The sequence below is a fragment of the Thermomonas sp. genome, from assembly GCF_029945965.1.
Classification (GTDB): domain Bacteria; phylum Pseudomonadota; class Gammaproteobacteria; order Xanthomonadales; family Xanthomonadaceae; genus Thermomonas.
This window is the reverse complement of the sequence record NZ_JAQSDO010000012.1, coordinates 155,571-260,313: the sequence shown is the minus strand read 5'-3', so window position 1 is coordinate 260,313 and position 104,743 is coordinate 155,571. Positions and strand designations below refer to the sequence as shown.

Here is a 104,743-nt window from a genome sequence, read left to right as displayed (position 1 = left end):
TCATCGCCAGGGGCTTTATCCCAAACAAACCCCCAGACCATCAGGTCTGGGGGTTTGTTGTTTAGTCATAACAGTTATCACGACTGCCGCTGCCGGATACCTCAGAACAAGGATCGCTGCGGGGATGGGGTGGCTGCCCTGGTGATTCAGAAAGGCAGTCAGTCGTAGTAAGTAGTAATCGGATCAGCCCGCCACTTTCAACGCTGCTGACAACATCAAACCAATGACAGAAGCAAAGCCTCCAAACCACACCAGGCTACGCAAGGAATGCAAGTCTGCGATATAGAAAATGCCGTGCAGGATCCGGAATGCCACGAATGCCATCGCAAGCCAGATGATTCTTTGGCCATCGACCTGTGCGAATTGCGCCATCAGCACGCTGGCGGCAAAAGGTGGGAAGGCCTCGTATGCATTCAGCTGGGCGGCATAGGCACGTTTTCCACGTGGATTTTCCTGACGGGCCTGCCAGCCGCGCGGGTCACGGTTGTTGTAGCGCTCGCCACCAGCCTTGGCGATTGAAACCCAGGCATAGGGCAATGCGGCTGCGATCAGGATGCACCAGTACGCGATAGACATCGGGAGCCCTCCGGGCCTTGGTGGAGCTGCCAGCCTAGCCGATCAGGGTGGTGGTCATTGCGACCGCGACCGTGAACATGACGTGTTGCGTGGCGGACTACTTGCTGACGGCGTGGGCGGTGGCAGGTATCGGGTGCATGTCGTCGCGCGCAGCCTTGAATGGATTGCCCTTGTACCAGTTCGGCCACTGGCCGTCGTTCGCGAGTGTTGCACCGACTGTTTGCAACGCTTCCAGATCCTGGATGATGCCATCGACCTTCCAGGTCGCGGCATCGAACTGGTCACCCGGCTTGTGATAGCGGTGGTTGTTGTAATCCTCGGCAGCGGCTTTGCCGGCACGCGTTCCACCATCGATCAGGTCGGTGCCGCTCTCCAGATACAGCGCGGGTACGCCAGCCTTGGCAAAATTGAAGTGATCGGACCGGAAATATGAGCCTGCTGCGGTGTTGTCTTCGCCAACCGGCTTGCGGTGTTGCTGCGCCAGCACGGTATTCAGCACGTCCTCCAGCTGCGAACTGCCCTTGCCGACCACGCTGACGTCATGCGCCTTGCCGATCGGGGACAGTGCATCGATATTGAACACGGCGACGGTCTTGTCCAGCGGTATCACCGGGTGGGCAACGTAATACTTGGAACCCAGCAGCCCTGATTCCTCCAGCGTGACGGCCAGGAACAGGATCGAGCGCTTGGGGGGCGTGGGGGCCTTGCGGAAGGCCTCGGCAATTTCGAGAATCCCGGCGACGCCGGTCGCGTTGTCCACGGCGCCGTTGTAGATGTTGTCGCCCCCGTTCTCGGCAGACGCTTCGCCAGCATGCGTGCCCAGATGATCCCAGTGGGCCATGTAGATGATGGCTTCGTCCGGGGTTTCGCTGCCCGGCAGCAGGCCGATCACGTTGCGCGAGGTCTTTTCGATGCTGCTGCTTTTCAGGTCGAATGAGACCTTGGCGTCCATCGGGACCGGCTTGAAGCCGCGCTTGTTGGCAGCGACGCGCAGCCTGGACAGATCCAGCCCGGCGCCTGTGAACAGAGTCTTGGCGGCATCGCCGGTAATCCAACCCTGCGCAGGCAGGCGCGGTACGGGATCGTCCTTGGCGGGTAGGTCGTACTGGGGCCCGGACCAGGAATTCTTCACCACGTCCCAGCCGTAGGACGCGCCTTCGGTATCGTGGATGATCAGCGCGGCGGCGGCGCCCCTGCGCGCTGCCTCGTCGAACTTGTATGTCCAGCGGCCGTAATAGGTCATGCGCTTGCCATCGAACATCTTGGCATCGTGCACGTGGAAGCCGGGATCATTGACCAGCATCACCACGGTCTTGCCCTTCACGTCCAGGCCGGCGTAGTCGTTCCAGTCCTGTTCCGGGGCGTCCACGCCGTAACCGACGAATACCAGCTGGCTGTCTTTCACGCTGATGTCAGCCTGGCCTGTGCGTGTGCCGATCACCATGTCGGTGCCGAACTTCAGCTCCTGAGGCTTGCCGGCCACGTCGAGCTTGAGCGACGTCGACTCGTCGGCCGTGGTTTCCACCATCGGCACGGTCTGGAACCAATCGCTGCCATTGCCGGGCTGCAGGCCGATACGGGCGAACTGGGTCTTGATGTAGTCGATCGATGCATCTTCGCCGGGTGTACCCGGGCCACGTCCACCGAACGCATCCGATGCAAGCGTCTTGACGTGCTCCTCGAAGTCCCCGGCATCGATGGCTGCGGAGAATTCATGGGCGCTGGTCGCCGCCATTTCGGCTGCAGGCGCTTGCGCCCCGGCATCGGTCGTGGAGGTGTCGTTGCTGCGAGGGCTACAGGCGCAAAGCACCAGCAGGGCGAGCGGAAGGATGGCAAGACGCATCATGGAACTCCAGTTCGAGTCCCCTGATTCTAACCATGATACCTATCCATGCTGGCGGCTACGTGCTGTGCAGGACTCAGTCCTTCGGCGGCGTGTTGCCATCGAAGCGCACCGCGGTCGCGCCGCGCAGGCTGCCAATGCGGGCGCTGGAATGCACGTAGAGCTTCACTTCACGCTCGAACACCAGCGGCCCTTCGACCACGGCATCGGGGCCGATCACGATCCGCGGGATTTTCTGCTTGCCAATCCGGAAGCTCCAGCCCTTGTTGGGTTTCTCGACATGGATGCCGCCCTTCACGTGCGATCCAACGCCCACGGTGATGTCGCCATTGACGGTTACGATGCCGCCACCCAGGTCGGTGTCGACCACGCCGATGGCGCCATTCACGGTTTCGATGCCGCGCGACACCTTGCCGCCGCGGTCGACGAAGATCCCGCCGTTGACAGTCTCGATGTTGCCGTCGATCTGCGCGCGTTCACCCATGCGGATGCTGCCATTGACCGTGCTCAGCGAGCGGGACTGGATATCGTCGTCGGCACGGATGCTGCCGTTCACGGTCTCCGCCGCCTCGATATGGGCGCCCGCTTCGATGCGGATACTGCCGTTGACGGTACTCAGGTCGCCATACGCCTGGCCGGCTTCGGCGGTGATGCTGCCGTTGACCTTGTCGATATCCTGACCATGGCCCTGCGCAGCAGGATCATGGGTGGCGGCGGTGCCAGACAGGGCGGCGGTACCCGACAGAGCAAAAAGGGCGGCGAACAAAAGGGAACGGTTCATGCGGAACTCCGTGGCGTGATGCAGGCTGTGATGCGGCCAGCGCGGGTTTGGTTTACATGCATGTCGACATGATGTCGGAGTGCCGTGTGTTGGCAGGCCTTCGCTACAATCGCCCCAAGTCTGCACCAAGCCCGCCACCGGGCATCGCCCATCCGTCATGGAGCTTCTGTGTCCAATCCCGTTCCTGCCCGCCCCAAGCCTGTCGTCCTGCTGATCCTGGACGGTTGGGGGCATCGCGAGGAAACCCAGGACAACGCCCTGGCACTGGCTGAACTGCCGAACTGGCGCAACTTGCTGGCCACCTGCCCGCATACGCTGGTGCATACCGAAGGTCGCCATGTCGGCCTGCCGGACGGGCAGATGGGTAATTCCGAGGTCGGCCACATGAATCTCGGTGCTGGCCGCATCGTCTACCAGGACCTGACCCGGATCGATGCCGCGATCGAGGATGGCAGCTTCTTCGCCAATGACGAGTTGCGTGCAGCGTGTGCAGCAGCCAAGCAATCCGGCGGCACCTTGCATGTGATGGGCCTGCTGTCGCCTGGCGGTGTGCATAGCCATCAAGCACATATTTTCGCGATGCTCGAACTCGCTCGTCGCGAAGGTGTGCCGCGCGTCGCGGTGCATGCGTTCCTGGACGGTCGCGATACCCCGCCACGGTCGGCCGAAGCCAGCCTGCGGGCGCTTCAGGCGGCTTGCGACAAGGCCGGCAACGCACATATCGCCACGGTCGGCGGACGCTATTACGCAATGGATCGCGACCAGCGCTGGGAGCGCGTTCGGCGCGGCTGGGACGCGATTGTCGATGCCAAGAGCGAGCAGCATGCAGGCGATGCGCTGGCAGCGCTGCGCGAGGCTTATGCGCGTGGTGAGAATGATGAATTCGTGGCGCCATCTGTTATCGAGAACGGCGTACTTGCTGGCGCGCAGCCAATGCGCGATGGCGATGCGGTGGTGTTCATGAATTTTCGTGCTGATCGCGCCCGCCAGCTGACCGCGGCGTTCGTGGATCCGGCGTTCGCGGGCTTCGATGCGCGGCGCCCGGTGTTGTCGCGTTTCGTGTGCCTGACCGAATACGACGCCAAGCTACCGGCGCCGGTTGCATTCTCCCCTGACGACCTGCGCCAGACCTATGGCGAAATCCTGGCTGATGCCGGCTTGACCCAGTTGCGCATCGCCGAGACCGAAAAATACGCGCACGTCACCTTCTTCTTCAGCGGCGGTCGCGAGGATCCGTTCCCCGGCGAATCGCGGATCCTGATCCCGAGCCCGCAGGTTGCGACCTACGACCTGCAGCCGGAAATGAGCTGCCCGGAACTGACCGCCAAACTCGTCGAAGCGATCGAACAGCAGCGCTTCGATGCCATCGTCTGCAACATCGCCAATCCGGACATGGTTGGCCACAGCGGCATCCTTGAGGCGGCGATCCTGGCCGCGCAGGCGGTGGATGTGGCGATCGGCAAGATCACCGAGGCCGTGCGGCATGTCGGCGGTGCGCTACTGGTTACCGCCGACCACGGCAACCTGGAGCTCATGCGCGACCAGATCACCGGCCAGCCGCATACCGCGCATACGGTCGGGCCGGTGCCGCTGGTTTATGTAGGCGAACGTAAGGTGCAGCTGCGCGATGGTGGCGCACTACGCGATATCGCCCCTACGCTGCTCGATCTGCTCGGTCTGCCGCAACCCGCGCCGATGAGCGGTCGCAGCCTGCTGTTGCCGATGTGATGCAACGCGTCGTCGCAGCGTTGGTACTGGCATTGGCATTCGTGGCCGGCGCGCATGCGCAGGCCGTACAGGATCGGCACGATGCCGAGCGCAAGCTGCAAGTCGTGCGCAGCGAACTGAAGTCGGTGGCCACGGAGCGGCGCAAGCTGGAAGGCCAGCGTGGCGATGCCAGCCGCAAATTGCGCCAGGCCGACGAACAGGTTGGTGGCGTGCAGCGTGCGCTGCGCGAAGCCGAGACCAGCCTCCAGCGCGACACTGCCAGCCTTCAGAAGCTGCAGGCCGAACGCATCAAGGGCAATACAGAACTCGATGGCAAGCGCGAGGAACTGGCGCGACTGCTGCGCGCGGCGCAGGTCGCGGGCGACGAAGCGCCACTGAAGGCGTTGCTCGCGCAGGATCGTATCGCCGATGCCGAACGCGCATTGACCTACCAGGGCTACCTGCAACGCGGCCAGGCCCAGCGCATCCGCGCGTTGACCGCGGAGCTGCTACGGATCGACGCGCTGGAGCAGGAGATCACCGATCGCCAAGTGGCGCTGGATCGTGACCGTAAGCAGCAGCAGACAACGTTGTCCGAGCTGGAGCAGGCACGCAAGCAACGCGCCGGCGTACTGGCCGGGCTCGATGAGCAATACAAGGATCGCGCCGGACGTGAGCATGCCTTGGGGCGCGATGCCAAGGCCCTGCAGAACCTGCTTGCGCAACTGCGCGCCGCGGCGGCGCGTGCGGCGCGTGAAGCCAAGGCCGAAGCCGCGCGGCAGGCAGCGGCCGGCAACCGACGCACGACGGCGCCTGAAAAGCGAATTGCCAGTGCGCCTGCATTGCGTGTCGGTGGATTGGGTTGGCCGGTGACGGGGAATTTGTTGGCGGCCTACGGCGGCAAGCTGCCGGATGGTCGCCGCAGCGACGGCGTGCTGGTGGCGGCACCGGCCGGAACCACGGTGAAGGCGGTGGCCGATGGCCAGGTGGTGTTCGCCGACTGGATGACTGGTTACGGCATGATCCTGATCATCGACCATGGCAACGGCTACATGAGCCTGTACGCGCACAACGATGGCCTGCTGCGTGATGCCGGCGACATGGTCAAGCGTGGCGATGCAGTGGCCAGCGTCGGCAAGTCGGGTGGCCAGGAACTGCCTGCGCTCTACTTTGAATTGCGTCGCAACGGCGAACCGGTCGATCCGCGCGGTTGGTTGCAGCATCAGTAATGTGCAGGCGCGCCCAAAGCACACACACACGACACATGGTTGCCTGCATCATGTCCCAAAGCATGGCAAATAATCGCGATGCGAGGAACCACGTCCGGGCCTGCTGGTCGAACGCCAGAACACCAGAACCACGATGAACCACTGGAGCGAAACATGCGAAACCGCTTTTCTGTCCTGTTGGTAGACATCGTCATCGCCGCCGCACTGTGCGCCGCGCCATTACACGTGCTGGCGCAGGTCGCTGCGCCGGAAGTATCCCGGCCGGGAGCATCGCCGCAAGAAGCATCCCCGCAAGAAGCGTCCCAAAAGACCGACGAAGTCGCCGCCAGCGACGATCCCGATGCGGTGCGCATCAAGGCCGCCAAGGTGCCGCTGGACGAGATCCGTCGCTACGTAATGGTCTACAACGCGATCAAGCAGGCCTATGTCGATCCGGTCGACGATCATGCGTTGATGCAATCGGCGGTGCGCGGCTTGCTGCTGGACCTCGATCCACACAGCGCCTACCTGCAGAAAGCCGACGCGGAGGACTTCAACGAGTTCACCCGTGGCGCTTACGACGGCGTCGGCCTGGAGCTGCAACAGCTGCCTGAAGGCGGCTTGCGGATCATCGCGCCGTTGGACGACAGCCCGGCTGACCGCGCCGGACTGCGCAGTGGCGACTGGATCATCAGCCTCGACGGCAAGATGCTGGCACCAGGCGACGCCGACAGTTCGGCCCCGCTGCGTGGCGTCGCCGGAACCAAGATCGTGCTCGAGGTGGTGCGTGAAGGCACGCCCAAGCCATTCAAGGTGACCCTTGTGCGCGAAACCATCCGCACCAGCAGCGTGCGTTCGAAGATGCTTGAACCCGGCTTCGGCTACGTGCGCCTGAGCAGCTTCCAGGCAGCGACAGCGACGGATTTCGTGCATGCACTGGACACCCTGCAGAAGCCGGGCCTGTTGCGCGGCTTGCTGATCGACATGCGCAGCAATCCAGGCGGCTTGCTGGTCGGCGCGGTGCAGATCGCCGATGAATTGCTGGATTCCGGTGGCATCGTCAGTACCCGTGGCCGCGAGGCGATCGGCAACACTCGTTTCGACGCCACCCCGGGCGACCTCCTGAAGGGTGCGCCGATCGTGCTGCTGGTCGATGCTGGCTCCGCCAGTGCCGCCGAGGTATTGGCTGGCGCACTGCACGACAACAAGCGCGCGACTGTTGTAGGCAGTCGCACCTTCGGCAAGGGCTCGGTGCAGACCTTGCTGCCGCTGGACAATGGCGACTCGGTCAAACTCACCACCGCGCGTTATTACACGCCAAGCGGACACTCGATCCAGGCGCTGGGCATCGTCCCCGACATCGTGCTCAAGCCTGAAGGCGGCGGCAAGGCTGCTCGCCCGGTCAGTGAAGCGGCATTGCCACGCCACCTGCAGGGTGAAGAGGCCGAGGTGTTCGAAGGCGACAACGCTGGCGATGTATTGCCCGGGCAGGCGCCGATTGCCGCCGCCCTGGTGGAATTGAAGAAGCTGGCTGGCGTGGCCGTTGCCCCCCCGCTGCCGGCGAAATCGAAACCGAAGGTGGGCGCGAAAACTCAGTAGCCGCGGCTATGCCGCAGGCGGCGTGCGATCGCCGCCCGGGTCAACAGGGCGAACACGATGCCGAACAGGAAGCCGGCGATATGTGCCGGCCATGCCACTGCGCCGAGTGCCGGGCCGCTATATGCGAATACGACCTGCAGCAGTGCCCACAGCCCGATCAGCAGCGATGCCGGTACCCGCACGAATTCAAGGAACAGCCCCAACGGCAACACCACGCCCAGCCGCGCCCCCGGGAACAGCGCAAGATAGGCCCCGATCACCGCCGACACCGCGCCGCTGGCGCCGATGATCACCCGGTCGGGGGCTTCGATGGCCAGCACCGCCGCCAGATTGGCCGCCGCGCCGCCGACCAGGAACAAAGCCAGGAACCGCCATCCACCCATGACGCGTTCCGCGGGCAAGCCGAAGATCAGCAGGAATACCAGGTTGCCGAGCAGGTGGAGCCAGTCGGCATGCAGGAACAGGGCAGAGAACAGGCGCAGGACACTGCCATCGGCCATTGCCTCGCGCCATGCATCGACCGTGTCCAGACCGCCGGACAGCACGCCCCAGTCCAGTGGAGTGCCTTCGCGCAATGCCGGTTCGCGCATCGCAGCCAGGACGTAAGCGAGCCAAAGCGCGGCGAACAGCAGGGGCGTTGCCCAGCGGATCGTGGCTTTCCTGCGGTTGTCGATGCCGACGAACATGAGCTCTACTGTACTCGTAGCGTATTCATGATTAAATGTTAGCGACAGGTTAATATGCCGCCCAGATATCTCGCATACGGCGCAGTATGTTTGGGGATGCCTGCTCACGGCAGGGTCCCGGCAGCGGCGTTGGAATTCATGTGATCGTGATTTGCACCAGATACCCACAACAACAACCCACTCCCTGCAGCTTAGTGTTTCCGGAGAAGATCCAAATGAAGACCAATTCCCGTAGTTTTCGCGTTACCGCGCTGGCGCTTGCCGTCCTCGGCACGCTGGCCGCTAGCCAGGCCAGTGCCTCCGGCTTCCAGCTCCGCGAGAACAGCGCCAAGGCACTCGGCCGCGCCGGTGCCGGCAGCGCCGTCGCCAAGGACGCCGCCGTGGTGTCCAACAATCCTGCTGCAATGGCCCAGTTCGACAAGCTGACCATGCAGTCGGACCTGACCGTGATCGACCTCAACGCCAAGTTCACCGGCAGCTCCTGCACCCCGGTCAGCGCCACGGTATGCGTGCCGATCGGTGGCGGTAACGGTGGCGATCCGGGTGCCCCCACCCTGGTGCCGGCCATGGCCGTGGTGATTCCGCTCAGCGGCAGCCTCGAGCGCCTGACCGTCGGTGCCAGCATCAGTGCGCCGTTTGGCCTGTCCACCGAGTACGATCCGACCTGGGTCGGCCGCTACAACGCCACCAAGTCTGAAGTGAAGACCCCCGCGTTGACCCTGTCGGCCGCATACAAGGTCACCCCGACCTTCTCGCTGGGTGTCGGCTTCATCTACCAGCGCACCGAAGTGACCTTGGCCAACGGGGTCGACTTCGGTCGCCTGCTTGCCGCAGCCGGCGTCCCGGGGGGCACCATCGGTAACCCGGTGACCGATGGTTCGGTTTCGATCACGGGTGCCGACAACGGCACTGGCTGGGTCGCGGGCATGCAGTTCACCCCGAACGATCAGTTCAGCATCGGCTACTCGCATCGTTCCGAGATCACCCACAATATCAAGGGCCAAGCCGACTTCACGGTGCCGGCTGCATTCCTCGGCGCACAGCCGGGGTTCCGGGCCGTCGCCGCGGCCTATGCGCAGTTGCCTGCCAATGATCCGCGTCGCGCCGCAATTCCGCAGCTGCTGGTGTTGGGCAACGGCTTTTCCGATACGGGCGGCAATGCCAAGCTGACCACGCCAAGCATCGATACTGTCAGTGTGCAGTACAACGCCAGCAACGTGCTGCGTCTCTACGGAGACATCCAGCGTACCGGCTGGACCTCGCTGCCTTCGGTGGTGATCGATTTCGTGAATCCCTATCAGCCCGACAGCGCCGAGCCGTTCAACTGGAAGAACACCATGTTCTACAGCGTCGGCGTGGAATACGACCTCAACGAGGCGTTCACCATTCGCGGCGGCATCGCCAAGGACGAGTCACCGACCAACAACATCGACCGTACTCCGCGCCTGCCCGACAACAATCGCCAGCTGTATTCAGTTGGCTTCAGCTGGCATGCCAGCGAGCACATTTCGATCGATGCGGCGTATCAGAAGATCACCATCGACAAGCCGAACGTGAATATCCTGTCGTCGAGTGGTTCGCGCCTGACCGGCTCGTTCGATGGCAGCGCCAACCTGTACTCGGTGGGTGCCAGCTACAAGTTCTGATCCAACGTGACACGAACAAGAAAAAGCCCCACGAAAGCGGGGCTTTTTTGTTGGGTGCTGAACGCCCGTTGGCCTTAATCACCCAATGTCAGCAACGACGCATTCCCACCCGCGGCGGTGGTGTTGATGGTGACCGTCTTTTCCGTCGCGAAACGCGGCAGGTAATGCGGGCCGCCAGCCTTGGGGCCAGTGCCGGACAGGCCCTGGCCACCGAACGGCTGCACCCCGACCACCGCGCCGATCTGGTTGCGGTTGACGTAGATGTTGCCGACCTTGGTGCGGCTGACGATGCGTTCGATGGTGGCGTCGATACGCGAATGGATGCCCAGGGTCAGGCCGTAGCCGGTGCTGTTGATGGCGTCGATCACTGCGTCCAGCGCCTCGGCCTTCCAGCGGATTACATGCAGGGCCGGGCCAAAGTTCTCCCGATGCAGTTGCGACAGCGAGTGCAGTTCCCAGGCACGTGGGGCAAAAAACGTGCCGTGGGTGGTCTCGGGGCCGAGCGGGGTCATGGCGATCAGCTGTGCTTCGGATGCCATGCGCTCGGCATGCGCGTCCAGCATGCGCAGCGCATCGTCGTCGATGACCGGACCGATGTCAGTGGAGGGTAGGCCGGGATTGCCAACGGACAGTTCCGCCATCGCGCCGGTCAGCATGTGGATGACCTTGTCGGCGATGTCGTCCTGCACCAGCAGCACGCGCGCCGCGGAGCATCGCTGCCCGGCGGAGGTGAACGCCGAGCCCATCACGTCCTTGACCACTTGTTCGGGTAGCGAGGATGAATCCGCGATCATCGCGTTTTGGCCGCCGGTCTCCGCGATCAGCGTACCGATCGCGCCATCACGCGCGGCCAGGGCGCGGTTGATCGCCAGTGCGGTCGCGTTGGAGCCGGTGAACACCACACCGGTGACGCGTGGGTCCGCTGTCAGTGCCGCGCCGACGGTTGCGCCATCGCCGGGCACGAACTGCAGCACGTTCGTCGGGATGCCGGCTTCGTGCATCAGCTTGACTGCCGCGTGGCCAATCAGGCTGGTCTGTTCCGCAGGCTTGGCGATGACGCTATTGCCGGCGGCGAGCGCCACCGCAACCTGGCCGATGAAGATCGCCAGCGGGAAGTTCCATGGGCTGATGCATACGAAGACGCCACGCCCTGACAGTTGCAGGGAATTCGTTTCCCCGGTGGGTCCGGGCAGGACCATCGGCACGAAATGTTCGCGCGCCTGCAACGCGTAATAGCGCATGAAGTCCACCGCCTCGCGCACTTCGGCGATGCCGTCGGCCAGGGTCTTGCCGGCTTCCTTGGTGCACATCGCCATGTAGGCCGGCATACGCGCCTCCAGTAGGTCGGCGGCATGCTCCAGGACCGCCGCGCGACTGCTGGCGGGCGTCGCATTCCATGCTGGCTGTGCGGCGACCGCATTGGCCAGCGCGCGTTCGACCGTGGCGCTGTCGGCGGCCTGCCAATGGCCGACGACCTCACGGCGGTCAGCTGGATTGGTGACGGCGATTTTTTCGCCAGCGGAGGTTGCGCCCGGTACCAGTGGCGCCGAGGTCCAGCTGCCGGCACCGGCATTGTTGAGGGCGGCTGCGAGCTCCCGCAGCTGGTCGTCGTTGGCGAGGTTGATACCCATGGAATTGTCTCGGTCCTGGCCTTGGCTGCGGTACAGATTGACCGGCAGCGGGATGCGGGGGTGCGGGATTGGATTGAATGCGGCCACTGCCTGGACCGGATCGCGGATCAGGTCCTCGATCGCCACGTTTTCATCGGTGATACGGTTGACGAAGCTGGAGTTGGCACCGTTTTCCAGCAGCCTGCGGACCAGGTACGGCAACAGATCCTCGTGGCTGCCCACCGGCGCGTACACGCGACAGGCGACATCAAGTCGCTCCGCTGGAATGACTTCGGCATACAGGTCGTCGCCCATGCCGTGCAATTTCTGGAATTCGAAGTCACGGCGACCTCGAATGCTGCGTGCCATCCGGTGCACGCTGGCGATCGTCTGCGCGTTGTGGGTGGCGAACATCGGATAGATCGCATCGCCGGCATCGAGCATTCTGCGCGCATTTGCCAGGTACGACACGTCGGTGTTCTGCTTGCGTGTGAAGAGCGGATAGCCAGCCTGGCCATCGACCTGCGCGCGCTTGATCTCGGCGTCCCAGTACGCGCCCTTGACCAGGCGCACCGGGATCCGGCGACCGATCCTGCGTGCAAGATCGGCGAGATAGTCGATGACCTGGGGGGCGCGCTTCTGGTAGGCCTGGACCGCAAGCCCATAGCCATTCCAGCCGGCCAGTAAGACATCGGAAATCGTCGCTTCGATCAGATCCAGCGACAACTCCAGACGTTCGGTTTCCTCGGCATCGATGGTGAAGCCGATCCCGTATTGTTTGGCCAGCTGGGCCAGCTCAAGCACCCGCGGCGCGAGTTCGGCCATGATCCGCGCGTGCTTGGCGTGTTCGTAGCGCGGGTGCAATGCCGACAACTTCACGGAAATGCTGGGAGCCGCGAATACATCGCCGCTGGTGAACGAGCCGCCCGGACCGCTGCGGCCAATCGCATGGATCGCGCCGCGGTAGGCCTCCTGATAGCGCAGCGCATCGGCGGTGGTCACAGCGCCTTCGCCGAGCATGTCGAATGAATAGCGATAAGCACGGCCGTCGCCCCTGCGCGCGCGCGCCAGGGCTTCGGCAATCGTGCGGCCCAGCACGAACTGGTGGCCCATGATCTTCATCGCCTGGCGCACCGCCAGCCGGATCACTGGCTCACCCGCACGTCCGACCAGGCGCTGGAAAGCGCCGTTTACATCGCGTTTGGTGTCATCGGCGAGGTCGACGAGCTTGCCGGTCAGCATCAGTCCCCAGGTCGAGGCGTTGACCAGCACTGAGTCCGATTGCCCGAGGTGGCGTTTCCAGTTGGCATCGCCCAGCTTGTCGCGGATCAACGCATCGGCGGTGGCCGGGTCCGGGATGCGCAACAGGGCTTCGGCCACGCACATCAGCAGCACGCCTTCCTCGCTGCCCAGGTCGTACTGGCGCATGAAGGCCTCGACAGCGCCCTGGCTGCGGGCACGCGCGCGCACCCGGCGCACCAGGTCGGCTGCGGTGGCCTGGGCGGCCTCGCGTTCGGCCTCTGGCAGGGCGGCCTGCGCCAGCAGCTCGCGCACATGAACGCTTTCGTCGCGAATCCAGCCTGCAGTGATTGCGGCTCGGCTCGCTTCCGGCTTTGCCGCAAGCTCCGGGGCCAGGATCGGCGCTATCGGGGACGCAATTGGCCACGTGCTTGGCGCCGCGCTTGACAATCGGGGGGTCGGGTCAGTGCTCATTACGCCCGCAGGCTGCCGTTGGGGCGCTTAGTGTAGTGCCGTGGATCATGGTCGGCACGCATGCAGGTTGCCGCAATCGGGCCCCGCAGCTACCATTTCATGGATGTACCCGGCCCTTTGCCTGTCCAAAGGCTGGTTGGGGCATGCATGCAACCAGACCAAAGCAAGACACCAGAACAAGACCATGGCGGGGTTTGCGACGAAACGTGCGCGAACCTGCAGACTCAGTATTCAAGGTAGTGGGGCTCGATGTGATGACACCCGGTCGTATCAAACAATGGGCCATGCAAGGCGCGCTGGCCGGCGCATTGGCATTGCCGATGCTGGCGCAGGCTCAATCCGCCGACCCGCACCGCTGGCAACTGAACATGACGCGTGGCGTCACTCCGACCGCGAACGCCGCCTACGATGCGCACATGTTCGTGCTGTGGGCGTGCGTGGCGATCGGCATCATCGTGTTCGGCGTGATGGCCTATGCGATGTTCACGTTCCGCAAGTCCAAGGGTGCAGTTCCTGCGCAATTCACCCACAACACCACCGCCGAGGTTATCTGGACGGTGGTGCCGGTGCTGATCCTGATCGCACTGGCGTTCCCGGCAACGAGCGGCCTGATGCGCATGTATGACACCAGCGAATCCGAGATGTCGGTCAAGGTCACCGGCTACCAGTGGGTGTGGAAGTACGAATACATGGGTCAGGACGTGGAGTTCACCAGCCGTCTGGATCGCAAGAGCGACGAGGTTCGCCAGAGCGGCGTGGATGCACGCACCGCCAACCTCCCGCATTACCTGCTGGATGTCGACAATCCGCTGGTATTGCCGGTCGGCACCAAGGTCCGGTTTGTCATTACCGCAGACGACGTGATCCATTCGTGGTGGGTGCCGGCACTGGGTTGGAAGCAGGATGCAATCCCGGGCATCGTCAACGAGGCATGGGCCAAGATTGAAACCCCCGGGATCTACCGCGGCCAATGCGCGGAGCTGTGCGGCAAGGACCATGGCTTCATGCCGATCGTTGTCAAGGCCGTGAGCAAGGCCGAGTTCAAGAGTTGGCTGGCTGCCGAACAGGCCAAGCGGACACCTGCGCCCGCCGTGGAAGCTGCGCCTGCCGCCGCACCAGTTGAACCAGCCCCGGCTGCTGTCGAACCCGCCGCGGTCAGCACCGCCCCGAAGACCGAGCAGACCCCGGCTGACGCCGCGGCTGCCGGTTGATCCAAGCATCGATTACCGAGGTTCAGGACATGGCTTACGCCGCGCACCACGACGAGCACGACGACCACGCGCACAAGCAGGGTTTCATCGACCGCTGGTTCTTCTCCACGAACCACAAGGACATCGGCACGCTGTACCTGGTGTTCAGCTTCATCATGTTCATCATCGGCGCCGCGTTCTCGGTGATCATTCGCTCCGAGCTGGCGGAACCCGGTCTGCAATTCGTCGATCCGGAATTCTTCAACCAGATGACCACCATGCACGCGCTGGTGATGATCTTCGGCGGGATCATGCCGGCCTTCGTCGGCCTGGCCAACTGGATGGTGCCGCTGCAGATCGGCGCGCCGGACATGGCGCTGCCGCGCATGAACAACTGGTCGTTCTGGATCCTGCCATTCGCCTTCACGCTGCTGCTGTCGACCCTGTTCATGAATGGTGGTGGGCCCGCCGGCGGCTGGACCATGTATCCACCGCTTTCGCTGCAGGGCGGAAACAGCCTGGCGTTCGTGATCTTCGCCATCCACATGATGGGCATCAGCTCGATCATGGGCGCGATCAACATCATCGCCACCATCCTCAACATGCGCGCCCCGGGCGTGGACCTGCTGAAGATGCCGATCTTCTGCTGGACCTGGCTGATCACCGCGTTCCTGTTGATCGCGGTGATGCCGGTGCTGGCGGGCGCAGTAACCATGCTGCTGACCGACAAGTACTTCGCCACCAGCTTCTTCAACGCGGCTGGTGGCGGCGACCCGGTGATGTACCAGCACATCTTCTGGTTCTTCGGGCATCCGGAGGTCTACATCATGATCCTGCCGGCGTTCGGCATCACCAGCGAGATCATCCCGACCTTCAGCCGCAAGCCGCTGTTCGGCTACCAGGCGATGGTCTACGCCACGGCCGCAATCGCCTTCCTCAGCTTCATCGTGTGGGCCCACCACATGTTCACCGTGGGCATGCCGCTGGGCGGCGAAATCTACTTCATGTTCGCCACCATGCTGATCTCGGTGCCGACCGGGGTGAAGGTGTTCAACTGGATCAGCACCATGTGGCGGGGCTCGTTGACCTTCGAGGCGCCGATGCTGTGGTCGGTGGCGTTCGTGATCCTGTTCACCATCGGTGGCTTCTCTGGGTTGATGCTGGCGATCGTGCCGGCCGACTTCCAGTACCAGGACACCTACTTCGTGGTCGCCCACTTCCACTACGTGCTGGTGACCGGCGCGCTGTTTTCGATCATCGCCGCGGTCTATTACTGGTGGCCGAAGTGGACCGGGCGCATGTACAGCCAGACCTGGGCGAAGGTCCACTTCTGGTGGTCGGTCGTCTTCGTCAACGTGCTGTTCTTCCCGCAGCACTTCCTGGGTCTGGCCGGCATGCCGCGTCGCATCCCGGATTACAACGTGGTGTTCGCGGACTGGAACATGGTCAGCTCGATCGGCGCGTTCGGCATGTTCGTCACCCCGTTCCTGATGTTCGGCATCCTGTACTGGTCGCTCAAGCACGGTCCGAAGGCCGAGGCGCGGGCATGGGAAGGCGCACGTGGGCTGGAATGGACCGTGCCGTCGCCGGCGCCGCACCACACCTTCACCACCCCGCCGGTCATTCGTGATGGCGATCTTGCCCATGGCGACGTCACCCATTGACCGAATAGTGCCGTGACCAATACCCACCAGGACAATCCATCCACGATGCAAGTTGAGCGTGCCCGTCGCGGCGCACGGCGCACGGCATGGTTGCTGGCCGGGATTGTCGTGGCCTTGTATGTGGGATTCATGCTGCTCGGAGCGCTGGGCAAATGAGTGCCGGTCGGCAGCTGGGTGTTGGCAAGATGATCGGCGTGGCGCTGGCTGCGTTTGGATTCGCCTTCACATTGGTGCCGCTGTACCGGGTCGCCTGTCAGAAAGTCTTCGGCGTTCGCCTGGAGCAGGGGCCTGCACAAGTCCGTGCGGATGTCGTGTCCAAGCAGGAGCGCTGGGTCACCATCGAGTTCGATGGTGGGGTCAATTCCAAGTTGCCCTGGCATTTCAAGCCGGAGCAAGCCACGTTGAGGGTGCAGCCTGGTCGTCAGTACGAGGCGCTGTACTTCGCCAGCAACGATAGCGACCGTGCGATCGTTGGTAATGCTGTCCCATCGCTTGCGCCGGCGCGCGCGTCGGGTTATTTCAGCAAGACCGAGTGCTTCTGCTTCACCGCGCAGACCCTGCAGGCAGGGGAGTCGCGTGACATGCCATTACGCTTCATCGTCAATCCGGATCTGCCTGCCGACGTGAAGATAATTACCCTGTCGTATACGTTCTACAAGAATGACGCCCTGACCGCTGCACTGCATTCCGCCAAGGGCGATGCGGGCAACGCCAAAGCCGACGTGGCCCGCGCAGCACCCTGATCCCACACGATTTCCACACGATTCGTCCCAGACATCGAAGCACCGGAAGAGACACCACCATGGCAAATGCCCACGCCGATACCGCCGATCACCACGGAAGTGACGCCGACGTTTACTACATCCCGCATGGCAGCCGCTGGCCGGTATTCGCCTCCGTCGCGCTGTTCACTACCATGGTGGGATTCGGCAGCTGGTTGAATGAAATCAGCTGGGGCCGGACGGTGTTCTTCGTTGGTCTGGCCGCCTTGCTGGCGATCCTGTTCAAGTGGTTCGGCGACGTCATCCGCGAGTCGCTGGCCGGCCGCTACAACAAGCAGGTCGATACTTCGTTCCGGATGGGCATGGTGTGGTTCATCTTTTCCGAGGTGATGTTCTTCGCCGCGTTCTTCGGCGCACTGTTCTATGCGCGCCAGTTCGCCTTGCCGTGGCTCAACGGCGAGGGCGACGGCATGGCGACGCACAGCGTGCTGTGGTCGAACTTCGCCGGCGGCTGGCCAAGTAATGGCCCGGGTGCGGTAGGTGGTCACTACCAGACCGTTCCGGCCTGGGGTCTGCCACTGCTGAATACGCTGATCCTGTTGACGTCGGGCATGACCGTCACGATTGCCCATCACGCCCTGAAAGAGAACAAGCGCGGCGTCCTGATGCTGTTCCTGGGCCTGACCGTACTGCTGGGCTGCCTGTTCCTGTACTTCCAGGCGACCGAGTACATCCACGCCTACCACGTGCTGAACCTGACCTTGGGCTCGGGCATCTACGGTTCAACCTTCTTCATGTTGACCGGTTTCCACGGCGCGCACGTGACCCTTGGCACCATCATGCTGGCGGTGATGTGGCTGCGTTGCGCACGTGGGCATTTCACCAAGGACAACCATTTCGCGTTCGAGGCAGTGGCCTGGTATTGGCACTTCGTGGACGTGGTGTGGTTAGGCCTGTTCCTCTTCGTCTATGTCCTCTGATTCGGCTTCCTGGACTCGGGCTGGCGTTGTTGCAGAGGCGCGCGCAAATGCTCATTGACGCGTCAGTCAACTCCGCTTTGCGCGCTTGCTGCGCCTAGCCAGCGCATCGTCCAGATTGCCAATACGGGGTTCCCGGAACACCAGATACTCGCGGACTATTTGCGTAGTGCCGGACAGGAAAAGAAAAATGACCGGCAATGCCGGCCTTCGCGATTGAAACCCGATCGATGTTGCGTCAGCCGGGATTGCTGCCGATGCCATGGGGGGTGATCCAGCCCATCCAGATGGCCAAGGTCACGAACAGGATCAGTGCCACCGACAACGCGATGCGCTTGGTCAATGAATTCACGGTGCGCTTGGTCTGGCCCTTGTCGACCAGCATGTAGTACAGGCCGGCGCCGAGGTTCCACAGAATGAGAATCAGGACACCGACGATGAGCAGGGTTTTCAGCGAATCGTTCATGGACATTTCCGCGATGCGGACCCGATGTGGCGTGTGCCCATTATGGCAGCCGTGAGTCGTCCCCGGCGTTTTGGAATGGTCATCGGCTGGGTGCTCGCCGTTGCAACCATCGTGTTGTTTGCATGGCTGGGCCGTTGGCAGCTCGACCGCATGCACGAAAAGCAGGCGAAGCTCGACGCTGCCGTGCAGGCACTGAAGCCGCAGTCGGTGCAACCGCTGCTGCTGGCCTCCAGCACGGCGCGTGCGCAAGCCTACGACTGGGCGATGGGCAGCGGTGCCATGGCCAATGCCACGCTATGGCTGGACAACCAGATCCAGGATGGCAAGCCCGGCCTGCGCATGTACTGCGTGCTGCTGCCGGATGATGGGGTGCAGGCGCTGTTGCTGGATGCAGGCTGGTGGCCGCTGGACGGCAAGCGCGACATGCCGGTGTTCGGTTGCCCGGTCGGTAGAGCACAACTGGTGCGCGGACTGCTGGCGCCACCGCCTTCCAGCGGGCTGCTGCATGGCGATGCGATGGCCGCGTCAGGTCCGCATCGTTGGCTGGCGACGCGCATCGACCCGGTTGCAATCGCAGGCGAGCTGAAACTGTCAGCAGGCATTTCCCCGCGCGTGTTGCGACTGGATCCCGCACGCAACAAGGATGATGCCGGGGTCATGCTGGTGCCGGGTGTGCGCGACCTGGTGATCCTGCCGAATACGCTGACGCCGGCTCGTCACCTGGGTTACGCGGTGCAATGGTTCGCGTTGGCCTTCACTGTGCTGGTGGTTGCGGTGGTGTTGACGTTGAAAGCATGGAAGTCCCGATGATGATGGGCCAGGATCCCGACAAGGCGCGTAGCCACAATCGCGGCATGCTGATCGCGATCTTCGTGCTGTTCTTCGGCGGCATGCTGGTGGCCGGCTTGCTGCGGTTCTCCGGCTGGCGGCCGGAGGGTTCGAAGAACAATGGCGAAATGCTGCAGCCCTATGGCGACCTGCGGGAATACGCGCCGACGCTTGCGAATGGGGTCGCGTATCGCTGGGTCGACGAGCCGCGCATATGGCGGATCGTGGTCGCGCCTCGCGAATGTGATGGCGCACGCAGTGGCGAGTGCAGAGAACTGCTGCATGAGATCGATACCGTGTGGCGGCTGATGGGCAAGGATGCAGACCGCGTGCATGTGCTGTGGGTGGGTGCTTCGCCGGCAGGTACCGCCATGCCGCGCGAGGTACATGTCGTGCGCGTCGATGCGGTGCTGCCTGCGCAACTGCCACGCGGCAAGCATGCGAATAACAAGGCCAATGCCAATCGCGCGACAGGCCATGACGCGGCCTGGTTGGTGGATCCGAACGGATTCGTGGTCTTGCGCTACGCTCCGGGCTTCGATCCGGGCGACCTGCGCACGGATCTTTCGCGACTGCTGAAGGTGAATTGATCGGCGATGAGTGGCATGACCTCGAATACCTACCAAACACTCCCACGTCCGTCGGTGTACCGGCACTTCCATCGCATTGCATGGCTGGCGGTGGCGCTGGCGGCCTGCGTGATCGTGTTCGGTGCCTTCGTGCGGCTGTCCAATGCCGGCTTGAGCTGCCCGGACTGGCCGACCTGTTACGGCAAGGTGGCATGGCCGACCGCTGCCGGGCAGGTCGTGGACCATGCCGCGATCGCGATCCGTCCAGTCGATCCAAGCAAGGCCTGGCGCGAACAGTTTCATCGCATGATTGCCGGTTCGCTTGGCGTGCTGGTGCTCATCCTGGCCTTGCTGGCCACGCGCAAGCGGCCGCAGGGTTGGCTGCAGGTCATTGGTGCGTCGATGGCAGTCGCATTGGCGATTCCGCTCTATATGCGCGGGCTGCATGGCGCGGCATCCGGGCTGGCCATTGGCGCCGAATTGCTATTGCTGGTCGGCGTGCTGCGCTGGTCGAACACGGATCTCTCCCGCGCCAGCACGCTTACGCTGGCGGTCATCATCTTCCAGGCCCTGCTTGGCATGTGGACGGTGACCTGGCTGCTCAAACCCATCGTGGTGATGGCGCATTTGCTCGGTGGCTTGCTGACGTTCTCCTTGCTGACCTGGATGGCGTGGCGCGCCACCAACCTCCCGATTCGCATTGCCGATGCTCCAAAGCTGCGCATCCTGCTGATCATTGGCATCGTTCTGCTCGCGATCCAGATCGCACTTGGCGGTTGGACCAGCGCGAATTACGCCGCATTGGCTTGTGGTCCGGAATATCCGAAATGTGCCGGCGCGTGGTGGCCCGTAACTGATTTCCGCGAAGGCTTCGTGCTCTGGCGTGGCATTGGCGTCGACTACGAAGGCGGTGTGCTCGACAACGCGGCGCGCATCGCGATCCAGCAAGCACATCGGTTGATGGCGATACTGGTATTCGGCCACTTGCTGGCGGTGTCCCTGCGCATGCTGCGCAATCCTGGCCTGCGTGGGTGGGGTGGTCTGTTGCTGGGCCTGCTGCTGACTCAAGTCGGCCTTGGCATCGCCAATGTGATGCTTTCGTTGCCACTGCAGGTGGCGGTTGCGCACAACGCGGGTGCGACCGCATTGCTGTTCGTGCTGGTGACCTTGCTGGCGCGCGTGCGGGCGCCGGACTGACGCCATGGCCAACGCAAGCCCAAATGTAAGCCCCAACCCAAGCGTGATCCGCCATTACTGGAGCCTGACCAAACCGCGCGTGGTCGCGCTGATCGTGTTCACTGCGGTGATCGGCATGTTCCTGGCGGTGCCCGGATTGCCGCCGCTGCGCGAATCCGTGCTCGGCACGCTCGGTATCTGGCTGGCTGCAGCCAGCGCGGCGGCGATCAACCAGATCCTGGATGCGCGGATCGACGCCAACATGGCACGCACTTCATGGCGGCCGCTGGTGTCCGGGACACTGACAGTGCGACAGGCGCTGGTCTTCGCGCTGGTGCTAGCGACCGCTTCGATGCTGGTGCTGGTGCTGGGCGTCAACCAGATCACCGCCTGGCTGACCTTCGCCTCGCTGATCGGTTATGCGGTGGTCTATACGAAGTTCCTGAAGCGGGCGACGCCGCAGAACATCGTGATCGGCGGCATTGCCGGCGCGGCGCCGCCGCTGCTGGGCTGGGCCGCGGTCACCAACATGCAGGGCCCGCATGATTGGGAATACGCGCTACTGCTGGTGCTGATCATCTTTGTGTGGACGCCGCCACATTTCTGGGCGCTGGCGATCTTCCGTCGCGCCGATTACGCACGCGCGCTGGTGCCGATGCTGCCGGTCACCCATGGCGTGAGTTACACGCGCTGGCAGATCCTGCTGTACACGGTTCTGCTGGTGGTCGCCACCGTGTTGCCGTGGGCGACAATGATGAGCGGTAACTTCTATCTCGCCGGCGCGCTGGTGCTGGACGCAGGCTTCCTCTGGTATGCGTGGAAGCTGCTGGATCCACCGGATGAATTCTTCGCGATGCGCACCTTCAAGTATTCGATCATCTACCTGATGGCGCTGTTCGCGTTCCTGCTGCTCGACCACTGGTTGTTGCCGTTCCTGCAGCCTGCGGCTGGCGTGGGGTTCGTGCCGGCTGGCTAATGCAGGATCTGTTCGCAGCGCAGGCGATAGGCACGCGCACGGAGCTCGGCCCGCAGGCATGTGTGCTGCACGGATTTGCATTGCCAGTTGTGCCTGCGCTGCTTGCCGACATCGAACATATCCAGCAATCGGCGCCATTCCGCCAACTGGTCACGCCGGGCGGCCGCAGCATGTCGGTGGCGATGACCAATTGCGGGCCATTCGGTTGGTGCAGCGACCGCCGCGGCTATCGTTATGATCCGCGCGACCCGGATAGCGGACGAGCATGGCCGCCGATGTCCACGGCGTTTCTGCAACTGGCCGCCGATGCCGCGGATGCGGCCGGCTTTCCCGGCTACGTGCCGGATGCCTGCCTGGTCAATCGCTATACGCCGGGCACGCGCCTGACTTTGCACCAGGATCGCGACGAGGACGACCGCGTCGCGCCGATCGTGTCGGTCTCTCTCGGCCTGCTGGCCACATTCCTGTTTGGCGGATTCGCCCGTGGCGACAAGACGCTGCGGGTGCCGCTCGCGCATGGCGACATAGTGGTGTGGGGCGGCGTGGATCGCATGCGCTTCCATGGCGTGCTGCCGGTGAAGGATGGCACGCATGAACTACTGGGCACCCGGCGGATCAACCTGACCTTTCGCAAGGTGAAATGAACGCAGCGCAGCCAGATGAATCGCAAGATCCGGAGTGTGTGCACCGGCGCGCCTCGCTAGAGTGGCGTCAGATCACCACGGTGACATCGCAATGAGCGCCAAGACGAAGCCCGATCCTTCCACCGATGTATTGAAGCGGCATGCCGCATTGGTGGAGGAAGCGTGCAGGCGAATCGAAGCCGCGCTACAGGCGCCATCGCTGGACGAGCTCGCCAGCACCGCATGTCTCAGTCCGCATCATTTCCATCGCGTGTTCAAGGCCGTCATCGGGTTGACCCCCAAGGCCTATGCCGACGCCCATCGCGCGAATGCAGTGCGCGCGCGGCTGGCAACCGGAAGCGGCAGCGTGACCGATGCGATTTTCGATGCCGGCTACAACGCCAACAGCCGCTTCTACGAACAGGCCGACGCCATGCTCGGCATGCAACCGCGTCAGTACCGCGCGGGCGGCATGGATGCACGGATCATGTTCGCAGTCGGGCAATGTTCGCTGGGTGCGATCCTGGTTGCGTGCAGCGACAAGGGCGTGTGTGCGATCGCGCTGGGCGACGATGCGGATGCGTTGCTGCACGAACTGCAGGATCGCTTTCCATGCGCGGAACTGGTTGGTGGCGATACCGCCTTCGAACGACTCGTCGCACGCGTGGTGGGACTGATAGAAGTACCTAATATCGGAATCGACTTGCCTCTGGACGTGCGCGGCACCGCGTTCCAGCAACGCGTGTGGCAGGCGCTCCGACAAATCCCGGCTGGCCAGACCGCCAGCTATGCCCAGATCGCCGAAGCCATTGGATCGCCACGTTCGGTGCGCGCGGTGGCGGCTGCGTGCGCCGCGAACACGCTGGCAGTGGCGATTCCCTGCCATCGCGTGGTGCGCAGTGACGGGGCACTTTCAGGCTATCGCTGGGGCGTGGCGCGCAAGCGCGAGCTGCTGGAACGTGAGGCGCAGCTCAGGAATCCGGATTCGCCGCAAACCCGCGCCTGAGCCGTCATGTAGCGTCGCCAGGAATCTATGCAGCCCGTGCTTGCCTCTTCAGGGCGAAGCGAACACGCTTGCTGCATCGTTTCCAGGCGTCCGTGCATGGATCTTCCGCATCTCCCTGCGATCCCGTTGCGTATTCTCGGGACTGGTGAATACGTCCCTTCGCAGCGTATTGAATCCACGTCGTTCGACCAACGTTGGGCCAAGCCGACAGGCTGGACGCAACGCCACGTCGGCATCGCCTATCGCCAGTTTGCCGGTCCGGACGAACCCGCTTCGTGGATGGCCGCGCAAGCGGCGCAGGCGGCATTGCAGCGTGCCGGCCTGCAGGCGGCGGACATGGACGCGATCATCGGCGTGTCCGGGGTGCCGGAGCAGGCCATCCCGTGTACCGCCGCCCTGGTGCAGCGCCAGCTGGGACTGCAGGGTAGCGGGATTCCCGCATTCGACATCAATGCAACCTGCCTGGGCTTCCTGGTGGCGCTGGACCTGGTGGCGTCGGCGATTGCAACCGGACGCTATAAACGCGTCTTGCTGGTCGCCGGCGAAATTGCGTCCGCAGGACTGAACTGGGACGACACCGATACCGCGGCGCTGTTTGGCGACGGCGGTGCTGCCGTGGTGCTGGCGCAAGCCGATGCAGGCGAGGCGTCATGCCTGCTTGGAACGCACATGGAAACCCATTGCGAGGGCGCCGACTTCTGCCAGATCCGGGCCGGCGGAACCCGGGTGCGGTTCGAGGACGATGTCCAGATACACGCCGCCGCGTCCCGGTTCGAGATGTCGGGGCGGGCCACCTATCGTCTCGCCGCGCAACGGCTGCCGGCATTCCTGGATCGATTGTTTGCCAACGCCGGCATCGGCCTGGAGCAGCTTGACCGGATCATCCCGCACCAGGCCAGCGTTAAGGCGTTGGATCATCTACAGGTCGCGCTTGGAATTCCGGCGGACAGATTGGTGCGGATCCTGCAGACCCATGGCAACCAGATGGCCGCCTCAATCCCGTTGGCACTACACCACGCGATCAAACACGGCGAGCTGCAGCGTGGCGAGTTGTTCGCGATGCTCGGTTCCGGCGCTGGCCTGTCGTTCGCCGGTGCAGTGATGCGTTACTGAGATGGCGCGGATCCTGGTGACCGGTGCGTCCGGTTTCATCGGTGCACATGTTGCACGGCGGTTGGCGACCGATGGCCACCGGGTCGTGGCGACCGGGCGTGATGCGGCCAGGATGCGCACGCTGGATGGCGTGGTTGCCTGCGTGATGCCCGCAGACCTGGCAGACGATCCGCTGGATGCTGTGCTTGCAGGCTGCGATGTAGTGGTTCATTGTGCGGCGCTGTCATCGCCTTGGGGGCATGTTGAAGCGTTCCGCAAGGCCAATGTCGTGGGCACCGAACGCCTGCTGGATGCGGCGCGGCGCCAGTGCGTGCGCCGCTTCGTGCACATGGGCTCGCCCAGCATCTATTTCCGTTTCCGGGACCAGTTCGACGTGGGCGAGGACTTCCAGCCGCCACGACACTGGATCACCGAGTACGCGCGCAGCAAATGGGATTCCGAATGCCGGGTGCGCGACGCGTCTGACGGCCAGCTGCAGACTGTCATCCTGCGGCCACGCGCAGTATTCGGCGAGGGCGACCGCGCGATCCTGCCGCGCCTGCTGGCATTGGCCGCGCGTGGCTGGTTCCCGCTGGTCGATGCTGGCCGCGCATTGATCGACGTCACCCACGTCGACAACCTGGCCGGGCTGGTGGCGCATTGCGTGGACGCCGATTTGCTCGGCAACGGGCGCGCCTACAACGTCAGCAATGGCACCCCGATCCGCGTGCGTGAATTGCTGGAGCAACTGTTTGATGCATTGGGACTGCACCCAAGGCTCGTCCCCTTGCCGCGCATGCCGGTGCTGGCAATCGCGGCGTTCTCGGAACGCTTGGCGCACCTGCGCAAAGGTTGCCCGGAACCGCGCCTGACACGCTACGGTGTCGGCGTGATCGGCTACTCGCAGACCTTGGACATCAGCCGTGCAACGCGCGAACTGCAGTACGCGCCGAGCATGGGGATTGATGCCGGCCTGGCTCGCTACGCGCGATGGTGGAAGACCCATGACCACGCTTGAGTGGCGGCTGTACGAAGCCGGGTATTGCACGCATCCGGAATTGGCCACGCGGCGTGGTGCGTCGCTGACGCCTTGCCAGTTTCCTGCATTGGTGGCTTTGCTGCGGCATCCCGAGCACGGTTATTTGCTGTTCGACACCGGTTATTCGGTACATTTCCTCGCGGCCACGACGCCATTCCCCGAACGCCTTTATCGATGGGCAACGCCGGTGCATCTGCAGCCCGCGCAATCGCTTGCAGCGCAACTCAAGGTGGACGGTATCGATCCTTCCGAAATTGGTTGGGTAGTGATCTCGCACATGCACGGCGACCATGTCGGCGGGCTGGCCGATTTTCCCGAGGCGCGCATGGCTTGCGCGCGCGAGGCCTGGCAAGACCTGCACACGCGTTCGAGATTCGGTGCGTTGCGAAAGGGACTGTTGCCGCGTTTGCTCGACGCGCGCGAAGCAGCGAACCTGCGCTGGTTCGAGGACTGCGAGCGCATGTCGCTGGAGGCTCCGTTCGACGGCTTCGATGATGCCTATGACCTGTTCGGCGATGGCAGCGCGTTGCTGGTTGCATTGCCGGGGCATGCGGCAGGCCACTTCGGCCTGTTGTTCCACGATGCGCACGGTCCGGTGTTTTTGATCGCCGACGCCAGCTGGTCCAGCCAATCGATCCGCGATAACACACCGCCTCCAGTGCTTGTCACCGCCTGGCTTGGCGACACCGACGCCTATCGCGCGACGCTGGCCAAATTGCATGTCCTGCAGTGCAGTGCGCCCCACGTGCGCATCGTGCCGGCGCATTGCCGCGAATGGCGGCCTCGCGTGGAAGCCGCACCATGAGCCGCACGGTGCTCATCCTTGGCGGACGTGCGCCCGCGGCACTGGAGCATGCGCGCCGCTTTCATGCGCGTGGCTGGCGGGTGCATGTGGCCGACAGCATCCCGTGCCGACTTACTGGCTGGTCAAGTGCAGTGACCGCCAGCCATGCCTTGCCGCCGCCGCGTTTCGATCCGCGCGGATTCGTCGTCGAGCTCGGGCGCATCGTGCGCGACCAGTGCATCGACTTGTTGCTGCCGACGTGTGAGGAAGTGTTCCATCTCGCGCGCCATCGCGCCGCCTTGCCACGTGAGTTGCATGTGGTGGCCGATGACTTCGACCGGTTACGCGCGCTGCACAGCAAATGGGAATTCGCCGGTCTTGCACGCACGCATGGCATGCCGGTGCCGGACAGCGCACTGATCCACACGTTGGCCGAAGCGCGTGCGTGGGCAGGTGGCCGTGGGGTGGTGCTGAAGCCGGAATACTCGCGCTTTGGCGTACACGTGCGCCTGTATCCGGCCGGCATTCCCGAGGATGCGCCCGAGCTCGCGTCCCTGGGTGCATGGGTGGTGCAGGCATTCGTCGCAGGCGACGAGCTGTGCTCCTACGCCATTGCCGAAGGCGGACGCTTGCTGGCGCATATGACGTATCGCCCGGCCTATCGGTTGAGTCGCAGTTCGAGTTACTACTTCGATCCTGTCGAGAACCCGGGTATTGGTGATGCAGTGGCCCGGCTGGTGCGCGGCATCGGCTACAGCGGCCAGATTTCATTCGATTGGATCGTCGGCAGTGATGACCGTGCAGTGGCACTGGAATGCAATCCGCGTGCTACCAGTGGCCTGCATCTGTTCGCACCGTATGTCGATGTACCGGCGGCGTTGCTGGGCGATATCGATGTAAATGGCGAACGCGACGCGTACGAAACAAGCCATGGGCGCGCACGCATGATCGTGCCGGTGATGCTGGCCGCTGGCCTGTCAGGCGCGTTGCGTTCGGGCCGGCTCGCGCAGTGGCGTGCAGACTGGAAGCGCGCCGACGATGTGATTTCGATTGCTGGTGATCGCGCGCCACAGGTGGGCGCAATGGCTGATCTCGCGTCGTATGTTCGGCTGGCCATGCAGCGTCGTTGTAGCGTGCGCGAGGCCGCAACGCGTGACATCGAATGGGATGGCGAAACGCTGCCGCCGGTGTCGCCGTGAATGCTGCCGACAATATCGATCCGGGCGACTTCGCGCTGCGTGCCGGCGCGTTCGCCGAACTCCATGCAGGGCAGGCGACCCAGGCATGGATCGCAAATGTGCATGCGCGGGTGGTGACATTGCAGACCGGCGCCGGCCCGCTGCCGGTGACCGTGCATGACGGGCAGACGGGTGATGGCTGGATCTGCTCGCCGCGCACGACCTATGCCGATTGTGCCGGTGAAGAAGCGGAGCGTTATCTGCCGCGCGCATTGGCGCCATTGGGCCGCATGCTGCCAGGCTTGCTTGGCAATGTGATCGCATGCGCGGGTCTGGATCGCGCCGCGTCGATCAACAATTGGCTGCTGTCGACCAACCTGTACCCGGCGCTCGACCTCGTGGCACTGCCGGAGCTGTTGGACGAAGCCGTTGCGCGCTGGCCGCGGCATGGGCTGTGGTTCCGTTCGCTCAATGCGTGCGATACCCCCAACTGGTTAATCGCGCTGCGCGAACGTGGCTGCCTGCCGGTCGCTACCCGGCAGGTCTATCTGTACGACCGCTTCGCAGCGTTGTCGGCGCGGCATGGCAACCTTCGGCACGACTTGGCGATGTTGCGCAAGACGCCGCTGCGGCATGCCGCGAATGACAGCATCGGCGATGCCGATTACCTGCGCATCGCCGAACTCTATGCACTGCTTTACATCGAAAAATATTCACGCGCCAACCCGATCTATGGCGAAGATTTCCTGCGTGCGTGGCATCGCGCAGGCCTGCTTGAATTCGAGGGATTCCGCCAGGCTGATGGCCGCTTGTCGGCAGTAGTGGGGCTGTTCCGCCAGGCAGATATCGCCACTGCACCGATCGTCGGTTACGACACCCACCAGCCCCGCCGAGCGGGCCTGTACCGATTGGCGACGGCCTGCGCCTATCGCCGTTGCATGGAACGCGGTTGGCGGTTGAACTTCAGCGCCGGTGCTGCCAGCTTCAAGCGCCTGCGTGGCGGTCAACCGGCGATCGAATACAGCATGGTGTTCGCGTGCCACCTGCCCAGGCGCACCCGCGCCGCGCTCAGGATGTTGTCCGCGGCGACGTGCCGGATCGGTGCGCCGCTATTGCGCAGGTTCGCGCTATGACCGACTGGCATCCAGCCTTGCACGGGCATTGGCATGCCGTGGCGCTGGCACGCGACATTGCCCGTCGCCCGGTTGCCGTGTCCCTGCTCGGCGTGCATCTCGCACTTGCGCGCACCGACGCGGGCGAATGGATCGCGCTGGAAGATCGCTGCCCGCATCGGCAAGCACCGCTCTCTGCGGGCTGTGTGGATGGCGAGAAAATTTCCTGTCCTTACCACGGCTGGTCGTTCGATCACAGCGGGCGACTGTGCGCGGTGCCCGGCTTGCCGGACGAAGCGGCGTTGCCCAAGGTTGGCGTTCGCGCGTTCGCCGCATGCGAGCGCGATGGGATCATCTGGGTACGTCCCGGCGATGCCGGCGAAGTGCAACCGAATGCGTTGGTCGAACTTGCCGATGCATCTACCCGGCGGCTGTCGTGGCGCACGCGCTTGCAAGCCAACGTGGTGGACGCGATGGAGAACATGCTGGACCCGGTGCATACGCATTTCGTGCATCCCGGGTTGGTGCGCCGCGAAGGCCGCCGGGCCTCGGTCACGGCCACCTACACCGCCAATCGCGATGGCTTCCAGGTTGATTTCGAATCCGATGCGCCGCAGTCCGGCCTTCTGTACCGATTGTTCGAATCCAGGCGCACGCTGGAGCGTGCGCATTTCGCCACGCCAGGCAGCATCCGGCTGGAATACGGCTATGCCAATGGCAGCCGCATCACGTTCGACCTGCACTTCACGCCGATAACCACCGAAGAAACCGATGTGTTCGCCTGCGTGCACGTGGCCGGGCGCTGGGCACCGGCCTGGGCCGTGCGCCTGTTGGCGGGCCCGTTGCTGCGCCGGGTAGTCGAACAGGACGCGCGCATCCTGAAATTGCAGGCCGACAATCGTCGGCGCTTCGGCCCACGCCAAGGCGCATCGACATCACTGGACATCGTGCGCCCGGCAATTGAGCACTTTTGGTCCTTCGGAGCACTCCCGGATGGCGATGAGCAGCGCGTCGTCGAAATGCGGCTGTAGGGCTCAGTTCAGCAGGTACTGCTGCCAGAACAGCATCGTCGCCGCATTGAAGTAATCGTTGTTGGCTTTCTTGCGGAAGCCGTGGCCCTCGTCGGCGAACAGCACGTACCAGACTGGCTGGCCGTTGCCACGTACTGCCTTGACGATCTGCTCGGCTTCCGACATCGGGACCCACGGGTCATTGCGGCCCTGCGCCACGAACAGCGGCACCTTGATCGTGGCCACGTTGTTGAGCGGCGAGATGCGCTCGAACACGGCGTTCATCGCCCGGTCGCGCTGGTCGTCGTATTCCGCGCGGCGCAGGTCGCGTCGGCAGCTCTCGGTATTTTTCAGGACGCTGGTGAAATTCGAGATACCGTACAGCTCCGCGCCGGCACGGATGCGGTCGCTGTAATGGGTCAGGCTGGCCAGCGTCATGTAACCGCCATAGCTGCCGCCGATCACGCCGACGCGACTGGCATCGAGGTCCGGCTGGGTGGCGATCCAGTCAAGCAGCGCGCCGATGTCCTTGACCGAGTCCTCGCGCTTGGCGGCGTTGTCCAATGACAGGTAGGTCTTGCCGTATCCCGATGAGCCGCGCACGTTGGGCACCAGCACGGCGACGCCAAGCTCGTTGGTCGTGATCTGGATATCAGTAGTGAAGACGGGCAAGGCCTGGCCCTCCGGGCCGCCGTGGATCCTGATGACCACCGGGTATTTGCCGTTCTTGGCCGGTGTTGCAGGTTTGTAGAAGAACGCGGGAATGGTGCGCTGCGCGCCATTGACCTTGTCGAAGGTTGGATAGCGGATCAGTGTCGGCGCCACGAATTTCGAGGCGTCCATTCCGCCAACTTCGCTGGCAGTCCAGCGGGTCGCGGTGGATGCCGCGAGGTCGATCACCTGCACGTCGCTGGGCGAGGTCGCGCTGTTTAGGGTCAGCGCCAGGCGCCCGCCCTCCGGCGAAAACGCCAGCCCGCTGATCACGCCAAGCGGCAACGCGGGTAGTTTGATTTCTCGATGCGAAGGCAGTGCCAGCACGTGCAACTTGCTGATGCCGTCTTCATTGCTGACGAAGGCCACGTGTTGGCCATTATCGGTGATCGAAAACTCTTCCACGTTCCACGGAATATTGGCGGTCAGGACTTCGAATTTGCCAGTTGCAGGATCGTGGAAGCGCAGCGTCTTGAATTCCTGCGGCTTGCCTTGCAGCGGTTCATCCGAGACGAAATAGACCGCCTTGCCGTCCGGCGCGAAGGTGAAGCCGCCGAACGCGGCCTTGCCGCCATCGATCGGGAACAAGGTGAGCTTGCCGCTGGCGACGTCGACCACGCTGGGATAAGACTCGGCGGCAGACACGTCCTTCATCACCAGCAACTGTGATCCATCCGGCGAGAAATCCGTCGCGCTCCAACTGCCACTGGCAGTCACCAGCACGCGTGCCTTGCCAGTGCGGGTATCGCGTACCCAGACATCGTGATCGGTGCCGTTGCGCGCGGTGCTGGTGTAGGCCATCAAGCCGCCGTCGCGGCTGAGGGTGGTGTCGCCGTTCTGGCTGCGGTCACCGTCGGTCAGCAGAGTGGTGGTACGAGTCGCGTTATCGAACCAGTACAACTGGGGAAACCCGTCGCCACCCTTGTCCTTGGCGAACACGAAGCCGTCGCGCCAAGCCTTGGCCGGCGCCGGGGTGATGCCGGCCACGGGTTCCGGGTAGAACGTGAGCTGCTCGCGCATGCCCAGCGGGTGGCAGACGCGGTGTACCTGCGCGGTCTCGGCAAAACGCGTACTGATCAGCAGGCATCCGTCGCGGGTCCATCCGGCCAGGTCGGCGCCACGGAAGTTCTGGTAGCGGTTGAGCTGGTCGAGCAAGGTCGCAGGGATTGCCGGGATGTTCTCGCTGGTGCGGTTGCCAACTGTTTCCCGCTTTATGTCAGATTGCGCGATGGCGGGCAGGGCGGTTGCGAGCGCAAGCACGAGTGCAGTGCGAAGGACGATGCGATGCGACATGCGGGGCTTACCAAGCCAGATGGAAGATGCAGCTTAGCGCGACGCGCAATCCATGCGCGGGCCAGATGTCACGCCTGATCAGGGTCGCAACCGGGCCTGCAGCAAGTCGCGCATTTCCTGTTTGTCTGCTTCATCCAGCGTGCCCTCACGATGTTGCTGTTGAAGTTCATCCACGCGTTGTTGCAGTAGCTGCTTTTCGAGTTGGGCGATGGCATCGATGAACTCGATGCGTTGCGCTGATTCTTCACCAGGTAGGGTTTGTGCCGCCAGTTTCTGCAGTGCCGGTGCTTCATCACGTTCGTTGAAATGTTCGAGCAGGGCGCCGGTGCTGATTTCGGGCCTCTCGCGCACCAGCAGTATGATTTCCGACAGCAGGTCGATGCCGGGTTGGCGCAACGCGGCAAAGCGGTACGGCGGCTGCAGTTCCAGCGCCAATGCCGGTTGATGCAGTAGGCGCAGGATCGCGCTGCGGACCAGGCTGGGCTTCTGGCTGCTACTCGCGGAAGCGCGATGTGCACGCTGTGTCGGCACATGCGTCTGTGGCGCACTGCCACGCGCGCCGACGCCGGTCAGTTCGGTCAGTCGTTGCTGCATCAGGTCGCCGAAGGCGCCATCGGGAATTTGCGCCAGCAGCGGCTTGCAGCGCTCAGCAAGGCGCGCCTTGCCGTCCAGGCTGGACAGGTTCACGTCGCTCGACAGCGAGTTGTAGAAGAACTCCGACAGCGGCATGGCTTCGCGCAGGCGCGTATCGAAGCCGTCCAAGCCTTCCTTGCGCACGATCGAATCCGGATCCTCGCCATCGGGCAGGAACAGGAAATAGCCTTGGCGACCGTCCTTCATGCGCGGCAACACGGATTCGAGCGCCTTCCACGCAGCGGCGCGGCCAGCGCGGTCGCCATCGAAGCAGAAATACACATCCGGCGCGTTGCGGAACAACAGCTCGGCGTGGTCTGGCGTGGTCGCGGTACCAAGCGTCGCCACGGCCTGGCTGACGCCGAACTGGGCCAGCGCCACGACATCCATGTAACCCTCGACCACCACGAGCCTTTCCAGCTTCGGATTGGCCTGTTTCGCTTGCCACAAGCCGTACAGTTCGCGGCCCTTGTGGAACAGCGGAGTTTCCGGGGAGTTGAGGTACTTCGGCGAGTCCTCTGGATCGATGATGCGGCCACCGAACGCGATCACGCGCCCGCGGCGATCATGGATCGGGAACATCAGCCGGTCGCGGAATTTGTCGTAGACGTTGCCACGATCGTTCTTCGAGAACATGCCGCCGCGTTCCAGCAGTTGCATGCGCCGCGGGTCGGTGCCGAGCGCATCGCGCAATGCCGAGAATCCATCGGGCGCATAACCGATCGCATAGTGCTCGACGATGCTGGCATCGATGCCGCGACCCTCGACATAGGCACGCGCCTTGTCGCTGGCCGTCAATTGCGCGCGGAAGAATCCAGCGGATGCATCGAGCACCGAATAGATGTCGCGGGTATCAGGATCGGCGTTGCGTTGCTGGGTATCGCGCGGGATTTCCATGCCGACACGCTTGGCCAGCTCATCGACCGCGTCGAGGAACTCCAGGCGGTCGTAATTCATCACGAAACTGATCGCGGTGCCGTGCGCGCCGCAGCCGAAGCAGTGATAGAACTGCTTGGTCGGCGACACCGTGAACGATGCCGACCGTTCGTCGTGGAACGGGCAGCGCGCCGCGAATTCCTTGCCCTGGCGTTTCAGTGGGACACGCGCCTGGATCACCTCGACGATGTCGGTGCGGGCGAGCAGATCGTCGATGAAGGCGTCGGGGATGCGGGCCATGCGCGCAATACTATTACTGAGAGCGGCCGCGGCGCGGTCAGTGGATCGCGCTGTCGAACTGCGCGGCGAGCGCGTGCAGGGCCGTGCCAGTCACGCGCTGGCCGGTCCATTCGTCCATGCCGCGGGCGCCGAGGCTGCGGTAGAAGTCGATGGCGGGGGTGTTCCAGTCCAGTACCGACCATTCAAAGCGGCCGCAGTCGCGCTCGACCGCGAGCTTGGCCAGGAATGCCATCAGCACCCGGCCGATGCCCTTGCCGCGATACGTCGGGCGCACGAACAGGTCTTCCAGGTACAGGCCGCGACGGCCCAGGAAGGTCGAATAGTTGTGGAAGAACAGCGCGAATCCGGCCGGCATGCCCTCGACCTCGGCGATCACCACTTCGGCGCCGGGCGTTTCGCCGAACAGCGATTCAGCGAGGCTATCGGCATCGGTTAGGACTTCGTGCGGCAGGTTCTCGTAGTCGGCCAGTTCGCGAATGAAGGCCAACACCAGCGCCGCGTCGCCGCGGCGGGCGAAGTGCAGTTTCACGCAGGGCTGCACAGTTGAGATGAGGGCAGACGCCATTGGCTTAGCCAGCCAGCTTCTGTTTGACCAGCTTCGACACCAGGCCCATGTCGGCTTGGCCGGCCAGCGCCGGCTTGAGCACGCCCATCAGTTTGCCAATGTCGGCGGCGCCGGCAGCACCGGTCTGGGCCATCGCGGTATCGATCGCGGCCAGGATGGCGGCTTCGTCCATTTTTTCGGGCAGGTAGGTTCCGATCACGCCGAGCTCGTAGCGTTCGATGATGGCCAGGTCCTCGCGCGCGGCGGCTTCGAACTGGGTGATCGAGTCCTTGCGCTGCTTGACCATTTTTTCCAGCACGGCCAACACCAGCGGATCGGTCATCTCGATGCGCTCATCGACTTCCTTTTGCTTGATCCCGGCCAGCATCAGGCGGATCACGCCCAGGCGATTCTTCTCGCCAGACTTCATCGCGGTCTTCATGTCGTCGGTGAGTTGGGCCTTGAGGCTCATCGTGTGCTCCGGATAGTTTCGTGGGGGTTTTGCTGGAATATCCGCAAGAAAATATCCCTCGAGGAATTCCTGAAAGACTGGAAACGCAAAAAGCCGGCGACGCTTGCGCGTGCCGGCTTCAAGCACAAGCAAACTGCGCTCAGTACAGGCGCTGGCGCTTGGTGACGTCGCGCGAGGTACGGCGCGATTGACGCTTCACCGCAGCAGCGGCTTTGCGCTTGCGCTCCTGGGTCGGCTTCTCGTAGAACTCGCGCTTGCGGGTCTCGGCCAGTACGCCGGCCTTCTCGCAGGTGCGCTTGAAGCGACGCAGGGCAAATTCAAATGGTTCGTTTTCGCGGACTTTGACGCTTGGCATCGTGGAATCTCTGTTCTGGGATCTGCCCGAACGCACCGGGCGAGCCGTGGATGATAGCAGCGGGGTCTGATCCGTTGCAAGATACGGGCATGAAAGTGCTTGGAATCGAGTCCTCCTGCGACGAAACCGGGGTTGCTGTCTACGACACCGCCATTGGCGGTGCGGCTGGGTTGCGCGCGCATGCGCTGTACAGCCAGATCGCCCTGCATGCCGAATACGGCGGGGTGGTGCCGGAACTGGCCAGCCGAGATCATGTGCGCAAGCTGCTGCCACTGATCCGGCAGACCCTGGCCGAGGCCGGGCTGGGCGTGGATGAGCTGGACGGTGTGGCCTATACGGCCGGACCGGGCTTGGTCGGGGCGTTGCTGGTCGGCGCCGGGGTGGCGCGCTCGCTGGCATGGGCGCTGGACCTGCCGGCGATCGGCGTGCACCACATGGAAGGCCACCTACTGGCACCTCTGATGGAGGACGACCCTCCCGATGCGCCGTTCGTGGCCCTGCTGGTCTCCGGCGGCCACACACAGCTGGTGGCAGTGGACACCATCGGCAGCTATCGACTGCTCGGCGAAACCCTGGACGATGCCGCTGGCGAGGCTTTCGACAAGACCGCAAAACTCATGGGCCTGCCGTATCCGGGTGGGCCGCAGCTGGCGCGCCTGGCCGAAACCGGCACGCCGGGCGTGTTCAAGTTCTCGCGACCGATGACCAAGCGGCCGGGGCTGGATTTCAGTTTCAGCGGGCTGAAAACGCAGGTGCTGCTGGCCTGGCGTGATTCCGACAAGTCCGACACAACCCGCGCCGACATCGCCCGCGGGTTCGAGGATGCGGTGGTGGATACGCTGGCGATCAAATGCGAACGCGCGCTGGACGCGGCTGGCTGCAATACCTTGGTGGTAGCCGGTGGCGTGGGCGCCAACAAGCGCCTGCGCGAGCGCCTCCACGCAATGGCGGCCCAGCGTGGCGGCCGCGCCTGCTTCCCACGTCCGGCGCTGTGCACCGACAACGGCGCGATGATCGCGTTCGCCGGCGCGTTGCGGCTTGAGGCCGGCCAGCATGACGATGCCGTGGTGCATGTCACTCCGCGTTGGGACATGGCGACGCTGCCGGCGTTGTGATTTTTGTTTTTCGCGGGCTGATGCGGCGCCTACCGCCGGGCACTCGCTACGCGGCTCGAAATGCCGCTACGCGAATACCCGACGGTCTTGCCGCATCACTCATTGTCGATCCCTCGTTTATCCTGTTGCCATGACTGACTACGTCTTCATCGAAGGGCTGCAGATCGACACGCTGATCGGGATCTACGATTGGGAGCGACGGATTCGCCAACCGCTGGTGTTCGATATCGAAATGGCGTTCGACAACCGTGTTCCGGCTGCGGCTGACGACATCGCCCTGACCCTGAACTACAAGGACGTCAGCAAGCGTCTGATCGAATTTGTTTCGCAATCCTCGTTTGGCCTGGTGGAAACATTGGCCGAGCGCTGCGCACAGATCATCCTCGATGAGTTCGAGGTGTCGAAAGTCCGACTCAAGCTCAGCAAGCCCGGTGCAGTGCGCGGTGCGCGTGCGGTAGGCGTGATCATCGAGCGCGCGCGCTGTGGTGAGGACGCGCTGGTCAAGACAAGGCCGACTGACCGCATCCGTTAGAATCCGCGGATGCCGGATTTTCTGCAGGAATTCAGGAACACTTTCGCAGGCGACAGCGCCATGCAGTCTTGGATAGTGCTGGGTGGCCTGTTGCTGCTCGCGCTGCTGGTTGGCTGGCTGAGCCACAAGCTGTTGCCACGGCTTGTGCATCGCATGGTCGAGGCGACCACCACGCATTGGGACGATGCCCTGATCGCACGCGGCGTGTTGCGCCAGGTGTCGCATTTGGCGCCGGTGATCGTGGTGTACCTGGGCATCGCTGCGATCCCGGCCCTGCCTGACGATGCGGTGGGCCTGCTGCGCAAGGTGCTGATCGTACTGATCGTGTTTTTCGTCGCGCGCGGGATCAGCCGGTTCCTGTCGGCGGCAAACGATATTTACGAGCGCCAGTACGACACCCACGGGCGACCGATCAAGGGCTACGTGCAGCTGGGCAAGCTGCTGGTCTTCCTGCTGGCGGCGATCGTGGTGGTCGCAGTGTTGATCGGGCGTTCACCGCTGTTGTTGTTGTCTGGCCTGGGCGCGTTGGGCGCGGTGCTGATGCTGGTGTTCAAGGACACCATCCTGTCGCTGGTTGCCAGCGTGCAGATCGCTTCGAACGATCTGTTGCGCGTCGGCGACTGGATCACGATGCCGTCGCTGGGCGTGGACGGCGATGTCGTCGACATCGCGCTCAACACGGTGCGGGTGCAGAACTTCGACAAGACTATTGTCACGGTGCCGACATATCGGCTGGTCTCGGACAGTTTCATCAACTGGCGCGGGATGAGCGATTCCGGTGGTCGGCGGATCAAGCGGTCATTTTATATCGACCAGGCCTCGGTGCGGTTCCTCGACGAGGAGACACGCGCGCGGCTGTCCGGGTTTGCCTTGCTGGACAAGTACCTGCACCACAAGCACGAGGAGCTGCTGGACTGGAACGGCAAGCTTGGCGACGCCGCGAAACAGCCGGTCAATACCCGGCGTCTGACCAACCTGGGCAGCTTCCGCGCCTACGTCACCGCCTACCTGCAGGCCAATCCGCTGATCACAGCGGACAAGACGCTGATGGTGCGGCAGCTGGCACCAGGGCCGACCGGGTTGCCGATGGAGGTGTACTGCTTTGCCGACACCACGGACTGGGGTGATTACGAAGGCATTCAGGCCGACCTGTTCGACCACCTGTTGGCGATCCTGCCCGAGTTCGGGCTGCGTCTGTTCCAGCAGCCGACTGGTGCGGACCTGGCCGGGGTACTGAAGCGCCCGCAGCCTGCCGGCATTGAAAAGGGGTCAGAGTGAAGTTTCCTGACCAGGATTCACGAGTGAGTTGAGATGGTCGGCAGGTAGTCACTCTGCCCCCTTTTCCATGACCCATTTTCCGAAATCGACAGGCCGCGCCTGGCTCAGCTTGGGCAGCAACATCGCGCCAGAGGCCAACCTGCGCGCGGCAATTTCGGCGTTGCATGCGCGATACGACAACGTGGTGGTGTCGGCGTTGTATCGCACGGCTGCGGTCGGATTCGACGGGCCGGATTTCCTCAATGCCGCCGCCGGGATCGACAGCGACCTCGATCCGCAGGCATTGAACGACTGGTTGCATGCGTTGGAGGATGCGTACGGACGCGATCGTAGCGGACCGCGATTCGGCAACCGGCCACTCGATATCGACATCGTGTTCTATGACGACCTGATCCTTGAGGGTTCGGGTCATCTGCAGATCCCGCGCGATGAACTGCGGGATGCTTTCGTGCTCAAGCCACTGGTCGATCTCGCGCCAAGGCTGGTCGACCCGCGCAGCGGCCGTACGCTGGCGCAGCTTTGGAAGGCGCATCCAGAACATGACGATCCGCGCTGGGCGCAGCAGGGCGATACAAGCAGAATTCCGGCCTGACAGGCCTTATTCGACGCGTCATTCCCTACAATCCACGCAACCGCCACCGGAGAACGACCATGGGTAGATTCCAACGCAGCTGGGCACTGACCAAGACCAGTTTCCAGGTGCTCCGTACGGACAAGGAACTGCTGGTGTTCCCGCTGGTTGCGTCGATCGCCGCCATCATGGTCGCAGCGACATTCGTGCTGCCCATGTTCGGCCTTGGACTGTTCGACCACCTCGAAGACGGTCGCCGCTCGATCGAGCTGTATGTGTGGGGCTTCGCCTTCTATCTGGTGCAGTACTTCGTGATTTTCTTCTTCAACTCGGCGCTGGTCGGAGCGGCGATGATCCGCCTGGACGGCGGCGATCCGACTGTCTCGGATGGCCTGCGCATCGCGCGCGGCAAGTGGAAGCAGATCCTGGGCTACGCGGCGATCGCGGCGACGGTCGGCCTGATCCTGCGTGCGTTCGAGGAGCGTGCCGGTTTCCTGGGCCGGATCGTGATCGGTTTCATCGGTGTGGCCTGGACTGCGGCGACCTTCCTGACGGTGCCGGTACTGGTGGCGCGCGAGGTCGGCCCGATCGATGCGGTCAAGGAAAGCGCCAGCCTGCTCAAGCAGACCTGGGGCGAGAACATCATCGGCAACGGTGGCATCGGGCTGGTACTGGGCTTGTTCAACGTCGCGCTGATGCTGGTCGGTGGCGGCATCGTGGTGTTCCTGGCCAGCTAGGGTTTGACCGCATTGGCGGTTGCGATGAGCGTGGGCGTGGTGCTGGCGGTGATCGTGACCGCGCTGGTGCAGTCGGCGCTGTCGGGCATCTATTCGGCTGCCCTGTATCGCTATGCCGTTGCCGGTGACACGCCGCAGGGTTTCGACGGAATGCTGTTGCAGGATGCGTTCCAGCGCAAGATGTGAGCGTCATGCGCTCTCGTGATTCGCGTCGCCAAGTGACTGCGGCGAAGCTAAGTGAGGGTTCAGGACGCCAGCGTGCGTCCGCCATCAACGTGCAGGGTCTGACCGGTCACGTAACTGGCATCGTTCAGTAGCCACGACACGGCGGCAGCGATCTCCTCCGTTGAACCCAGGCGCGGCAGTGGCTGCCGCGCCAGGATCGCGGCCTGCGCGGCTTCATCGGTGTGATGGTCAGGCCACAGGATCGCGCCGGGGGCGATCGCATTGACCCGCACTTCCGGCGCGAGCTCGAGTGCCAGCGATTTGCTCAGCATCAACAGTGCGGCCTTGGCCATGCAATAAATCGGGTGGTCCGCGAGCGGCTTTTCACCGTGGATGTCACCAAGATTGACGATGCCGCCTCGCGCGGCGCGCAGGTGCGGTGCGGCTGCTTGTGCAAGGAAAAATGGCGCACGCGCATTGCTGGCGAACAGATCGTCCCACTGCGCTGGCGTAGCGGTGCCTATTGGCGTGGGATAAAAGCCTGATGCGTTATTGATGAGTGCATCCAGCCGGCCGAAATGTCCCACCGTTTTTGCAACGAGTTCTGGCAAGAGGTCGAACTGGGCCAGGTCGGCTTGCAAGGCGATCGCGCTGTCCGGGCGCGCGACATTCAGCTCCGCCAGCAAGGCATCCATCTCGGTTTTTGATGAGCGGTAGTGCAGTGCGAGGTTGTAGCCATCGGCATGCAGGCGCCGTGCAATCGCCGCACCGATGCGGCGGGCGGCGCCGGTGATCAGTGCGACCTTGATGGATGTTGCGGCGGGCCCGGTCATGGGTGGCGGTATCCTGCGCACTTGTCGAACGCCATTGAATCATGACCACGCCACGTCCATCCATGCCACGACTCGCGCCACAACTCTCGCTACGACAACCAGACGCCGACGCGCTGGCCCACAGCGAGCACCTGCGCGCACGCATCCAGGAACAGATCATCGCTGCCGGCGGCAGCCTGCCGTTCTGGAAATTCATGGAGATGGCGCTGTATGCACCGGGCCTCGGCTACTACAGCGCCGGTGCGATGAAGTTCGGGCCGGCCGGCGATTTCGTGACCGCGCCGGAGCTCTCGCCCTTGTTCGCCGCATGTGTGGCCGATGCGGTGACGCCGGTGTTGCAGCAACTCGGGCCGGATGCGGAGTTTGTCGAGATCGGCGGTGGCAGCGGAGCATTCGCGGAAATCGCATTGGCGAAGTTGTTGGCGAATGACGCACTGCCTGCACGCTACGCGATCCTGGAACCGAGCGCCGACCTGCGAGAACGTCAGCGCGAGCGATTGCATCAGCGCTTGCCGCCATTGCTGTTCGAGCTGGTGGCGTGGCTGGACGGCCCCCCGGATGAGCCGTGGAATGGCGTGCTGTTCGCCAACGAAGTGATCGATGCACTGCCCACGCCACGCTTCGTGATCCGCGATGGCGAGGTGTTCGAGGAACACGTGGCACTGGATGGTGAAGGGAGGTTTGTCCGCTCCGATCGCCCGGCCGACCCGATGCTGGCCGCCGCAGTGCGGCACGTCGAACGCCAGCTGCCGGAGCCTTTCGCCGAGGGCTATCGCAGCGAGGTGTTGGCACAATTGCCCTACTGGTTGCAGGCTGTGATGGGTGGGCTGAAAGATGGCGCGATGCTGTTGATCGACTACGGCTATGCGCGCAGTGAGTACTACCAACCGCAACGCAGTGATGGCACCTTGCGCGCGTTCCGCCAGCATCATCTGGTCGGCGACGTGCACGCATATCCCGGTTTGCAGGACATCACTGCATCGGTGGATTTCACCGCGTTGGCCGAGGCCGGCACCGGCACCGGTTTTGATTTCGTCGGCTACTGCTCACAGGCCAGTTTCCTGATCGGCAATCGACTGCAGGAAAATCTCGCGCTGGCCGAATCGCGTACTGCCGACGATATCGCCCGCCATGCGCTGCGTACGCAGGTCAAGCAACTCACCCTGCCAAACGAGATGGGCGAACGTTTCCAGGCGATCGGCTTCCAGCGTGGCGTTGAACTGGGCGCGGCGTTCCTGGTTGGCGACCTGAGTCATCGGCTGTGAGCCGCCTATCATGAGTGCATCCAAGCGACGTTTCGGCCGCTCGCTCAAGCCGTTCCGGCAGCCGTGGCTATGGGCGGGTTTGTGGGTGCTGGTGATCGCGGCGGTTGTGAGCGGCTCGCTGGTGCCCGCGCATGATCTGCCGAAGGTGCCGGCCGGCTTCGACAAATTCGAGCATTTCGGCGCCTATGCCTTGCTCGCCGCTGGCGCGGTGCAATTGTTCGTGCGCCGTCTGTCGTGGGCCTTCGTGTGCGTGATGCTGGTGCTGATGGGTATCGGCATTGAATATCTGCAGGGACAAATGGGTTTGGGCCGGATGCTGGATCGGCAGGATGCACTGGCAAACACGATAGGTGTGTTGATCGGTTTGGCGACTGCCTTCACGCCATGGCGCGATGCGTTGCTACGGCTGGACCGTCGACTCTGAGCCCGCGGCACCCGATTTAGCGGTGGCAATCGCTACGATCCGTGCGCGGCTGAGGGCTTCGCCAATCGCGGGTCCGCTCAACCCTTCGGCGACATCGCTGCTGCGCACCGTCATCGCGATCTTGTGCAGGCGGCGCAGTTCGTCCGCCTGTGGATAGGCCCGATCAGCAAACCCGGTGCGGCCGCGATTGTCGGCTTCGCACACGGTAGCCAGCTGGTCGATGCGGGCCGGTTTGCGGAAGCCGTCGCAGCGCGCGATCAGCGCGTGCACCGTCGCGGGTTTCAGCTCGTCGAGCCGATGCACGTTGAGGTGTTCGCGACAGGCGATCACCGCCAGTTCGCGATGTTCGGCCGGCACCTTCAGGCGCGTGGAGAGTGCAATCACTGCATCGATGCCGCGTTGTTCGTGCATCACATGGCGTGGCAGTTCGGCGGCTGGAGTGAGTGATTTTCCGAGGTCGTGGCAGAGGGCGGCGAAACCGATCAGATCGTCGCCAGGAGCAAGCGCTGCGGCCATGTCGCAGACCAGTTCGGCGTGCACGCCAGTATCGACTTCCGGGTGGTATTCCGCGCGTTGCGGTACGCCGTACAGCGCATCGACTTCCGGCAGGATTGCGCGCAGCGCTTCGGCATCGCGCAGGCTGCGCAGGAAGGCGGACGGTCGCTTGCTGCGGAGTGCTTTCGCCAGTTCCTGCCAGATGCGTTCCGGGGCCAGGTCGGTCAGTTCGCCTTCGTGCGCGATCTGCCGCATCAGCGCCAATGTTTCCGGTGCGATTGTGAAACCGATCGGTGCGAAGCGGGCCATGAAGCGCGCGGCGCGCAATACCCGCAGTGGATCCTCGACGAAGGCATCGCCAACATGACGCAACACGCGCGCCTGGATGTCGGCCGCGCCGTCGAACGGATCGACCAGACTGCCGTCGGCCGCTTCGGCGATCGCATTGATGGTGAAGTCGCGCCGGCGCAGATCCTCCTCCAGCGTCACTGACGGATCGGCATGCACCACGAAGCCGGTATGGCCGCGCGCCGACTTGCGCTCGGTGCGGGCCAGCGCATATTCCTCGCCGGTATGTGGGTGCAGGAACACCGGGAAGTCGCGGCCGACCTGGCGGAAACCGGCATCGCGCATCTGCTCCATGCTGGCACCCACGACCACGAAGTCGCGGTCGCCGGCCGGCTGATCGAGCAGGCGGTCACGCACCGCGCCACCGACCAGGTAGACCTGTGCATTTTCGGGAAGTTGTGCCGTGGTCATTCGTCGATGATGCCTGACTGGTCGTCTGCGTCAGTGCCGTCGGCGCGATTTCGACGCAGGCTTGTTTGCTGGCGTGGCAGCAGCGGGAGCTGCCGGCTTGGCGGGTTCGGCCTGCGGGCAGGTGAACTGCTTGCGCGGGCCATTGGTACGGCCCAGCAGGCGATCCGACAGGCGCAGCGCATCGCCATTGAGCCGCCAGTCGTACACGGTGCTGAAGGCAAGTACGCGCGCCACATAGTCGCGGGTTTCCATGTAGCTGATGGTCTCGATCCAGAAGTCCGGAGCCATCGTCGGGCGCTGCGACATCCAGCGGTTCAATGGCGCCGGGCCGGCGTTGTAGCCGGCGATCACCTGGTAGGGCTTGCCGCCGTACTTGTCCAGCAGTTGGCGCAGGTAGGCGCTGCCGAGCACGATATTGGTGTCTGCGTCATACAGGCTCTCGCCGCCTTTCCACGGCACGCCGATCTTCGCTGCCACGGCAGCGCCGGTGCCCGGCAGAAGCTGCATCAGGCCACGCGCATCGGCGCTGGAGCGTGCGTTTGGATCGAACACGGACTCGGCGCGGATCTCAGCCGCGATCCAGGCCGGATCCAGGTTGTTGCGCGCGGCCTCGCGGCGGATGCTGGCGTCGTGATGCAGCGGGAAACGCAGCTGGTACAGGCGGATCTCGTCCGGATAGCGCTGGCCACCGACATTGACCAGGCCGAACACGCCGCGGTCGAACCAGCCGTTGTCCTGCGCAACTTCCACTGCGATCCGGCGTTGCGCGTCGTTGAAGCGCGACAGTGCATCGTTCCATTCGCGTACCGCCCAGCCTTTTCGGCCCAGCGAAAACAATTGCAACGCGCGGATCAGACTGTGGTCACGGGCAACCACTGCCTTGTCCATTGCCGTCACCCGTGGCGTCCACGGACACAGCGCGTAGGGCTGTTGCAACCTGTCAGCCGCGAGGAAGCCGTAAAAATCCGCGGCCTGAGCGGCCTGCCGGTACAGCACTTGCGCGCCAGCGGCATCGCCGGTCAATTCACTGGTGCGTGCGGCGAAATATTGCCAACGCGAATCGTCGCGCTGGGCATCGCCCATCTTGCGGACCGCTGCCAGTGCTGACGGCCAGTCGCTGCGCGACATGGCCTCACGTGCCTGCCATTCATGCAGTTTCTCGTCATAGGCCGAAGCCGGCACCGCGGCCAGTCGCCGTGTGGAATCCGGCAGGTAGGACGCCACCGTCCACAACGCGATCTGGTACAGCACGGCGCTGCGCTGGGCTTCGTCGAAACCCAGCGCATCGGCGATGCCGGGCAGCAGGGTTTCGGCGCGGTCTGGTGAAGATTTCGCCAGCTTGGCCAGTGCCGCCGATGCAACCGATCGGCTGCGTGGCGTTTTCGGCCACTGCGCCGCAGAAGCGTCGGGCGCATCGAGGTAGGCGGCGTAGCGATTGGCCAGTATCGCGTCGTTGCCATCCAGTCCATTGGCAATCGCGCGGATCACCCCGGACTGGCCTTCGCCGGCTGCGAGATCGATGCGTTCCCAGCGCAGCGCAGCGGTCAATCCGCCTTGCGTGGCAAGAGTAGCGAAAGGGCCGTCGCAGGCATCCGGTAGCGATCGCCCGCTGCTGCGCCAGACTGCCTGCACGTCGTGCGTCCAGGCCGCATTGGTGCGGCCCAGCGCCATGCGTGCGTTGAGTTGCATGCAGCGCAGGGTGGTGTCGTCGATGTCGTCCTGCCAGTTGGCGAGGAAGGCCTGCCACTCCTGGCGCTTGGCCAGCGCAGCCAGCCACTCATTGCGGAACGTCGTGGCAACCGGTTGCCCGCGGTATTTCGCCAGGAAAGCCGCGCCGCGTTCCACCGGCAAGCTGTCGAAGTCGCGCCGCAAGGCGGTGTACTCCAGCCAGCCGGCCAGTGGATGCGTTGCGTAAGTGGCGCGCGTGGCGTCATCAAGTTGTCCGCGCGCGGCGGCTTCGAACGCACTGCGCAGGCCAGTGTCCGGCATCGCAACCTGAATTTTTGGCGCGAGCGGGGATTGTGCGATGGCGCTGCCGCTGACCAGGCAGGTCGTGCCTAAAAGCGCTGCGAGCAAGGACGAGGTGACGATGTTCATTGTTCAACTATAGCCGAGCATTCCTGAACTTTTTTGACGTATCTGGCCAGGACTTTTGCGTACGTGCGATCAGCGCAGTGCGGCTTCCGGGACGTCCAGTTCGACCGACAGCGCCAGGTGGTCGGACTGCGCGGCCGGCATCGCCTGCATTGACGCCACCAACAACGCGGGCGTCACCAGCATGTGGTCAATCGCGCGTTGCGGGCGCCAGGACGGGAAGGTCAGCACACACGCGAGCGGCGGTTGCAGTTTCGTTTTTGCGTAAAGCTGTTGCATCTCTGGCTGGTCCGGATCGCAGTTGAAATCGCCCATCAGCACCGCGTGCGGATGGTCGGACAACAGTTCAGCGATGAAGGCCAGCTGCGAGCGCCGCGACTGTGCGCCCAGCGACAGATGGGCAATCGCAATCGTCAGGGCACTTTCGCTTTCGCCGAAGCTCGCCAACAGCACGCCGCGACCCTTGACCCGGCCCGGTAGTGCGTGGTCCTCGACCGTGTGTGGTTCAAGCTTGCTGAGCAGGCCGTTGGCGCTGGAGGCCACGCCGCCCATGCGACGGTTTGGCTGGTGGCTCCAGTAGGCGAAGCCGGCGCGTTCGGCCAGGTAGTGGGTCTGGTTGGTGAAGCCGGATCTCAAACTGCCGGGGTCGGTTTCCTGCAGGCCGACGATGTCGTGCTGGCCGGCCAGTTCGGCGATCGTGTCCAGCGAGCCACGTTTGTTGCCGGTGGGCAATACATGCGACCAGCTGCGCGCAACGTAGTCGTGGTAGCCGCGCGTGCTTGAACCGGCCTGGATGTTGGCGCTGAGCAGGCGTAGCCGCCGTGTGTTCATGCCGGCTGCCAGGTTTGCATCAGGACGCGGCGGGTGCGGTCGCCGGTGTCGCTTCGGTCGGTGTAGCCGGAGCCGCGGCCTTGGTGCGTTCGGCGACGATCAGCTGGTTGAGGATGCGGAAAACGTCATCCATAGACTTGCCCTTGATCCGATACTTGCCATTGACAATGAAGGTCGGCGTGGTGGCGCGGTCGTCGCCGAAGGCGGCCACGACCCATTGGCGTGCGCGGTTGACCTTCGCCGCGATGGCGAAGCTGGCCATGCTGCTGACGAACTGCTTCGGGTCGGCGCCATAGCCCGCATAGAACGCGGCGATGTCTTCAGGCGTGTCGTTGCCGAGTTCGCCCTTCAGCGTCTTGTCTATATGGATGGCGCGGAACATTGCCTCGTGGGTCTTGTCGACCAGGCCCATCGCATCGGCGGTGTAATAAGCCTTCGCGTAGTTGTCCCACACCGAGCCGAATGCCGCCGGGATATAGACCATGTGTACGTCGCTGGGGAACTTTGCCTTCATCGCACCTACGGTGGGCTGCACGGCCGCACAGTACGGGCAGACATAGCCGAAGATTTCGACCACTTCGATGCGGCCATCGGTGGTATCGAACGGATGGCCGTTCGGAATTTCGGCGTAGTCGGTTCCCGTGATCGGTGGCGGCGACTTCGCCGCAGCTTCAGCTGCAGCTTGCACCGCGGCTTCGGCCTTGGCCTTGGCTTCCGGATCCTCGGCGCTGGCCTGTTTTGCCGCGGGAGCGGCAGCATCAGTGGTTTGCGCGTCGACGACGGGTGCCGGGGTTTCGTTTTTGCAGGCGGCCAGCGGCAACAGTGCGATCAGAAGCAGGGCGAAACGAGCGTTCATGGCGGTATCCAGTTTCAGGAACGGGGTTTGGTTGGCGCCTTGCCAGCCGGCTTGCGGCTGCTGGCGATTGCATCAATGACTTTGCGGGTGTTGGCCAGCAGGCTGTCATAGCTGTTGCCGAGCACCAGGTAACGGCCATCCACGATCATCGATGGCGTGCCCGGGATCTTGCTGCGGATCTGGAACTCGCGCGCGGCCAGCATTTTCCTGCCCATGCTGGCCTGGTCGGCTAGCGCGGCCTTGAAGGCCTTGGCGTCGACACCGGGCTGGTGCAGGTAGAACGCCGCGACCTGATCCAGCGTTGAATTCTTGGCCAGCTCGCCGGTTTCATTGATGGCTGCGAACATGCGCGCGTGGGTCAGCGGAACTGCCTTGGCCACATCGGCGGCGAAGTAGCCCAGCATGAAGGGATCGTCCGGGGAAAACGCCGCAGGCATGTAGGACACCGCCACTGACTTCGGCAAGGTTGGCTTCCAGGCTTCGAGCTTGGGCTGCATGTGCGCGCAGTGCGGGCACCAGTAGGCAAAGACCTCGACCACCTCGATCTTGCCCGGCGGTTGCGGCAGGAATGGCTTGCCGCCTTCGATCGCGGTGTATTGGTCGCCTTCGGTCAGTCCCGGCAAGGCGGCCGGCTGTTGCGCATGCGCGGGCAGGGCCAAGGCGAGCAGTAGGGGCAGGAAGAACCTCAGTGCGCGCATCAGCGAAGCCTCGAACGGATAGGTAATGACCCGGAGAGCTTGCCCGGAGGTCGGCGAACGCAGGATGAAGCCCTTGTTCGTCAATCAGTGGCCGGTGCTGCGCTGCGAGGATGTGGTGTCGCGTGCATGCAGACCCTGCACATAGCTGCCCAGCGACTGGATTTCCTCGTCGGTCAGCGACTTGGCCACGCTCGCCATCAGCTTGAAATGGGCCACGTCCTTGGCCGTAGTGGTGCCAGCGCGATATTCCTCAAGCCGGCGCACCACATAGGCTGACTGCTGGCCATGCACGGCCGGATACGCTGGGCCTGGATTGCCAGCACCGGACGGGCCATGGCAGGCCATGCAGGCAGGAATGGCGCGGGCAGGGTCGCCGGCGCGATACAAATGCTGGCCGACTTCGTAGAACTTCATGCCTTGGTTGGGGCCAGCGGCAATCGTGGTGTCATCGGCAATCCCGGCGCTTGCATGTTGCGAGGCGAACCAAGCGCCCACGTCGCGCATGTCCTGCGCGCTGAGCATGCTCGCGAACGGCATCATGATGGCGGCCATGCCGCTGGTGCGCTCGCCATGCTTGAACAGGGCGAGCTGCTGGGCGATGTAGCGCTCCGGCATGCCGGCCAGGCGCGGGTATTGCGGGTCGGCCGGGTTGCCGTCCAGGCCGTGGCAGGCAGCACAGGTGCCAGCCTTGGTCTGTCCGGCGGTCGCATCGCCCCAGGTGGCCGGCTTTTCGTCCAGTGGCGCAGCCTGCACCGGAGCATTGTCCGGCACTGCAACCGGGGTGCTCTGGGCATAGGCAACCGCTGCCAGCGCAAGGCTGGCAAGACCGGCAAGTGCGTAAACGCGGGCAGGGCGCATGCAACAGCTCCAAATGAACAAATGGCCGCACGCGGCCGTACAACGTCGAATTATCGTCGCGCCACGCGGGGCGGTCAAACCGCAGGCGTGGCATCCTAGCGGGATGGCCGTCCCCAATCCGTTCAATCGCGCTGACTACCTGTTAGCTGCGCATACCCATCGCCAGCTGCCGCCAGACGGCGGTCGCGAGGTCGCATTCGCCGGTCGCTCCAATGCCGGCAAGTCCTCGGCGCTGAATGCCCTGTGCCAGCGCAACGCGCTCGCGCGGGTGTCCAAGACCCCCGGGCGCACCCAGCAACTGGTGTATTTCGGCCTGCCGCCGCATGAAGCCAAGTATCTGGTCGACCTGCCCGGCTATGGCTACGCCAAGGTCCCGAAGGACCTGCAGGCGCACTGGCAGGCGTTCCTGGATGGCTTTTTCGGCAGCCGCATGGCGCTGGCCGGGCTGGTGGTGGTGATGGACATCCGCCATCCGCTCAGGGAATACGACCTGCAGATGCTGGGCTATGCGCTGCGCCGCGGGATGCCGGCACACGCGTTGCTGACCAAAGCCGACAAGCTCGGCCGCGGCCAGCAGACGCAGACGCTGCACGCGGTGCGCAAGGAACTCGCCGGCCCGTTTGGCGACAGCGTCAGCGTGCAGACCTTCTCCGGCGAGTCCAAGCTGGGCGTGGACGAATTGCGCTCGGTGGTGTCGCGCTGGCTTGAGATCTAGCCACGATGGCGGGCTGCCCAAGACGCTCGTGATACCGCTGGCGCAACACTGAAGACCGGCAAACGCACTGTGCCGGCGGATGCAGCGGGCTATGCTGCGGCACCCCCTATGCGATGCCACCCATGTCCGGACCAGCGAGCCCCAACGACACCCTGATCACCGACTATCGGCAACTGGTCGAGGTCATGGCGTCGGGCGAGAAGCCGCGCGAGGCATGGCGGATCGGTACCGAGCACGAGAAATTCGGCTTCCGCCTCGACGACTTGCGCCCACCGACGTTCGATGGCGAACGTGGCATCGAGGCAATGCTCAAGGGCCTGACCCGTTTTGGTTGGGCGCCGATTGAGGAACACGGCCGCGTCATCGCGCTAGCCAAGGACATGGCCTCCGTCACTTTGGAACCGGCTGGCCAGCTGGAACTGTCCGGTGCGCCGCTGGCCAGCATCCACGAAACCTGCAAGGAAGTCGGCACCCATTTGCGCGAGGTTCGCGCGGTCGCCGACGAGTTGCAGCTGGGTTTCCTCGGCATGGGTTTCCAGCCGAAATGGCGGCGCGACGAGATGCCGTGGATGCCGAAGGGACGCTACAAGATCATGCGCGACTACATGCCCAAGGTCGGCAGCCTCGGCCTGGACATGATGACCCGCACCTGCACGGTGCAGGTGAACCTGGATTACGCATCCGAAGCGGACATGATCAAGAAGTTCAGGGTGTCACTCGCCTTGCAGCCGATTGCCACCGCGCTGTTCGCCGATTCGCCGTTCACCGAGGGTCAGCCGAACGGCTACCTGAGCTATCGCTCCCACATCTGGACCGACACCGACGCAGGCCGCACCGGCATGCTCGATTTCGTGTTCGAGGATGGCTTCGGCTACGAGCGTTATGTCGATTACCTGCTCGATGTGCCTATGTATTTTTCCTATCGCGACGGCGAGTACATCGACGCCGCCGGCAAGTCGTTCCGCAAATTCATGCGCGGCGAGCTCGACGTGCTACCCGGCAAATTGCCGACATTCACTGACTGGAACGACCATATGACCACGGCCTTCCCGGAAGTCAGGATGAAGAAGTTCCTGGAAATGCGCGGCGCCGACGGCGGCCCTTGGAACCGGCTGTGCGCGTTGCCGGCGTTCTGGGTCGGCCTGCTCTATGACGATGCCGCGCTGGATGCCGGGTGGGACCTGGTCAAGGACTTCAGCATTGCCGAGCGCAATCAACTGCGCGATGACGTGCCGCGGCTTGCGCTGCGCACGCCATTCCGCGATGGCAGCCTGCGCGAGCTTGCGGTCGAGGCGCTGAAGATCGCGCATGCGGGCCTGCGCCGGCGTGCCTGGGCCGATGAGTGCGGCGCCGACGAAACCAGCTTCATCGAACCGCTGATGGAAATCGCTGACGCCGGCCTGACCCCGGCCGAGCACAAGTTGGCGCTTTTCAGCGGCCCGTGGAACGGCAGCGTGGACCCGGTGTTCCGCGAGTACGCCTACTGAGCGTCAGTAGCGCATGGCAGTGAGCGGCGCGTCCGCCCACTGCCATGCGTCAGCCTGCCGACGCGCTGCGCCATGTGCAGCATCGGCGTGACCAAGACGGCGCTCTGCCTCTGTCAGCCCGAACAGTGACCATCCGTTGCCCGGATAAGTCGTCAGGTCCTGCAGGAAAGCTTGGCGCGCGTCATCGACAAGGCCTGCTTCCAATAGCGCGGCGCCGAGGTAGTGCCGGGTCGGCAGCGGCCAGTGGCCTGCACGGGTGCGGGTGCCGCGGCAGCCATTCCTCCGGTACGCAATGCAGCAGGAGAGTTCACGCCTGCAATCCATGCTGCACTGCGTCAGGAATCGCGCTAGCCTGCGGCGATGACAATTCCAGACACATCCTTGCGCGATCCCCTCGAATTCGCCGAAAGCGACACCCTGCTGCGCGACGACGTGCGCCGGCTCGGCGCGATGGTCGGGCAGGTGATCGCCGAACAGGTATCGCCCGACTTCCTGGCCCAGGTCGAGTCGCTGCGTCGCGCGGCGATTGCACGCCGCGAGGAGGGTGCGCACGCGGATGTCCTCGCAATGCCGTTGGCGGAGGTGTCACTGGAAGACGCCGAAGCGCTGGTGCGCGCGTTCGCGGCCTATTTCGGCACCACCAACCTGGCCGAGCGCGTGCATCGGATCCGTCGCCGTCGCGACTACCAGCGCAGCGGCAGTGCGCCGCAACCGGGTGGGCTGGAAGCGGTGATTACCGAGCTGCGCGATGCTGGCATCGGTTACGACGCGTTTGTCGGCATGCTGCAGCGGCTGTCCATCGAGCCGGTATTCACCGCACATCCGACCGAGGCGATGCGCCGCGTGCTGCTGGAAAAGGAACGCGATGTCGTTGAACGACTCGTCTCCGACATCGACCGCACGCATACGCCGCCCGAGCGCCACGCCGACCTGGAACGCATCCTGCTGGCGCTGACTTCCACCTGGCAGACCTCGGAAACCCCGCCGACCAGCCCGACCGTGGCCGACGAGCGCGCGCATGTCGGCTTCTACCTTGCAGACGTGTTGTACCGGGTGCTGCCGGTATTCCATGAAGTCTTCGCGGCGGCGATCGAGAAGGTCTATGGCGAGCAGCCCGCACTACCGCCACTGCTGCGGTTCGGCACCTGGGTTGGCGGCGACATGGACGGCAATCCGAATGTCGGCGCGGACACCATTGTCTCCGCGCTGGAGGCGCAGCGTGCGCAGGTACTGGCCAACTACCGGCGCGACCTGCGCCGCCTCGCTGCCGAATTGAGCCAGAGCCGCGACCGAGCCGGGATCGATCCGGCGATCGACGCGCGCATCGCCAGCTATCGCGTGCTGATGCCAAATGCGCCGATGCCGCGCGCGCGACAGGCGGACATGCCCTATCGCGAATTGCTGGCGCTGATGGGCGCGCGCCTGCAGGCCACCCAGGCCGGTGCCGGCGCTGGCTACACCGGCCCCGATGCATTGCTCGAGGATCTCGCGCTGATCGATACCAGCTTGCTTGCGCATCGCGGCGAGCATGCCGGCCACTTCGCCGTGCACCGCGTGGTCCGCCGCGTACAGGCCTTCGGCTTCCACCTGGCCGCGCTCGACCTGCGCCAGGATTCGGCTTGGCACGACGCGGCATTGGCCGCGCTGGATGCCGATGCCGACTGGCCCGAACGCGACGTGGATGCACGCGTGACTCGCCTGCATGGCTTACTCGACGGTGCGCCGTTGGTGCAGGCAGGCAGTGACGACGCGACCGCGCGCTCGACCCTGGACGTGTTCCGCTCGGTGCTGGACGCGCGTCGCCGTTTCGGCACGCATGCCATCGGCTTGTACATCATCAGCATGAGCCGCAGCGCCGCCGATGCGCTGGCGGTGTTGGCGCTTGCGCGTGCCGCCGATTGCGTCGAAGACGGCGCGGTGCCGCTGGACATCGCGCCGCTGTTCGAGACCGTGGCCGATCTGGAGGCCGCGCCGGCAGTGATGCGCGCGCTGTTCGACGATCCGGTCTATCGCGTGCACCTGCAGGCGCGAGGCGGCCGGCAGACGGTGATGCTGGGGTATTCGGACAGTGCCAAGGATGGCGGCATCGTCGCCTCGCGCTGGGCGCTGCAGCGCACCCAGGTCGCGCTGACTGCGTTGGCGAAGGCGTCAGGCGTGCGCATTGCCTTCTTCCATGGCCGCGGCGGTTCGATCAGCCGTGGTGGCGGCAAGACCGAACGCGCGCTGCATGCCGCGCCGCGCGGCTCGGTGGATGGCAGTCTGCGGGTGACCGAGCAGGGCGAGGTGATCCACCGCAAGTACGGCATTCGTGCGCTGGCGTTGCGCAACCTGGAGCAGACCACCGCCGCGGTGCTGCGCGCCAGCTTGTTGCCGCGTCCCGCAGATTCGCGCGAGGAACGTTGGCGCATGATCGCGGCCGAACTGGCCACCACCGCCCGCGCACGTTATCGCGCGCTGGTCTATGAGGAACCGCGCTTCCACGCCTATTTCCGCGCGGCCACCCCAATCGACGTGATCGAACGCTTGCGCCTGGGCTCGCGTCCCTCGCGCCGACGCGATGGCGGCGTGCAGGACCTGCGCGCGATCCCGTGGGTGTTCGCGTGGGCGCAGAACCGCTCCGGGCTGACCGCATGGTATGGCGTTGGCCACGCATTGCGCGAGGGCATCGACACGCATGGCATGGAGGTGATGCGCGAGATGGCCGAGCACTGGCCGTTCTTCGCCACCCTGCTGGACGATGTCGAGATGGTGCTGGCCAAGTCCGACCTTGGCATCTTCGAACAGTACTCACGTCTGGCCGGCGACGACCATGCAGCACTGTTTCCCGGCATCGCGGACGAATTCGCCACTACCCGCGACGCAATCCTGGCGATCCGCCAGGAAGACGATCTGCTGGTCAACGACGGGCGCCTGCGCCTGTCGATCCGCCTGCGCAATCCCTATGTGGATCCGATCAGCCTGCTGCAGGTCGAATTGCTGCAGCGCTGGCGCAGCGGCGGCCGCGAGGACGACGCGACCCTGCGCGCGCTGATGGCGACGGTGAACGGGATCGCTGCCGGGATCCAGAACACGGGGTGAGCCTTGGCGCTTGCGCGGCATGCCGCGCGCCAATGCGAACGCCCGGCCCAGGATGGCCGGGCAACGGTTTCCGCAGCCGGGTGTCCTCGCCATGGATGGCAGCGATAGGATCTGAGATCTGATGCTGCGCGCAGATGCGAGGGCAATGGCCCGCACGGTAAAGTGGTGGCGTCCCGCACCCCGGAGTTCCCCCATGAAATCACGCGCCGCTGTCGCCTTCGCCGCAGGCGAACCCCTGAAGGTCGTCGAGATCGACGTCGAGCCGCCGCGCGCCGGTGAAGTGCTGGTCAGGATCAGCCACACCGGCGTCTGCCATACCGATGCATTCACCCTGTCGGGCGATGATCCCGAGGGGATTTTCCCATCGGTGCTGGGCCACGAAGGGGCGGGCGTTGTTGTTGAAATCGGCGAGGGCGTGACCTCGCTCAAGCCCGGCGATCACGTGATCCCGCTGTACACGGCTGAATGTCGCGAGTGCAAGTTCTGCTTGTCCGGCAAGACCAACCTGTGCCAGAAGGTGCGCGCGACCCAAGGCAAGGGATTGATGCCGGATGGCAGCACGCGGTTCTCCTATAACGGAGAACCGATCTTCCATTACATGGGCTGCAGCACCTTCAGCGAATACACGGTCGTCAACGAAATTTCGCTGGCGAAGATCAACCCGGAAGCCGACCCCGAAAAGGTCTGCCTGCTTGGTTGCGGCGTTACCACCGGCCTCGGCGCGGTGCACAACACGGCGAAGGTGCAGGAAGGTGACACGGTCGCGATCTTCGGGCTCGGCGGGATTGGCCTGGCGGCAATCCAGGGCGCACGCCAAGCCAAGGCCAGTCGAATCATCGGCATTGACACCAACCCCGGCAAGTTCGAACTGGCGATGTCGATGGGCGCCACCGACTGCATCAACCCGAAGGATTTCGACAAGCCGATCCAGGACGTAATCGTGGAACTCACCGACGGCGGCGTGGATTTCAGTTTCGAGTGCATCGGCAATGTGCACGTGATGCGCGCGGCGCTGGAGTGTTGCCACAAGGGTTGGGGCGAGAGCGTCATCATTGGCGTTGCCGGCGCGGGGCAGGAAATTTGCACGCGACCGTTTCAGCTTGTCACGGGCCGGGTCTGGCGCGGCAGCGCGTTCGGCGGGGTCAAGGGGCGCACGCAATTGCCGGGCATGGTCGAGCAGGCGATGGCCGGCGAGATCGACCTCGATCCGTTCGTGACCCACACCATGCCGCTTGAACGTATCAACGAAGCCTTCGACCTGATGCATGAGGGCAAGTCGATCCGCACCGTGATCCACTTCTGAGATGCAGAAGATCGAATCCCATGCCAGCTTCGGCGGCGAGCAGCAGGTCTGGCAGCACCATTCGCAGGCACTGGATTGCGACATTCGTGTCGCGATCTATCTGCCGCCGCAAGCGCAGGATGGTCCGGTGCCGGTGTTGTACTGGCTGTCGGGCCTGACCTGCACCGAGCAGAATTTCATCACCAAGTCGGGTGCGCAGCGTTATGCCGCCGAACATGGCATCGCCATTGTTTGCCCGGACAGCAGTCCGCGTGGTGACGACGTGGCCGATGCGGACAGTTATGACCTCGGCAAGGGCGCCGGCTTTTACGTCAATGCGACGCAGGCGCCCTGGGCGGCGCATTACCGCATGTACGACTACGTGGTCGGGGAACTTCCTGCGCTGATCGAGGCGCATTTTCCGGTGACACATGCGCGCGCAATCAGCGGGCATTCGATGGGCGGGCATGGCGCTTTGGTCATCGCGCTGCGCAATCCCGGCCGCTATCGCAGCGTGTCGGCGTTCGCGCCGATCGTGGCGCCGTCGCAGGTGCCATGGGGCGAAAAAGCGCTGGGTGCCTATCTCGGCGAAGACCATGCTGCGTGGAAGGACTATGACGCGGTGGCGCTTATCCCCGACGCAACCGAGCGCTTGCCGCTGCTGATCGACCAAGGCAGCGCCGATGAATTCTTGGCTTCCCAGCTACGCCCGGAACTGCTGGACGTTGCGTGCCGGACCCACGGCCATCCGCTGATACTGCGCATGCAGCCTGGCCACGATCACAGCTATTACTTCATCGCCAGTTTCATCGGCGATCACATCGCCCATCACGCAGAGGCGATGCGCGACTGACGGCTATGCCGCGGAAACGTCGCGCAACTGCCAGCCATTGCCGGCCAGCAGGCCAAGCCGTTGCCGCATGACCGCCGACGGCAGCGACGTGATCACGATCAGGTCGATGTGCAGATCGTGCTGTTCGCCAAGTACCGTCGCATTCGCATCGGTGGCGCCAAGTGCCGGATCGACCTCGTCCGGATCTTCCTGTTGCGCACGCCAGCGCTCGAACAGGCCGTCGCTGCGCAATGCATCCTGCAATTCCGCGGCCAGGCCGTCCGCGCCCTGCGACTGGAAGGCAAGCGTGACATCGGCGCCGCGCACGCGCGAAGGGTCGGGCAGGCTGATGTAGAAGCGGGTTGGCATGGTCGGCCCCTGAAGTGAATTCTTTCGATGCCACAAGACTAAACGCCGCGTGTTAGCGCGGCGTCGTCGGCACATGGATCTTGGAGGGATGCAGCGCGGGTGGCGTCAGGAAAATTTCTCGGATTCCGCCGCAAACCCGACCACAGCCGCGCCCTTGCCGACGTTCACCAGGCCGGACAGGCCCATCACGCTTTCGAAGACTTCGACGTTGTGCTCGGCGCAGACCTCGCGCAGGTTTGCATAGCCGGGCAGCTTGTGCAGGTCGGCGAGGTCGCCGCCATAGCTCAAGCCCACGGTCGGCGTCATCAATCCGTCTTTCACCCGCTTGCTGGCGAAGTCGAACATCTTCTGTGTCGCGTTCTCCAGTCCCTTGACCTTGGCGACAGGCTCGGTGTCACCGCGGTTGCAATGCAGGATCGGCTTGATGTCGAGCGCAGTGCCGAGCGCCGCGCTCAAGAAACTCACACTGCGGTCGCCGCGCTTCCTGATGCGGTTGCGCAGGTAGTGCAGGTCGGGCGGCACCATGTAACCCTGCGTGTACAACGCCAGGTTTTCCAGGCGTGCGCGGATCTTCGGGGGAGCTTCACCGGCCGCACGCAGGCGGGCGGCTTCAACCACCAATACTCCGACTGCGGCAAACACGTTCTGGCTGTCGATCACCCGCAACGCGAATGGCATGTTGTTGCCGGCAGCGGTACGCACCGGCTTGTAATCGTTGAGGATGGTGTAACTGGCCTGTACGGCGTTGTCATAGATGCCGCTGCGCGTACGCGTGGTGGTGATGCAAAACACATAGTCGTAATCGAGGACGAGCTTGGACAGGAACAGGTCGTGCACTTCCTGCACGGTGAAGGGCGTGGTCTCCGCGTCGTATGCGCGGGCGGCCGTCTCGCCGCTGAGGAAGCTCATGGTCGCTTCCTCGTTGCGGACATCGGCAAGAACCGCTTCACCGATTTGCACGGTTACCGGCAGGATGGTGATGTTTTCGCGTTCGATGAAGTCCGCCGGCAGGTCACAAGCGGAGTCCACCACGATGCCAATGCGCATATTTCCTCCAAATCCCCCGATCCGTTGTGTCGAAGCTACCGCAAGTCCGGCGCAGATGCATGTGGCATAGCGGCATGGCGGTCGTTTTGCCTCGTCAGGGCACGCTCAGTGCCACAGGCCCAGGACCAGTCCGTAAATGGTGAACTGCAGGGTGTGGTAGCCGCCGTCGATCAGCCACAGTTTGAAGCTGCGCCCGACAAAGGCGTAATTGATGCCGAAACTCATGGCCACGTAGGCAAGGCCGGTGAGGAATCCGGCATGCACGGCGATGAACAGTGGCGGGTCGGGGCGCAAGATAATCGCGAAGGCGGCGGCCGCGACCAGCGCGGCAAGGAAGGCGGTGCCGAAAACCTTCGCCGGGTGCCGGCTTGGTGGTGCATTCGGGTCGATGCTGTTCTCGCGGCACCAGGCGTTCTTGAACAGCGGTCCATACCAGAGACCACCGAGCATGAATGCGGACAACGCCGCGACCAGCACTGCCCACCAGTTGATATCGACGAAATTCGGCATGTCGTTTCTCCAGTTTGCGTGGTCAGTGCGCGTCGTTCGGATACGCGCGCGGCAGGCCGTTGTCCGGGTGCAGGTAGCGATCACGCAGCTCGGTCTGGCGCGAGCGCATCGGGATCGCACGGCCATCCATCCAGACCTGCATGGCGACGTTTGCCACGTCCAGCGGATCGCCGGTCCACAGCACCAGGTCGGCGCGCTGGCCAATGGCAATACTGCCCATCTGCGCGCCAACGCCAAGACTGCTGGCCGGGATCGAAGTCAATCCGGCCAGTCCCGCTGCCCATGGCAGTCCATTGGCGACTGCGTTGCCGGCCAGCTGGCGGATCTTGCGCGCATTGTGTGAGGCATCACCGGTCTGTGAGAACGACACCCGCACGCCAGCAGCATTCAGGCGTGCCGCGTTCTCAAGCGTCGCGCCGATCTCGTCGAAGTCGGCAGGCAGGTCGGCCAATGCATCCACGAATACCGGCACGTCAGCTGCGGCGATCTGCGGTGCGACCTTCCAGCCTTCCGTTGCACCGACCAGAGCGATGCGCACGTTGCGTTGGTTTGCCCAACGCAGCAGGCGGGCGATATCGGCAGCGCGCTGGATACGCACCAGGACGCGTCCCCCACCGCCCAAATAAGTCGCCAGCGTGCTGCGCCCCGCAGGCGTGAGCAGCGCGAACTTCGAATCCAGCGGAATCCGCCCGCGCACTTCATCGATCAGCTGATCGAGCAGCATCCATTGCGCCGCGCGCGAACTGCCGGTGAGGTTGGCGCCATCGCCGCCCAGGGTCACGAACAACACGCGCGGACCGATCGCATCCAGGCTGCCGTCCAGCCGCACCACGCCGCCTTGGCCGCCGATGATCGAACCGCCTGCACTCGTGCCGGCGCCCAGCATGGTCCAGCCGATGCCTTCCACCCGCGCCACCGGCACCAGCACCGACTCCGGGTTGTAGGCCAGGGTCACGTCGAATTCGGGACGCACCTGCATGTCGGCGGCATTCGCCCCGAGGGCGAGTGTCTCGTCCACCGTCGCCGATTCGCCGGAGACTTCTTCCACGCCGATGTCGGTGATGCCGCCAAACAGGGTCGGCGTCAGCGGTTTGCCCTGCGCATCAATGATCTGCACGTTGCCGGCCACGAGATTCTTGCCTACTGCAGCGATGCGGCCGTCCTTCACCAGCACATCAGTCGCCTGCAACGTGCCGCGCGTACTGGCGGTGTGCACGGTGGCGTTGCGGATCAGCAGGTCTTGCGCGCTGGCGACGCCGGCCATCGACAGCAGCGCGGCGACCAGCGTGAGGTGTTTCAGGCGCATGCCGCTCATTTCACACCCCCACGCATCAGATCCTGGCCGAGCAGGCCTTGCCCCAACAAGAAGTCCGACTTGGGTTGCCGCGCCGGATCATGCCGGTCGTACAGGCGCGCGCCATCGACATACACCTGCTCGGCCTGCGCATAGCTGCTGAACGGGCTGCCGTTCCACAACACCACATCGGCCATCTTGCCCGGTTCCAGGGTGCCGGTCTGGTCGAGGATGCCCATTGCCTTGGCTGGGTTCATCGTCAGCCACTGGATCGCGTGTTCGGGTGTGATGTCGATGCCGATGCGGTGCGCATTGGCCATGACCTTGGCGGCTTCCTGGTTGAGCCGCTGGATGCCTTCCTCGGAATCGGAATGCACGATCGCGCAGCTGCCCGGTACCCGATCGACCAGCGCTATGTTTTCCTGGATGCCGTCGAAGCTTTCCATCTTGAAGCCCCACCAGTCGGCCCACAGCGCGGCACACACGCCTTCGGCGGCGAGCCGGTCGGCGATCTTGTAGGCCTCCACGCCGTGGTGGAATGCGGCGATGTTGAAGCCGAACTCCTTGGCCAGGTCGAGCATGTTCGCCATCTCATCGGCGCGATAGCAGTGGATGTGGACGCGGATGTCACCATTGATGACGCCCGCCAGGGTGTCCAGCTTGAGGTCGCGCTTGCCGCCGCTATCCTTGTCTGAATCGGTCTTGTTCGAATCGGTCTTGTTCGAAACAGCTTTGGCCGCGGCCTGCTTGCGCTTCTTCATGTACTCGGCGGCATCCGCGAAGGCAGCACGATAACCAGCCATGTTGCCCATCCGCGTCGATGGCCCGCCCTTCTGTCCGTACACGCGCTTGGGGTTCTCGCCGCAGGCCATTTTCAGGCCCCACGGCGCACCCGGGAATTTCATACCCTGGTACGTCACCGACGACACGTTCTTCAAGGTGACGCCACGCCCGCCGATCAGGTTGGCGGAGCCCGGCAGGATCTGCAATGAAGTGATTCCACCGGCCAGCGCGGTATGGAAGCCCGGATCCTGCGGCCAGATCGAATGTTCGGCCCAGACCTGCGCAGTGACCGGCGAGGTCGCTTCGTTGCCGTCGCTGCTGGCATTCACGCCCGGGCTGGCATACACACCCAAGTGTGAGTGGATGTCGATGATGCCCGGCGTCACCCACTTGCCTGTCGCGTCCACGCGCTGCGCATCGGCCGGCACGTCGAGCGCGCTGCCGACCGCGATGATGCGGCCATCGCGCATCAATACGTCGGCGTCATCCAGTCGCGTGCCGGTTCCAGTCAGCACGGTGGCGTGCTGCAACAGCACCGGCGGTGAGGCCACGCGCTGGTAAGTACTCGGATACGGATCCAGGGTGAAGCCCAAGTCGGCCTTGGCCGCAGTGGCGGGCTTGATTGACGGCGTGCTGGCGCAACCGACCAACAAGGCCACCGCAAGTGCGACAGTCGCTGTTTTCAACTTCATTCGTCATCCCCATGCACATTGCCTGTGCCTGCCCGAACGTTAGCGTCATTGCCGTGGTCGTGCCACATGACCGAGGTCATGGCCGCGTGGGACACTTCCGGGAATGAGAAAAAGTAAAAGGAAGATTGTGATGAGCGATGTGCGATGAAAGACAAACAGGACATCGTCGACAACTGGCTGCCGCGCTACACCGGCGTGCCGCTGGATGGGTTTGGCGAACACATCCTGCTGACCAATTTCGGTGGCTACCTCAGCCATTTCGCGGCGATGACCGGCGCCGAGATCGTCGGCATCGACCGACCGATGCCGAGTGCCAGCGCAGACGGCATCACCATGATCAATTTCGGCATGGGCAGCCCGAACGCAGCCACGATGATGGATCTGTTGTCGGCCATTTCACCCAAGGCCGTGTTGTTCCTCGGCAAATGTGGCGGACTCAAGCGCAAGAACCAGCTCGGCGACCTGGTGCTGCCGATCGCGGCGATCCGCGGCGAAGGCACCAGCAATGACTATCTGCCGCCACAGGTGCCGGCGCTACCCGCGTTTGCCATGCAACGCGTGATCTCGACGACCATTCGCGACATGGAGCTGGATTACTGGACCGGCACTGTCTACACCACCAACCGCCGGGTCTGGGAACACGACGCGAAGTTCAAGGAAAAACTGCGCACGATGCGTTGCATGGCCATCGACATGGAAACCGCCACCATCTTCGCCGCCGGTTTCGCCAACCGCATTCCCTGCGGCGCGCTGCTGCTGGTCAGCGACCAGCCGATGGTGCCCGAAGGCGTCAAGACCGAGGCCAGCGATGCGACTGTTTCGGCGAAATTCGTGGAGAACCACATCAAGGTCGGCATCGAGGCGCTGCGCCTGATCCGCCGCCATGGAAAATCGGTGCGCCACCTGAGATTTGACGAATGAGTACGCCAGCGCAGGTGATCGCCTACTGGCGCGAAGCCGGCCCCGGCAAATGGTTTAACGGTGGCAAGTCATTCGATGACGAATGCCGGCAGCACTTCGGCGAAGGGCACATGGCCGCCGCGCGGCGTGAGCTCGACAGCTGGATGGACACGCCGAAAGGTGTGCTTGCTTTGTTGCTGTTGCTCGACCAGATTCCGCGCAACATCTTCCGCGGCAGTGGACATGCATTCGCCACTGATGGACTGGCACTGCAGCACGCAAGCAATGCGGTGGAGGTGGGACTGGATGCACAGGTCGACAGCGACCTGCGCGCCTTCATGTACCTGCCGTTTGAGCATTGCGAGGACATGACGATGCAGGACCGCAGCGTCGAACTGATGGCGCCGCTTGGCCAGAGCTCGTTGGGCTATGCTCACGCGCATCGCAACGTGATCAAACGCTTCGGCCGGTTCCCACATCGCAATGCCGCGCTTGGCCGCGCCAGCACGCCTGAGGAACAAGATTGGCTGGACGCGGGAGGCGGGTTTTAAGACCTGCCATTTTGAGGCAGGTCCTGCTGGTCTGCTCAGTACTGCGGGATCGCCGGGTCGAATGTGGACCAGGCATCGATGCCGCCGCTGATGTTGTAGACCTCGCTGAAGCCGAGCGCGCGGAAGTGTTCGGCGGCCTGGCCGCTGCGCGCGCCGGTGTGGCACAAGAAGGCCATCGGCGTGGCCTTGTCCATTGCCTCGATTTCCTCCATGCCGTCATCGAAGTGGGCGAATGGCAGGCCCAGCGCGGCGAGAGCGCGTTCGTCGGCAGGGCGCACATCGATGATCACCAGGCTGTCGGCATTGACCCGTTGCGCGGCATCGGTGGGTGTTATTGCACGCACCTTGGGCGGCGCGTTCGGATTGTCGATCACCAGCCCCTTGCCACGTGCGTCGTCGGCCCAGTCGATGCGCAGACCACGTGCGCGCTGCGCGCTGGGCAAGTCGAACTGGGCACGGATGCCCGCTGATTCACTGGCGATGGCGGCATCGTCATGCTGGGCCAATTGCAGGCTGGCGTTGTAGCCGTTGTCGATCTCGATCTGCAACGCGAAGCCGTCGCCTGCATTGGCGATGGCCTTGCCCAGCATCTCGGCGGCGGCAGGCGTGATCTCGATGTGGGGCGGGGTGCGATCGGGCGCAGGCACGCCAAGCGCGGTATGCAACTCGCCGCTGGCGGCCATCTGCATGATGATGTCGCTGCCACCGACCAGCTCGCCGCCGATGTACAGCTGCGGGATTGTCGGCCAGTCGCCATAGGCCTTGATGCCCTCGCGGATCTCGCCATCGGACAACACGTCCACGTGCATGTAAGCCACACCGGTGGCGTCCAGCGCGGAGATTGCCTTGGACGAGAACCCGCACTGCGGCGCACGCGGATTGCCCTTCATGAACAGGACAACGGGATTGGTAGCCAGCAGCGATTCGATGCGGGCGTGCAGGGTGGGGTCGAGGGACATGTCAGGGTGATCCGGAACGTGGGAACCGGCATTTTACGCTTGTGGCGAAACCGGATCCCTGATTGGCTGCGATCAGCGGATCATGGCCGGGTCCTGCTTGGCCTTCAGCGCGCTGCACAATTGGATCGACTCGCTGGTTTGCGCCAGGCCACGTTCGATACCCGCAGCATCCTGTGACTTTGTCTTGAAGAATGCCTGCAGGCGTTCACCTTCGGCAGCGGTGCAGCCACCGCCGGCTGCAAGTGACGGTAGACGGCCACCGGAGAAACTGCCGGTGCGCGTGAGGATCTGGTCGTAATGCGCGCTGAACCAGTTCCACAGTGCGTCGCGCTGGGCCACCGTGTCGCGACCCGCGTAAAGCAGCATCGCCATTTCGCCGACCTTGACGTTCTTGTCCAGTGACAGGTTGCGCACCTGCTCCGCCAGGGCCGGATCGTTCACCCTGGACAGGCCGGCCAGGATGCCGTTGCGCAAGGCGGCGTCATTGGTCTGCGGGAGCTCGGCCACCAGTGCATCGACAGCACGCTTGCCGCGCTCCTGTACCGCCATGCCCAACGCGTCACCGAGCAGGTCGGGATCAGCCGCCGCGAGGTTCAGACGGCCATCTGCCTTCTTCTCCAACGCAGCATCCCCCTGCTTGAGCAGGGCGGCGCGGACGGACGCCACCTTGAATCCGAAAGCCAGGCTTCCAGCCAGCGTGCTGCGCATCAGCGATGCACCTTCCGGCTCGCCAAGCTTGCGCTGATAACCCAGCTGCTCGAGCCGCGGCAGATAAGCCGCCGTCACCCAGTCGGTCAGCGTGGCGCGCTGGGCGTCGGTGACGGCCTCGTGCTGATAGAGCCACGCGACCTGACCCAGCGGCGCGGTTGCCACCTCGCGGATCTTCGAGACAGTCAACGGCTTCAATGCGGCGAGCACGTCGCTGGCATCCAGATCGCCGTGACCGAAGCTGGCGTCGATGCCGTCGGCATAGGCCAGCTGCTCGGCGTCACTGAGCGTGCCGGCCTCGGCGCTGAGCTTGCCCAGGTCCTGCTTGTCCATGCTGAAGCGGTAATAGCCGCTGGCATTGGCATTCGGCATGATCCAGGTTGGGCTGCTGGCGCCTGCCAGCACAACCGAACCGGTAGCCTTGTCGAGCATGTCGCAGGCAACCTTGCTGCCATCAGCGGTGCCATAACGCACGCACACCGGCACGCCCCACACGCGCTGGCTGTTACCGCTGCTACCTAGTGGCAGATACCGACTCTGACTTAGCTGCAGGAGCGTCTTGCCGCCTTTCTGCTCAAGCCTGGTCTGCACGTAAGGCACACCGGACTGGTCGATGAAGCTGTGGAAGGCATGCTTGAACGCATCCTTCTTGCCTGCTGCATCGGCGATGGCATCGACCAGGTCATTGCTGTCCGCGGTGCCGAACTTGTGCGCCTGGATGTAGGTGCGCATGCCCTGCTGGAACGTTTTTTCGCCCACGAAGTTCTCGAACATCGCGAGCACGCCGGCACCTTTTTGATAGGTGATGCCGTCGAATGCGGTCATGATGTCGCCATTGCCGGTGATGGGCTGGGTAATGCGCCGCGCGCTGACCAGGCTGTCGTTGCCCATCGCGCCCTGCGCACCGATGACGCGATCGAGATCGGCGCGGTATTCGGGGTGGACTTCCATGGTGACCTTCTGCTGCATCCAGGTCGCGAAGGCCTCGTTGAGCCAGATGTCGTTCCACCATTCCATGGTCACGGCATCGCCGGTCCACTGATGGGCCAGCTCATGCGCGGTGACGTTGAACGAGCCCTGCACGTTTCTGGCCGGGGAGTCCTTGTCCAGCAGCAGCAGCCAGTCGCGGAAGGTCACCAGACCGGCGTTCTCCATCGCGCCGGCGGCAAAATCCGGTGCAGCCAGCACATCGAGTTTGTCCCACGGATAACCGAACCCGTAATAGTTTTCCAGCGCGCGGATGATGCTGGGCGTCTCGCCCAGCACGTGTTTCATCCGGTGCGCCTCGCCCTCGGTGGCGATGCCGCGCAATGGCAACGGTTTGGCACGGTACGCATCTGGCGAAATATCCGGCGCGGTCTGGATGCTCCACGGCCCAACGCCGAAGGCCACCAGATAGGTCGGCAGCGGTAGCGTCTGTGCGAAGGTCAGCGTCTTCCAGCCCTTGCCGGCATCCACTTCCTTGACCTGCTGGGTATTGGCCACGCCAACCTGGTCCGAAGGAATGGTCAGGCTGATGTCAAACGGAGTCTTGAAGCCGGGCTCGTCAAAACCCGGGAATGCATAACGCGCGCTGATCGGCTCCATCTGCGTCATCGTGTACGGCTTGCCCTTGGCGCTGACTTTGTACAAACCCTGCAGCTGCGCGTTGAACGGCGCGCTGTATTCAAACTTCAGGGTCAGGTCCTGCGGCTTCAGCGTGCTGCCGAAGTCCACCCGCGCCACGCCGGCATCAGGGTCCGACTCGACGTACTTGCCGTTATGAACCTTGCCGGCGTCGTCGGTGATGGTGACCTTGGAAATTTTCAGTTCCTTGCCATCCAGCCACACGTGATCGGAAGCCTGGTTCAGCTTGATCTTGATCGTGGTGGTGCCGGTGAAGTTGTCCTTCGCAGGATCGACCTTGAACGCCAACTGGTAAGACTGCGGCACAGCCCAGCCCGGCAGGCGGCCCTGCGGCACCTGGTCGGCCGTCGCGGCAAGCGCGGCGCTGCAAGACACCGCCAGCGCGGTCAGCATGAGAGGATGGGCAAGACGGCGCATGGGATTTTCCTGGGCTAGGAGAATTCCCACGCTAGAACCGCGATGACCTGGGTCACAGTGCCATTGGGCATGGTGGGTGCAGGTGTCGTTGGCTGCCTAGTTGCAATATCTGCTCTGCTGCAGGGCGACATCCTCAAGCATTCGGTGCTCCCGCATCGTGGTGCCCGTGCTGAGAATCTCCACAGCTTTGGCCAGGCCACCGCACGGATCATCGGTGTAACCCGGCGGCCAGAACAGACCCGCGGAGACGGCGCGTAGCACGTCTCTCGGGGACCACTGCCTGCGCAAGTGAAGGCGTGGCGGAGTACTGGCCTGGATAGGATTGAAACTGCTCGTCAGTTTGTTCCGACTGAAGCTGATGCCGTCGTATTTCCCTGTTGGTTCCGATGCGCTGCTCCACCGGTCGTCCTCGGCAGTCACCAGCAACGAATGTGCGGGATTGCTGTCGCTTGCTGGAAGCGTTGCCATTTCGGTTTTTTGTCGCGACTTCAGGCGAGCCGCCATCGGTGAACCGGTAACCGCTTGCTGTTTACGCGCGACCGTCTTCATTGGGGGTGGCGACGACGGCAACTGGATAAAGACCAGTTCCATGGGTCGGCTGCTTACCGGACGCGGCACTGATACTCGCATCGCAAACCAAGCGAGCAAGAGGTGGGCGATGGCGACGAAGCTCCAGGCAATGATGCGCTCAATCTCCATCACCGAATTCGCTCGACCATTCCGTGTCGTTGTATCCATCGATCGCGTCAGTACTCATGTGCGGCGGCCAGCCTGAGACTGGATTTTCATGAGGAAGTTCCGGAGTGCCCTATCTCCCCGCCAGCAACCCACGCACCACCGGCAACGCCAGCCGCGCCCACTCCGCATACATCGCTGCAGATGGATGCAGGCCGTCTTCGATCAGCATGGCCGGTTGCGCGCCGAGTTCGCGGGAGACCTCGGTGATGTCGACGAACGCCACGCCATGTGCTTCACAGATATCGCGCGAGGCCGCATTGAACGCATCCAACTCTTTTGCGATGCGGCGTGGGCTGCGCAGTTCGGCGCGAGCGAACGGGGTCACGCCCCAGTCCGGGATCGACAGTATGAACACTTGTCGCGGATTTGCAGTGGCCAATGCGACCGCACGCTGCAGCAGCGTGGTGAAGCATTCGCTGTAGTCGTTGACGTTGCGGCCGCGATATTGATCATTGACGCCGATCAGCAGCGACACGACATCCCATTTGCCCAGTGGCTCGGCTTCGTCCATCGCCGCTGCAAGCTCGTCGGTAGTCCAGCCGGTCTTGGCAATGATGCGTGGATCGGCAATCGCGAAGCCCTCCTCGCGCAATGCGCGCGCAAGTTGCATCGGCCAGCGCGCGTTCTCGGTGACGCCTTCGCCGATGCTGTAGCTGTCGCCGAGCGCGAGGTATGACAGCGAAATGGGGTCAGAGAACATTTCCATTCCACAAATTGAGTGAGGCGGATGCTTCTGGGGAAAAGTTCTCTGACCCCATTTCGAGTCAGGCCACGGCAGTTCGCGAACCCGTCACCTTGGACGCACGTCGCGACAGCACGCGGTCGATGCGGGCGAATACTTCCCGCAATACCGGTGCTTCCGGCAGCAGGGTCACCCGGAAGTGATTGCGATATGGCACGTTGAAGCTGGTGCCGGGCACCAGCAGCACATCTTCGGTCTCAAGCATTTCAAGTGCGAATGCATGATCATCAAACCCGTGCGCGGCATCGCCGACCACCGCCGGGAACCCGTAAAGCGCGCCCTGCGGGATGACCAGCTGCAGATGCTCGCTCGCGGCACAACTTTCGATCAGGGCGCGGCGGGTTTCATGCAGCCGTCCGCCGGGTTGGCATAGCGGCGTGATGGTGTCGATGCCATGCAACGCTTGCTCGATCGCGAACTGCCCCGGCACGTTGGCGCACAGGCGCAGCGCGCCGAGCAAGTCCATCGCGTGGTGTAAGTCGCCAATGGCCCGTGGATCGCCACTCAATACCGCCCAGCCCACGCGCCAGCCGCAGGCACGATGCACCTTGGACAGTCCGCCAAAGCTCAGGCAGGGCAGGTCGCCGGCCAGCGGCGCGAGTGGCTGGAACACCTCGTCGTCGTAGAGGATGCCGTCGTAGATTTCATCGCACATCAGCAGCAGGTGGTGTTTCGCGGCGATCGCGACGATGCGTTCCAGCAATTCACGCGAATAGTTGGTGCCGGTCGGGTTGTTCGGGTTGATCAACACGATCGCCCGGGTGCGCGGGGATACCAGCGATTCGATCTGTTCCGGATCCGGAAGGAAGCCGTTGGCTTCGTCGCAGCGGTAGAAGACCGGGCGGCCGTCATTGAGGATGGTCGCCGCCGACCACAGCGGATAGTCGGGTGACGGCACCAGCACTTCGTCGCCGGGATTGAGCAGGGCGCGCAGGCTGATGTCGATCAATTCGCTGACGCCGTTGCCGATGAACACCCGTTCCGGTGATGCGTTCGGCGTTCCGCGGGTCTTGTGGAAGGCGGCGATCGCCTCGCGCGCTTCCGGCAGGCCCTGCTGGTGTGTATAGGGATCTGTACCGGCGATGTGGTCGGCGATCGCCCGCTGCAGGTGCTCGGGTGCACGGAAGCCGAACGCGCCCGGGTTGCCGATGTTGAGCTTGATCAGGCTGCGACCCTGGGTTTCCAGTTCGCGCGCGCGGCGGGCGAGCTCACCGCGGATTTCGTAACGGACTTCGGATAGGCGGGCGCGGGTCTTGAGGCTGGGCGGCGACATCGGCAGGACAGGGCTGTGGGTGTGGGTGGTCAGCGTAGCGGGAAAAAGGTCAGAGTGGATTTCCTGCAAGCAAAAAGGGGTCAGAGTGAAGTTTCCTGACCAAGATCAATGGAATCCTCTACGTTCGTCGGCAGGAAATTCACTCTGACCCCTTTTTGCGTGACCCCAATTCGCTCGCCGCCATTGGAACCAGCGCTAGAATCGCGTCATGACAGCCTTCCAATACGCATGACCCCGCTGCAATCCATCGGCTGGCGCTGGACGCCCGCCACCCTGGAGGCCGGCTGGGCCAATGTCATCGCTGCCCATCCAGACGCGCGCCTGGCGCGGATCAGCGAGCAGCATCGCAGCGGGTATCTGGTTGCCGAATCGGTGGAGGCCTCGCATCGCGCCGAATCGCTGCCGGAATGGCAGCGCGCGGGCAATTACCGCAATGGTGGAACCACGCCGGAAGGCCGGCCGGCGGTTGGCGACTGGGTGCTGATCGAGGGCGAGGCGCCAAATGCGCTACGCATCGTCGCGCTGCTGCCGCGGTTCTCCTCGATCAAGCGTGGCGCCGCCGGCGAGCACTACAAGCAGCAGGTGATCGGCGCCAACATCGACACCGTGTTCGTGGTCTGCGGGCTGGATGCCGACTTCAATCCGCGCCGGATCGAGCGCTACCTGATGCTGATCGGCGGTAGCGGCGTGCAGCCGGTGGTGGTGCTGACCAAGGCCGACAAGGACGGCGCCGATACCGAGGCCGCGCTGCAGGATCTTCGCGCGTTTGATGTGCCCGTGGTGGCTGTCAATGCCAGGGATCGCGCTAGCGTGGTGACCCTTGAACCCTGGCTGGGTGAAGGGCAAAGCATCGTCCTGGTGGGCAGTTCGGGTGCGGGCAAATCGACCCTGACCAATACCTTGCTGGGCACGGAAAGAATGAAGACCGGCGCGGTCCGCGAGACCGACGACCGTGGCCGCCACACCACCACGCATCGCGCGCTGATCCCGCTACCGTCCGGCGCCTGCATGATCGACACCCCCGGCATGCGCGAACTCAAGCCGACCGGCGAGGAAGACGTGGCGGAAAGTTTTACCGACATCGAAGCGCTGGCCGCGCAGTGCAAGTTCCGCGATTGCAAGCACGCGCGCGAGCCGGGTTGTGCGGTGCGGGCGGCCATCGAGGCCTGCACCATCGACGGCGAACGCGTGCGGAATTTCTTCAAACTGCGCGATGAAATCGTTGGTGCTGCGGGCCAGCTGGCCACGCGCTTGGCGCAGAAGGCCGATGCGCGCGTGCAGACGAAGGGACCGCGTAGCCGCGTGGATCAGCACACCGAGGACTGATGACGACCGCGCGCAGCCCCGACATCGCCCACCATGCCGCGCTGGACGCGCGCATGACCAAGGCGGCGCGCGAGATCCGCTTGCTGAGCCTGGTCAGCTGGCCGGCCAGCGAACAGCAGCAATTCCTGGCCGACCATGCGCAAGGCAAGGCGAAGCTGCCGGCGTATGCGTATCCCAAACACGATTTTTCCGCCGAACGCGTCGAGTTCGAGACGATTGCCGCTGCTGCTGATCCGGCGCATCCGCTGGGCATTTACCTGATCGAATCCGCGCACAGCTGGTCGCTGGCGGCCGAGTTGCTGGAAAACCTGGGCACGCCCAAGGTCACCGAGCTTTCGATCGCACTGTTTGGCAAGCCTGATCACACCCTGCCCGGTGGCGCGACCATGCGCGAGGCGGCCGGCCATTTCATCGGCATTGCCAATGAACTCGACCAGGAATTGCTCGACCCGTCAGAGCAGGTGGAAATTTCCGCGACCGCACTGCGCCTGCAGCTGCAGGCATCGTTGGACGACTATTTCGATGCGCGCGTGATTACCGTTGAGCTTGATCCCGACCTGATTGCCAAGGCCGCGGCTGGCGCCACCCGTATCCGCCTGCGCTCGAGTGCTGCGTTTTCCGACTACGACCGCCACCAGTTGTTGCAGCACGAAGCCTTCGTGCATTCACTCACTGCGCTCAATGGTCGCGAACAAACCGTGCTGCCCAGCATGTCCTTGTCCTCGCCACGCACCACCGCGACCCAGGAAGGGCTGGCGACCTTCGCCGAACAGATCACCGGCAGCATCGACATCGAACGCATGAAGCGGGTCAGCCTGCGCATCGAAGCGGTGGCGATGGCGCTGGACGGCGCCGATTTCCTGCAGGTGTTCCAGTATTTCCAGGATGCCGGGCAGATTCCGACCGAAAGTTTCACTTCGGCCCAGCGCGTGTTCCGCGGCGTGCCCACGACAGGTGGCTGCGCGTTCACCAAGGACACCGTTTACCTGCGCGGCCTGATTGGCGTGCATACGTTCTTCCGCTGGGCGCTCAAGCAGCGCAAGTTGCGCCTGTGCCGGATGCTGTTCGCCGGCAAGATGACCTTGGCCGACGTGCAACGCTTCGAGCCCTTGTTCGACAGCGGTGATCTGTTGCCGCCGCGCTGGCTGCCGGAATGGGTGGAACGTGCCAACGGACTGGCCGGGATGCTGGCGTTCTCGCTGTTCGCCAACCGGATCCGCCTCGACCAGATCATGTCGGCCGAGCGCGTCACCGATATTTAATCGGTGACGCCTAACCGTCCGTTACGGATGAAGCCGGTATTATTCTTGGTTCCCGCATCCGTGGTGTATGCCGATGACCGACCAGCATGATTCCTGCGACGACCTGAAGCAGGCCGCGCTCGATTACCACCGGCTGAGTCCGCCCGGCAAGATCAAGATCAGCGCGACCAAGGCGATGGTTACCCAGCGCGACCTGGCCTTGGCATATTCGCCGGGCGTGGCCTATGCCTGCGAAGCGATCGTCGCCGATCCGAACGAGGTCAGCACGCTGACCGCACGTGGCAACCTGGTGGCGGTGGTGACCAATGGCACCGCGGTGCTCGGCTTGGGTGACATCGGTCCGCTGGCCAGCAAGCCGGTGATGGAAGGCAAGGGCGTGTTGTTCAAGAAATTCGCCGACGTCGACGTGTTCGACATCGAGATCAACGAACGCGATCCCGACAAGCTCGTTGACATCATCGCCTCGCTGGAGCCGACCTTCGGCGGTATCAACCTGGAAGACATCAAGGCGCCGGAGTGTTTTATCGTCGAGCGCAAGCTGCGCGAGCGGATGAACATCCCGGTGTTCCACGACGACCAGCACGGCACCTCGATTATTGTCGGTGCGGCGATTCTCAATGCGCTGGAAGTGGCCGGCAAGAAGATCGAGGACGTGAAGCTGGCGACCAGCGGTGCCGGCGCCGCTGGCATCGCCTGTCTGGACATGCTGGTGGCGCTGGGCATGAAGCCGGAAAACATCCTGGCGGTGGATCGGGATGGCGTGCTGTACACAGGCCGCGAGCACCTGGATCCGGACAAGCAGCGTTATGCGCGCGATACCGACAAGCGTTGCCTGGCCGAAATCATCGAAGGCGCGGATGTGTTCCTGGGCCTTTCGGCTGGCGGCATCCTCAAGCCGGAGATGGTCGCGACCATGGCGCAGCGGCCCATTATCCTGGCGCTGGCCAATCCGAACCCTGAAATCCTGCCGGAGCATGCCAAGGCGGTGCGCCCGGATTGCATCATCGCCACCGGCCGCAGCGATTACCCGAACCAGGTCAACAACGCGCTGTGTTTTCCGTACATCTTCCGCGGCGCGCTGGACGTAGGCGCGACCGAAATCAACGAGGCGATGAAGCTGGCCTGCGTGCGTGCGATCGCGAAGCTGGCGCGTATGGAAGCTGGCGACCTGGGCAGCGCCTATGCCGGTGAATCACCGACCTTCGGGGACGAATACCTGATCCCGCGGCCGTTCGATCCGCGCCTGCTGACCATGCTGGCCCCGGCGGTTGCCGAAGCGGCGATGGAATCCGGCATCGCACTGCGGCCGCTGGCCGATGTCGATGCCTATCGCGAGAAACTCGGCCAGTTCATCCATCGCAGTAGCCTGATGATGAAGCCGGTGTACGAGCGCGCACGCTCCATCGAAAAACGCGTGGTGTATGCCGAAGGCGAGGAATACAAGGTGCTGCGCGCGGTGCAGACCGTGATTGACGAATGCCTGGCCTATCCAATCCTGATCGGCCGCCCGGACGTGATCGAGACCCGCATCGAAAAGCTCGGCCTGCGCATGCGCGCCGGGGTGGACTTCGAGTTGACCAACATCAACGATGATCCGCGCTTCGATGATTACTGGCGCCAATATCACGCGCTGACCGAGCGTCGTGGCGTGACGCCGGATGCAGCCAAGAACCTGCTGCGTTCGCGGCCGACCCTGATCGCAGCGCTGATGGTCGAACGCGGCGAAGCCGACGCGATGATCTGCGGCCTGGTCGGGCGTTATCACAAGAAGCTCGGCTACCTGCGCAGCATTTTCGACTTCCAGCCGGGCGTGCAAGGCACTGCGGCGATGACCGGGGTAATCAACGACCAGGGCGTGATGTTCTTCGTCGACACCCATGTGCAGCAGGATCCATCCGCCGAGCAGATCGCCGAGGCCACGCTGATGGCCAGCTACCGGCTCAAGCTGTTCGGGATCGAACCGAAAGTGGCGTTGCTGTCGCATTCCAACTTCGGCAGCCACCAGGACGCCAGTGCGCTGAAGATGCGCCGCGCTTACGAAATCATCCGCGCGCGCGCGCCCAAGCTTGAGGTCGACGGCGAAATGATGGCCGACACCGCCTGGGACGAGGAACTGCGCCAACGCATCTTCCCCGGCACTACCCTGTCGGGCCGCGCCAACCTGCTGGTGATGCCGAACCTGGACGCCGCCAACATCGGCTACAACCTGGTGCGGGTGATGACCGGCGGCGTCGCCATCGGGCCGATCCTGATGGGCCTGGACCAGCCGGCGCATATCCTGACCCCGGCCTCGACTACACGCCGGGTGGTCAACATGACCGCGATTGCCGCGGTCGATGCGCAGATCCGGGCGGACATGCGCTGACGCCTGGCAAGCAATGCCGGTTCGAAAACGAAAAGGGGTCAGAGAACATTTCCAAGATATGGCTGCAGATCCCTTCACTATTCGAATGGAAATGTTCTCTGACCCCTTTTCGACGTAACTATTCGGCTTCCCACGCGAATTGATGGGGTACCGGCGCACAACGCGCCTGTGCCCATCCACTCGTTACCGGAGCCACTGATGTCCCATTTCACTCGTTCGATGTTGCCCGCTGCTGCGCTTGCCGCTGCACTGGGTTCTGCCCTGGCGATGACCTCCGCGCCCGCGCATGCCGGCGAACAGGCCAAGGCCTCGCCGGAAAAATGCTTCGGTGTAGCCCTCGCTGGCAAGAACGATTGCGCCGCTGGTGCCGGCACTACCTGCGCGGGCACGTCCAAAGCCGACCATCAGGCCAACGCCTGGAAGTCCGTGCCGGATGGCACCTGCCTGAAGACTGCATCCAAGACTTCGCCGACCGGCTTCGGCCAGCTGGCGGCGTTCGCGCCCAAGCCACGCAAGGCCGGCTGAGCAGCCCCCTCGGACCTGCCGCGATGACTGTCTTCTCCCCGGTCGCGTCATCGCCTGCTGTGATCCGTTCCGATGCCGGCCTGCCTGCGCAGGCCGGCGCCGGTTTCAAGTCGCAACACCTGCAGGACTGGTTGGCCGACGCCAACCCGCCTGCATTTTTCGAAGTCCACGCCGAAAACTACATGGGCGATGGCGGTGCACCGCACGCGTGGCTGTCGCGCATGCGCTCCGAACGACCGTTATCGCTGCATGGCGTGGGCCTGTCGCTTGGTGGCGCCAGCGCGCCGGACTCCAAGCACCTTGATCGATTGTCCCGTTTGATCGAACGCTATCAACCCGCGAGTTTTTCCGAGCACCTGGCGTGGTCGACGCACGACGGTCGTTTCTACAGCGACTTGCTGCCGCTCGCCTACGATGCGGACAGCCTGGACCGCGTCTGTGAACACATTGACCAGGTGCAGTCGCGGTTGGGCCTGCGCATGTTGCTGGAAAACCCGTCGAGCTACCTCACGTTTGACGCCAGCGACATCGACGAAACCGATTTCATCGCGGCCCTTGTTAGGCGCACCGGCTGCGGGTTGCTGCTGGACGTGAACAATGTATTCGTGTCCTGCCACAACCTGGGGCGAGATCCGCATGCCTATCTCGCGGCGCTGCCGTTGCATGCGGTCGGTGAAATCCATCTGGCCGGCCATGCAAGCGACGATGCCGGCGCGCTGCTGATCGACGACCACGGCGCACCCGTCGCGGATGCGGTGTGGCGCTTGTATGCCGATGTGCTGGTCCGCACCGGCCCGGTCGCGACGCTGATCGAGTGGGATAACGACGTCCCCGCATATGGCGTGCTGCGCGACGAGGTGCGTCACTCGGATTTTCTGTTGGATGCGGCGCGCATGCGGCTGGGCGCGGCGGCATGAATAGCGCATCCAATATGCATGACGCATTCGCATCCGCACTTTTGGAACCGGCGCAGATACCCGCAGGCCTGCGCAACGGTGCAGGCGACGCGGCGGGTCGTTTTGGCGTGCATCGCAACAATATGATGATGGCGCTGGTCGATGCGCTGGCTGCGGCCTTCCCGGTCACCCGCGAATTGGTAGGTGGGGATTTCTTCGCTGCGATGGCACGCGACTACGTGCGCATCGATCCGCCGCGTTCGCCAGTGATGTCCGCGTATGGCGCCGGCTTCGCCGATTTCATCGCATGTCATCTGCCTGTTGCAGGCGTTGCGTACCTGTCTGATATCGCGCGGCTGGAACGCCTGCGCAGCGAAGCCTTCCATGCCGCCGATGCCGATACGCTCGACAGCGGGCAATGGAACGCGCTGTTGGTCGATCCAGCGCGCTTGGCGTCGACACGGGTGCTTTTGGAACCGGCCTGCCGCTGGCTGTCGTCCGCGCATCCGGTGCTGTCGATCTGGCAGACACACCAGCATGCCGATGCACAGCGTGACGCGATGTTGGCTGCGTTAGATCTCGGCATCGGTGAAGACGTACTGGTGCATCGACCGCAGTGGGATGTGCAGCAGGTTGCACTGCCTGCGGGCGGCATCGACTGGTTGGACGCACTGCATACCGGCGCAACGCTTGGCGAAGCGCTGCAGCGCGCGTGCGCGATATCTCCAGAAGCATCACCAGACCAATTGTTCGCACTCCTGCTGCAGCACGGGCTGGTAGCGGCCATTGAACCCGACGAGGACGACCAACATGCATGATTCCGCGATCCCCCGAACCCTGCCGACGCGCGTGATCAGCGCCTACATCGATGCTTGCCGCCGCATCCCTGAAGACCTGATCCAGTTGCTGGCACGGATCTCGATCGCGGCCACGTTCTGGCTGTCCGGACAGACCAAGATCGATGGCTTCGTGCTGGATCCGATCGGCCTGAAGGCGCAGTTTGGTTTGCCACACCTGAGCGATGGCGCGGTCGAATTGTTCCGCAGCGAATATGCTTTGCCGTTGCTGCCGCCGGATGTGGCTGCACTGATGTCCGCCACTGCTGAACACGTGTTCCCGCTGCTGCTACTGATCGGGCTTGGTACGCGTCTGTCGGCGGGCGCGTTGCTGGGCATGACCCTTGTGATCGAGATCTTCGTGTATCCGGCCGCATGGCCCACGCATGGTTTGTGGGCCGCGTTGATGCTGTACCTGATGGCGCGCGGGCCGGGCCGGATCTCGATCGACCGACTGATTGCCATACGCGGCGCGGCAGGCGCTAAGCGCTCGGGTTTGGCAGCCGCCACCCGCTGATCCATGATGGCCGTCATCCTACCGTTCACGAGGAACGCGGTTTCCGCGACCAGCATGGCTCAACCCGCACAGCAGCAAGCGCCTGCCGCCACTGATCGCGCCGCGGATGATGCGCGCTGGGCGGCGCTGATGCTGAGTGCGCAGGACGGCGACAAGGACGCGTACCGCATCCTGCTGCAATCCATCGCGCCCTATGTGCGGGCCATCGCACGCCGCTACCTGGGCCACGGCGAGGATGCGGAAGACGCGGTGCAGGAGGTCTTGATGGTGGTGCATGGCATCCGCCACACCTTCGAGCGCGGCCGCCCGTTCAAGCCCTGGCTGGGCACGATTGCCTCGCGCCGCTGCATCGACCTGCTGCGTCGCCGCGCGCATCGCGCGCAGCATGAAATGGCCGATGTAGTCGATGTCGACTACCACGCGCATGGCGGTCCAGGTCCCGAGGAAACCCTTGCACGCGAACACCAAGCACGCCGCGTGCGCAGCGCGGTCGACGAATTGCCCACACGCCAGCGCGATGCGATTTCGATGCTGCGCCTGCAGGAACTCTCGCTCAATGAAGCCTCTGAACAAAGCAGGCAAACCGTTGGCTCGCTGAAAGTCGCCTGCCACCGCGCCATCGGCTCGCTGCAGCGCGCGCTGACCGGAAAGGATCCATCCCATGACTGACATGAATACTGATACCGATCGATTGATCGACCAACTCTCCGCCCGTGCATTGCCGGTGCGACGGATGTCCTCGCCACTTTTTCGCACACTGGCATGGCTGGCATTGGCGTTGCTGGTAGTAGCCATCATTGTTTCCAACTTCGACGTGGGTGCCGGTTGGACGCGGGTGATGGCCTCGCCGGATGCCACCGTCGAATGGTCGTTGAGCCTGCTGACCGGCGTGCTTGCCAGCTATGCGGTGTTCCAGGTCAGCGTGCCCGGGCGTAGCCCGCGCTGGGCATGGCTGCCGGTGCCTGCAGCGGTGTTGTGGATCGCCGGTTTGGGATTGGGGTGCATGCACGAGTTTGCGCGCGAGGGCAGCGCCGCACTCACCTTCCACGAAGGTCCGATGGAATGCTTTCGCGCGATCACCATGACCAGTATCCCGCTGGGACTGGTGTTGCTGTTGATGGTTCGCCATGCCGGTGTGGTGCGGCCCGGTTCGACCGCATTGCTGGTAATGCTCAGTGCCGCGACGTTGTCGTCCAGCGCAGTCAGCCTGATCCATCACGGTGGTGAGTCGTCTCTGATGGTGTTGCTCTGGCATGTCGGCGCGGTGCTGCTGCTTTCGCTTCTGAGCCTGTTGTTCTCGCGCCGGATGTTCGCGTGGATCGGATATTCGCGCCGGGTCTGACGCCCCGGGATACCGCAACAAAATTTTTCGGTCCAACTGTAACTATTTTCCGCAACCGCACGTACAACACAAAGCAGGCGCGGCATGATCCATCGCCGGCATGCCGCATCAACCCGCATCAACCGCGCTTGCTTCACGCCGTTCCCGCATCCGGACTGCCCGGCTGCCTATCCCACTCGAGGAAATCCCATGAACGCTCATACCATTGCTGCGCAGAGCTCCACTGCACTGACCGGCGCTACCCTTGCCATGCTTGCGGCTGGCCTTGCGCTGAGCACGCCCGCCAATGCTGCTGGCGGCAAGGACAAGTCAATGGCCAAGGCAGCGGTCGATCAAGTTGCGCTGGTGCATTGTTCCGGCGTGAACCAATGCAAGGGCCACAACGATTGCAAGACCGCCGCCAATGCCTGCAAGGGCCAGGGCAGCTGCAAGGGCCAGGGTTTCGTGGGCGCCACCGCAGCCGCGTGTGGCGATGTCGGCGGCAAGGTGATCGATGCCGGTAGCAGCATGAAGGTTGCCGCATCCAGCCAGATCCAGTGCTTCGGGATCAACCAGTGCAAAGGTCACAACGATTGCCACACTGCCAACAACGCCTGCAAGGGCCAGGGCAGCTGCAAGGGCCAGGGCTTCGTGATGTTGCCGGCGGCTAGCTGCAGCAACATCGGCGGCAGCACCAGCGCGGGTTGATCCTGGTTCGCTGGCACGCATGCACATGCAATACGGCCTGCTCTCCCCCAAGACTGCACAGGGACCGTCCGCCGGGCCCACCTCCTGCGAGCATGCGCCGAAGGTGAGGCCTTGGTTGGGTTTCGGGCTTGGTTTGCGCACCCAGTATTTCGATGAGGTGTTGGCGAACGCTCCGAATGTTGATTGGTTCGAAGTCACTTCGGAAAATTTCATGGTGGCCGGCGGCAAGCCACGCCACTACCTGCATCGCATCCGCGAACGCTGGCCGGTAGTGATGCATGGCGTGTCGCTGTCGATCGGCAGCACCGATCCGCTGGACATGGATTACCTGCGCGGGCTGCGTGAGCTTGCGCGCGAGATCCAGCCGGCGTGGGTTTCCGATCACCTGTGCTGGACTGGCGTGGACGGCATCAACAGCCACGACCTGTTGCCCTTGCCTTATGACGAAGCCGCGATCGCGCATGTGGTCTCGCGCGTGCAGCAGGTGCAGGAGTTCCTTGGTCGCGAAATCCTGCTGGAAAACCTCAGCAGCTATGTCGAATTCCGCCAGTCACGGATGCCCGAATGGGACTTCGTCGCCGAAGTCGCGCGTCGCGCTGGCAGCCGCATCCTGCTGGACGTCAACAACATCCAGGTCAGTGCGCGCAACCAGGGTTTCGACCCGAATACCTACCTCGATGGCATTCCCGCCGATCGGGTCTGGCAGATCCATCTGGCTGGGCACAGCGACTATGGCGACTACTGCATCGACACCCACGATCACGACGTGCCAAGCGAAGTCTGGGCGCTGTACGAACGCGCGATCCGCAAGTTCGGCCCGATCAGCACCATGATCGAGCGCGACGATCATTTTCCGCCGCTGCAGGAATTGCTCGGCGAACTCGACCAGGCCCGCGTCACTTTCGCGCGTGCCAGTGTTGCCCACGCCACATGAGCGTCATCGACCTCGACCTGGCGCAGTTGCAACGCCAGTTCATCGCGCACTTGCGCGGCAATACGGATAAAGACCTGGAACAGGCGGTCGATGTCGGTCGCCTGCCTGCAGCAACCGGGCTACGCATCTACGCGAATGCCTACGGCGCGCGCCTGCGCGAAGCACTCGAGAACGATCACCCTGTTCTCGGGGCATACCTGGGTGACGAGCTCTGGGAAGCGCTGTGCAAGGGCTATATCAATGCACATCCATCGCGCGTGCGCTCGCTGCGCGACTTCGGCAATGCGCTGCCAGCATTCCTTGCCGAAACCGAACAGTTCCGCAGGCATCCGCAACTGGCCGAGTTGGCCCGCTTCGAACGCCTGCTGCTGGACAGTTTCGATGCCGCCGATGATCCGCGCGCCAACTGGACACAACTGCAGGTGATACCGCCCGAACAGTGGCCTGCAATGCGTGTGCGCTTGCATCGCAGCGTGCGCGTGCATCGTGCGCGACATGGAAGCGTGGCGATCTGGCAGGCGATCAAGGCCGATCAGGATCCGCCTGCATATGCAGGCATCGAAGACGCCGTCGATTGGGTGCTGTGGCGCGATGAAGACGGTGTCGGCCGCTTCCGTTCGTTGGAGCACGACAGCTCAGCCGCATTCGATTGCTGCCGGCACAGCGGCAGCTTCGCCGAACTGTGCGAACTGATGGCGATCACCCATCCCGTCGAAGGCGTGCCAGCGCGCGTGCTCGGCTACCTGCAGGACTGGTGCGCTGCGGGATTGATTGCAGCATGGAACACGCGTCCAGAGGCTTGACGCGACGCCACCGGATTTTCAAGCCCGGTGGCGGGTTGTCACCTCATTGGCGCTTTGTATACACCGGCACCGCAACCACGCCTGCTTCGACGTCCTTGAGGATGTCCTGCAGCTGATTCTTCTCATCCGGGTCCTTCGCCGCGGCAATGAGATCGCGCAGGATTGCCGCATGCGCGACTTTCTGTGCATCGGCAGCTGGCACTGCAATGTCCGGGATGACGCCAACGTGCTCCCAATTGGTCTTGGTGATCGGGTTGATGGCGCGACCATTCGGGATGAACGCGGCGTAGCCCTTGCTGATGGCGTAGCCGTCGCCGGGATTGGCGCCACCACCAGTTGTTTCGCCGACGATCTTGGCGCGCTTCTGGGTCTGGAAGTCATACGCGCACTCTTCGCCACCGGAGAACGTGCGTCCCGATGTCAGCACATACACCGGGCGGGTGTAGCGCGGGCCAACCGCGGCGCTTGTCCAGTACTGGTGGGTGGTGTCTCCGACCCGGAAGTACAGGTCGTTGAGATGGCGCTCATCGCCGGCTGAGAAGAAGTGGCTCATCAGGTAGGCCACGGTTTCGGGCTCGCCACCGCCGTTGCGGCGCAGGTCCAGGATCAGCGCATCGGTGCCCGAAAGCATCGTCATCGCACCCGAGATCGCCGCTGCGACTATCTGCGTGGGGCCGAACGCTCGCAGTTCCAGGTAGCCGACGTTGCCGGGCAGGCGTTTGACGCTATCGATGCCGAAGCCGTGGCTGGAAATTTCCCGGCGCATGACCTGCAACGTCTCGGCATCAGGCACCGCATCGGGCGGCGAAGCGCGAAAATCAGGGTCGTAGCCGACGGCGAAATGGTCATCCTTGCCGAGCATGCGCAGGTCTTTCGTCAACGCATCGGCGAAGGTGCTGCTGTCCGTCGCCTGCGAGTAACCGCCGCTGTTTTCCTTGGCGGCAAGCGCGGTGGCCAGTTGCGCAGCGACATCGGGAAATACGTAGTTGGTGTTGAGTTGCGAGGACAACTCGGCAATCACCGCCTTGCGCGTGGTGGCGTCGACCGGAACGGGTTTGGGATCATGCTGGGCGAACGCGGGCGTCACGCACAGGGTGAGGGCGAGGGTAAGCAGGTAGCGCTTGAACATGGGCATTCCTTTTGAAGCGGCAGCGCCGCGGTTGGCTCACTGTGGATGTCTACTAAAGAGTTAGTACTAGAACTCAAAAAAACTCAGCGCACGGCACTTTCGAAGTCCACGCGATCCATCGACCACTCGCCTTCGGTCAGCTGCGCATTCACGTGCACATCGGCCTGGCCTTTCGGGCCGCGGAGCTTGAACGTGACATTCGCATCGCCATCGGGCCGCGCACCGTTGCCGATTTCGATACTGCCTTTCACGTCTTTCGACGCAAGCACGGCAGGGCTGCCCAACTTCGCCATCACGCTTTGATCAGCGACGACGCGTTGCATGAGGATCTTGAACATCGCCAGATCATGGATGTCCGGCGGCGGGGGCGGCATCGGCAGTGCGCCCAGGGACGGTGGCGGTGCGGGCGGCGGAGGCGGAGGCGGCGGCGGCATGTTCAAGCGCAGGGTCTCGGCGATCCAGCGCTGTGTATCCGCAGTCACGGGCGTCGGCTTGCCTTCGACCTCGAGGGTCTCGGTCACCTTGCCGTCCTTGCCTACTGACACGGTGTAGTGACGCCAACCGTCCTTGGCGTATGCGGAGATCTCGCGGGTGTCGCCCGGGCCAAGCACTCCGTCGGTGGTGGTGCTGATGTGGATGCCCTGGCGTCCCTGTTTGGCCAGCCCGAGCTGGGTGACCAGCAACACGCCTGAGACCACCAGTGCGCCGGTGCCGATGGCCGCACCCCAGCGCGCACGCGCAGGTGGTGCCGCCAACAATCGGGTGATGCGTTTCATGAGTGAGCCTCCTTGGGCTGCAAGTACAAGTTGTGGGGGAATATGCCGTTGCCGCTCGAGTTGCTCGAGGGCTTCGGCGAGTGCGATGGCGTCCCCACAAACTGCCACCGCCCGATCGTCGCAAGCGTGCTCGCGTTCCTGCCGGATACGCCGACCCAGCCACCACGCTGCGGGGTGGAAGAACAACAGCGATTCCATCACGCATTGCAGGCCATTCCAGAGCCAGTCCAGGCGTGCGATATGCGCCAGCTCATGAGCCAGCAGCGCTTCCAACTGCTCACGCGGCAGCTGTGTCAGCAGCGACAGCGGCAACCAGATCACCGGCCACAGCAGGCGCGCGGTGAAGGGACCAACGAGTTCGTGCGACAGCCGCACCGCAACGCGCCGGGTGATACCCATCGCATCGCGCAAAACCTCGAAGCGCTGCTGCCAGTCCTGTGGCAAGCAGGAGAAATTATGGCGATCCAGGTTGGCCACCAGCCGCCAGCCGGCGAAGCGCCGTAGCAGCATTACGCCGACGCCGCACAACCACAGCAGCGCGAGCACGGCCGGTACCAAGTCGGATTGCTGCACGAATTGCCCGGTGGCGGCATCCAGTTCCGGCGGCGTCAGTGCGGGTAACCAGCCAGTTGCCTGTGCAGCCGCAGGTGCATGCAGTAAGCGCAGGAACGTGGCGAAGGGCACCAACACCATGGCGGTCAACACGCCCATCGCTACGCTATGTCGCGTTGCGGCGTCGCGTTGCGACAATGCGTCCAGCGCAATCACCGCAATGAGCGCCAGCAGCGTGTCCTGCCACAGCGAATGCAGCAGGGCCGTCACCAGCGCGGGCGCGAGTCGCCAAGGCAGCAGCGCGACCACGTCCATCAGCGTTTCCGCTTCGCCTTGGCTTGGGCGATGAGCTTCGAGATCTGGTCGAGCTCTTCGAGGCTGGCTGTGTCGTCGTCGAGCGCACGCTGCACCAATGTCATCGCCGACCCCGAGAACGCCCGCCGAACCAGGTCCTTCACCAACGAACGCTGCACGACGGGCTCTGCGTCCACGGCCAGGTAGGTGTGGCTGCGCTCGGATTCATCGCGGCGGAGCAGGCCCTTGTCGGCCATGATCGTCAACATCTTCAGCACTGTGGTGTAGGCGGTGTCCTTGTGCTTCGATAACTCGGCGTGCACTTCGCGCACGGTCATGGCTGTCTTGCGCGGCCACAGCACGCGCAGGATCGCCAGTTCGCCTTCGGTGGGATTGGGAGTGGGCATGCGTCTCGGCAGGAAGAGGATGTACGGCTATCTTAGTACTAAATAATTAGTAGACGCAACATGATTCATGAAACCGGTTGTCATAGGCTTGCAGGGATTTCTGATCTGTCGGGGAGCTGGACTGTCGTTGCAGTTGAATAATTACATACGGGTAAAAACTCATTTACCCCGCAGCGCGCCATGGAAACTGGCCGGACGCTTGCTAGACTCAGGGTCCTGACGATCCCCGCCTGACCCGGAGCGCACATGAATTGGCTCAACGAGATACTGCAGAACGATCCAGATCCGACCGAGTCGCGGGAGTGGATCGAATCGATCAAGGCGGTCATCGATCATGACGGCGCGGATCGCGCGCACCAGCTTCTGGAAGGCATGGTCGAACTGACCCGCCGCGCCGGCGCCAACCTGCCATTCGCGCCCACCACCGAATACATCAACACCATTCCCAGTCACCTGGAGCCGAAGCTGCCGGGCGATGCACACCTGGAATGGCGGATCCGTTCGATGATCCGCTGGAATGCGATGGCGATGGTGGTGCGTGCCAACCGCAAGCCGGGCGACCTGGGCGGCCACATCGCCAGCTTCGCCTCGTCGGCAACGCTGTACGACGTCGGCTTCAATCACTTCTGGCGCGCACCCAGCGCGGATCACCCGGGTGATTTGCTGTACCTGCAGGGCCACAGTTCACCGGGCATCTACGCACGTGCGTTCATGGAAGGCCGCATCAGCGAATCCCAGCTCGACAACTTCCGCATGGAAGTCGATGGTCGCGGCATCAGCAGCTATCCGCACCCGTGGCTGATGCCGGACTTCTGGCAGACCCCGACCGTCAGCATGGGCCTTGGCCCGCTGGCCGCGATCTACCAGGCGCGCAGCTGGAAGTACCTGGAAGCGCGCGGGCTGATGCCGAAGACTGACCGCAAGGTGTGGTGCTTTCTCGGCGACGGTGAGACCGACGAGCCGGAAAGCCTTGGCGCGATTGGCGTGGCCGGCCGCGAAGGTCTCGATAATCTGATTTTCGTCGTCAACTGCAACCTGCAGCGCCTGGATGGCCCGGTGCGCGGTAACGGCAAGATCATCCAGGAGTTGGAAGCCGCGTTCCGGGGCCACGGCTGGAACGTGATCAAGACGATCTGGGGCAGCTACTGGGATCCGTTGCTGGCCAAGGACACGCATGGCGTCCTGAAAAAAATCATGATGGATACCGTCGACGGCGAGTACCAGAACTGCAAGGCGTTCGGTGGCGCGTATACCCGTGAACATTTCTTCGGCAAACACCCCGAAGCCCTGGCCATGGTCGCCAACCTCAGCGACGACGACATCTGGCGCCTGAACCGTGGTGGCCATGACCCGCACAAGGTGTATGCAGCGTACGACGCGGCGGTGAAAACCGAGGGCTTGCCCACCGTGATCCTGGCCAAGACGGTCAAGGGTTATGGCATGGGCGCGGCGGGTGAGGCGCTCAACCCGACCCACCAGACCAAGAAGCTGGACGATGCCGCGGTGCGCGCATTCCGCGACCGCTTCAAGCTGGAAATCGACGACGACCAGTTCAAGGACGGCGCCGTGCCGTTCTTCCGCCCGGACGAAAAGTCGCCCGAACTCGAATACATGCGTGAACGCCGCGCACAGCTCGGCGGCTATTTGCCGCAGCGCCGGCGCAAGGCCACGCAGCAACTCGAAGTGCCGCCGCTTGCGACGTTCGAGCGCCTGCTCAAGTCCAGCGGCGAGCGTGAGAACAGCACCACCATGGCATTCGTGCAGATGTTGAACATCATCCTGCGCGACAAGACGATCGGCCCGCGCTGCGTGCCGATTGTTGCTGATGAGGCGCGCACCTTCGGCATGGAAGGCATGTTCCGCCAGTTGGGCATCTATGCGCCGCAGGGCCAGAAGTACAAGCCAGTGGATGCCGACCAGCTGATGTTCTACCGTGAAGACGCGGCCGGGCAGGTGCTGGAGGAAGGCATCACCGAAGCCGGTGCGTTCTCGTCATGGCTGGCGCTGGCGACCAGCTACAGCACCAATGACCTGGCGATGCTGCCGTTCTATATCTACTACTCGATGTTCGGTTTCCAGCGCGTCGGCGACTCCGCCTGGCAGGCAGGCGACATGCGCGCGCGCGGCTTCATGCTCGGTGCCACCGCCGGCCGCACCACGCTCAATGGCGAAGGCTTGCAGCACGAAGACGGGCAGTCGCAGGTGCAGGCCAGTTTCATCCCCAACGTGCGCAGCTTTGATCCCACCTTCGCATACGAAGTCGTGACCATCGTGCAATACGGCATGCAGCGGATGCTGGCCGAACAGCGCGACGAGTATTTCTACATCACGCTGATGAATGAAAATTACACCCACCCGGAGATGCCGGAAGGCAGCGCCGAGGGCATCATCAAGGGCATGTATCTGCTCAAGGACGGTGGCAAGCCGAAGAAGGGCGAACTGCGCGTGCAACTGTTGGGCAGCGGCACGATCCTGCGCGAAGTAATTGCCGCTGCCGACCTGCTGGATGCCGACTTCGGCATCAAGTCGGATTTGTGGTCCTGCCCGAGCTTCGTCGAGCTGTCCCGCGATGGCGTGGATGCCGAACGCTGGAACAGGTTCCACCCCGAAGCCAAGACCCCGCGCAAGCCTTGGGTAACCGCGCTGCTGGAAGGCCGCCAGGGTCCTGCGATTGCAGCCACCGACTACGTGCGCCACCACGCCAACCAGATCCGCGAATACGTGCCGATGCGCTACAGCGTATTGGGCACCGATGGCTTCGGCCGCAGCGACACCCGTGCCAACCTGCGCCGTTTCTTCGAGGTCGACCGCTACTACGTCGCCCACGCCGCCGTAGCCGCGCTGGCCGCCGACGGCAAGATGACCGCCAAAGACGTGGCCCGCGCGATCAAGCTGTACAAGATCGATGCGGAGAAGCCGAATCCGATTGGGGTGTGATCGCTTTGCTCCCTCTCCCGCTAGCGGGAGAGGGCTGGGGTGAGGGCGCTCTTGTACAGAAAAGGCGGCCACTGGCCGCCTTCGTCATGAGTACCGCTTGAAAACACCGGCCGTCAGGACCGACCAACACCCACGCACGTGGCATGCATCGCCACCGACACCTGCCGCGCCGCACGGAACTCACCGGGCGGACACCCGGTCGCTGTCTTGAACGCGCGATGGAACGCACCCAGCGATCCAAAACCACTTTCCAGCCCGATCACCAGCGTCGACCACGCATCACAGTCCGGATTGGCCAGCAGCGCCTGCGCGTGCTCCAGCCGAAACGCATTCACGTACTGGCTGATGTTGCGATGTTCAAGCACGTCGTGGATGGCGCGGCTGATCCGGTATTCGCTCACATCCAGCGCCTGCGCCAGGTGGCTGAGTTTGAGCTCCGGCTGCAGGAACGGTTGTTGCGTGCGCATGTGCTGTTCTAGTTCACGAGCGAGCGCGGCGTCCTCATCGCGGATGACCGCATCACTGGTCGTGTCGATGCATGGCACGTCGATGACGCCCAGTCGCGATGTCGCCTCCGCTTCGCACGATGCATCTGCATCGACGTGCACATGACCTTCCAGCGGATGCCGCATTCGCCAGGCCACCAAACCTTGCATCACGAAAACAATGGTTGCGGCCGCTGCAGCAGCGCCTAGCGCACCCGCGCCGCTGGACGGACCGAGCAAGATCGGCAGCAACAGTGCGATGCCGACACAGCCGCCATAGGTCACCATGAACACAGCGCGCATCACGCGTTCCATGCCACGCTGGCTAGACCAGCCACGTAAGCCTTCCCAGAACGCCAGCACCAGGGTGGTCGAACTGAGCAGGCTGAGCACTTCATCCAGGGCCTGCGCAAGCGGCGTATGCATGCCGAACTGGGACAGGATGATCAGCACCCCCGCCAGTCCGACAAATCCCATGTGCGATGCCCTGAACGGCCGGCCCTCGCGGAACAGCGCACGCGCAACCAGCCAGAAGCCATTGCAAGTGAAGCAGGCGCCAACACCGAACAGCACGTACCACGTCCCCGCATCAGGACCGACCAGCCCGCGCGCCATGAACATCGCGATCGAACCACAGAACAGCGCCCACACGATGTTGAGCGGGCGGCGCGGCCGGTTGGCCAGCGCGAGTACCAGCCACAGCAGCGACAGGCACAGGGCAGTGGCCTGCAAGACTGGAGTCGAGACATTCATAAGGCAATCACGCGTGCGGAAGCAGCTCCATCATGCTGCCGTAGCGCAGCGGGCGCCCCGTCCAAAAGTCACGAGTGGTTGCCGGAATCGGAATCCGGCAGGACGAACGGCGCGCACTCACGCATCGTCGGGGCTCCCCAAAACGGAAGTCTCCGCATGGCCTCGACTATCTCCACGCCGCAAGCAAGCACGCGCCTGCTGCCCTGGTCCGCACGTGCCTGGTTCCTTGCTGCATTGGCCGGCCAATGGCTGTTCGCCACCTACATCGCCTGGACGCTGGTACGCCCGCTGATGGGCGCCGATGCGGCCAGCGTGGACGGCACGCGCCTGATCACCGGCTACATTCAAGGCGACACCGCGGGCAACGCGATGTTGCTGGGGCATGTGTTGGCCGCGGCCATCATCAATCTGGTGGGCTTGTTGCAACTGGTGCCGGCAATACGCCGGAGCTATCCGTCCTGGCATCGCTGGGCAGGCCGCACGTTCATGGTGTTGTCCCTGCTGGCCGCGATCAGTGGCTTCTACATGGTCTGGGTGCGCGGCTCACGCCTGAGCGATGTGTCCGCAGCCGCGATCACCTTGAACGGCGTCCTGATCCTGCTGGCCGTGACCATGGCATGGCGACTGGCAATGCAGCGCCGTTTCGCCGAACACCGGCGCTGGGCGATCCGCGCCTTCCTGCTGGTCAGCGGTGTGTGGACATTGCGGCTGGGCCTGATGGCCTGGGTGATCATCAACCAGGGCCCGAACGGCAACACCGAGCGGCTGGATGGCACGTTCGATTCGATCTGGGTATTCGGTTGCTATCTGATCCCGCTGGCTATCGCCGAGCTGTACTTCCGTGCCGAGAAGGGCGGGCGGGCGATGCAGTTCACCGCAGCGGGTGTGCTGGCGTTGAGTGCTGCATTCACGCTTCTAGGTACGTTTGGGGCGTTCACGTTTATGTGGTTGCCGCATTTTTGAAATTGACAGTTGCCATTTTTTTCTATGCCGCTTTCGCCGCAAAGGCTGTCCTGTGATGATTTAAGAATATTGATTGTTCGGGTCGGAATGCTTCGACTTTAGTTTTCTTCGAAATTGACCATCGGTTAAGTACATCATCACTCAATGATCGATGTACAAGCATCTGCCCATCATTCTCAAAAGAAATCAAACGATCATCGAAGAGTGCATCGATATGCGGGGACAGCATGATGCCGTTGAAGCCGCTAATGCGTTCGGCATTAGTTGAGTCGCGCCAAGGCTTGATGTGACTTGCAATCAGTAGGCGGGAATCCTGAACACCTGTCACCCTGCAATGAGGATCAACCAACATTACGCATTTGCGAAAGAGTCCTTGGCCGATGCGAGCTTTTGAAAGTTGGAGTCGTTGTGTTTCCAGGAGGGTCCTGTCGACGTCGATTGCGTGCAAATCATCCAGGACCTCAGTCCTTGGTTCAGGCTCGGCGACGAATGACTGGGATGAGAATTCTGGCCTAACCTCGACACCCAACAGGGTCAATAAAATATGGCCGAGCGAATCGGATATTCCAGCTAGGTAGCAGCCCTGATTTCCGTGGCCATTGCGCTGAATTGGTGAATATTTAGCTGGTAGGAATGGGCCAATCGACTGAATATGAACCGATGGCCGAAGCGGCCGAGGAGCCGCCGAGAAGTACACGCTAACGAGCCAGCCTTCGTGTGACCAATAGTCACCCACATTGCCGAATTCTGTAGGTTTCGGGCTGGCAGATGCGCCCTCTATAACTTGGCCGATTGCGCCGATGTAGCCATCTGCGTAGGAGAAGACGACGTCTCCAGGACGGACCAGCTTCATGTTTTCGTATGTTTGGTTGAATGCGCCATTGGCATTACGCATGGGCGACCACAAGTAGCCGCCACGGACTTCGTGGTCGCGGGTCTGCTTGTGATTGACCCACCAAAATGCCATTGCTACCCCCTGATTCCAGGATAGCGGTTCTTCGAACCAACTGGCAAAACCGAACTATTTACTTGGAGCCACCACCTCCACCAAAAACCCATCCACCGCCTCCGTATAAGCCGACGGCTTCCCCAACTCCTTGTTGATCTCTCCATGCGAAAGATCCTCGGGCAGCACCGTCATCACCACACCCAAGGTCTTGGCCTTGTCGACCAATGCTTGCCCCTGCGGGCATGAATCGCGACGTTGGCTGGAACACACGATCAGCATCGGCAGGGCGTAGCGGGTGAGCTGGTGGTAGGGCGATGCGGCGGTCCATTGCTTCGGGTCATCGCCGAATGCGAGTTCGTACAGCGGTAGCTTGAAGCGGCGCGCCATCATTGCCGGCACGTCCATCGCGCCGCTCTCCAGCGACACCACGCCGCGCGGGCGTTGTGCGCCGGCTTCGCGCCATAGCTTCGATGAGGCACCGACCAGGGCGACCAGATGTGCGCCGGCGGAGTGGCCCATCAAAACGACGCGCGATGGATCGGCCTGCCATTCGGGCGCGAGTTCTTGCACCTTGGCCAATGCACGGGCGATATCGCGGGCCTGGTCCAGGGGTGCTGTGTCCGGGCGCATGCGGTAGTTGGCGGATACCAGCACATAGCCCTTCGGCAGCCAGTGCGCGGCTTTGTTTTCCACCACGCCAGGGCTGTCCTTGTTGCCGAATGCCCAGCCGCCGCCATGCACCATGAGGATGATGGGTGCGTTGCGTGGTTGCGCGGGTAGGTAGACGTCGAAGCGCTGTCGTGGGTCGCTGCCGTAGGCGATATCGCGCAATGCGCGTGCGCCGGGCGGCAATGGTGCAAGCGTGGCGGCAGGTTGCAGCGAGGCCGTGCGTGCGTTTTCGAGGCGCTGGCGGAAGGTTTGTGCCTCAGCCACCGTGACGGCGAGAACCGCGAGGACGATCAATCCGATGAGCTGCGGGCGCGTTTGCATGTGAACCTCCGGCTGCGTGCTGTGTAGGACGCGGCGCGTCCACCCAGACGGCAACGAAGGTCCAGGTACCCAGGTTGACGTCGCGACAGCTTGGCCTGCACCAACTGCAGCGAGTACTACCCGGCAACCGTATCCACATCACGCTTGCTGATGCTGAGGTAGGTCACCAGCACCACGATCACCACCAGGAACGTCACGCTGGTGCTGGTGGTTCCCAGTCCCAGTCCGCCGTCTGCCCGCGATTGCGACAGCAGGTCGCCGAATGAGGCGCCCAGTGGCCGGGTCAGGATATAGGCCAGCCAGAACGCCCAGACCTCGCTGATCTTGAACACGTAGTAGGCAATCGCAACCGCGGCGATGCCGGCGGCGAAGATCAGGCCAGACACGAGGTAACCCAACGCCCAGCGTTCGCCGACCAGGTCGCCGGCTGCGGTGCCCAGCGCAAAGGTGATCAGGATCGCCGCCCAATAAAACAGTTCGCGCTTGCGCGTAACAATTGTATGGATGGAGAGCGTGCGTTCGCTGGCATACCAGGTCGCGAAGACGGCGATCAAGGTCGCGCCGAAGGCCAGCGTGCTGGTTAGAAGTGCAACCCCGAAATTGTCAGTCAGGTTGTCGGTGATCAGGGTGCCGACGATGCTGATCAGCACCACCGCCACCCAATACAGCCAGGGGATGTAGCGCCGCGCCGCGATCTGGGCTGCAAGTGCGACCACCAGTACGCCGCCCATCAGCAACGATGTGGTGGTCAATCCCAGCTTGACGTTGAATATAAGGAAGTCCGCGCCGGTCTCGCCGACCGTGGTCGCCATCACCTTGATGATCCAGAAGAACAGGGTCACCGCCGGAACTTTGTTGAGTAGAGAGGGCACGGGCGAGGCGATGGACGGGGACATGTCGATCCTGGATGGCGGGCTGGCGGCGATTAGATGCCGTTCCCCGTTACGGCGGTGAGAACCCGGCAACGGGGGCGTTAATCGCTCATCCCTCCGCAGGCACCGCAAACACGACCACCACCAGCGCGATCACGATGCCGACCGCATAGATCGCTGCACGCCACTTGCGGCCCAGCTTCCACGCCGACAACATTGCCTGCAGCGACTGCAGTGCGTAGTAGGCGACGAAGGCCTGGCTGGCGTAGGTGATGATCTGGTAGATGTCGGCCAGCCAGGTGATGGCGATGGCCGCAAGCGCGGTGACGAGGTGGCCGATGTTGACCGGCATGCGCTTGCTGGTGGATTCGGCAATCAGCCCGCCTGCGCCGCTGGTATCGGCGACGGCGGCGGATAGCTGCGAGGCCAGCGCCATGATCACGATCACCGGCATCACCAGCGCGCCAAGCGGAGCAAGCATGTCGATGATCGCGGTTTCGCCGCCTTCCGCCGGCAGGTTGCCGCTGAAGTAGCGCGTGATCAACAGCATGAAGGTGAGGTAGATCGCGGTCGACAGCCATTGCGCCCAGCGCATGGTGCGCACGCGGGTGTTGGCGTCGTAGGCGCTGCCGAGATAGCGCGAGGTTTCGAAGCCCTGCACCAGGATCACCAGCCCCAACAGCATGCGCAGTTCGTGCGTGCCACGGGCATGCTGCAACGCCGGCCAGTCGAACGTGCCGGTATGCATCGCGATCAGCGTGGCCACCAGCAAGGCGGTCAGCAATGCGCCGATCAATGCCAGTTTGATGCTCACCGCGCCCAGTGTCAGGCGCTCCAGTGCATCAAGGCCGCCACGCAAGCCCAGGATGCCAACCGTGGCAATCACTAGAGTAGACACGACGCGGATCCAGAACGGATCAATGATGTCGCCCAGCCGCAGTCCGAACGCGGCGAACAGGTTGAGGTAATAGGCGACCGACACGAAGTAGGCCAGCGACAACGCGATTTCCGATGCGCGCTCAATTCCGGCGACCAGCACGCCGGGGCTGTCGGCGAACTCGGGCTCCACGTGCACGATGTTGTGGCGGATCGCCGAACCGAACAGGTAGGCGATGCTGCACAGGCCAAGCATCGCCAATGCCGCCCATCGACCCGCCGCGTGCGCAAGGATCGGGCCGGCGGCCAGGAAACCCGAGCCAATGATCGAGGCTAGCGGCGTGACCGTGGCCTGCCACAGTTGCGAGCGCAACAGGCGGGGCTGCAGGAACAGGATGGCGAAGCCCAGCGCGGCGATCAGCAGGGCGATATTGGATGCGGTCATGCGGTTCCAGTCTGGGGTGGCGGCGGTCGGCGCGGGGTGAACGACCAGCTACCAGCCCGCGGCGGCCTGCTCTTCGATGGCACTGAACGCCGAATGCGCGCCGCTGGAATCATTCGCCACGCCGGTGGCGAAGTAGGCCACGCCGTTGCCGCGTTCGCGGTCGACCCATAGTCCGCTCAGTAGGCCATACGCATTTCCGCTATGTCCGATGCGTTTGCGGCCATCACCGAACAGGTCGTCGCGGCAGTGTTTGCCATCGCCGCTGGCCAGGTGCTGCATCGCCAGGCCATAGCTGCAGAAGAAGCCGCCGCGGTTGGGTTCGTCGTCTTCGCCGATCTCGCCGTTGCTGCCGTTCCATGTCCACACCGGCGTGGTGAGGATGCGCACCGATGACGGCTTGAGGATTCGCACGCCGTCGAGCGTGCCGTCGTTGAGCAGCAGGCGACCGATCCTGGCGAGGTCGCGCACCGAAATGCGCAGGCCGCCTTGTGGCGAGAACAACGCGCCATTGCTGCCGGGTTTTGAGCGGGCGAGGTCGCAGGCCTCGTGGTCGGCCACGATCACCGGGCAATCCGGTCGCACGCCGTGCAGGTCGTCTTTCTGCGGGGTGCCCTTGTCGTCATACAACACCACTGCGTGCTGGATCGCCTTGTCGCTGCAGCCCGACCAGTTGAAGCAGGCATCCAGCTTCAGCGGTTCCAGGACCAGTCGCCGCATCAGCAGGTCGAAGCGTTCGCCAGTTGCGCGTTCCATCAATTGCGCGACCAGCGGGAAGTTGAGGTTGGTGTAGCGGAAATACATGCCCGGTGCATGCGCGCTGTCCCACGCCTTCGGGTCATTGGTAAGCGTTCGCAATTCACTGCCGAGTGGCACATTCCAGTAGCCGGCGCCATCTGTCAGGCTCGATGTGTGCGACAGCAGCATCCGCAGTGTGATCGCGCGATCCGGGAACGAAGGGTTGCGCAGCGTCCAGCCAAGTTGCTTGGATACATCGGCATCGAGATTCAATTTGCCTTGCTCGACCAGGCGCATCACGCCAATCGTCGTCACCAGTTTGCTGATCGATGCGATCCGTACCGGATCATCTACAGTGATTGTGCGACCAGCGGCGACATCGGCCATGCCTTGAGCCTGCAGTGCATTGACGCCGTCGCGATCAAAGGCGACCCGCATGCGGGCGACGGGTTTGGCGGCGTGGACGGTAATGGTGCAGGACAGGGCCAGCAACAAGACAGCGAATCGGCGCATCGGGTTTTTCCCTTGGGCGAGAATGCCGTGCCGTTGTGCCATTGACGCGCACACATGGCAACCCAGTCCCGGCGTGCGGCCGGGACTGGTGGTGTTGCGCATCGGCTGTCGCCTTGCAGTTGCAATGCGACCGCGCGCAAACTTCATGCTTATTGCGGGGCGTTGCACGCAGCAGCGATGTGCCTGCCCACTTCAAGCCATCATCGGAATGCGAACGAATGATCGAAGTCGAAAACCTCAGCAAGCGCTACGGACAGTTCACCGCCGTCGACGACCTGTCGTTCCGGGTCGGTGCCGGGCAAGTCCTGGGGCTGGTCGGGCCTAACGGCGCGGGCAAGACCACCACGCTGCGTTGCCTGGCCGGGATCATCCCGGCCACGTTGGGACATGCGCGCATCGGTGGTGTCGATGTCGCTGCCGATCCAGTCGCGGCCAAGCGCCAGCTGGCTTTCATCCCGGACGAGCCGCGTCTGTTCGACCATCTCACCGTCGAGCAGCACCTGAATTTCGTCGCGCGCCTGTATGGCGTGGCCGATTGGAAGGAACGGGCGCAGCCACTTCTCGATGAATTGGAAATGGGCGACAAGCGCAAATTGTTGCCTGCCGAACTGTCGCGCGGCATGAAGCAGAAGCTGGCGATTGCCTGCGGCCTGCTGCATGCGCCGAGCGTGGTGGTGCTGGACGAACCGCTGACTGGTTTGGATCCCTACGGCATCCGCCGGATGAAGAACAGCATGCGCCGGCTCGCTGCCGAGGGCGCAGCAATCATCCTCAGCTCGCACCTGCTGGATCTGGTCCAGGAAGTCTGCACCCACCTGCTGATCCTCAAGGATGGCCGCAAGCTGGCCGATGGTTCGGTGGCCGAGGTGCGCGCGCATTACGCGGTGGACGGCGAGGGCAGCCTGGAAGACGTGTTCTTCCGCGCCACCGGCGACACGGAAAGCGGTCGCTCGTGAGCGCGGCTGCACCAGCCAACCGGCTAGGCGCGGTGGTGGGCGCGTTCGTCTACCTGCAGGCGACGTCGCTCTACAACAACCTGCGCCAGCGCCTGCTGCGCCTGCGCCAACCCAAGTATCTGCTGGGTGCAGTGGCTGGCGCCGCTTATCTGTATGCCTTCGTATTCCGTCACATGTTCAAGGACGGGCACGCACGAACTGCATTTACGCCATCACCTGATGTGCTGGTCGATCTTTCCGCATTGGCCGCGATCGTGCTGGCGTTGTTCATGCTGGTGGACTGGCTGGTCTCGGGTGACGAGGCGAAGCTTGGATTCAGCGAAACCGAAATCGACTTCCTGTTCCCCGCGCCGCTCACCCGTACCACCCTCATCCAGTTCAACCTGTTGCGTTCGCAACTCGGGATCTTCTTTTCCGCGTTCCTGCTCGGCTTTCTGTTGCGCCGGGGCACCGCACTGAACGGCCACCCGCTGCAATACGCGATTGGCCTGTGGTTGCTGTTGTCGATGGCCAGGATGCACATGTTGGCGGGTTCTTTCACGCGTAATCGCCTGGCGGGTTTCGGCCTGCACAGCTGGCCGCGTCGGGTAGCTGTGGCGGGCATTGCACTGCTGGTGGTGTTCGCCTGCTGGTGGCCGATGCGCGCGCAGCTGCACTGGCCGGAAGCGAGTACGTGGTCTAGCCTGGATGCATTGCGTGCCTGGTTCCAGGGCATCGTCGGCACTGCGCCCCTGTCCTGGTTGCTGATGCCGTTCCATTGGGCGCTGGGGCCGATCTTCGCCAGCGATACGGCCGCCTTCCTGCGCGCGTTGCCGCCAGCGCTTGCATTGCTGGTCCTGCATTACGTTTGGGTCGTGCGTGCGCAGGTCTCATTCGAAGAAGCATCTATTGCCCATGCTGGCCGTCGTGCCAAGCGCGTGGCAGCGATGCGCGATGGCCGCATGCGCCAACGCCTGCCGACCAAGCCGCGCAGCGAACCATTCAAACTGGCGGCGAACGGGCTACCGCCACTGGCCTTCCTGTGGAAGGGGCTGATTGCAGCGGGGTCGATCTATCGCCTGCGCACATGGTTGGTTGCCTGCGTAGTCGTGTTCGCGGGTGTGCAGTGGCTTGCTGCGAATCCGCAAATGAAGCCCGCGCTGCTGGCGATCGGCGTGGCGGCCTCGATGATCGGCGGCTGGGGTTTGTTGATGGGGCCGATGCTGATGCAGCGCAGCCTGCAGCGCACGCTGGACTACCTGGACATTCTGAAGGCCACGCCATTGCGCGGCAGGCAGATCGCGATGGGCGAGCTGCTGACGCCGGCCACGATCATGATCTTCGGCATCTGGTTGTTGCTGCTGGTTGGCGTGCTGTCCTTCGTAGCTGCGGGCGGCAGGGACGAATTCACGCCTGGCGTGATCGCCACCGCAGGCGTCGGCGCGGCGCTGCTGGTGCCGCCGCTGTGCGGCCTGATGTTGTGCGTGCCATTCGCCGCCACGCTGTATTTCCCGGCGTGGGTGACGCCGCAGAAAAGCGGCAGTCGCGGCGTGGAGGTGATGGGCCAGCGCTTGATCTTCATGGCTGGATACATGCTGACCCTGGTCGTGGTCATGATTCCTGCCGTGTTAGTCGGTGGGCTCGGCTTCCTGCTGGCGAATTGGTTGGCGGGAATGGCCACGGGCCTGTTGGTGGCAGCGGCTTGCACCTGCGCGGTGCTCGCACTTGAGTTGAATTGGGCCGTGTCCCTGCTGGGCCGCCGCATTGATGGCTTCGATGTATCGCAGGAGTTGCGCTGAGCGACGGAATTGCGTGCCTACAGCTGTTTGCGCGCATCCGCCGCAATGCTGCGCACGAAGCAATCATGTTGATGATCGTTGACCAGGCCCATCGCCTGCATGAAGGCGTACATCGTGGTGGGGCCGACGAACTTCCAGCCACGTTTCTTCAGATCCTTCGATAACGCGATGGATTCCGGCGCCGTGGTGAAGCTGCGCAGCACATCAGCTGTGAGTTTTTTCGGACGCTTGCTGGTGTCCACTTCGAACTGCCAGAAATATTTCGCAAGTGAACCGAACTCGCCTTGCATCTCGATCGCGCGGCTGGCGTTGTGGATCACCGCTTCGATCTTGCCGCGATGGCGGACGATGCCGGCATCGGCCAACAATCGCTCGACATCGTTGGCGGTGTAGCGGGCAACCTTGTTGTAGTCGAAGCCATCGAACGCCACGCGGAAATTCTCGCGCTTGCGCAGGATGGTGATCCAGCTCAGGCCGGCCTGGAAGCCTTCCAGGCTGATCTTCTCGAACAGGCGGATGTCGTCGGTGACCGGCCGACCCCATTCGCGGTCGTGGTAGGCGTTGTAGATCTCGGAGCCGTCGGCCCAAAAGCAGCGGCGTATCGGTTTGGCAGTCACGAATATTCCTGATTACGTCAAGGATTTTTCCAGGCAGGTTAGCTGAACCATTGCCTACCCATTCCATTGAATGGGTCGGGGCCATGACTTCCTGCACATGTGACGGTCTGCGTAGTGTACTACATTACCAGCACACCAACACATTACAGCAGGAGAACGACATGTTTGCCATCAAGTCCCCACGCCCGAGCGCCTACGTCGAGCGCCGCCTGACCCCACGCCGTGGGGACGGTGGTGCCCAGTCGGCCCACATCCACCGCGAACGTGATTTTGGCGTTGGCTACGGCAACAGCAGCGGTTATGCCAGCAACCGCAGCTACGCCACGCCTGCAGCCGCCTACTTCCGCTGCCGTTGAGTCTGCACGGCAGGGCTGTAGCCGGACCTCCCCGCCGGCTGCCTCCCTGCCGTGATCTTTGTGAATTGACAGCAATGCCGTCGGGGTAGACTGGCGGCGTTCCTAGGGGAGGAGCGTGGTCGATGCCGGATTCGGTGACTGCCGATCCAGTCAACAACCTGCCAGGCCAGTCTTGGCTCGCGCAGGATGCGAATGCGCGGCGGGCCACGCTGACCCGCATCGTGGTGCGCATTTCCCGCGAAGCCCTGCAGGGCGAAGGTTTGCAGGCGATGCTGCAGGGCATTTGCGCCTGCATCGTGGCCGAGCTGCCGGTGGCCATTGCCAGCGTGATCCTGCTCAATGAAGAAAACACCCATTTCGTCAAAGAGGTTTACGCCGGCGAAATGACGCTGTCGCCGCTGGCGGCCACTGGTGAGTGGCCGGTTGGCCGCGGTGGTGCCGGGCGTTGCGCGCGCACTGGGCGAGCACAACTGATCCCCGACGTGGACGACGATCCGGATTACGTCCTTGGCAATTCCTATGTGCGTTCCGAATACCTGGTACCGATCCGCCACGGCCAGCGCCTGCATGGCGTGCTCAACCTCGAATCGAACCGCACCGATTTCTTCGATGCCGAATCCTGCGCGGTGTTCGATGCGGTGTCGTATCTTGTTGCCGCCGCGATCCACTTCGCGCGCATGGCCGATGAATTGCGGTTGGCCAACCGCAAGCTGGAACGCATCTCGATGAGCGACGGGTTGACCGGGATCGCCAACCGTCGCTGCTTTGACGAACGCCTGCAGGCCGATTGGGCCCGGCAGGCGGCCCGCAACGAGTCACTTGCGCTGTTGCTGGTCGATGCCGATGCATTCAAGCTGCTCAACGATGCCAGCGGACATCTATACGGCGACGAATGCCTGCGCGAGCTGGCGCGCGTCTGCGAAGGTTTTGCCGAGTCCGACCACGACCTGGTCGCGCGCTTCGGTGGCGAGGAACTGGTGCTGGTGCTGCCTGGCCGCAGCCTTGCGCAAGCCAGCGACGTGGCCGAGCGCCTGCGCGCCGCGGTGGAAGCGGTGGCAATGCCGCATCCGGATTCGCCAGTGTCTGCGCACGTGACCATCAGTATCGGTGTCAGTGCACTGGTGCCGAACGCGACCCAGCCACCGGAAACGCTGGTGGCGATGGCCGACCGCGCGCTGTATTCGGCCAAGCTGCAGGGCCGCAACCGCGTGCAGGTGTACGTGCCGGGGCGATAGACAGCATCATCGCCAAGTCGGTCGCCATCGTGCGGCAAGGGGACGGACATGCGGGTTCCACGATTCACCCAGCGCTTGCGTGAGCACGACTGGACGGCGGCGCTGATCGAGTTGGTCATCGTCATCGCCGGCATCCTGATCGCGCTGCAGGTCAGCAACTGGAACCAGGATCGGATCGATGCCGCGCGTGGCCAGCGCTATACCAAGCGCATCCATGACGATGTGCAGGCTGACATCCAGAACATGGCCAAGGCCCGTGCGTTCTGGAAGATGGTCGCCGGCTTCGGCAAGCAAGCCCTGGCCCACGGCGAAGATGGCACCCTGGTGGATGGTTCGCCGTGGAAAACTGCGCTTGCGTACTACCAGGCGAGGCAGATCCTGCCATTCGAGCTGGACGACACCACGTTCAACGAATTGCGCGATGCCGGCGACCTCGGGCTGATCGAGGATGAGGACCTGCGCTGGGGACTGTCGAGCTATTACCGCGCCACCGGCGCGGGCGTGACTGCGGAAATCCTGCGTCACAACCCGGCCTACCGCGTGCAGATTCGCAGCCTTGTTCCCGCCGAGGTGCAGGACTACATCTGGGCCAAGTGCTTCCGCCAATTGGGCGGTGTGGACCAGGAACTGCTCGATTGCCCATCACCCATTCCGGATGCGCAGGCGAACACGCAGCTTGCCAGCCTGAGCGACAACCAGACGCTGCAGCAGAACCTGCGCTACTGGTATGTGTGGCTGGGGGTCAGCGACAAGGTGCTGGATTCCACCGATGCCGCCGCCCAGGCCCTGTCCGCCAAGACCTTGCTGTCCACGCATCGCTAGGCGCTGCGGACCCCCAACGGAGAACACCATGCGCCTGTCCACACTTCTGTCGATGATCGCGTTGATATTGATGGCATCGATGCCCGCCATCGCTGCCACGCCGCCCACGCTGCGCGTCGATATCCAGCACAGCGGCGATGCCAAGGTCGAGCACTACGCACTGGACCGCGTGGTGGTCGAACCGCTGCCGTGGCCGGGCAATCCAGACCAGCCGCTCGATGCAACCAATCGCGGTTCGCAGAAGTTCGAAGTGGCCGATGCCGCGACTGGCAAGCAGCTGTATTCACGTGGCTACGCCACCATCTTTGGCGAATGGCGCAGCACCGACGAGGCGCAGGCCACCCAGCGCAGCTTCCAGGAATCGTTGCGGTTCCCGATGCCGACCGCGCCGGTAAAGATCACGGTGTATGGACGTGATGCCGCCAATGCATTCGCGCCCTCGTGGTCGGTGACCGTGGATCCGGACGCACTCGACATCGATCGCGTAGCGCAGCCAGCACCAGCAATGCCGATTGCCATTCGCCACAACGGCGATTCAGCGCACAAGGTTGATCTGTTGTTGCTCGGCGATGGCTACACCGCAGCAGAGATGCCCAAGTTCGAACAACGCGCGCGTGCACTCGCCGATCGCCTGTTCAGCGTGTCACCCTTCAAGGAACGCGCAGCGGATTTCAATGTGTGGGCCTTGGCGGTGCCGACGCCGGAATCCGGGGTCAGCCGCCCGTCCACCGGTATCCACCATGCGTCCTCGACCGGTGCGCGCTACGACATCTTCGGCAGCGAGCGCTACATCCTGACCCTGGACAATCGCGCCTTCCGCGAACTCGCGCAGTACGCGCCGTATGATTTCGTCGAAATCATGGTCAATGGCCAGACCTATGGCGGTGGCGGGATCTTCGGCCAGTTCAGCACCGTGGCCGCCGACAATGACTGGCGCGACTATGTGTTCGTGCACGAGTTTGGCCATCACTTCGCTGCGCTGGCCGACGAGTACTACACCTCGCCAGTCTCCTATGCCGCCGCTGACAAGCCCACGGTTGAACCGTGGGAACCGAACGTGACCGCGTTGCTGAATCAACACAACCTGAAATGGAAACGCACGCCGACCAGCCTGGTGGTGCCATTGCCCACGCCGTGGCCGAAGGCGGAGTTTGAAACCTACGAACGTGGCATCCAGGCACGTCGTGCCAAGTTGCGCGCGGACCGGCGCCCGGAAGCGGAAATGAGCGCGCTGTTCCATGAGGAGCAGCAGCATGTCGATGCGATGTTCGTCAAGGCGAAATATCGCGATGCGGTCGGCGCGTTCCAGGGTGGAAACTACTCGGCGACCGGGTATTACCGCCCGCAACTGCAATGCATGATGTTCACTCGTTCCGACGCGTTCTGCAGCGTTTGCCAGGATTCGATCTCGGACATCATCGACCTGTACAGCCAGACGCACTGATGGCTGGCACAGCAAGCCGTGCAAGCATGACCTCCGATCCGTGCGGAATGCGCATTGCATTAGCCGCGATGCTGTTATGCGTCGCTTCAATAGCGGCCGCGCAACAGCCAACACCTGATCGCCGCATCGCGGTCACGATTGACGATCTGCCGTGGCAGCGCATCGGGGTCACGTCCGATACGAATCTGCAAGCGCGGCATGCAGCCACGCTGGTTTCGCCACCCTTACTTGCGCGCCGGTCGCACCCAGGCTGACAAGGCGGAAATTCGCGATTTCCTGGCGAAGCATGGTTATCGCGTCGCACCGGTCACGGTGGACAACGGCGAATGGGTCTGGAACTTCGCGTACGAGAACGTGCTCGATGGCAGCAGCGGACACGATGGCGATGGTCCAAACGATGGGCCTGTCGATGTCGCTTCACGACAGGACACGCTACGTCGACTGCGCGAAGGTTACGTGCCGTACATGCTCAACAAGGTCGACTATTACGAGCGCCAGTAGCAGGCATTGCTTGGGTACGCGCTGCCGCAGGTTTGGCTGATGCATGCCAATGCATTGAATGCAGCCAGCTATGTCGAACTGATTGCCGGCGTGCGTCGCCGTGGGTATCGCACGATCACGCTCGACGAAGCCCTGCGCGACCCGGCTTATGCACGGCCGGATGGATATGAAGGCCGCTACGGTCCCAGTTGGCTGCATCGCTGGGCGATGGCGGAGAAAAAACCGAAGGACTTCTACGCCGGTGAACCCGTGGTGCGGCAGTGGGTATTGGACCTGGCCGGGGTCGATTCCGAATAGGACGCCAGCCGCATGGATTCAACGCGTGGCGACCGATGCCGCATCAGCATGCATGCGCTGGTAACGCGCGAAGCGTGGCGTGCCCTTCGCGGTGAGTCCGTTGTAGCGGAACGTGACCATGGAACCAATCGGCGGTGGTCGCGTGCGGTCGGCATCGCGCAAGCCGCTGCCGAGTGCGAAGCGTCGACCATGCGCATCTTCGACCAGCAGCGCGCCGACCATGCCGGCGTACTTGCCCTTGCCCGGACGGTAGCCGACTACACGCGCTTCGGCATCGTCCCAGCGTTTGTATTTCAGTAGCTCATCGGTGCGGCCAGGGCGGTAATGGGCGAAGGCGTAGTGCAGCATCAGGCCCTCGCCACGGCCCGCCACCACCGCATCCAGACGCGCATCGAGTTGCGCACGGTCGGTGAGGTGAACCTGCGCGATGCGTTGCAATTGCGGCAGTGCGGCCCGCCTGACCAGGTCGCGCAACGCGCGTGTGCGGGTGGCGAAAGGTTGTGGGGATGTCGGCAGATCAAAGGCCATGAAGTGCACCTGTCGCCATGCCGAGGTATCGGGTTGCAGCGCGCGCACCAGATCGCTGACTTGCTGGAATTGCCCGCGGCCAATCCACAACTCACCTTCGATGGCCTGTGCCGGCCAGCCGGCCGTGAACCATGCAGGTGCATCGATACGATTGCCCGCTCGGGTCAGCAGTTGCCGGCCATCCCAGCGTGCACGCACGCCGTCGAGTTTCTCGCTGACCAGGTAGCTGGCGATGTCGATGTCGGGATGGAAGCCGGTTGCCAGCATCGGCGCCGGCATCGGTGCTACTGCAACATGCAGTAGCGTGCGCGTCAGGGTTTCGGCGTTGGCCGGGAATGCCGCAGGTGGCAACAGCAACAGGGCGAGCAGGGCGGTGCGCAGTTCCATCGCGGTGGTCCGGGTGGCGTGACATGCAGCTTCGCCGAATCAAGGCTTGGTGGCAGTCGGTGCATTGTCCCGGACACTGTCGGGAATTCCCTTGTCCACGTTCAGGATTAGTGCCGCGCCGAACTACAGGCCAGTACCGCATTGGTACCGCGCAGGCATTGCTGATTGCCGCACCTTGCCGGCGATGCGCGCGCCTCTGGTCAACAGGCCAGGCCATCGTTGCAGCAAGGGCAGCAGTGGAGCCGCTGCGCGCGGACGCATCGCCAGGTGCGCGCATACGGCAGCGAAGCGCAGGCGTGGCGCGAAATTCGCCCGCCATGTACGCGCATAACTCGACCCCACGGATGACCACGTTGGCCGCATTTCAGACGACGCCGGAGTTTTCGTGCGATGTGCAATGAGCCGATCCGAAAGTAACCATGCGGACTGGATCGCCATGCTCATGCCTTCGCCCAGGATCGGGTGCGCTTCGCCGGCCGCATTGCCGATGGCGAATTGACCATCACCCAGCGCCGCCTCGCGGATGCCGGGCTGCAAGGGTCCGACCGCAAGCCAGCTTCCAGCCAATTCGGCGCCGTCCAGCACGTCCTCCACGCCAGCGCAGCAGGCCCGAACATATGCGAACGCAGCTTCGGCTGCACTGCTGCCGGCATGTGCAGTGCGCGCCCGTTGCAGGCCATCGCGACGGATACAGAACGCCAGCGTCACCAGGCCGTGGTCGCCCAGCACCATGCCGCCGTAGCCGCCGGGAAACGCCAGCACCGGTAGCAAGCCGGGTTCGATGCGTGCATTGCGCCATGTCGATTTGAAGGCCAGCAGGTCGCCATCGCGATGCGGCGGTCTGCGCGCGGCATCTGCCTGCATGCCTGCGCGCGGGGCGGGTTCCCATGAACCATGCGCATGGATCAGCACCGGTGCATGCAGCTCGAGATCTGCGTGCTCACCCGCGCGCGCCAACGTGCAGCGATGCAGCTCGCCGTCGGCATCGTGTTGCTTGACCGCCCACGGTTGCAAGACGTGCACCCCAAGCGCACCAGCGCGCGCCAGCAGCAGTGTGTCCAGATGCTCGCGGCCCAAGGCACGGCCCCATCGATGTCGTGCGTGGGTCATCGGCGGCAACGGCGCGATGATCTTGCGCTGCCCGACAAACAAGCCGACCCGCTGCAGGCCCGGGCCGGCAAGCGCATCGACGTCCTCACCGATGCCAAGTGCATCCAGCAATGGCAGGTTGGATGCGGCGATGCATTCGCCGCAAACCTTGCGACGCGGGAACTCGCGCTTCTCGACGATGGCCACCGACCAGCCGGCGCTTGCCAGGCGAATCGCTGCCGTGCTGCCGGCGGGGCCGGCGCCAATGATGATCGCATCGAAGGCCTTGCTCATGTGCGCACCGCGACCAGGCGATGACCGAACAAACCGGCCGCATGTTCCCGAAGATCCCATGCCGCATCGCTGGGCCAGCCTTGGCTCAAGTCCTGATCGGCGAAACCGGCGCGCACGCTGACAACGGCGTCATGGCGGGTGACCGCATTGCAGCCGATCACGCCGAGCAAGCGGCTGCCCAGCAATGCGAACGACGAGCGGCGCGGCTCCACGCATATGAAGGCACGCGCGCGTGCGGCGATGCCATGCAGCAATTCGGACAGGTGTTGGCCTTCGAAGTGATGCAGGAACAGGTTGGCGACGATGATCGGAGCCTCGTCGGTATTGACATCGGCATTTGAATTTGTCGGCGTGTCGCGCAGCCAGTCGAAGACATCGGCATGGACGACGTTCGCCGCCCAACCGAGTTCGCCATATCTTGCCAATGTTGCCGGTGCGACGATCGGTTGCATGTCCAGCAAGTCCAGCGTGACTGGAGGCCACGCGTTTGCACGCGAACGGGCGAGGCGCAGCAACAGACTGCCATCGCCCGCGCCCAGTTCAACGATGCGTGCGTGATTGCGGCCAGCAATCAGCGGGTCGAGGGCCTCGCCCAGCAAACGCGTCGCGGACATCAGCACGTTGATCCGGCGCAGGTCGTCACGCGAACGGATCGCGCGCGGGTCATCGGCAGGCAGGTGGTCCAGCCACTCCGGTTGCACCACGCGCGCCATGTTCATGTGAGGTGACTCATGCGATACCACTCACGCGCGAATGCTCACGCACGTCCTTACGCCACGTCCAGCAACGCG

98 protein-coding genes and 2 pseudogenes (1 of these 100 running past the window's edge) are annotated in these 104,743 nt (G+C 63.5%); 57 read left to right on the top strand and 43 right to left on the bottom strand.

What is annotated here, in order from left to right; all coding sequences use genetic code 11:
* Window positions 1–183: 183 nt before the first annotated feature.
* From PSV05_RS06300 to PSV05_RS06290, 3 genes are all read right to left on the bottom strand, one after another.
* On the bottom strand, window positions 184–576 hold the full coding sequence (locus PSV05_RS06300; RefSeq protein ID WP_300063135.1) for an MAPEG family protein: 393 nt from the start codon (window positions 574–576) through the stop codon (window positions 184–186).
* Window positions 577–673: 97 nt separating this feature from the next.
* A complete protein-coding gene (locus PSV05_RS06295; RefSeq protein ID WP_300063132.1) occupies window positions 674–2,422 on the bottom strand; it encodes a M28 family metallopeptidase in 1,749 nt (582 codons plus the stop codon).
* 73 nt (window positions 2,423–2,495) lie between these two features.
* Window positions 2,496–3,200: a hypothetical protein gene (locus PSV05_RS06290; RefSeq protein ID WP_300063129.1), complete on the bottom strand. Its 705-nt coding sequence runs from the start codon at window positions 3,198–3,200 to the stop codon at window positions 2,496–2,498.
* 168 nt (window positions 3,201–3,368) lie between these two features.
* On the opposite strand from PSV05_RS06290, the gene gpmI reads away from it, so the two are divergent.
* The 3 genes from gpmI (at window position 3,369) to PSV05_RS06275 (ending at window position 7,714) form a co-directional block, all read left to right on the top strand.
* Window positions 3,369–4,928: a 2,3-bisphosphoglycerate-independent phosphoglycerate mutase gene (gene gpmI / locus PSV05_RS06285; RefSeq protein ID WP_300063127.1), complete on the top strand. Its 1,560-nt coding sequence runs from the start codon at window positions 3,369–3,371 to the stop codon at window positions 4,926–4,928.
* On the top strand, window positions 4,928–6,136 hold the full coding sequence (locus tag PSV05_RS06280) for a peptidoglycan DD-metalloendopeptidase family protein (protein ID WP_300063124.1): 1,209 nt from the start codon (window positions 4,928–4,930) through the stop codon (window positions 6,134–6,136). The genes gpmI and PSV05_RS06280 overlap by 1 nt, the downstream gene beginning before the upstream one ends.
* 153 nt (window positions 6,137–6,289) lie before the next feature.
* Window positions 6,290–7,714, top strand: a complete 1,425-nt coding sequence (locus tag PSV05_RS06275; protein WP_300063121.1) for a S41 family peptidase — start codon at window positions 6,290–6,292, stop codon at window positions 7,712–7,714.
* Here the strand turns inward: PSV05_RS06275 and PSV05_RS06270 are convergent.
* Entirely contained in the window at window positions 7,708–8,400 is a 693-nt protein-coding gene (locus tag PSV05_RS06270) for a rhomboid family intramembrane serine protease (RefSeq protein WP_300063118.1), read from the bottom strand. The genes PSV05_RS06275 and PSV05_RS06270 overlap by 7 nt on opposite strands.
* Before the next feature lie 215 nt (window positions 8,401–8,615).
* On the opposite strand from PSV05_RS06270, the gene PSV05_RS06265 reads away from it, so the two are divergent.
* Window positions 8,616–10,046, top strand: coding sequence for an outer membrane protein transport protein (locus PSV05_RS06265; RefSeq protein WP_300063115.1), 1,431 nt, complete (start codon window positions 8,616–8,618; stop codon window positions 10,044–10,046).
* A 74-nt stretch (window positions 10,047–10,120) separates the two neighbouring features.
* Here the strand turns inward: PSV05_RS06265 and putA are convergent, their stop codons facing one another.
* Window positions 10,121–13,294 (bottom strand): bifunctional proline dehydrogenase/L-glutamate gamma-semialdehyde dehydrogenase PutA, encoded by a 3,174-nt coding sequence (gene putA, locus PSV05_RS06260; RefSeq protein ID WP_300063158.1) that lies wholly within the window; start codon window positions 13,292–13,294, stop codon window positions 10,121–10,123.
* Between the two features lie 359 nt (window positions 13,295–13,653).
* On the opposite strand from putA, the gene coxB reads away from it, so the two are divergent.
* The 5 genes from coxB to PSV05_RS06235 are packed head-to-tail and all read left to right on the top strand — an operon-like array spanning window position 13,654 to window position 17,925.
* Window positions 13,654–14,580 carry a cytochrome c oxidase subunit II gene (coxB, locus tag PSV05_RS06255; RefSeq protein WP_300063112.1) on the top strand — a complete coding sequence of 309 codons (927 nt, stop codon included), beginning with the start codon at window positions 13,654–13,656 and terminating at the stop codon, window positions 14,578–14,580.
* A 29-nt stretch (window positions 14,581–14,609) separates the two neighbouring features.
* A complete protein-coding gene (gene ctaD, locus PSV05_RS06250) occupies window positions 14,610–16,223 on the top strand; it encodes a cytochrome c oxidase subunit I (protein WP_300063109.1) in 1,614 nt (537 codons plus the stop codon).
* A gap of 12 nt (window positions 16,224–16,235) precedes the next feature.
* Entirely contained in the window at window positions 16,236–16,379 is a 144-nt protein-coding gene (locus PSV05_RS06245) for a hypothetical protein (protein ID WP_300063107.1), read from the top strand.
* The gene (locus PSV05_RS06240; protein ID WP_300063105.1) at window positions 16,376–16,966 is read left to right on the top strand and encodes a cytochrome c oxidase assembly protein; all 591 of its coding nucleotides are present in this window, start codon (window positions 16,376–16,378) and stop codon (window positions 16,964–16,966) included. The genes PSV05_RS06245 and PSV05_RS06240 overlap by 4 nt, the downstream gene beginning before the upstream one ends.
* A gap of 59 nt (window positions 16,967–17,025) precedes the next feature.
* A complete protein-coding gene (locus PSV05_RS06235; RefSeq protein ID WP_300063102.1) occupies window positions 17,026–17,925 on the top strand; it encodes a cytochrome c oxidase subunit 3 in 900 nt (299 codons plus the stop codon).
* A 235-nt stretch (window positions 17,926–18,160) separates the two neighbouring features.
* On the opposite strand, the gene PSV05_RS06230 is transcribed toward PSV05_RS06235, so the two are convergent.
* The gene (locus PSV05_RS06230; protein WP_300063099.1) at window positions 18,161–18,388 is read right to left on the bottom strand and encodes a twin transmembrane helix small protein; all 228 of its coding nucleotides are present in this window, start codon (window positions 18,386–18,388) and stop codon (window positions 18,161–18,163) included.
* 75 nt (window positions 18,389–18,463) lie between these two features.
* On the opposite strand from PSV05_RS06230, the gene PSV05_RS06225 reads away from it, so the two are divergent.
* The 12 genes from PSV05_RS06225 (at window position 18,464) to PSV05_RS06170 (ending at window position 29,802) form a co-directional block, all read left to right on the top strand.
* Entirely contained in the window at window positions 18,464–19,198 is a 735-nt protein-coding gene (locus PSV05_RS06225) for an SURF1 family protein (protein ID WP_300063096.1), read from the top strand.
* Window positions 19,198–19,806: a hypothetical protein gene (locus PSV05_RS06220; RefSeq protein WP_300063156.1), complete on the top strand. Its 609-nt coding sequence runs from the start codon at window positions 19,198–19,200 to the stop codon at window positions 19,804–19,806. Before PSV05_RS06225 ends, PSV05_RS06220 begins: the two co-directional genes overlap by 1 nt.
* Window positions 19,807–19,821: 15 nt before the next feature.
* On the top strand, window positions 19,822–20,982 hold the full coding sequence (locus PSV05_RS06215) for a COX15/CtaA family protein (protein WP_300063093.1): 1,161 nt from the start codon (window positions 19,822–19,824) through the stop codon (window positions 20,980–20,982).
* Window positions 20,983–20,986: 4 nt separating this feature from the next.
* Window positions 20,987–21,937: a heme o synthase gene (locus tag PSV05_RS06210; RefSeq protein WP_300063090.1), complete on the top strand. Its 951-nt coding sequence runs from the start codon at window positions 20,987–20,989 to the stop codon at window positions 21,935–21,937.
* Complete coding sequence (alkB, locus tag PSV05_RS06205; protein ID WP_300063087.1) at window positions 21,937–22,581, top strand: DNA oxidative demethylase AlkB; 645 nt, start codon at window positions 21,937–21,939, stop codon at window positions 22,579–22,581. Before PSV05_RS06210 ends, alkB begins: the two co-directional genes overlap by 1 nt.
* A 19-nt stretch (window positions 22,582–22,600) precedes the next feature.
* Window positions 22,601–23,566: a bifunctional DNA-binding transcriptional regulator/O6-methylguanine-DNA methyltransferase Ada gene (gene ada, locus PSV05_RS06200; RefSeq protein ID WP_300063154.1), complete on the top strand. Its 966-nt coding sequence runs from the start codon at window positions 22,601–22,603 to the stop codon at window positions 23,564–23,566.
* A 96-nt stretch (window positions 23,567–23,662) separates the two neighbouring features.
* Window positions 23,663–24,679 (top strand): beta-ketoacyl-ACP synthase 3, encoded by a 1,017-nt coding sequence (locus tag PSV05_RS06195; RefSeq protein WP_300063085.1) that lies wholly within the window; start codon window positions 23,663–23,665, stop codon window positions 24,677–24,679.
* Window position 24,680: 1 nt separating this feature from the next.
* On the top strand, window positions 24,681–25,676 hold the full coding sequence (locus tag PSV05_RS06190; protein ID WP_300063082.1) for an NAD(P)-dependent oxidoreductase: 996 nt from the start codon (window positions 24,681–24,683) through the stop codon (window positions 25,674–25,676).
* Window positions 25,663–26,502 (top strand): MBL fold metallo-hydrolase, encoded by an 840-nt coding sequence (locus PSV05_RS06185; RefSeq protein ID WP_300063079.1) that lies wholly within the window; start codon window positions 25,663–25,665, stop codon window positions 26,500–26,502. The genes PSV05_RS06190 and PSV05_RS06185 overlap by 14 nt, the downstream gene beginning before the upstream one ends.
* Window positions 26,499–27,680: an ATP-grasp domain-containing protein gene (locus tag PSV05_RS06180; RefSeq protein WP_300063076.1), complete on the top strand. Its 1,182-nt coding sequence runs from the start codon at window positions 26,499–26,501 to the stop codon at window positions 27,678–27,680. Before PSV05_RS06185 ends, PSV05_RS06180 begins: the two co-directional genes overlap by 4 nt.
* Window positions 27,677–28,792: a hypothetical protein gene (locus PSV05_RS06175; RefSeq protein WP_300063073.1), complete on the top strand. Its 1,116-nt coding sequence runs from the start codon at window positions 27,677–27,679 to the stop codon at window positions 28,790–28,792. Before PSV05_RS06180 ends, PSV05_RS06175 begins: the two co-directional genes overlap by 4 nt.
* Window positions 28,789–29,802 carry an aromatic ring-hydroxylating dioxygenase subunit alpha gene (locus tag PSV05_RS06170; RefSeq protein ID WP_300063070.1) on the top strand — a complete coding sequence of 338 codons (1,014 nt, stop codon included), beginning with the start codon at window positions 28,789–28,791 and terminating at the stop codon, window positions 29,800–29,802. The genes PSV05_RS06175 and PSV05_RS06170 overlap by 4 nt, the downstream gene beginning before the upstream one ends.
* A 3-nt stretch (window positions 29,803–29,805) precedes the next feature.
* Here PSV05_RS06170 and PSV05_RS06165 read toward each other — a convergent pair whose 3' ends face one another.
* The 5 genes from PSV05_RS06165 to rpsU all read right to left on the bottom strand — a co-directional run bounded on the left by PSV05_RS06165 (window position 29,806) and on the right by rpsU (window position 34,965).
* Complete coding sequence (locus PSV05_RS06165; protein WP_300063067.1) at window positions 29,806–31,785, bottom strand: prolyl oligopeptidase family serine peptidase; 1,980 nt, start codon at window positions 31,783–31,785, stop codon at window positions 29,806–29,808.
* A 78-nt stretch (window positions 31,786–31,863) separates the two neighbouring features.
* Window positions 31,864–33,594, bottom strand: a complete 1,731-nt coding sequence (gene dnaG, locus PSV05_RS06160; protein ID WP_300063063.1) for a DNA primase — start codon at window positions 33,592–33,594, stop codon at window positions 31,864–31,866.
* A 37-nt stretch (window positions 33,595–33,631) separates the two neighbouring features.
* Window positions 33,632–34,123, bottom strand: coding sequence for a GNAT family N-acetyltransferase (locus PSV05_RS06155; RefSeq protein ID WP_300063060.1), 492 nt, complete (start codon window positions 34,121–34,123; stop codon window positions 33,632–33,634).
* A gap of 40 nt (window positions 34,124–34,163) precedes the next feature.
* Window positions 34,164–34,610 carry a GatB/YqeY domain-containing protein gene (locus tag PSV05_RS06150; RefSeq protein ID WP_300063057.1) on the bottom strand — a complete coding sequence of 149 codons (447 nt, stop codon included), beginning with the start codon at window positions 34,608–34,610 and terminating at the stop codon, window positions 34,164–34,166.
* A 139-nt stretch (window positions 34,611–34,749) separates the two neighbouring features.
* On the bottom strand, window positions 34,750–34,965 hold the full coding sequence (rpsU, locus tag PSV05_RS06145) for a 30S ribosomal protein S21 (RefSeq protein ID WP_182823286.1): 216 nt from the start codon (window positions 34,963–34,965) through the stop codon (window positions 34,750–34,752).
* A gap of 89 nt (window positions 34,966–35,054) precedes the next feature.
* On the opposite strand from rpsU, the gene tsaD reads away from it, so the two are divergent.
* The 5 genes and pseudogenes from tsaD to PSV05_RS06120 all read left to right on the top strand — a co-directional run bounded on the left by tsaD (window position 35,055) and on the right by PSV05_RS06120 (window position 39,384).
* Entirely contained in the window at window positions 35,055–36,080 is a 1,026-nt protein-coding gene (tsaD, locus tag PSV05_RS06140) for a tRNA (adenosine(37)-N6)-threonylcarbamoyltransferase complex transferase subunit TsaD (protein ID WP_300063044.1), read from the top strand.
* A gap of 130 nt (window positions 36,081–36,210) precedes the next feature.
* Window positions 36,211–36,612: a dihydroneopterin aldolase gene (folB, locus tag PSV05_RS06135; RefSeq protein WP_300063041.1), complete on the top strand. Its 402-nt coding sequence runs from the start codon at window positions 36,211–36,213 to the stop codon at window positions 36,610–36,612.
* A 60-nt stretch (window positions 36,613–36,672) separates the two neighbouring features.
* Window positions 36,673–37,890: a mechanosensitive ion channel family protein gene (locus PSV05_RS06130; protein ID WP_300063038.1), complete on the top strand. Its 1,218-nt coding sequence runs from the start codon at window positions 36,673–36,675 to the stop codon at window positions 37,888–37,890.
* A gap of 67 nt (window positions 37,891–37,957) precedes the next feature.
* Entirely contained in the window at window positions 37,958–38,482 is a 525-nt protein-coding gene (folK, locus tag PSV05_RS06125) for a 2-amino-4-hydroxy-6-hydroxymethyldihydropteridine diphosphokinase (RefSeq protein WP_300063035.1), read from the top strand.
* A gap of 59 nt (window positions 38,483–38,541) precedes the next feature.
* Window positions 38,542–39,384: pseudogene (locus PSV05_RS06120) on the top strand (DUF6159 family protein).
* Window positions 39,385–39,443: 59 nt separating this feature from the next.
* On the opposite strand, the gene PSV05_RS06115 reads toward PSV05_RS06120, so the two are convergent.
* Window positions 39,444–40,196, bottom strand: coding sequence for a pteridine reductase (locus PSV05_RS06115; protein WP_300063032.1), 753 nt, complete (start codon window positions 40,194–40,196; stop codon window positions 39,444–39,446).
* A 41-nt stretch (window positions 40,197–40,237) separates the two neighbouring features.
* On the opposite strand from PSV05_RS06115, the gene PSV05_RS06110 reads away from it, so the two are divergent.
* Both PSV05_RS06110 and PSV05_RS06105 read left to right on the top strand, forming a co-directional pair.
* Window positions 40,238–41,461 (top strand): SAM-dependent methyltransferase, encoded by a 1,224-nt coding sequence (locus PSV05_RS06110; RefSeq protein ID WP_300063029.1) that lies wholly within the window; start codon window positions 40,238–40,240, stop codon window positions 41,459–41,461.
* Between the two features lie 10 nt (window positions 41,462–41,471).
* Window positions 41,472–41,885, top strand: a complete 414-nt coding sequence (locus PSV05_RS06105) for a VanZ family protein (RefSeq protein ID WP_300063026.1) — start codon at window positions 41,472–41,474, stop codon at window positions 41,883–41,885.
* Here the strand turns inward: PSV05_RS06105 and PSV05_RS06100 are convergent.
* The 6 genes from PSV05_RS06100 to PSV05_RS06075 form a co-directional block, all read right to left on the bottom strand.
* Window positions 41,862–43,139, bottom strand: coding sequence for a multifunctional CCA addition/repair protein (locus PSV05_RS06100; RefSeq protein ID WP_300063023.1), 1,278 nt, complete (start codon window positions 43,137–43,139; stop codon window positions 41,862–41,864). The genes PSV05_RS06105 and PSV05_RS06100 overlap by 24 nt on opposite strands.
* Window positions 43,140–43,169: 30 nt before the next feature.
* On the bottom strand, window positions 43,170–45,236 hold the full coding sequence (locus tag PSV05_RS06095; RefSeq protein ID WP_300063020.1) for a lytic transglycosylase domain-containing protein: 2,067 nt from the start codon (window positions 45,234–45,236) through the stop codon (window positions 43,170–43,172).
* A gap of 69 nt (window positions 45,237–45,305) precedes the next feature.
* Window positions 45,306–46,064 (bottom strand): endonuclease/exonuclease/phosphatase family protein, encoded by a 759-nt coding sequence (locus PSV05_RS06090; RefSeq protein WP_300063017.1) that lies wholly within the window; start codon window positions 46,062–46,064, stop codon window positions 45,306–45,308.
* A 19-nt stretch (window positions 46,065–46,083) separates the two neighbouring features.
* The gene (locus PSV05_RS06085; RefSeq protein WP_300063014.1) at window positions 46,084–46,920 is read right to left on the bottom strand and encodes a thiol:disulfide interchange protein DsbA/DsbL; all 837 of its coding nucleotides are present in this window, start codon (window positions 46,918–46,920) and stop codon (window positions 46,084–46,086) included.
* Window positions 46,921–46,934: 14 nt separating this feature from the next.
* Entirely contained in the window at window positions 46,935–47,702 is a 768-nt protein-coding gene (locus PSV05_RS06080) for a thiol:disulfide interchange protein DsbA/DsbL (RefSeq protein ID WP_300063011.1), read from the bottom strand.
* Window positions 47,703–48,476 carry a c-type cytochrome gene (locus PSV05_RS06075; protein WP_300063008.1) on the bottom strand — a complete coding sequence of 258 codons (774 nt, stop codon included), beginning with the start codon at window positions 48,474–48,476 and terminating at the stop codon, window positions 47,703–47,705.
* A 103-nt stretch (window positions 48,477–48,579) separates the two neighbouring features.
* On the opposite strand from PSV05_RS06075, the gene yihA reads away from it, so the two are divergent.
* On the top strand, window positions 48,580–49,191 hold the full coding sequence (gene yihA / locus PSV05_RS06070) for a ribosome biogenesis GTP-binding protein YihA/YsxC (protein WP_300063005.1): 612 nt from the start codon (window positions 48,580–48,582) through the stop codon (window positions 49,189–49,191).
* Between the two features lie 122 nt (window positions 49,192–49,313).
* Window positions 49,314–50,678 (top strand): glutamate--cysteine ligase, encoded by a 1,365-nt coding sequence (locus tag PSV05_RS06065; protein WP_300063002.1) that lies wholly within the window; start codon window positions 49,314–49,316, stop codon window positions 50,676–50,678.
* 3 nt (window positions 50,679–50,681) lie between these two features.
* On the opposite strand, the gene PSV05_RS06060 is transcribed toward PSV05_RS06065, so the two are convergent.
* Window positions 50,682–51,002, bottom strand: coding sequence for a hypothetical protein (locus tag PSV05_RS06060; RefSeq protein WP_300062999.1), 321 nt, complete (start codon window positions 51,000–51,002; stop codon window positions 50,682–50,684).
* Between the two features lie 36 nt (window positions 51,003–51,038).
* On the opposite strand from PSV05_RS06060, the gene ppc reads away from it, so the two are divergent.
* The 3 genes from ppc to fghA all read left to right on the top strand — a co-directional run bounded on the left by ppc (window position 51,039) and on the right by fghA (window position 55,891).
* Window positions 51,039–53,756 carry a phosphoenolpyruvate carboxylase gene (gene ppc / locus PSV05_RS06055; protein WP_300062996.1) on the top strand — a complete coding sequence of 906 codons (2,718 nt, stop codon included), beginning with the start codon at window positions 51,039–51,041 and terminating at the stop codon, window positions 53,754–53,756.
* Between the two features lie 193 nt (window positions 53,757–53,949).
* Window positions 53,950–55,059 (top strand): S-(hydroxymethyl)glutathione dehydrogenase/class III alcohol dehydrogenase, encoded by a 1,110-nt coding sequence (locus PSV05_RS06050; protein WP_300062993.1) that lies wholly within the window; start codon window positions 53,950–53,952, stop codon window positions 55,057–55,059.
* A gap of 1 nt (window position 55,060) precedes the next feature.
* On the top strand, window positions 55,061–55,891 hold the full coding sequence (gene fghA / locus PSV05_RS06045) for an S-formylglutathione hydrolase (protein ID WP_300062990.1): 831 nt from the start codon (window positions 55,061–55,063) through the stop codon (window positions 55,889–55,891).
* Between the two features lie 3 nt (window positions 55,892–55,894).
* Here the strand turns inward: fghA and PSV05_RS06040 are convergent, their stop codons facing one another.
* From PSV05_RS06040 to PSV05_RS06020, 5 genes are all read right to left on the bottom strand, one after another.
* Entirely contained in the window at window positions 55,895–56,239 is a 345-nt protein-coding gene (locus tag PSV05_RS06040; protein ID WP_300062987.1) for a hypothetical protein, read from the bottom strand.
* Between the two features lie 105 nt (window positions 56,240–56,344).
* Window positions 56,345–57,286, bottom strand: coding sequence for a DegV family protein (locus PSV05_RS06035; protein ID WP_300062984.1), 942 nt, complete (start codon window positions 57,284–57,286; stop codon window positions 56,345–56,347).
* Between the two features lie 105 nt (window positions 57,287–57,391).
* Window positions 57,392–57,796, bottom strand: coding sequence for a DUF1761 domain-containing protein (locus tag PSV05_RS06030; protein ID WP_300062981.1), 405 nt, complete (start codon window positions 57,794–57,796; stop codon window positions 57,392–57,394).
* 22 nt (window positions 57,797–57,818) lie between these two features.
* Window positions 57,819–59,102 (bottom strand): amidohydrolase family protein, encoded by a 1,284-nt coding sequence (locus PSV05_RS06025; RefSeq protein ID WP_300062978.1) that lies wholly within the window; start codon window positions 59,100–59,102, stop codon window positions 57,819–57,821.
* 5 nt (window positions 59,103–59,107) lie between these two features.
* Window positions 59,108–60,565 (bottom strand): amidohydrolase, encoded by a 1,458-nt coding sequence (locus PSV05_RS06020; RefSeq protein ID WP_300062975.1) that lies wholly within the window; start codon window positions 60,563–60,565, stop codon window positions 59,108–59,110.
* A 144-nt stretch (window positions 60,566–60,709) separates the two neighbouring features.
* Between PSV05_RS06020 and PSV05_RS06015 the strand changes: the two genes are divergently transcribed.
* Window positions 60,710–61,486, top strand: a complete 777-nt coding sequence (locus PSV05_RS06015; protein WP_300062972.1) for an AMP nucleosidase — start codon at window positions 60,710–60,712, stop codon at window positions 61,484–61,486.
* Window positions 61,483–62,016, top strand: a complete 534-nt coding sequence (locus PSV05_RS06010; protein ID WP_300062969.1) for a DUF924 family protein — start codon at window positions 61,483–61,485, stop codon at window positions 62,014–62,016. Before PSV05_RS06015 ends, PSV05_RS06010 begins: the two co-directional genes overlap by 4 nt.
* Before the next feature lie 35 nt (window positions 62,017–62,051).
* Here PSV05_RS06010 and grxD read toward each other — a convergent pair whose 3' ends face one another.
* From grxD to PSV05_RS05985, 5 genes are all read right to left on the bottom strand, one after another.
* Window positions 62,052–62,975, bottom strand: a complete 924-nt coding sequence (gene grxD, locus PSV05_RS06005) for a Grx4 family monothiol glutaredoxin (protein WP_300062966.1) — start codon at window positions 62,973–62,975, stop codon at window positions 62,052–62,054.
* A gap of 72 nt (window positions 62,976–63,047) precedes the next feature.
* Entirely contained in the window at window positions 63,048–65,726 is a 2,679-nt protein-coding gene (locus PSV05_RS06000) for a M1 family metallopeptidase (RefSeq protein WP_300062963.1), read from the bottom strand.
* Window positions 65,727–65,822: 96 nt separating this feature from the next.
* Window positions 65,823–66,464, bottom strand: a complete 642-nt coding sequence (locus PSV05_RS05995; RefSeq protein WP_300062960.1) for a hypothetical protein — start codon at window positions 66,462–66,464, stop codon at window positions 65,823–65,825.
* A 70-nt stretch (window positions 66,465–66,534) separates the two neighbouring features.
* A complete protein-coding gene (locus tag PSV05_RS05990) occupies window positions 66,535–67,164 on the bottom strand; it encodes an SGNH/GDSL hydrolase family protein (RefSeq protein WP_300062957.1) in 630 nt (209 codons plus the stop codon).
* Window positions 67,165–67,228: 64 nt separating this feature from the next.
* The gene (locus PSV05_RS05985) at window positions 67,229–68,479 is read right to left on the bottom strand and encodes an aminotransferase class I/II-fold pyridoxal phosphate-dependent enzyme (RefSeq protein ID WP_300062954.1); all 1,251 of its coding nucleotides are present in this window, start codon (window positions 68,477–68,479) and stop codon (window positions 67,229–67,231) included.
* A 294-nt stretch (window positions 68,480–68,773) separates the two neighbouring features.
* Here PSV05_RS05985 and rsgA point away from each other — a divergent pair.
* The 12 genes and pseudogenes from rsgA to PSV05_RS05925 all read left to right on the top strand — a co-directional run.
* A pseudogene (rsgA, locus tag PSV05_RS05980) lies at window positions 68,774–69,805 on the top strand (ribosome small subunit-dependent GTPase A); the annotation flags it as partial.
* A complete protein-coding gene (locus PSV05_RS05975; protein ID WP_300062948.1) occupies window positions 69,805–71,067 on the top strand; it encodes a flavohemoglobin expression-modulating QEGLA motif protein in 1,263 nt (420 codons plus the stop codon). The pseudogene rsgA and the gene PSV05_RS05975, both read left to right, overlap by 1 nt.
* 73 nt (window positions 71,068–71,140) lie before the next feature.
* Window positions 71,141–73,432 (top strand): NADP-dependent malic enzyme, encoded by a 2,292-nt coding sequence (locus PSV05_RS05970; protein ID WP_300062945.1) that lies wholly within the window; start codon window positions 71,141–71,143, stop codon window positions 73,430–73,432.
* Between the two features lie 198 nt (window positions 73,433–73,630).
* Window positions 73,631–73,957, top strand: coding sequence for a DUF2282 domain-containing protein (locus PSV05_RS05965; protein WP_300062942.1), 327 nt, complete (start codon window positions 73,631–73,633; stop codon window positions 73,955–73,957).
* Between the two features lie 23 nt (window positions 73,958–73,980).
* Window positions 73,981–74,874 carry a DUF692 domain-containing protein gene (locus PSV05_RS05960; protein ID WP_300062939.1) on the top strand — a complete coding sequence of 298 codons (894 nt, stop codon included), beginning with the start codon at window positions 73,981–73,983 and terminating at the stop codon, window positions 74,872–74,874.
* Entirely contained in the window at window positions 74,871–75,671 is an 801-nt protein-coding gene (locus tag PSV05_RS05955) for a DNA-binding domain-containing protein (protein WP_300062936.1), read from the top strand. The genes PSV05_RS05960 and PSV05_RS05955 overlap by 4 nt, the downstream gene beginning before the upstream one ends.
* Window positions 75,664–76,206 carry a DoxX family protein gene (locus tag PSV05_RS05950; protein WP_300062932.1) on the top strand — a complete coding sequence of 181 codons (543 nt, stop codon included), beginning with the start codon at window positions 75,664–75,666 and terminating at the stop codon, window positions 76,204–76,206. The genes PSV05_RS05955 and PSV05_RS05950 overlap by 8 nt, the downstream gene beginning before the upstream one ends.
* 54 nt (window positions 76,207–76,260) lie before the next feature.
* Window positions 76,261–76,875, top strand: coding sequence for a sigma-70 family RNA polymerase sigma factor (locus PSV05_RS05945; RefSeq protein ID WP_300062929.1), 615 nt, complete (start codon window positions 76,261–76,263; stop codon window positions 76,873–76,875).
* Entirely contained in the window at window positions 76,868–77,548 is a 681-nt protein-coding gene (locus PSV05_RS05940; protein WP_300062926.1) for an NrsF family protein, read from the top strand. The genes PSV05_RS05945 and PSV05_RS05940 overlap by 8 nt, the downstream gene beginning before the upstream one ends.
* A gap of 189 nt (window positions 77,549–77,737) precedes the next feature.
* On the top strand, window positions 77,738–78,235 hold the full coding sequence (locus tag PSV05_RS05935) for a hypothetical protein (RefSeq protein WP_300062923.1): 498 nt from the start codon (window positions 77,738–77,740) through the stop codon (window positions 78,233–78,235).
* A 19-nt stretch (window positions 78,236–78,254) separates the two neighbouring features.
* Window positions 78,255–79,169 (top strand): DUF692 domain-containing protein, encoded by a 915-nt coding sequence (locus PSV05_RS05930; RefSeq protein WP_300062920.1) that lies wholly within the window; start codon window positions 78,255–78,257, stop codon window positions 79,167–79,169.
* On the top strand, window positions 79,166–79,972 hold the full coding sequence (locus tag PSV05_RS05925) for a DNA-binding domain-containing protein (RefSeq protein WP_300062917.1): 807 nt from the start codon (window positions 79,166–79,168) through the stop codon (window positions 79,970–79,972). Before PSV05_RS05930 ends, PSV05_RS05925 begins: the two co-directional genes overlap by 4 nt.
* Window positions 79,973–80,015: 43 nt before the next feature.
* Here the strand turns inward: PSV05_RS05925 and PSV05_RS05920 are convergent, their stop codons facing one another.
* The 3 genes from PSV05_RS05920 to PSV05_RS05910 all read right to left on the bottom strand — a co-directional run bounded on the left by PSV05_RS05920 (window position 80,016) and on the right by PSV05_RS05910 (window position 83,130).
* The gene (locus tag PSV05_RS05920; protein WP_300062914.1) at window positions 80,016–81,101 is read right to left on the bottom strand and encodes a S41 family peptidase; all 1,086 of its coding nucleotides are present in this window, start codon (window positions 81,099–81,101) and stop codon (window positions 80,016–80,018) included.
* An 83-nt stretch (window positions 81,102–81,184) separates the two neighbouring features.
* Window positions 81,185–82,744, bottom strand: a complete 1,560-nt coding sequence (locus tag PSV05_RS05915; protein WP_300062911.1) for a M56 family metallopeptidase — start codon at window positions 82,742–82,744, stop codon at window positions 81,185–81,187.
* Complete coding sequence (locus PSV05_RS05910) at window positions 82,744–83,130, bottom strand: BlaI/MecI/CopY family transcriptional regulator (RefSeq protein WP_300062908.1); 387 nt, start codon at window positions 83,128–83,130, stop codon at window positions 82,744–82,746. The genes PSV05_RS05915 and PSV05_RS05910 overlap by 1 nt, the downstream gene beginning before the upstream one ends.
* 246 nt (window positions 83,131–83,376) lie before the next feature.
* Here PSV05_RS05910 and aceE point away from each other — a divergent pair, with 246 nt between their 5' ends.
* The gene (aceE, locus tag PSV05_RS05905; protein ID WP_300062905.1) at window positions 83,377–86,067 is read left to right on the top strand and encodes a pyruvate dehydrogenase (acetyl-transferring), homodimeric type; all 2,691 of its coding nucleotides are present in this window, start codon (window positions 83,377–83,379) and stop codon (window positions 86,065–86,067) included.
* A 113-nt stretch (window positions 86,068–86,180) separates the two neighbouring features.
* Here the strand turns inward: aceE and PSV05_RS05900 are convergent, their stop codons facing one another.
* A complete protein-coding gene (locus PSV05_RS05900; protein ID WP_300062902.1) occupies window positions 86,181–87,305 on the bottom strand; it encodes a helix-turn-helix transcriptional regulator in 1,125 nt (374 codons plus the stop codon).
* A gap of 156 nt (window positions 87,306–87,461) precedes the next feature.
* Between PSV05_RS05900 and PSV05_RS05895 the strand changes: the two genes are divergently transcribed.
* Window positions 87,462–88,268 carry a DUF2306 domain-containing protein gene (locus tag PSV05_RS05895; protein ID WP_300062899.1) on the top strand — a complete coding sequence of 269 codons (807 nt, stop codon included), beginning with the start codon at window positions 87,462–87,464 and terminating at the stop codon, window positions 88,266–88,268.
* A 22-nt stretch (window positions 88,269–88,290) separates the two neighbouring features.
* Here the strand turns inward: PSV05_RS05895 and PSV05_RS05890 are convergent, their stop codons facing one another.
* The 5 genes from PSV05_RS05890 to PSV05_RS05870 all read right to left on the bottom strand — a co-directional run bounded on the left by PSV05_RS05890 (window position 88,291) and on the right by PSV05_RS05870 (window position 93,750).
* Complete coding sequence (locus PSV05_RS05890) at window positions 88,291–89,235, bottom strand: HNH endonuclease (protein WP_300062896.1); 945 nt, start codon at window positions 89,233–89,235, stop codon at window positions 88,291–88,293.
* Between the two features lie 54 nt (window positions 89,236–89,289).
* The gene (locus tag PSV05_RS05885) at window positions 89,290–90,207 is read right to left on the bottom strand and encodes an alpha/beta hydrolase (RefSeq protein ID WP_300062893.1); all 918 of its coding nucleotides are present in this window, start codon (window positions 90,205–90,207) and stop codon (window positions 89,290–89,292) included.
* Window positions 90,208–90,323: 116 nt separating this feature from the next.
* Window positions 90,324–91,103: a hypothetical protein gene (locus PSV05_RS05880; RefSeq protein ID WP_300062890.1), complete on the bottom strand. Its 780-nt coding sequence runs from the start codon at window positions 91,101–91,103 to the stop codon at window positions 90,324–90,326.
* Between the two features lie 85 nt (window positions 91,104–91,188).
* The gene (locus tag PSV05_RS05875; RefSeq protein ID WP_300062888.1) at window positions 91,189–92,400 is read right to left on the bottom strand and encodes a hypothetical protein; all 1,212 of its coding nucleotides are present in this window, start codon (window positions 92,398–92,400) and stop codon (window positions 91,189–91,191) included.
* A gap of 48 nt (window positions 92,401–92,448) precedes the next feature.
* Window positions 92,449–93,750, bottom strand: a complete 1,302-nt coding sequence (locus PSV05_RS05870) for a serine hydrolase domain-containing protein (protein ID WP_300062885.1) — start codon at window positions 93,748–93,750, stop codon at window positions 92,449–92,451.
* Window positions 93,751–93,866: 116 nt separating this feature from the next.
* Between PSV05_RS05870 and PSV05_RS05865 the strand changes: the two genes are divergently transcribed.
* Together PSV05_RS05865 and PSV05_RS05860 are read left to right on the top strand one after the other, a co-directional pair.
* Window positions 93,867–94,604: an ABC transporter ATP-binding protein gene (locus PSV05_RS05865; RefSeq protein ID WP_300062882.1), complete on the top strand. Its 738-nt coding sequence runs from the start codon at window positions 93,867–93,869 to the stop codon at window positions 94,602–94,604.
* On the top strand, window positions 94,601–96,382 hold the full coding sequence (locus PSV05_RS05860) for a putative ABC exporter domain-containing protein (RefSeq protein WP_300062880.1): 1,782 nt from the start codon (window positions 94,601–94,603) through the stop codon (window positions 96,380–96,382). The genes PSV05_RS05865 and PSV05_RS05860 overlap by 4 nt, the downstream gene beginning before the upstream one ends.
* A gap of 17 nt (window positions 96,383–96,399) precedes the next feature.
* Here the strand turns inward: PSV05_RS05860 and PSV05_RS05855 are convergent, their stop codons facing one another.
* Complete coding sequence (locus tag PSV05_RS05855; protein ID WP_300062877.1) at window positions 96,400–96,999, bottom strand: DNA-3-methyladenine glycosylase I; 600 nt, start codon at window positions 96,997–96,999, stop codon at window positions 96,400–96,402.
* Between the two features lie 161 nt (window positions 97,000–97,160).
* Between PSV05_RS05855 and PSV05_RS05850 the strand changes: the two genes are divergently transcribed.
* The 6 genes from PSV05_RS05850 to PSV05_RS05825 all read left to right on the top strand — a co-directional run bounded on the left by PSV05_RS05850 (window position 97,161) and on the right by PSV05_RS05825 (window position 101,654).
* Window positions 97,161–97,355, top strand: coding sequence for a hypothetical protein (locus tag PSV05_RS05850; RefSeq protein ID WP_300062874.1), 195 nt, complete (start codon window positions 97,161–97,163; stop codon window positions 97,353–97,355).
* Between the two features lie 122 nt (window positions 97,356–97,477).
* The gene (locus tag PSV05_RS05845; RefSeq protein ID WP_300062871.1) at window positions 97,478–98,590 is read left to right on the top strand and encodes a diguanylate cyclase; all 1,113 of its coding nucleotides are present in this window, start codon (window positions 97,478–97,480) and stop codon (window positions 98,588–98,590) included.
* Window positions 98,591–98,638: 48 nt separating this feature from the next.
* Window positions 98,639–99,412: a hypothetical protein gene (locus PSV05_RS05840; RefSeq protein ID WP_300062868.1), complete on the top strand. Its 774-nt coding sequence runs from the start codon at window positions 98,639–98,641 to the stop codon at window positions 99,410–99,412.
* A gap of 28 nt (window positions 99,413–99,440) precedes the next feature.
* On the top strand, window positions 99,441–100,856 hold the full coding sequence (locus PSV05_RS05835; protein WP_300062865.1) for an IgA Peptidase M64: 1,416 nt from the start codon (window positions 99,441–99,443) through the stop codon (window positions 100,854–100,856).
* A gap of 198 nt (window positions 100,857–101,054) precedes the next feature.
* On the top strand, window positions 101,055–101,357 hold the full coding sequence (locus PSV05_RS05830; protein ID WP_300062862.1) for a hypothetical protein: 303 nt from the start codon (window positions 101,055–101,057) through the stop codon (window positions 101,355–101,357).
* Window positions 101,358–101,396: 39 nt separating this feature from the next.
* On the top strand, window positions 101,397–101,654 hold the full coding sequence (locus PSV05_RS05825) for a polysaccharide deacetylase (RefSeq protein WP_300062859.1): 258 nt from the start codon (window positions 101,397–101,399) through the stop codon (window positions 101,652–101,654).
* Between the two features lie 18 nt (window positions 101,655–101,672).
* Here PSV05_RS05825 and PSV05_RS05820 read toward each other — a convergent pair whose 3' ends face one another.
* The 4 genes from PSV05_RS05820 to PSV05_RS05805 form a co-directional block, all read right to left on the bottom strand.
* Window positions 101,673–102,569, bottom strand: a complete 897-nt coding sequence (locus PSV05_RS05820; protein WP_300062856.1) for a DNA ligase — start codon at window positions 102,567–102,569, stop codon at window positions 101,673–101,675.
* Between the two features lie 123 nt (window positions 102,570–102,692).
* Entirely contained in the window at window positions 102,693–103,952 is a 1,260-nt protein-coding gene (locus PSV05_RS05815; protein ID WP_300062853.1) for an FAD-dependent oxidoreductase, read from the bottom strand.
* A complete protein-coding gene (locus PSV05_RS05810) occupies window positions 103,949–104,671 on the bottom strand; it encodes a hypothetical protein (protein ID WP_300062850.1) in 723 nt (240 codons plus the stop codon). Before PSV05_RS05810 ends, PSV05_RS05815 begins: the two co-directional genes overlap by 4 nt.
* 50 nt (window positions 104,672–104,721) lie before the next feature.
* Window positions 104,722–104,743 carry the final stretch of a 3-oxoacyl-[acyl-carrier-protein] synthase III C-terminal domain-containing protein gene (locus PSV05_RS05805; protein ID WP_300062847.1) on the bottom strand. Its footprint extends 1,037 nt past the window's final position, so 22 of the gene's 1,059 nt are visible here — the last part of the coding sequence; the start codon falls outside the window, past its right edge; it ends in the stop codon at window positions 104,722–104,724.

Bases quoted from the DNA above. Each gene is read 5' to 3' on its own strand.
- PSV05_RS06105 (WP_300063026.1), top strand. From the start codon at position 41,472: ATGAGTGCATCCAAGCGACGTTTCGGCCGCTCGCTCAAGCCGTTCCGG.
- PSV05_RS06150 (WP_300063057.1), bottom strand. From the start codon at position 34,610: ATGAGCCTCAAGGCCCAACTCACCGACGACATGAAGACCGCGATGAAG.
- PSV05_RS06130 (WP_300063038.1), top strand. From the start codon at position 36,673: ATGCAGTCTTGGATAGTGCTGGGTGGCCTGTTGCTGCTCGCGCTGCTG.
- PSV05_RS06000 (WP_300062963.1), bottom strand. From the start codon at position 65,726: ATGCGCCGTCTTGCCCATCCTCTCATGCTGACCGCGCTGGCGGTGTCT.
- PSV05_RS06180 (WP_300063076.1), top strand. From the start codon at position 26,499: ATGAGCCGCACGGTGCTCATCCTTGGCGGACGTGCGCCCGCGGCACTG.
- PSV05_RS06015 (WP_300062972.1), top strand. From the start codon at position 60,710: ATGAAAGACAAACAGGACATCGTCGACAACTGGCTGCCGCGCTACACC.
- PSV05_RS05815 (WP_300062853.1), bottom strand. From the start codon at position 103,952: ATGAGCAAGGCCTTCGATGCGATCATCATTGGCGCCGGCCCCGCCGGC.
- PSV05_RS05850 (WP_300062874.1), top strand. From the start codon at position 97,161: ATGTTTGCCATCAAGTCCCCACGCCCGAGCGCCTACGTCGAGCGCCGC.
- PSV05_RS06265 (WP_300063115.1), top strand. From the start codon at position 8,616: ATGAAGACCAATTCCCGTAGTTTTCGCGTTACCGCGCTGGCGCTTGCC.
- PSV05_RS06090 (WP_300063017.1), bottom strand. From the start codon at position 46,064: ATGAACACACGGCGGCTACGCCTGCTCAGCGCCAACATCCAGGCCGGT.
- folB (WP_300063041.1), top strand. From the start codon at position 36,211: ATGACTGACTACGTCTTCATCGAAGGGCTGCAGATCGACACGCTGATC.
- PSV05_RS06195 (WP_300063085.1), top strand. From the start codon at position 23,663: ATGGATCTTCCGCATCTCCCTGCGATCCCGTTGCGTATTCTCGGGACT.
- PSV05_RS06300 (WP_300063135.1), bottom strand. From the start codon at position 576: ATGTCTATCGCGTACTGGTGCATCCTGATCGCAGCCGCATTGCCCTAT.
- PSV05_RS06240 (WP_300063105.1), top strand. From the start codon at position 16,376: ATGAGTGCCGGTCGGCAGCTGGGTGTTGGCAAGATGATCGGCGTGGCG.
- PSV05_RS05885 (WP_300062893.1), bottom strand. From the start codon at position 90,207: ATGCAAACGCGCCCGCAGCTCATCGGATTGATCGTCCTCGCGGTTCTC.
- PSV05_RS06115 (WP_300063032.1), bottom strand. From the start codon at position 40,196: ATGACCGGGCCCGCCGCAACATCCATCAAGGTCGCACTGATCACCGGC.
- PSV05_RS06100 (WP_300063023.1), bottom strand. From the start codon at position 43,139: ATGACCACGGCACAACTTCCCGAAAATGCACAGGTCTACCTGGTCGGT.
- PSV05_RS06040 (WP_300062987.1), bottom strand. From the start codon at position 56,239: ATGCCAACCCGCTTCTACATCAGCCTGCCCGACCCTTCGCGCGTGCGC.
- PSV05_RS06030 (WP_300062981.1), bottom strand. From the start codon at position 57,796: ATGCCGAATTTCGTCGATATCAACTGGTGGGCAGTGCTGGTCGCGGCG.
- PSV05_RS06185 (WP_300063079.1), top strand. From the start codon at position 25,663: ATGACCACGCTTGAGTGGCGGCTGTACGAAGCCGGGTATTGCACGCAT.
- PSV05_RS05985 (WP_300062954.1), bottom strand. From the start codon at position 68,479: ATGTCGCCGCCCAGCCTCAAGACCCGCGCCCGCCTATCCGAAGTCCGT.
- PSV05_RS05950 (WP_300062932.1), top strand. From the start codon at position 75,664: ATGCATGATTCCGCGATCCCCCGAACCCTGCCGACGCGCGTGATCAGC.
- ppc (WP_300062996.1), top strand. From the start codon at position 51,039: ATGACAATTCCAGACACATCCTTGCGCGATCCCCTCGAATTCGCCGAA.
- ctaD (WP_300063109.1), top strand. From the start codon at position 14,610: ATGGCTTACGCCGCGCACCACGACGAGCACGACGACCACGCGCACAAG.
- PSV05_RS05875 (WP_300062888.1), bottom strand. From the start codon at position 92,400: ATGACCGCATCCAATATCGCCCTGCTGATCGCCGCGCTGGGCTTCGCC.
- PSV05_RS05835 (WP_300062865.1), top strand. From the start codon at position 99,441: ATGCGCCTGTCCACACTTCTGTCGATGATCGCGTTGATATTGATGGCA.
- PSV05_RS06220 (WP_300063156.1), top strand. From the start codon at position 19,198: ATGATGGGCCAGGATCCCGACAAGGCGCGTAGCCACAATCGCGGCATG.
- PSV05_RS06065 (WP_300063002.1), top strand. From the start codon at position 49,314: ATGTCCGGACCAGCGAGCCCCAACGACACCCTGATCACCGACTATCGG.
- PSV05_RS06010 (WP_300062969.1), top strand. From the start codon at position 61,483: ATGAGTACGCCAGCGCAGGTGATCGCCTACTGGCGCGAAGCCGGCCCC.
- dnaG (WP_300063063.1), bottom strand. From the start codon at position 33,594: ATGGCCCGCATCCCCGACGCCTTCATCGACGATCTGCTCGCCCGCACC.
- PSV05_RS05870 (WP_300062885.1), bottom strand. From the start codon at position 93,750: ATGCGCAACACCACCAGTCCCGGCCGCACGCCGGGACTGGGTTGCCAT.
- PSV05_RS06025 (WP_300062978.1), bottom strand. From the start codon at position 59,102: ATGCGCCTGAAACACCTCACGCTGGTCGCCGCGCTGCTGTCGATGGCC.
- PSV05_RS06020 (WP_300062975.1), bottom strand. From the start codon at position 60,565: ATGAAGTTGAAAACAGCGACTGTCGCACTTGCGGTGGCCTTGTTGGTC.
- PSV05_RS06075 (WP_300063008.1), bottom strand. From the start codon at position 48,476: ATGCGCCCTGCCCGCGTTTACGCACTTGCCGGTCTTGCCAGCCTTGCG.
- fghA (WP_300062990.1), top strand. From the start codon at position 55,061: ATGCAGAAGATCGAATCCCATGCCAGCTTCGGCGGCGAGCAGCAGGTC.
- PSV05_RS05890 (WP_300062896.1), bottom strand. From the start codon at position 89,235: ATGGCATTTTGGTGGGTCAATCACAAGCAGACCCGCGACCACGAAGTC.
- PSV05_RS06060 (WP_300062999.1), bottom strand. From the start codon at position 51,002: ATGGATTGCAGGCGTGAACTCTCCTGCTGCATTGCGTACCGGAGGAAT.
- PSV05_RS06215 (WP_300063093.1), top strand. From the start codon at position 19,822: ATGACCTCGAATACCTACCAAACACTCCCACGTCCGTCGGTGTACCGG.
- PSV05_RS06190 (WP_300063082.1), top strand. From the start codon at position 24,681: ATGGCGCGGATCCTGGTGACCGGTGCGTCCGGTTTCATCGGTGCACAT.
- PSV05_RS05935 (WP_300062923.1), top strand. From the start codon at position 77,738: ATGAACGCTCATACCATTGCTGCGCAGAGCTCCACTGCACTGACCGGC.
- PSV05_RS06290 (WP_300063129.1), bottom strand. From the start codon at position 3,200: ATGAACCGTTCCCTTTTGTTCGCCGCCCTTTTTGCTCTGTCGGGTACC.
- PSV05_RS05970 (WP_300062945.1), top strand. From the start codon at position 71,141: ATGACCGACCAGCATGATTCCTGCGACGACCTGAAGCAGGCCGCGCTC.
- tsaD (WP_300063044.1), top strand. From the start codon at position 35,055: ATGAAAGTGCTTGGAATCGAGTCCTCCTGCGACGAAACCGGGGTTGCT.
- PSV05_RS05830 (WP_300062862.1), top strand. From the start codon at position 101,055: ATGCAGCCACGCTGGTTTCGCCACCCTTACTTGCGCGCCGGTCGCACC.
- PSV05_RS05820 (WP_300062856.1), bottom strand. From the start codon at position 102,569: ATGGAACTGCGCACCGCCCTGCTCGCCCTGTTGCTGTTGCCACCTGCG.
- PSV05_RS05925 (WP_300062917.1), top strand. From the start codon at position 79,166: ATGAGCGTCATCGACCTCGACCTGGCGCAGTTGCAACGCCAGTTCATC.
- PSV05_RS05880 (WP_300062890.1), bottom strand. From the start codon at position 91,103: ATGTCCCCGTCCATCGCCTCGCCCGTGCCCTCTCTACTCAACAAAGTT.
- PSV05_RS05960 (WP_300062939.1), top strand. From the start codon at position 73,981: ATGACTGTCTTCTCCCCGGTCGCGTCATCGCCTGCTGTGATCCGTTCC.
- PSV05_RS06050 (WP_300062993.1), top strand. From the start codon at position 53,950: ATGAAATCACGCGCCGCTGTCGCCTTCGCCGCAGGCGAACCCCTGAAG.
- coxB (WP_300063112.1), top strand. From the start codon at position 13,654: ATGCAAGGCGCGCTGGCCGGCGCATTGGCATTGCCGATGCTGGCGCAG.
- PSV05_RS05810 (WP_300062850.1), bottom strand. From the start codon at position 104,671: ATGAACATGGCGCGCGTGGTGCAACCGGAGTGGCTGGACCACCTGCCT.
- aceE (WP_300062905.1), top strand. From the start codon at position 83,377: ATGAATTGGCTCAACGAGATACTGCAGAACGATCCAGATCCGACCGAG.
- PSV05_RS06165 (WP_300063067.1), bottom strand. From the start codon at position 31,785: ATGTCGCATCGCATCGTCCTTCGCACTGCACTCGTGCTTGCGCTCGCA.
- PSV05_RS05900 (WP_300062902.1), bottom strand. From the start codon at position 87,305: ATGAATGTCTCGACTCCAGTCTTGCAGGCCACTGCCCTGTGCCTGTCG.
- PSV05_RS05945 (WP_300062929.1), top strand. From the start codon at position 76,261: ATGGCTCAACCCGCACAGCAGCAAGCGCCTGCCGCCACTGATCGCGCC.
- PSV05_RS05975 (WP_300062948.1), top strand. From the start codon at position 69,805: ATGACGACCGCGCGCAGCCCCGACATCGCCCACCATGCCGCGCTGGAC.
- PSV05_RS06225 (WP_300063096.1), top strand. From the start codon at position 18,464: ATGGTCATCGGCTGGGTGCTCGCCGTTGCAACCATCGTGTTGTTTGCA.
- PSV05_RS06095 (WP_300063020.1), bottom strand. From the start codon at position 45,236: ATGAACATCGTCACCTCGTCCTTGCTCGCAGCGCTTTTAGGCACGACC.
- PSV05_RS05825 (WP_300062859.1), top strand. From the start codon at position 101,397: ATGCATGCCAATGCATTGAATGCAGCCAGCTATGTCGAACTGATTGCC.
- grxD (WP_300062966.1), bottom strand. From the start codon at position 62,975: ATGTCCCTCGACCCCACCCTGCACGCCCGCATCGAATCGCTGCTGGCT.
- PSV05_RS05915 (WP_300062911.1), bottom strand. From the start codon at position 82,744: ATGGACGTGGTCGCGCTGCTGCCTTGGCGACTCGCGCCCGCGCTGGTG.
- PSV05_RS06230 (WP_300063099.1), bottom strand. From the start codon at position 18,388: ATGAACGATTCGCTGAAAACCCTGCTCATCGTCGGTGTCCTGATTCTC.
- PSV05_RS05955 (WP_300062936.1), top strand. From the start codon at position 74,871: ATGAATAGCGCATCCAATATGCATGACGCATTCGCATCCGCACTTTTG.
- PSV05_RS06170 (WP_300063070.1), top strand. From the start codon at position 28,789: ATGACCGACTGGCATCCAGCCTTGCACGGGCATTGGCATGCCGTGGCG.
- PSV05_RS06295 (WP_300063132.1), bottom strand. From the start codon at position 2,422: ATGATGCGTCTTGCCATCCTTCCGCTCGCCCTGCTGGTGCTTTGCGCC.
- PSV05_RS05990 (WP_300062957.1), bottom strand. From the start codon at position 67,164: ATGTTCTCTGACCCCATTTCGCTGTCATACCTCGCGCTCGGCGACAGC.
- PSV05_RS06275 (WP_300063121.1), top strand. From the start codon at position 6,290: ATGCGAAACCGCTTTTCTGTCCTGTTGGTAGACATCGTCATCGCCGCC.
- alkB (WP_300063087.1), top strand. From the start codon at position 21,937: ATGCAGGATCTGTTCGCAGCGCAGGCGATAGGCACGCGCACGGAGCTC.
- PSV05_RS05930 (WP_300062920.1), top strand. From the start codon at position 78,255: ATGCACATGCAATACGGCCTGCTCTCCCCCAAGACTGCACAGGGACCG.
- folK (WP_300063035.1), top strand. From the start codon at position 37,958: ATGACCCATTTTCCGAAATCGACAGGCCGCGCCTGGCTCAGCTTGGGC.
- yihA (WP_300063005.1), top strand. From the start codon at position 48,580: ATGGCCGTCCCCAATCCGTTCAATCGCGCTGACTACCTGTTAGCTGCG.
- PSV05_RS05940 (WP_300062926.1), top strand. From the start codon at position 76,868: ATGACTGACATGAATACTGATACCGATCGATTGATCGACCAACTCTCC.
- PSV05_RS06085 (WP_300063014.1), bottom strand. From the start codon at position 46,920: ATGAACGCTCGTTTCGCCCTGCTTCTGATCGCACTGTTGCCGCTGGCC.
- PSV05_RS05995 (WP_300062960.1), bottom strand. From the start codon at position 66,464: ATGGATACAACGACACGGAATGGTCGAGCGAATTCGGTGATGGAGATT.
- PSV05_RS06035 (WP_300062984.1), bottom strand. From the start codon at position 57,286: ATGCGCATTGGCATCGTGGTGGACTCCGCTTGTGACCTGCCGGCGGAC.
- PSV05_RS06280 (WP_300063124.1), top strand. From the start codon at position 4,928: ATGCAACGCGTCGTCGCAGCGTTGGTACTGGCATTGGCATTCGTGGCC.
- PSV05_RS05845 (WP_300062871.1), top strand. From the start codon at position 97,478: ATGCCGGATTCGGTGACTGCCGATCCAGTCAACAACCTGCCAGGCCAG.
- PSV05_RS06270 (WP_300063118.1), bottom strand. From the start codon at position 8,400: ATGTTCGTCGGCATCGACAACCGCAGGAAAGCCACGATCCGCTGGGCA.
- PSV05_RS05910 (WP_300062908.1), bottom strand. From the start codon at position 83,130: ATGCCCACTCCCAATCCCACCGAAGGCGAACTGGCGATCCTGCGCGTG.
- PSV05_RS05920 (WP_300062914.1), bottom strand. From the start codon at position 81,101: ATGTTCAAGCGCTACCTGCTTACCCTCGCCCTCACCCTGTGCGTGACG.
- PSV05_RS05895 (WP_300062899.1), top strand. From the start codon at position 87,462: ATGGCCTCGACTATCTCCACGCCGCAAGCAAGCACGCGCCTGCTGCCC.
- PSV05_RS05965 (WP_300062942.1), top strand. From the start codon at position 73,631: ATGTCCCATTTCACTCGTTCGATGTTGCCCGCTGCTGCGCTTGCCGCT.
- PSV05_RS06110 (WP_300063029.1), top strand. From the start codon at position 40,238: ATGACCACGCCACGTCCATCCATGCCACGACTCGCGCCACAACTCTCG.
- PSV05_RS05865 (WP_300062882.1), top strand. From the start codon at position 93,867: ATGATCGAAGTCGAAAACCTCAGCAAGCGCTACGGACAGTTCACCGCC.
- PSV05_RS06235 (WP_300063102.1), top strand. From the start codon at position 17,026: ATGGCAAATGCCCACGCCGATACCGCCGATCACCACGGAAGTGACGCC.
- PSV05_RS06210 (WP_300063090.1), top strand. From the start codon at position 20,987: ATGGCCAACGCAAGCCCAAATGTAAGCCCCAACCCAAGCGTGATCCGC.
- rpsU (WP_182823286.1), bottom strand. From the start codon at position 34,965: ATGCCAAGCGTCAAAGTCCGCGAAAACGAACCATTTGAATTTGCCCTG.
- PSV05_RS05840 (WP_300062868.1), top strand. From the start codon at position 98,639: ATGCGGGTTCCACGATTCACCCAGCGCTTGCGTGAGCACGACTGGACG.